Origin of the sequence: Dactylosporangium sp. CA-139114 (assembly GCF_050955725.1) — a bacterium.
In the GTDB taxonomy this organism is placed as follows: Bacteria; Actinomycetota; Actinomycetes; order Mycobacteriales; family Micromonosporaceae; genus Dactylosporangium.
This window is the reverse complement of the sequence record NZ_CP192080.1, coordinates 628,313-740,451: the sequence shown is the minus strand read 5'-3', so window position 1 is coordinate 740,451 and position 112,139 is coordinate 628,313. Positions and strand designations below refer to the sequence as shown.

Below are 112,139 nucleotides of genomic sequence, written 5' to 3'. Positions count from 1 at the left end.
GCATGAACTGCTCCTCGCCGAACTCGTCCAGCGTCTGCTTCTTGTTCTTGCCCTGCAGGGCGCCGTAGTGCCGCTCGTTCAGCCGCCAGCTGCGCTGGACGGGGATCCAGTGCCGGTCGGCGGTGTGCAGGGCGATCTCGCTGGTGCGGATGGCACGGCGCAGCACTGACGTGTGCACCACATCCGGCAGGAGACCGGAATCACGGATCAGCTCGCCGCCCCTGCGGGCCTCGGCCTCTCCCTGGGCGCTGAGGTCCACGTCGACCCAGCCGGTGAACAGGTTCTTGGCGTTCCACTCGCTCTCACCGTGCCGCAAGAGCACCAGTGTCCCGACTTCACTCATTCGTCCTCCGCTTCGCTCCGGCCGCCTGAGCACAGACTGCGCCGATGATGAGCGGCCCCTCCGCTTCGCTGCGGACCGCTCATAACACCATCGTCCCGTACCGAATCACTTCGACATCACACGGCCCCGGTGTAAGGATGCGAGACCGTGGCGGAACTTACGGGGAAGCGGCGGCTGCCGGGCCAGTTCTGGGTGCTGTGGACAGCCACGCTGGTCAATCGGGTCGGCGGCTTCGTCATCATCTTCCTGACGATCTACCTGACGACCCAGCGCGGCTTCAGCCCAACCGCCGCCGGTCTGGTGATCGGGCTCTACGGCGTCGGCGGCGCGGTCGGCGTCACCGCGGGCGGCCACCTCGCCGATCGCTGGGGCCGCCGCCCGACCGCCCTGCTGTCGCTCTTCGCCGGCTCGGCGCTCATGCTCGCGCTCGGCGTGGCCCGCGGGCCGGCCGAGATCGCGGCGGCCGCGCTGCTGCTCGGCGCCGCGGCCGAGTCGGCCCGCCCGGCGCTGGGCGCGATGATCGCCGACATCGTGCCGGGCGAGGACCGGATGCGCGCGTTCAGCACCTACTACTGGGCCATCAACCTCGGCTTCGCGGTGTCCGCGGTGGTCGCCGGGTTCGCGGCCCGGGCCGGGTACTTCACGCTGTTCGTCGGCGACGCGGCCACCACCGCGGCCGCCGGGCTGCTGGTCGCCTGGCGCATCAGGGAGACCAAGCCGGCCGTCGCGCCCCACGAGGAGCACGAGCGTGGCCGCCTCGCCACGGTGCTGCGGGACCGGGTGTTCCTCGGGTTCGTGGCCTGCAACCTGCTCGTCGCGCTGGTGATGCTGCAGCACATGTCGATGCTGCCGCTGGCGATGATCGCCGACGGGCTGCCCAGCGAGACGTTCGGCGTGGTCATCGCGCTCAACGGGGTCATGATCGTGGCCGGGCAGATGGCGGTGAGCCGGCTGCTCGCCCGGCGCCGGCCCGCGCTCGTGATGCCGTTCGCCACGGCGGTGATCGGGCTCGGATTCGGCCTGACCGCGTTCGCCCACACGCCGCTGCTGTACGCCGGGACGGTGCTCGTCTGGACCGCGGGCGAGATGCTGCAGGCGCCGTCCAGCGCGGCCCTGCTCGCCGGGCTGTCCCCGGTCTCGATGCGCGGCCGCTACCAGGGCGTGTTCGGCCTGAGCTGGCAGGCGGCCTCGTTCCTCGCCCCGACGCTGGGCGGGGCGGTGCGCGATTTGGCCGGCAACACGGTGCTGTGGCTCGGGTGCTGCTGCGTGGCGCTCGCGGCCGCCGCCTGGAGCCTGCTGGCCGCCTCCGCCCGCGAGCGCCGGGTCGCCGTCCCGGCCGAGAAAGACCTGGCTAAGATCAAACTGTAAGGGGTCTTAACAAAGGGAGTGCTGACTTTCGTGCGCAACTGGTACCGGTCCACGATCGGCGGCCTTCCCAGCCTCTACTGGTACCTCTGGACCGGCATGCTGATCAATCGCGTCGGCGGCTTCGTCGCGCTGGTCCTGTCGCTGTACCTCACCTCCGCCCGGCACCTCACGATCTCGGCCGCGGGCCTGGTCGTGGGCGTCTACGGCATCGGCGGCATCGCGGGCGTCCTGCTCGGCGGGGTGCTCGCCGACCGCTGGGGCCGCCGCCCGACCCTGCTGCTGGCGCACTTCGGCGCGGTCGCGGTGCTCGGCGGCCTGACCCTGGCCCGCCCGATCCCGGCGATCGCGGTGCTGGCGGCGCTGCTCGGCCTGATGCACGCGATGCCCGGCCCGGCGTTCGTGGCCGCCATCGTCGACGTGACCCCGGCCGACGACCGCAGCCGCGCGTTCAACCTGCAGTTCTGGGCGTTCAACCTGGGCATGGCCGTGGCATCGGTACTGGCCGGAGCCCTCGCCGAGGTGAGCTTCACGCTGTTGTTCGCCGTCGACGCCGCCGGCACCCTGGTGACCGCGCTGCTGCTGCTGTGGAAGGTGCACGAGACGCGCCCGGCGCACCGGGTCGCGGCCAAGGCCGCGGGCGGCCTGCACACGGCACTCACCGACCGCGCGTACATGCTCTTTGTCGGCCTCTCGCTGCTGCTGGCGATCCTCAGCACGCAGACGTCGACGATCCTGCCGCTGGCGATCACCGGCGACGGGCTGCGGCCGTCGGTGTACGGCTCCGTGGTGGCGTACGCGGCCCTGCTCATCGTCGTCGGCCAGCTCTTCGTGCCGCGGGTCATCGACCGCTGGCGCAAGGGCACCGCGCTCGCGATCGCGAACGTCTTCCTGGGCCTGGGCTTCACCGCCGTCTCCCTCGCCGACGGGGTGCTCGGCTACCTGGCCGCCGCGACCGTGTGGACCGTCGGCTCGATGATCGCCGCTCCGCCCAACGCCGCGGTCATCGCCGAGCTGTCCCCCGAGGCGCTGCGCGGCCGCTACCAGAGCGTGTTCTACCTGACGTTCCCGGCGGCCGGCTTCATCGCGCCCGCGGCCGGTGGGGTCAGCCTGCAGTACCTCGGCGACTGGCACTGGGTCGTGTGCGGCGGGCTCGGCCTGCTCGCCGCGGCCGGCCACCTGCTCATCCAGCCCGCCCGGGAGCGCCGGGTGGCCCGCGAGCTCGCCGCGGGCGAGGAGGTCGCGGTGCCAGTCGGCGGCTGACGACGCGCGTCACCACGGACTCGGCGAGCCGGACCTGCGCGCCGCCGGCGAGGAGGTCGCGGTGCCCGTCGGCAGCCAGCGACGCGCGTCACCACGGACTCGGCGAGCCGGGCCCGCACGCCCGCGGACGAGAAGTTTGCGATGCCCGTCGGCGGGTAGTGGCGCGGGTCACCACGACGGCGGGAGGCGCCTTGGACGGCTCGGCGGGCTTGTCGGCACGGCTCGAGCCCGAACCGCCGGACACCGTCGTCATCCGGCTCGTGGGCGAGCTGGATCTGGCCACGCGGGAGCAGGTGACCGAGGCGGTGCGGGCGGTACTGCCCGCGTTCCACCCGGGTGCGCTCGTGCTCGATCTCGACGCGGTGACGGTGCTGGACTCGGCCGGGATCGGGGCGCTGGTCGGCTGCTGGAAGCTGGCGGCGGGGGCGGGGTGCGCGCTGAGCCTGCGCAATCCACGGCCGCTCGCCTACGCGCAGCTGGAGCTCACGGGCCTGCTGGACGTCTTCGCGCTGCCGGCCGCCCGCTGAACCGGCCCCTCCCCCTGCGCACGCGCCGCCCGCCGGCCGCCGCCTCGGACCGCCGGCGCTTCGCCATCTGAACCGGCGCGCCCGGCTCGGCGAATCCCGCAAGCCGCTCGCCTACACGCATCCGCAGCTCACGGCGTCGCCCGCCGTCCGCCGAACCCGGCCCGCCCACCCGCTGCGCAAACCCCGCAAGCCGTCCACCTACAGGCAGCAACGCACGGCGCCGCCCACCGCCCACCGAACCGGCCCGCCCACCGCGGCGCAAACCCCGCAAGCCGCTCCGCCTACACGCAGCCGAAATGCACCGCGCCGATCGCCGCCCACCCGCGTGAAGCTGCCGGCCGCGCGCCGAAAACCGACCGAAACGGATTTATCCCCGGTCAGGGTATAAATCCGAAATGTTGGCGGCTTCGGCCGCGAAGCGGCCGACATTTCGCGTCACAGCGTGCCGTCGTACCGAGCGACCCCGCCCGCGGTCCCGTCGGCACGCAGCCGAGCACGGGCCGCCGAGTCGCCGTAGAGGCCGTACCGGAACAGGTCCAGCATCGACGTGCTCACGGCGTTCGCGGCCGCCGTCGTGCCCCACAGCGCCGCCCCATGGTCGCCGCCAATGAGCGTGAGCAGCCCCTTCGGCCACGGGTCGCTGTCGAAGAGCGATTTGCCGCTGCTGTACGGCACGGTCGCGTCGGCGTCCCCGTGGATGAACAGCACCGGCGTGGCCGCACCGGAGAACTTGCCGCCCATCGAGCCGCCCGACACGACGACGGCGCCCTTGAGGCGGCTGTCGCGCGTGGAGCCCGAGAGCAGGGCCGCGGTGGTGTACCCGCCCGCGGAGTGTCCGGCCGCGCCGACGTGGGCGGTGTCGATGCGCCCGGCGAGCGGCGAGCCGGACTGGCCGTCGAGCCTGAGCACCTCGGTGATGACCGCGGAGGCGTCGGCGGGCTGGTTGACCATGTCGTTCTGGTTGAACGGGTTCGCCTTGTCGTTGGTGAACGGGTAGGCGGGCGCGGCGACGACGAACCCGGCGGCGGCGATCTTCTGGGTCACGCCGCTGTACCCCTCCGGCGAACCGTGCAGCCCGTGGCTCCACAGCACCAGGGGGTAGCGTCCGGCCGTCTTCGGGTACCAGACCACCGTCCGCAGCGTCCGCCCGGCCCGCGTGAACGTGAACTGGCTGCTGGTGACGGCGAACGTCTGCGTCGGCGCCTTGCCCCCACCGCTCGCGGGGGCCGTGGTCGTGGCCGTCCGGGCGGAGGGGCTCGTCGTGGCGCGGGCCGCGAGGCCGCCGGTGCCGTCCTGCGTGAAACTTCCATCGACGGCGCTCGGCGCCACGGAAACGTCGGCCGAACCGGGAACTCCCCCATTGGCGGCCCGGGATCCACACCCGGCGAGCCCGGCGAATGCGGCCAGCAGAATGGCGGCCGGCACAAGGCGCCTACGCATGCCAGGAAATTACGGGCTTCACGCCCTCGGCGTCTTTACGCGCGCCTTAATTTTCGCTCGTACCGGCGGCAGCGGGTGGCGTGCACCCCCAGTCCACGGCACCCGCTCTGTGCCGCCGGCTGCGACGACACGCCCCGCCCGGACATGTCATCGCGAGTGGGCCTTTCGGCCCGGAACACCCCCGTCGCTCCCCAACTTCAGGAATCGCCGGATCCGTCAACGACGGTACGCGGCACACTCTTGGCCCGCCAAGTACACGGGCTGTCGGCTCGCTCACACACCGGAAACAATGGCGACCCGCCACCGTTATCAGGCCGATCGCCACTGATCGGAGCGGGCTGTTGTCGCGCCGTTCACCCCGGCGCAAACCTCAGGCCGGGCGGTTCACGAAGTCGGTGAATGCCCGCAGGTTGTCGAGGGGCTCGCCGCGCTTGACCCGCCACTGCCACTCGCGGCGGATCGCCGAGCCGAAGCCGATCTCCAGCATCGGGTCGAAGCTCTCGTCGGCGTACGTCAGCACCGCCCCCAGCAGCCGGTCGAGCTCGGCCTCCGTGACAGCGTGCAGCGGGAGCCGGCCCATGAGGTACACGTCGCCGGCTGAGTCGACGCTGAAGGCCACGCCGTACATGCGGGCGTTGCGCTGCAGCAGCCACTCCCACAGCGCCTCACGGTTCTCGTCCGGGTGGCGCATGACGAACGCCTCGACCCGCAGCGCGTGCTCGCCGACGATCAGGTTGCAGTTCGTCTTCTGCTTGTGGGTGCCGGGCAGGGTCACGACGTACGCGTGCTCGCCCGTGCGCTCCCACGGGATCTCGCGTTCGGCCGCCACGCGCTCGATCAGCGCCGAGATCTCCGCCTTCGCGCTCATGCCGCCACCGCCGCCCGGTGGAACGCCAGCGCGTCGCGGTAGGCCGCCAGCAGCCCGCTGGCCGTGTGGGCCCAGGAGAACTCGCGCGCGTGGCGCACCGCGCCCAGCGACAGCGCCGCCCGCCGGGCCGGCTCGGCCAGCAGCGGCCCGAGCACGGCCGCCCAGTCGGCCGGTTTGTGGGTGTCGACCAGCATCCCGGAGACGCCGTCGCGCACCGCGGTCACCAGGCCGCCGACGGCCGCCGCGACGACCGGGGTGCCGCAGGCCTGGGCCTCGATCGCGACCAGCCCGAACGACTCGTTGAAGCTCGGCACCGCGACGACGTCCACGGCCCGGAACAGCTCGGCGAGCGCGTCGCGCGGCTGGGGCGGCAGGAACCGCACGATGTCGGCGATGCCCAGGTCGCGGGCGAGGTCCATGAGCGCGGTGGGCCGGTCGAGGCCGGAGCCGCTGGGGCCGCCGCAGATGACCACGAGCACCTTGGGGTCGCGCGCCCGCAGCTCGACGGCGGCGCGCAGCAGCACGTCGGGGGCCTTGAGCGGCTGGATGCGCCCGGCGAAGGCGACGATCCGGGCGTCGGCGGGCAGACCGAAGCGCTCGCGCGCGGCGAGCTTGCGGTGCGGCCGGGGCACGAACCGGTCCAGGTCCACGCCGGGCGGCACGACGCTGACCTTGCGCGGGTCGGCGGCGTAGAGGTCGATGAGGTCCGCGGCCTCGGCCGGGGTGTTGGCGACCAGGCCGTCGGCCGCCGCCACCACCTGCTCCTCGCCGATCACCCGGGCGATCGGCTCGGGCTTGTCACCGTCGGCGAGCAGCTGGTTCTTGACCTTGGCGAGGGTGTGCGCGGTGTGCACCAGCGGGACGCCCCACCGGTCCTTCGCGAGCCACCCGACCTGCCCGGAGAGCCAGTAGTGGGAGTGGACCAGGTCGTACCAGCCCGACGGCCGGGCCGCCTCCGCCCGCAGCACGCCGCCGGTGAACGCGCACAGCTGCGCGGGCAGGTCCTCCTTGGCCAGGCCCTCGAACGGCCCGGCGATGACGTGGCGCACGAGCACGCCCGGGGCCATCTCCACCGTCGGCGGCAGCTCGCTGTTGGTGGCCCGGGTGAAGATCTCCACCTCGACGCCGGCCCGCGCGAGCCGCTCGGCCACCTCGACGATGTAGACGTTCATCCCGCCCGCGTCGCCGGTGCCCGGCTGGTCCAGTGGGGACGTGTGCACCGACAGCGTCGCGACGCGCCTCGGGAGGGTACGGCGGGACTGCGGGGTGTGGCCATACAGCGAATCGACCCGCGCCACGTCGTGCTCCTGTCTGTTGCCGACCGGTTACATCTTCCCAACCGTCCATGTTCCCTCGCCGAGGGCGGTTCACCCACCGTTGCGTTGGTCACTGCATCGTGGGCTCCGTCGTGCAGGATGGCCACATGTCTACTCGAATCGCCGTCGTCACCGGCGCCTCCAGCGGCATCGGGGCCGCCACCGCCCGCCGGCTCGACGCCGAGGGCTTCCACGTCGTCGCCGTCGCCCGCCGCGAGGACCGGCTCAAGGATCTCGCCGGGTCGCTGCGCTCGGCCACTGCCGTGGTGGCCGACGTCACCTCCGACGAGTCGGTCGCGGCCCTCGCCGCCGCCGTCGAGGCGCTGGACGGGACCGTGGAGCTGCTGGTCAACAACGCGGGCGGGGCCATCGGGGCCGAGACGGTCGAGGACGCCGACCTCGCCGACTGGCAGTGGATGTTCGACGTCAACGTGCTCGGCACGGTCCGGGTCACCAAGGCGCTGCTGCCGGCGCTGGAGCGCTCGGGGCGGGGCACCGTCGTGGTGCTGAGCTCGACCGCGGGGCTGATCGTGTACGAGGGCGGCGGCGGGTACGCGGCGGCCAAGCACGCCCAGACCGCCGTCGCCGAGACCCTGCGCCTGGAGCTGTGCGGCCGCCCGGTCCGGGTCGTGGAGATCGACCCCGGCATGGTGCGCACCGACGAGTTCGCCCTCAAGCGCTACGAGGGCGACGCGGAGAAGGCGGCCGCGGTGTACGCCGGCGTCGCCGAGCCGCTCGTCGCCGACGACATCGCCGACTGCATCGCCTGGACCGCGACCCGGCCGCACCACGTGAACATCGACCGGCTCGTGGTCCGCCCGCTCGCCCAGGCCGCCCAGCACAAGGTCCACCGGGTGCTGTGAAGCCGGTCGGGTCGATCACGCGGGGCACCACCAACCCCAACCGGCTGCGCCGCGTCGACAACTGGATCGCCGCGACGCTCGGCGGGGTGCTGCGCCGGGCGGAGGAGCCGCTCGTGGTCGACCTCGGCTTCGGCGCCTCGCCGATCACCGCGATCGAGCTGCACGCCCGCCTCGGCGTGCCGGTCGCCGGCCTGGAGATCGACCCGGGCCGCGTGGCCGCCGCCCGCCCCTACGAGACCGAGGGCCTGCGCTTCCGGCTCGGCGGCTTCGAGCTGGCCGGCCTGCGCCCGACCCTGGTGCGGGCGTTCAACGTGCTGCGGCAGTACGACGAGGCCGACGTGCCCGGCGCCTGGGCGGCGATGACTGCGACGGGCGCGCTGCTGGTGGAGGGGACCTGCGACGAGCTCGGCCGGCTGGCCGCCTGGGTGCTGGTCTCCCCCGCCGGCCCGCGCACGCTCACCCTCGCCAGCCGCCTGGCCACCCTGGACACGCCGGGCACGCTGGCCGAGCGGCTGCCGAAGGCGCTCATCCACCACAACGTCCCCGGCGAGCGCATCCACGCCCTGCTGCACGACCTCGACACCGGCTGGCGGGCGGCGGCCCCGCTGTCGGTGTTCGGGCCGCGACAGCGCTGGCGGGCCGCCGTGGAGTCGGCGCGGGACGCGGGCTGGCCGGTGCTCGACCGCCCGGCCCGCTGGCGCCTGGGCGAGGTCACCGTGCCCTACGCGTCGGTCGCGCCCTAGAGCGCGCAGTGCACCAGGACCGGCTCCGGGTGCAGGGTCACGCCGAAGCGGGACTCGACGCCGGCGCGGATCTCGCGGGCCAGGTCCAGCAGCGCCGCGGTCGTACCGCCGCCGCGGTTGGTCAGGGCGAGCGTGTGCTTGCCGGACAGGGCCACCCCGCGGGCGAGGTCGCCGTGGCCCTTGGCGAACCCGGCGCGCTCGATCAGCCAGGCCGCGCTCAGCTTCACCGCGTCACCGGCCGGCCACGACGGCGGGGTGCCGAACCCGGCCGCGAGCTCGCGGACCCGTTCGAAGTCGGCGGCCGGGACGACCGGGTTGGTGAAGAAGGACCCCACCGACCAGGTGTCCGGATCGGCCGGGTCGAGCACCATGCCCTTGCCCGCGCGCAGCTTCAGCACCGCCGCGCGGACCTCCTCCAGCGGGGCCGTCGCGCCCGGCTCGACCCCGAGGGTGCGGGCCAGCTCGGCGTACGCGATCGGCGTCGAGGCGCCCGAGACCTGGAGACGGAACGTCACCGACAGCACCACATAGCGGGCGTTGTGCTTGAAGATGCTGGTGCGGTACGCGAAACCGCACTCGGCGGCCGGGATCGTCACGACGTCGTCGCGCTCGCGGTCGTAGGCGCGCACCGCGGTGATGGTCTCGGCGACCTCCTGGCCGTACGCCCCGACGTTCTGGATCGGCGTCGCGCCCGCCGAGCCCGGGATGCCCGACAGCGACTCGATGCCGGACCAGCCGCTGGACACTGCCGTGGCGACCACGTCGTCCCAGGGGTGACCCGCGGCGACCGTCAGGGTGATCCCGTCGCCGGCGGCCTCGCTCGTCAGGCCCCGCTGACGCAGCAGCACCACGGTGCCGGGGAAGCCCTCGTCGGCCACCACCACGTTGCTGCCGCCGGCCAGGATGAGCTGCTCGCCCCCCGAGCGCAGCGCGGCGAGCGTCTCCTCCTCGGTCGTCGCCTCGATCAGCCGGCCGGCCGGGCCGCCGAGGCGCAGGGTCGTGAACGCGGCGAGCGTGCGGGGTTCGGACACGGCACCAGCGTAAGCGTTGCCCTAATCTTGTTGGCTATGAGCAAGCCTCAGCTCACCAAGGACATCTGGCTGACCGCGCTGCGCACCGAGGGCGACGCCTTCCGCGCCGCCCTGAGCAGCGGCACGCCCCTCGACGCCCCGGTGCCGAGCTGTCCGGGCTGGAGCCTGGGGGATCTCGCGTGGCATGTGCGTCAGGTGTACTCGTACGTCACCGGACACATCGCCCGCGGGACCCTCGACAAGCCGGAGCCCCGCTCGAGCGACCCGCTGCCCGAGGGCGTGGACGCGGCGACGGCCTGGACCGACGCGTTCACCGAGCTCGTCGCGACCCTCGATGCCGTCGACCCGGACACGCCGGCCTGGAACTTCGCGCCCCAGGCGAAGAAGGCCGCCTTCTGGCACCGGCGCATGGCCCACGAGACGACGATCCACCGCTGGGACGCGCAGATGGCGGGCGGGCTCGCCGAGCCGATCGAGGCGCGGCTGGCCAGCGACAACGTCACCGAGGTGCTCGACACCTGGATCCCGTCCGGGCGCCGCAGCGGGCCCACCGACCGGGCCGGCATGATCGCGCTGCACGCCACCGACACGGATCAGGTCTGGTACGTCCGGCTGCGCGGCGCCGGCATCGCGCTGCTCGACACCGACACCCTGCTCGACTCCGACGAGCACCACGAGCGCGCGACGGCCAGCGGCAGCGCGAGCGACCTGGCGCTGGCGCTGTGGGGCCGCGTGCCGTTCGACACCCTGCTCGTCAGCGGGGACGCGACTCTCCTGCGGGGCTTGCTGGCCTGAGCGGCGGCGGCCCCGCCGGCGGCTGCGGCTGGTCGTCGATGCTCAGCCCGAGCGTGCGCCGGGTCAGCAGCGTCGCCCCGCTCACCGCGGCCGGGATCACGATGATCGCCACCACCGGGATCAGCAGCACCAGGAAGACCGGGATGCCGAAGCCGAGCGCGAGCGCGCGGTTGGCCCGCAGCACCTTGCGCCGGTCGGCCAGGCGCAGCCCCCGCCGGTTGAACGGGATGCCGGTGAGCTCCACGACGATCAGCCAGCCGCCGACGATCGCGTTCAGCACCGGCACGACGGTCTGGCCGAAGACCGGGATGAACCCCATCAGGAACAGCGGGACGGCGAGGACCACGCCCAGCGCGATCAGGCGGAGGGAGTCGACGAGGCTGGGCCAGAGGGTGCGGTACCACGGAAGGTCCACGGCCCCGGGCGTCCCGCCGAGCCCGTCCTCCACCCTCTCGGAGATGATCTCGTAGAACGGGTCGCCGATGAGCAGCGTCAGCGCGGTGAACGTGAGCGCGGAGAGCAGCGCGGCGGCGATGAGGATCGCGGCGCCCGCCCCGAACTCGATCGCGCCGCGCCAGAAGCCCGCCCAGTCGTCGGCGAACCCGGTGGCCGCGGCGGCTAGGTCATCGATGTAGATGATCAGGAACGTCCACGCCACGCCGAACAGCGCGCACGTGATGACGGCCGGGACGGCGCCCAGCAGGAGCAGTTTGGGATTGCGCCCGTAGCGCGCGAAACCCTTGCCCAGCAGCCGCAGCCCCGTCGCGAACTCGGACCCGGTCGTCCTCAGCTGACCCACGGCTTGGGAGCCTACTCGCCGGACGCCAGCCCGCTGCGGCACGCGTAGGCACCGCCTGCGCCCGGGTCGCGTCGGGGTCTACTCGCCGGGCGCCAGGCCGTTGCGGTGCCGGCGCGGGTCTTCGTCTACGGCACCGGGGCCGGCCGCGGGCACATCGTGAAGGCACGCGTAGGCCACCGCCGGCGTCCGGGTCGCGTTGGGGGTCTACTCGCCGGGCGCCAGGCCGTTGCGGTACGCGTAGGCCACCGCCTGCGCCCGGTCGCGCACCCCGAGCTTGGCGAGCAGGTGATTGACGTGGCTCTTCACCGTGCCCTCGCTGATGAACAGCCGCGCCGCGATCTGCCCGTTCGTGAGCCCGCCGGCGATGAGCCCCAGCACCTCGGCCTCCCGCGGCGTGAGCCCGTCGGGCCGCTCCCCCGGCTCGGCCGGCGCCGGCTCGCCCCGCGTGAGCGCGTTGAGCACGTGGTGCTGCACCGCCGGGTCGAGCGCGGCGCCGTCGTCGAGCACGCGGCGCAGGGCGGCCCGGATCTCCTCGCCGCCGGCCTCCTTCGTCAGGTACCCCTTGGCGCCCGCCCGCAGCGCCTCCAGCACCGAGCGGTCGTCGGAGTAGGTCGTGAGCACGACGACGCGCACCTCGGGCGCCTGCTCCCGCAGCCGGCGGGTCGCCTCGACACCGTCGCAGCGCGGCATGCGCAGATCCATGAGCACGATGTCGGGGCGCAGCGCCACCGCGAGACCGACGGCCTCGGCCCCGTCGCCGGCCGCCCCGATCACCTCGACGTCCGGCAGCAGCCCGAGCACGAGCGCGAGCCCCTCCCGCACCACGCGCTGGTCGTCGGCCACGACCACGCGAATCGCCCCTCGGCCCGCGCTCACGCCGGTCGCATCCCGGTCCGCGCTCACGCCGGTCGCGTCCCGGTCCCCGCTCACGCCGGCCCTCTCCCGGTCCGCGCTCACGCCGGCACCTCGAGCCGCACGCGGAAGCCCTGGTCGGTCGGGTCCGCGTCGAGCGTCCCGCCCAGGAGCTCGGCGCGTTCGCGCATGCCGGTCAGGCCGTAGCCGGCGCCCGGGCTCGGAGTCGCGGCGAGCGGGCCGATGTCCTCGACGGTCAGCCGTACGGTGGCCGGCAGGTATTCCAGACGCACGGTCACCAGCGTGGGGGACGCGTGCCGGGCGGCGTTGGTCAGGGCCTCCTGCGCGACCCGGTACACCGCGAGCCGAGCCGGCGACTCCAGCTCCCGCTCGGCCCCGTCGGTCGTGAAGTCGCAGCGAACACCGTGGTCGCGGGCGAAGGACCGGGTCAGCTCGGACAGCGTCGGCAGCTCGTCGTCGCGCAGCAGGCCGATCGCGCGCCGGGCCTCGTCCAGCCCGGCCCGGCCGAGCTGCTGGGCACGCTCGAGCGCGGCCGGGAGCCGGGGGTCGCCGGGCGTGCGCACGGCCAGCAGCCGCGCCCCCTCCAGCTGCAGCATCAGCCCCGACAGCGAGTGGGCGAGCAGGTCGTGCATCTCCCGGGCCAGGTGCTGGCGCTCCGCGAGCCGCGCCGCCTCGGCCTGCGCCGCACGGCCGCGCTCGAGCTCCTCGACGAGCCGCTCCGCCTGCCCGTTGGCCTCGGCGAGGCGGATGGCGAAGACCAGCATGCCGTAGAACGCCCCGACCATCACCGCGTCGAGCAGCGCGCTCACGATCGAGTCCTTGCGCGCCGAGGAGATCACCACGGCGAGCAGTATCAGCGCGATCACGGTGATCGGGATCGAGACGTGCCCGCGCAGCAAGGGGGCCAGGAACGACACTCCGACGAAGATCCCGGCCACGGCCGCGCCGTCCGGCTGCAGCCACGCCAGCGTCGCGGACGCGGCCAGCAGCAACGCCACGAACGGCACGTGCGCCCGCGGCGAGCGCAGCAGCGTCAGCACCCCGCCGGCGCCGGCCACGACGAACACGGCCAGGGCGAGCAGCACCCACAGCCCCGGTCCGCGCAGCCCCGGCCCCGGCTGGGACGTGCACGCCGACCACACGACCACGAGCATGATCAGCGGGGCCAGGGGCCGCAGCCAGCGCACGACGGCGTCCCGCTGCGCCCGGGCCGAGTCGAGCGTGGCCTGCGCCGGTGTGCTCATGGCGTCCATTGAATCCACTCCCCCCGGCGATCCACATCCATCCAGGGTTGGAGCTCGCGCCTCTACCCCTGCGCCGATGCGGTTGACGGTCCCCGGTCGCGACGCTGAGCCGCATGACACGAACCCCGCGGCTGCTCGCCGCCGCCTACCTGCTCCTGAGCCTGGCGACCCTCGGCGTCGCCTACGCGCTGCGGCACCACGCGAACCTGGTGAACGACGCGGTCTGGGTGCGGGGCACGATCGTCGTGCTCAGCGCCGCGGTGTGCAACGTCCTGGCGGCGCGCGGAGACGTGCGCCGGCTGCGCATCATCGCGATCGTCATGATGGTCGCGATCACCGTCATCGTCTCGCTGCCGGGGATGTTCCCCGTCTGGCTGAAGCTCGAACAGGTGGGGTGCGGCCTGCTCCTGCTGGGCGTGGTCCTGACCCTGCCGCGCAAGGCGAGGCTGCGCCCCGGCAGCCCGAGGTGACCGGCCCGGCCCGGTCACCACATCGGCGGCGCCGGGCTACGAGGCGGCCAGGCGGCGGAGGGCTCCGCGGACGGTTTCGGGCTTGGTGGTGTACCAGAACGGGGGTAGCGACCGGCGCAGGAACGGCCCGTAGCTCGACGCGTGCTCCAGACGGGAGTCCAGCACCGCCACGACGCCCCTGTCCCCGCGCGACCGGATCAGCCGCCCGACGCCCTGGGCCAGGCGAACCGCGGCGATCGGCACGCTCACCGCGGCGAAGCCGGAGCCGCCCGCCGACTGCACCGCGTCGGAGCGCGCGGCCGAGAGCGGCTCGTCGGGCCGCGGGAACGGCAGCCGGTCGATGATCACCAGCTGGCAGGCGTCGCCGGGCACGTCCACGCCCTGCCACAGGGACATGACGCCGAGCAGGCAGCTGTTGCGGTCCTCGCGGAACCGGCGCACGAGGATCGGCAGCGACTCCTCGCCCTGCAGGAGGATCGTGATCCCCGGCGTGCGGGCCCGCAGCACCTCCGCGGCGCGCTCGGCCGCCTTGCGTGACGAGAACAGGCCCAGGGCCCGGCCCCCGAGCGCCTGCACCAGCTCCACCATCTCGTTCGCGGCGGGCTCGGACAGGCCCGAGGTCTGCGGCTTCGGAAGGTGCGCCGCGACATACAGAATGCCCTGCTTGGCATAGTCGAACGGCGATCCGACGTCCAGCGAGCTCCAGGCGAGCCCGGCCGTGTCCCGCGCCTCGTCGGCCCGCACGACCGTCTCGCGCGCCTCCTGGGCGGGGGTGGCCGCGGCCGGCGGGCGCTCGACGGCGATGGGCAGGCCGAGGGAGCGGGCGACCGTCTCGAACTGGCCGCCGAGGGCGAGCGTGGCGGAGGTGGCCACGACGGTTCGTTCGCTGAAAAGGTGACTGCTCAGCGTCCCCGCGACCGACAGCGGCGCGATGACCACGGCCCGGCGGCTGCGCTCGTCGCGCTCGATCCAGATGACGTCGTGCTCGGCGTTGGCGATCATGCGCTGGGCGACCTTCACGAGATCGCCGATCATCGTCTTGGCCTGCTGCTTGCGCACCGGGTCGGCATCGTCGGCGCGCACCTCGCCGATCGCGTCGAGCGCCTTGCGCCCGCCCGCGTCGAGCAGCGTGAGCGCCTCGGCGACCACCGTCGGCAGCGCCCCCACGACCCGGCCCGCGGGCACCTCGGCGAGCGCGACGGTGAGCAGGTCGCCGGCCTCCATGAGCCGATCGGCCACGTCGTCGTCGACGTAGGCCCGGCACCGCCGCGCGGCCCGCTCCAGCGTCTCCGGCGTGAGCTCGGCCTGCGAGGCGGAGCTCACGCGGTCGGCGAGCTCGTGGGCCTCGTCGACGACGAGCAGCTGGTGCGGGGGGATGATCTGGCGCCCGGTGAGCATGTCCACGGCGAGCAGGCTGTGGTTGGTGACCACGATGTCCGCCTCGCGCGCCCGGCTGCGGCTCGCCTCGGCGAAGCACTCCGCACCATATGGGCACCGCTGCGCCCCGACACACTCGCGCGCCGGCATCGACACCAGCTTCCAGGCCGCGTCGTCCACGCCCGGGTCGAGCTCGTCGCGGTCCCCGGTCTCGGTCTCCATCGCCCACCCGCGCAGCCGCTCGATGTGCTTGCCGAGCCGGCCCGCCTCGCCGAGCCACTTCGTGGGCCGGGCCTCGCCGACGTCGAAGAGCGCATCCTCGGGCTCGTCGGCGGACGTGCCCTCCAGCCGCGCCAGGCAGACGTAGTGGTGGCGGCCCTTGAGCACCGCGTAGGTCGGCCGGCGCCCCAGCACCGGCTCGACCGCGTCCGCCAGACGCGGCAGATCGTGGTCGACGAGCTGCGACTGCAGGGCGAGCGTGGCCGTCGAGATCACCACGGGCCCGTCGACGAGCAGGGACGGCACCAGGTATGCCAGCGACTTGCCCGTGCCCGTGCCCGCCTGCACCAGCAGGTGCTCCTCCTTCTCCACCGCGGCCGTGATCGCCTTCGCCATGCTCTGCTGGCCCGGGCGCTCGGCACCGTCCGGCACCGCGCCGACGGCCGCGGCGAGCAGATCGATCACTTCCGGCTTGGGGCGGCGGGCTTGAGGGGTGGCTGTCACGGTCCGCAGGCTACCGCTTGTGTACGACAGAATTCGCCGGCGCACCCGGTCGGTACCGTGGGCGTCATGAAACGCATCCGGGTCGTGTATCGCAAGTACGACGGCTCGCTCCACTGGAACTACGAGACGCAGTACCTGGGCGAGGACGAGCACGGCGTCTGGCTCGGCGCCGACGCGACGACGCGGATCTACAAAGGAGCCACGCTCAAGGGTCTCCCGGACGCGCCGCACGTGCTGCTCTTCCCGCGCCAGACCTGGTGGACGGCCTGCTTCAACGCCGAACCCGCCCGCACCGAGATCTACTGCGACGTCACGAGCGTGCCGCACTGGCCGACGCCCACCGAGGTGACCGCGATCGACCTGGATCTGGACGTGCGCCGACGGCGTAACGGCGACGTCAGCCTCCTGGACGAGGACGAGTTCGCGGTGCATCAGGTGCGCTACCAGTATCCGGCCGACGTCGTGACCTCGGCTTTGGCGAGCGCGGACTGGCTGGTGGGGGCCGTGAGCGGGCGAGTGGAGCCCTTCGGCACGGCGTACCACCGGTGGCTGGACGAGGTCACGTGAACGGATCGCGGGCGCTCACCGTTGCGCGATGAGCGCGACCAGCGGCCCGGAAGTGGGAAGGCCACGCCACAGCAGTCGAAGATTCGAGCCGTTCACGCGCGGGCGAAATGCACGTTAAGTACCATTTTTCCCATGGACAACGCCCTGGCGACCGTCGCCGCTGGACTCGCCGGGCTGGCGACGTGTGCGGTGGTGGGCGCGATCGCCGCCTCCCGGGTTCGCCGCGGCCGGCCGTATCTCGCCAACGGGCTCTTCGTCGCGCTCGACGGGCCCGTCGACCCCGCGGCCACGGCCGCCCGCGCGGGCTTCGCCGGCGTCGAGGTCGGGGTGCGCATCGACCCGGACACGACCACCCCCACGCTGCGGCTCACCTGCGCGATGCCGCCCGGGGAGCCCGCGCCCACGTTCGAGCAGGCCGTGCTCACCCCGCTCGCGACCCGCGTCGCCGGCAATCCGCTCGGGCGGGTGCACGCGCGGCGGGCCGAGCCGTTCCTGCTCATGGTGCGCGCCGAACCGGAGCCGGACCCGGAGACCGGCGTGACCCGGGCCGACGGCCGCGAGTACGAGACGCTCGACCGGCTCCTGCGCCCGCACGCGGCGATCCTCACGCAGTTCCTGGGCGGGCGGGTGGTGCCCGGCGCGATCACCGTCGTGCTCACGGGGGCGTACTGGTCGCGGGCCGACCTGCTGGGGGCGTACGAGCGATACGCCTTCCTCGAAGGGCGCTTCAGCGATCTGGAGCCGGGCGGCCTGCCCGCCGGGGTAGCGCCGTTCGTCACCGAGTCGCTCGCGACCCGGCTCGGGTTCGACGCGCAGGAGGAGTGGCCCGAGTTCCCGGCCGAGGCGCGGCACATCCTGCGCTCGCTCGTGCGCGCGGCGCACGCGGACGGGCGGCGCGTGCGGTTCGCCGACGTGCCCGACGGGCCCCGGCCGGTGCGCAACGCGTTCTGGCGGGAGATGCGCGCGGCCGAGGTCGACGTGATCGCCAGCCGGCACCGGGGCGCGCTCGCCCGCTTCCTGCGCAAGCCGGTCCAGCGGACCTACAAGCACCGTGCGGCACCGGTCCGGTACGCCACGGCGCCAGAGGTGAACTCAAGGTAAACAGGAAATGAACGCCCAGCGTGCGAGGGATCTCACTGCGACGACCCGATGGCGTGCCCTTAACATTCACGCTTCAGGGGTACGGGGTTTCCTTCGAAGAGGTAACGAGGTCGACTGTGCGGTTCAGGCTGCGTCCTAGCGACGATTCGTTCTACGAGTTCTTCAGCCGCGCGGCGCAGAACCTCGTCAAGGGCACGGATCTGCTCTCCGAGCTCGCCCTGCCCGGGGCGGACGTGCAGTCGATCAGCGAGCGGCTCGTCGAGGTCGAGCACGACAGCGACGCGATCACGCATGCGCTGTACAAAAAGATCAACTCCAGCTTCATCACGCCCTTCGACCGCGAGGACATCTATCGCCTCGGATCGCTGCTCGACGACGTGATGGACCACCTGGAGGCGGTGGGCAGCCTGCTGTACCTCTACGGCCTCACCAAGCTCCCGTCGCTGCCCCGCGAGATCCACGAGATCGTGAAGGTGCTCGACCAGCAGTCGCGGCTCACCGCCGACGCCATGCCCCGCCTGAAGTCCATGAAGGACCTGGAGCCCTACTGGGTGGAGTGCAACCGCCTGGAGAACGACGGCGACAGCGCGTACCGCATGGCGCTGGTCCGCCTCTTCTCCGGCGAGTACGACGCGCTGACCGTGCTCAAGATGAAGGAGGTCGTCGACGAGCTCGAGGCGGCCTGCGACGCGTTCGAGCACGTGGCCAACACGGTCGAGACCATCGTGGTCAAGGAGTCGTAGCCATCAGCGCACAGCTCGTCGCAGTCCTCGCCGTCATCGTGGTGGCGCTGGTCTTCGACTACACCAACGGCTTTCACGACGCCGCCAACGCCATCGCCACCTCGGTGTCGACCCGCGCGCTCACCCCGCGCGCCGGGCTGATCATGGCCGCGCTCGGCAACTTCATCGGCGCGCACCTGGGCGGCCACGTCGCCGCGACGGTCGGCGGGGGCATCATCGACCCGCCGACCGGCCTGGGCGGGCTGGGCATCGTCTTCGCCGGCGTCGTCGGCGCCATCGCCTGGAACCTCATCACGTGGTACTTCGGGCTGCCCTCCTCGTCCTCCCACGCGCTGTTCGGCGGCCTGGTGGGGGCCTCGATCTGCGCCGTGTGGTTCGGCCTCGACGCGAAGGTGCTCTGGTCCGGCATCGTGGACAAGGTCCTGGTGCCGATGGTCGCCTCGCCGCTGGTCGGCTTCCTGCTGGGCGGCCTGCTCATGATCGCCATCATGTGGACGTTCCGGCGCGCGAACCCCCGGGTGCTCGGCCGCGGCTTCCGCCGCGCGCAGACGGTCTCGGCGGCGGCGATGGCGGTCGGCCACGGCATGCAGGACGCCGCGAAGACGATGGGCATCATCGTGCTCGCGCTCTACACCGGCGGCTACCACGCCGACAAGAAGGACATCCCGGAGTGGGTGTTCCTGGCCTGCTCGACGGTGCTGGCCCTCGGCACCTACTCGGGCGGCTGGCGCATCATCCGCACCCTGGGCCGCAAGGTGATCGACCTCGACCCGCCGCAGGGCTTCGCGGCCGAGACGGTCGCGGCCGGCGTGCTGTTCACCACCTCGCAGCTGGGCCTGCCGATCTCGACCACGCACAGCATCACCTCGGCCATCATGGGCGTCGGCGCGACGAAGCGCCTGTCGGCGGTGCGCTGGCAGGTGGCCGGGAACATCGTGATCGCCTGGGTGCTGACGTTCCCGGCCGCCGGGGTCATCGCGATCGTGACCTACCTGCTGACCCACGCCTTGTTCTAGGCCGAGCCGTACCGCTGCCGGTCGCCGAGGCCCATCTCGCCGCGCAGGCCGTTCTCGGTGAACAGCAGCGGGTGGTCCGGGTCGATGCGGTCGGGCGTGGCCGGGTCGCCGTCGTCGTCGATCGGCAGCCCCACCGCCTGGCGCTCGAAGTTCGGCACCGCCGGCCCGCCCGGGTACTGGTGGTCGGGCCCGCTGCCCTGGTCGTAGGCGGCGCCGTCGTCGGTGTCGTGCTCGTAGTCGTAGATGTGCGCCATCTCGTGGAACAGCGTCGTGACCGGGGTGCGGGCGTCGTAGGCCGGGTTGTACGTGATGACCGGCACGCCGTCGTCGTAGCTCGCGTGGCCGTTGAGCTCGTCGAGGGGCTCGATGAACAACCGCTGCCCGGAAGCCCGCAGGTCGGCGAGCATCGCCCGGCCCGCGGGCGAGGCGGTGAGCAGGTCGAGGTCGGCGCGCACCCGGGCCTGGTACTGCGCGTCGCCGCCGACCGTGATGAACCCGGTCAGGTCGTCGTCCCCGGTCGCGGTCATCCGCTCGACCCCGGCGGCGGAGTCGTCGCCCTGCCCGTGCAGCGTGTCGGCGCCGGCCCCGCCGGTCACCGCGTCGCGCCCGGCGCCGGAGTAGAGCACGTCGTCGCCGGCGCCGCCGTCGATCCGGTCGTCGCCGCGGCCGCCGGAGAGCACGTCGGCGCCGTCCTCCCCGGCGACCAGGTCGTCACCGGTGCCGCCGTCGGCGAAGTCGGCGCCCTCGCCGCCGCGCAGCGCGTCGGAGCCGTCGCCGCCGTAGAGCGTGTCGTCGCCGCGGCCGCCGTCGAGCCGGTCGTCGCCGGCGCCGCCGTCGAGGTAGTCGCGGTGGTCGCCGCCGTCGAGCAGGTCGAAGCCGTCCCCGCCGAGGAGCCGGTCGTCGTCCCCGCCGCCGGCCAGGACGTCGTCGCCGGCCCCGCCGCCGATCCGGTCGGCGCCCTCGCCGCCGAAGAGCAGGTCGGCCCCGGCCCCGCCGTCGGCGATGTCGGCGCCCTGGCTGCCCCACAGCCGGTCGTCGCCGTCGCCCAGGTCGGCCCGCTCGGTGGCGCCCTTCGGCGGCGTCTGGGTCGCGGTCACCATGGCGCCGAGGCTGACCCGGTCCGCGCCCGCCCCGCCGCTGACCGTGTCCACGCCCATCCCGGCGATGAGCACGTCGTCGCCGGAGCCGCCGCCGATCCGGTCGTCGCCGTCGCCGCCGAGCACGGTCACGCCGGCGGTGCCGCCGACCGTGACGGTGTCGTCGCCGTCGCCGGTGCGCAGCACGAGCCGGGCGCCGGGCGGGATGGCGAGCCGCCGGCCGTTGACGATCACGTGACCGTCCTCGACCACGACGTGGTCCGCGGCGCCGGTCGCCTGCACCATGAAGAGGTCGCCGATCAGGTGCGCGTCGACTCCGCCGGCGGCCGGGGGCGGGGTCCAGGCCGTGAACGTCCGGCCGATGACGGGGGCCCAGACCGCGGCGAGCACCTCCCAGCGGGCCCGCGCCCCGGCGAGTGCCGAGCGCTGGGCGGCCAGCCCCTGCTCGAGGTCGGCCCGGATCTCGCCGGCCTCGGCGATCGCGGCGCGGACCGTCTCGGCCTGGGCCGCGTCGGCCGGCGTGAACGTGACGCTTCCGCCGCCGCGCCGGTGCGGCACCGCGGCGGCGCGGGCGAACGCGTCGGCGAGCTGGTTCTGCCCGCCGCGCAGCAGGGCCGCCGCGCCGTCCAGCGCCGTGGCGGTGTCCCCGAGGACGTTGTCGAGGTCGTTCAGGCAGTCGCCGTACTGCCGCCAATGCCTGCGGAATCCGTCGGCGGCCTCGCCCTCCCAGTCGCCGCCGACGACCCGGGCCGCGGCGCCGCCGAGCCTGTCCTGGGCGGCGCGCACGTCGGCGCCGACCGCCCGCCAGGCCGTCGCGGCCCGCCCGAGCAGCTCGGGCCGCGCGGCCAGGTCCCAGATGTCGTCCACCGTGACGGCGGACGACTCAACCGTCTGCACCATGAAGATCCCCCGTGTGTCGTTGCGTCAGAGCGGCGCTCGCCGCGCGTTGCCCACGGTCTGGGCGGCCTGCCGGTCGGCGGCCAGATACGCGAAGGCCGTCTGCAGCAGCGCGTCGGCATCCTCCTCGAGGATGTCGACGTGTGCCGAGACGGCCTTCTGGGCCTGGGCGCCGATCGCGGCGGCGGTGCCGGCCAGCGCCGCCGCCGCCCGGGTGTCCCCGAAGGCGTCGGCGGGCAGGGTCAGCTCACCCAGCCCGGTGCGGTAGTGCTCGCCGAGCGTGTCGGCCGCGGCCAGGCAGGCGGCGGCGAGCGTCATCAATGCGTCCGGGTCGGCCCGGAGCTCCTGAGCCATACGCCGCACCGTAGCGGGGGCGGGACGCCGCGTCCGCCCCGTTCAGTCCTCAGCTTGAATAGTCAAGTCCGATAAGTCCGGAAATTTCCGCCAGCAGCCGCAGGATGTCCAGCGTCTCGCCGAGCGGGACCACGGGACTCTCGAGCAGCCCCTCGCGCAGGCAGCGCTGCACCTCGGCCGCCTCGAACTGGTAGCCCTTGCCCTCGTACGGCAGGTCGAACTCCTCCGTCTCGCCCTGGCGCCAGAGGGTGAACCCGTGCGGGTGGAAGAAGTCGCGACGCACGTCGATGCGCCCGAGGGTGCCCGTGACGGTGCCGGTCCGGGCGGTGTCCCCGAGCAGCGAGCAGGTCAGGGCGGCGATGGCGCCGGAGTCGTACCCCAGCAGCACTCCCGTGTTCTCGTCCACGCCGCCGGCGCTCATCCGGGCCCAGGCCCGCACCGCGGCCGGGACGCCCAGGAACAGGTGCGCGAACGTCACCGGGTATATCCCGACGTCGTACAGCGCTCCCCCGCCCAGCTTCCGGTCGCGCAGCCGCGAGGTCTCCGGGAACGGTCCCTGCATGCCGAAGTCGGCGTGGACCGAGACCGGGTCACCGATCGCCCCGTCGCGCACGAGCTCGGCCATTTTGCGGATCGCCGGGATGCAGCGCATCCACATGGCCTCCATGAGGAAGACCCCGGACTCGCGCGCGGTCGCCACCATCTCCTCGGACTCGGCGACGGCGAGCGTGAACGGCTTCTCGCACAGCACCGCCTTGCCGGCCCGCAGCGCCAGCATCGAGGCCTCGTAGTGCGCGCTGTGCGGCGTGGCGACGTAGATCGCGTCCACCCCGGGGTCCTCGACGAGCGCCTGCCACGAGCCGTGGGCCCGGGCGGCGCCGTGCGCGGACGCGAAGCGCTCGGCGGACTCGGCGGTGCGGGACCCCACCGCGGCCAGCTCCGCGTCCGGCAGCAGCCGGAGGTCCTCGGCGAACGTGGCGGCGATGGAGCCGGTCGACAGAATGCCCCAACGGATGCGATCACTCATGGCCGTAGCTTAGGTGGGTATGTACTGAAGTCATGAACAACCGCGACGCGAGCGGCCCGGATGCCGCGCACACCCGCCCCGACGGCGTCTCCGACCGGACGGTCGAGGCGCTGGGCAAGCTCAGCGAGGCCCTCGAGACCGTGGAGCGGGCCCGGGGCCGCCTCTACGACCTGCACCAGCTCATCGGGCACGCCGACCTGATGCTCGACGACGCCGTGGACCTGCTGCGCACGGCGGGGCACGGGGACCTGGCCGACCGGGTGCGCCAGGAGCTCGTCGGGCGCAACGTGATCGCCGGGCGGTGGACGTTCCAGCTGGTGGAGGACTTCGACGACGGGTACTACGCGCTGTTCAAGGAGCTCGACCGGCAGGCCCGGGAGCAGCTGGCCGGGGGCCGCCGACACCTGTTCGAGGCGGAGATGAAGGAGCGGCGCCGCACCCACGGCCGCCCGGGCCACGAAGCGACCCCATGAGGCCTGTTGCATCGCTGCGGCCTTAACGTAGCTTCATGGTCGAGTTCAAGCTTCCGCCCCGCATGGCCGAGATGGCCCGCGAGTTCGCCGCGTCGGGCAGGCAGGCGCCCGAGCCGCGCCTGGCCAGCACCGTCGTGCTGCTGCGGGAGCCGTTCGAGGCCTACCTGCTGCGCCGGGTGGCGACGATGGCGTTCGCGGCCTCGATGTACGTCTTCCCGGGCGGGGGCGTCGACCCGCGCGACGCGTCCGTGCTGCCGGGCTGGGCCGGGCCGGCCCCGGCCGAGTGGGCGGCGCGCCTGCGGCTGGAGGAGTCGGTGGCCCGCTCGGTGGTCTGCGCGGCCGTGCGCGAGGTGTTCGAGGAGTCCGGCGTGCTGCTGGCCGGCGCCGACGCGGACACCGTCGTCGGCGACGTGAGCGGGCCGGACTGGGAGGATGCGCGGCTGGCGCTGATCGCCCGGGAGCTGGGCTTCGCGGAGTTCCTCAGCCGCAACGGGCTCGTCCTGCGCAGCGACCTGCTGGTCCCGTGGTCGCGCTGGGTCACGCCGGAGTTCGAGCCCCGGCGCTTCGACACGTACTTCTTCCTCGCCCAGCTGCCCGAGGGCCAGGTGACCCGGGACGTGGGCGGCGAGGCCGACGCCACCGTGTGGTGCTCGCCGGCCGAGGCGGCCGACGGCCGCTACACGATGCTGCCGCCGACCCGTCACACCCTGCTGGAGCTGGCCGAGTTCTCGGCGGGCGGCATCGCGGCGGCGCTGGCGGCGGCGCCGGACCGGGACCCGGCCGACGCCATCCGCCCTACCCCCTGATGCGACCCGACCGGCCTAGCCGAAGCGGCCGGTGATGTAGTCCTCGGTCTTCCTCACCGAGGGGTTGGTGAAGATCTTCGCGGTGTCGTCGTATTCGATGAGCCGGCCCGGCTCCCCGGTCTTGTCGATCGAGAAGAAGCCGGTGCGGTCCGAGACGCGGGCCGCCTGCTGCATGTTGTGCGTGACGATGACGATCGTGAACTGGTTCTTCAGCTCGGTGATCAGGTCCTCGATCGCGAGCGTGGAGATCGGGTCGAGGGCCGAGCAGGGCTCGTCCATCAGCACGACCTGCGGCTCGACCGCGATGGTGCGGGCGATGCAGAGCCGCTGCTGCTGACCGCCGGAGAGGCCGGCGCCGGGGCGGGCGAGCCGGTCCTTGACCTCGTCCCAGAGGTTGGCGCCGCGCAGCGCCTTCTCCGCGACCTCCTCCAGCACCGACTTCTTGCGCACGCCGTTGAGGCGCAGGCCCGCGACGACGTTCTCGAAGATCGACATCGTCGGGAAGGGGTTCGGCCGCTGGAAGACCATGCCGATCATGCGGCGCACGGCCGTGACGTCGACGTCGCGGTCGTAGATGTTCTGCCCGTCGATCAGGAGCTGGCCCTCGATCCGCGCGTTGGGCAGGACCTCGTGCATGCGGTTGATCGACCGCAGGAACGTGGACTTGCCGCAACCCGACGGGCCGATCAGCGCGGTGACCGACTTGGGCTCGATCGTCATCGACACGGAGTCGATCGCCTTGAACGAACCGTAGTACGAGGTGACGCCGTGGGCTTCGATCCGCTTTGCCATGTTGGCGCTCCAGTGATTATCGGGCGAGCTTGTTGCGGCGGGCGAGCAGCTTCGCCGCGACGGTGAGGACCAGCACGAGAACGACCAGGGTGAGCGCCGCCGTCCAGGCCCGTCCCGGAGCGAACTGCGAGGCGACGCCGGCCTGCTGGTAGACGAACAGCGACAGGGACGACTGGTTGCCGTCGAACAGGTTGAAGTTGATGGCGGAGGCGCCGCCGGCCACGAGCAGGACCGGAGCGGTCTCGCCACAGGCCCGGGCCACGGCCAGCATGACGCCGGTGACGATGCCGGGGCCGGCGGTGGGCAGCACGATGCTGAGGATCGTCTTCCACTTCGGCACGCCGAGGGCGTAGGAGCCCTCGCGGAGCGCCGTCGGCACGAGCCGGAGCATCTCCTCGCTGGAGCGCACGACGGTCGGCAGCATGAGCACGCTCAGCGAGAGGCCGGCGGCGAAGCCCGAGTAGTGGGCGAAGCCGTCGGAGCTGTAGAGCGGCGTGATCGTGAAGACCCAGAACGACAGGATGAACAGGCCCGCCACGATCGACGGGATGCCGGTCATGACGTCGACGAAGAAGCGGATCACGTTGGCGAGGAAGCCGCGGCCGTACTCGACGATGTAGATCGCGCCCAGGACGCCCAGCGGCACGGTGATGAGCGTGGCGATGCCCGCCTGCTCGATCGTGCCGATGATGGCGTGGTACGCGCCGCCGTTGGAGTCGAACGGGCCGATGTTGTTCATCGACGTGTTGAAGAAGTTGCCGTCCAGGCGGTCGCTGCCCTTGGCGAGCAGGGTCCACACGACGGAGACCAGCGGCAGCAGGGCGAGGATGAACGCGCCGTAGATGAGCACGGTCGCCATGCGGTTGCGCGCCGACCGGCCGCCCTCGACGACGCCCGCCGCGACCCCCATGAGGACCACGAACAGCGCCGCCGCGACCACGCCGGTGAGGACCATGCCGCCGGCGCCGGTGAGGTTGATCAGGACGTAGGACAGCACGATCGCCGCCGCCGCGACCGCCCAGGGCGACCACGTGGGCAGGGTCTTGGCCTTCAGCCGGGACGCGTCCTGCACGCCCAGGCTGCGAACGGGGGTCTCGACGGCCATTACGCGGAGCCTCCCACGAACTCACGGCGCCGGTACACGATCGCGCGGGCGGCCATGTTGACGACGAGCGTGATGGCGAACAGCACGAGGCCGGAGGCGATGAGCGCGCTGCGGCCGAAGGCGTCGGCCTCGCCGAACCGGCTGGCGATGTTGGAGGCGATGGTGACGCCGCCGGGGCCGAGCAGGTCGAAGTTCACGGCGAAGACGCTGCCGAGGGTCAGGGCCAGCGCGATCGTCTCGCCCAGCGCGCGGCCGAGGCCGAGCATGACGGAGGCGATGATCCCGGCGCGGCCGTAGGGCAGGACCGCGGTGCGGATCATCTCCCACTTGGTCGAGCCGAGCGCGAGCGCCGCCTCCTGGTTCTCCGGCGGGGTCTGCAGGAACACCTCGCGGGACAGGGAGGTGACGATCGGCAGGATCATGATGCCCAGCACGACCGAGCCCAGCAGGACCGACTTGCCGTAGGGGCCGTTGCTGCCGAAGATCGGGATCCAGCCGGCCACGTCGTGCAGCCACTTGCTGAAGTCGGCGATGGGCTCGTAGAAGGAGTCACGACCCCACAGACCGAACACGACGCTCGGGACCGCCGCGAGCAGGTCGATGACGAAGCTCAGGGTGGTGGCGACCCGCCGGGGGGCGTAGTGCGACAGGCACAGCGCGATGCCCAGGGCCACCGGAACGGCCAGGAGCAGCGCGATGACGGCGGTCAGCACGGTGCCGAAGGCGGTCGCCGCGACACCGAACTTCGGCTGGTCGCCGTCGGTGAACCAGTCCTTGTAGGTGAGGAAGTTCTCGGTGTCCTTGCTGATGGCCGGGATCGCCTTGACGAGCAGGAAGATGGCGATGGCCGCGATGATGACGAGCACCATCGAGCCGGCGGCCGTCGCGGTCGCGCGGAAGAGCATGTCTGCGCTGAACCGCTTGCGCGGCGGAAGACCGCCGCCCCCGCCGGGCGAACCGGCGGAGGTGGCGGGCAGAGTCGTCTGGCTCAACGATGCTTCCTGTCAGGCCAGGTTCTTGACGGAGGATTCGACCTTCGCGCGAACCGTCTCGGGCAGCGGGGCGTAGCCCAGCTTGTCGAGCTGCGCCTGGCCATCCTTGCTGGACGTGAAGCCGAGGAAGCCCTGCAGCAGCTTCAGCTTGTCGGCCGCGTTGCCCTTGCTGCAGACGATCTCGTAGGTCACCAGGACGATCGGGTAGGCCCCGGCCTCCTTGGTGGAGTAGTCGATCGTCATCGCGAGGTCGTCGCCGCTACCGGTGATCTTGGCGCCCGCGATGGTCTTGCCCGCCGCCTCACCGGTCAGCGCGGTGTACTCACCGGCGCCGTTGAAGACCTTGGCGGTCGACAGGGTGTTGGTCTTGGCGAACGACCACTCGACGTAGCCGATGGCGCCCGCGGTCTTCTTGATCGCGCCGGCGACACCGTCGGACTTCTGCTCGCCCGAGCCGCCCGGAGCCTTCCAGACCTTGTCCTTGCCGTAGGTCCAGACGCCCGGCGCGGTCGCGGTCAGGTAGTTGGTGAAGTTCTCCGTGGTGCCGGAGGAGTCACCGCGGTGGACGGCGAGGATCGCGGTCGACGGGAGCGTGGCGCCCGGGTTGTCGGCCTTGATGGCGGCGTCGTCCCAGGTCTTGATGGTGCCCGCGAAGATCTTCGCGATGGTCTCCGGCTTGAGCTGCAGGTCCTTGACACCGTCGAGGTTGTAGGCGACCGCGATCGGGCCGGTCACCATCGGCAGGTTGAGCGCCGGGGCGCCGCCGCAGCGGGCCGCCGCCTTGGTCTGCTCGTCGCCGGCCTTGAGCGAGGAGTCGGAGCCGGCGAAGTCGGCCGTGCCGCCCTGGAACGCCGTGATGCCCGCGCCCGAGGCGGTCGCCTGGTAGTTGACCTGGGCGCCGGAGCACTTCTGCTGGTAGGCCTTCGCCCACTCGGCCATGGCGTTGCCCTGGGCGCTGGAGCCCTGCGCAGTAAGGGTGCCACTCGCGCACGAGACGGAGCTGCCGGTGCCACCGGAGGCCCCACCCGCCGCCGAGCTCGAGGGTTCGTTGTTGTCCGAGCCGCACGCGGCGAGCGCGAGCGTCGCGGTGAGCGCGATGCCGGCGATGAGGCCGTGCCGCTTGAAGTTCACTGCGGTCCCTTCGTCGGGATGTAACCCGTCTTCCGGTTCCCTGGGGGAGGTAGCCGGAAGGCCGACGCACGTCGTCGACTGCAAGGGACGCTAAAAGGGGCAGGGAAACACGCCTCTGGAGAAGGGTGAACGCGGGGTGAACAGGTCACGCTCCGCAGATGACGGCTGGTCGGAGGCTGGTTGGCCATCGGGTGAACTGCCCGGCAGTGACGCCCGGTGTCCGCTTTTATCCCGTGATCACCGTTACACGGCGTGTGCGGGCACCGGGCCGGGGGCGTTCACAGGGCGCGCTGAAAGGACACGTCGTTCGACCAGCGGACGAAGCCGAGCCGCTGGTAGAGCGCGACGGCACGGGTGTTGCTCTCGTCCACGTAGAGCATGACCTGGGCGAGTCGCTGATTGCGCAGGTGCCAGAGCCCGGCCAGGGTCAGCGCCCGGCCGAGGCCGCCGCCGTGCGCGCCCGGGGCAACGCCGAGAACGTAGACCTCACCGATCGGCTCGTGCGCATGCGCCTCACCCTCCTCGTGGGAGTCGGTGTGCTGCTCGCCGTGGACCTTGGTCCAGTGGAAGCCGAGCAGCGAGCCGTCGGACTCGCGCTCGGCCAGCAGGAAGCCGGCCGCGGAGAACCAGGGCTCGCGGAGCCGGACGTGCAGGTCCTCCAGGGTCCACTTGCCCTGCTCGGGGTGCTCGGCGAACGCGGCCGCGTTCAGGGCGAGCCAGGCCTCGTCGTCCCGGCCGGGTTCGAAGGCTCGCAGCCGTACGCCCTCCGGCAGCACGACCTCGTCCAGCGGCGCGAAGAGCGAGCGCCGCAGCTGCAGCAGCACCCGGACCCGGTCGAAGCCCAGGCGGATGGCCAGCGCCGACGCCGACGGGTGGTCCCCGTGCGCCCACAGCCGCAGCCGGCCGCCGTCGCGCTCGTCGGCGACCTCCATCGCCGCGGTGACCAGCGCGCGCCCGAGCCCGCGCCGGCGGTGCAGCGGGTGCACGACGAGCTCCGCCGACGCGCCCTCGACCTCGTCGGTCGTGTCCACGTGGGCATAGCCGACCACGGTTTGCGCGTCGTCAAGGGCCAGCAGGTGCACCGCGGGCGCCTCACCCCCGTGCTGCAGGTGCAGCACCACGTGCTCGGACAGCGGTAGCGCGCCGTCGGTGTCGCCGGCCGCCCGCATGAGGGCCAGCACCTGCTCCACCTGGTCCGGGGCCAATCGGTCGGCGCGGCGCACCGGAGTCGAGGGGGTCATGCGATCAATCTAGCCGGAGGATCTTCAGACCCGGACCGGCTCCGCGTCGTGCAGCGGGCGCGACGGCGGGACGACGAACTTGTATCCGACCTGCCGCACGGTGCCGATCATCGACTCGTACTCCGAGCCGAGCTTGGCCCGCAGCCGCCGGACGTGCACGTCCACGGTGCGGGTGCCGCCGAAGTAGTCGTAGCCCCAGACCTCGCGCAGCAGCTGGTCGCGGGTGAACACCCGCCCCGGGTGCTGGGCCAGGAACTTCAGCAGCTCGAACTCCTTATAGGTGAGGTCGAGCGGGCGGCCCTTGAGCTTGGCGGCATAGGTGTCGGGGTCGATCGTCAGCTCGCCGGCCTTGATCATGCCGCCGCTGGCCGCCGCGGCGGAGTTGAGCCGCCCGACCGCCAGGCGCAGGCGGGCCTCGATCTCGGCCGGGCCGGCGGTGGCGAGGATGACGTCGTCGAGGCCCCAGTCGGCGTGCAGCGCGACCAGGCCGGCCTCGGTGACTACGGCGAGCAGGGGCACGCCCAGCCCGGTGGCGTGCAGCATGCGGCAGGTGGCACGGGCGTCGGCGAGCTCGGTGCGGGCATCGACCACGACGGCGTCGGGGCTGGGGCCGCTCACGAGCGTGCGGACGTCGCGAGGGGCGGTGCGCACCGTGTGGGGCAGCAGGTCAAGGCCCGGCAGGACCACCTGCCCCGCGGGCGCCGCGGTCAGCAGCAGAATCTCCACGAGTCACCTCCGTGGCCGCGTGCGCACCTCTCGTCGGGGGCGCTGTGGCGCCTGAGGAGGGCGGCGGCTCGCTAGCGTCCCGGCAACTCTGACGGGAGGTTGTGGGTGTATCCCCGACGAGAATATCGGAGTATTCACGTTTTGCGACCGGTCGAAACGCAGTTCCGGACAGTTGGCTGAGCCACACCCCACCGTTTCCGCCGACATGGTATGGCGATTTTCCCGCTCGACGCGGCCACGTGCTCCCCGCCGAGCCCGGATCCGGTCCTTTCTGGCACCATCGGTGCGTGCCCGCATCCCCGCCGCCCGCCGAGGACTTCGGCGCCTGGCCACAGGCCACCGAGCCGGCCGCCCGTCGCCGCCGCCGCGATGCGGGCCCGAACGGGCACGGCGGTGACGGACACCACTCGGAGCGTGACCCCCGTCCGGGGGACGAGGACTCCCCGGCCGAGGAACGCCAGGAGCGGCAGGCGCCCCTGCCGCCGGTGCGCCGCTGGGTCTCCCTGGGCGTGGCGGGCTTCGCGGCCCTGGTCGCCATCGCGCTCATCGTGGGGGCGCAGACCCGCCACGAGTCCTACGCCGTGGTGGTCTTCGGCGTCCAGGCGCTCTTCGTCGCGGTCTGGACCATGGCGAGCCGCCCGCCCGCCCCGCGGGTGGTCGGCACCGTGGGCATCGCGGTGGCGCTGGGCACCGACGCGGCCGCGGTCTTCACCCGGCCGGCGTCGCTGGCCCCGCTCGCCTACGTCACCGCGGCCGGCTTCATCATCGGCGTCGTCGGCCAGCTCACCCGCCCGGCGGGCCGCCAGCGGGTGACCGAGTCGCTCGGCTCGTCGCTGGTCGTGACCCTGGGCGTCGTCTCCTTCGCGAGCCTGGTGGTGCTGGGCCGCAGCCCGAAGGGCACCCAGGCGATCGTGGCCTGCCTCGCGGCCGCGGGCATCGCGCTGTTCATCGCCCGCTTCGCCGACTCGATCGCCGCGCTGCCGCGCATCGCGCCCCAGGTGCCCCGCGGCGGCGCCGGGGTCGTGCTCGGCACGATGGTCGGCACGGCCGCGGCCGGCGCGATCGGCAACTACCTCGACGGGCTCAGCCCGCTGCCCAGCGCCCTGGCCGGGCTGGCGACCGCGATCGTGGCGGTGATGGTCGACCTGTCGGTCGGCTACGCCGAGGCCAGCCGCATCATCGACGGCGACGAGCCGGCGCTGTGGCTCGCCCGGCACATCCAGGGCCCGATCGGCGCCATGGCCTTCGCCGCGCCGGCGGCATACGTGGCAAGCGTCCTGCTGCTGCTGTAGGCCGCTCGCCGGTCGCGGATTCGCGCCAATCCCCGCGCGCCCTGTGTCATCTGTTGCGGCGGTACGAAATCCTCGTGCTTGGGTACGAGCGGGGGCAACCACGGTCGGAGGGAGTGTCAGTGGCGAGGCGAGGGGCCAAGATCGGCATCGTGCTGGTCGTGCTGGCGATCATTCTGGTCGGGGTGTTCGTCGTGGTGGACCGGATCGCGGCCGGGGCGGCCGAGGACCGGATCACGCAGGAGACCAAGGCGCAGCTGGCCGCGAAGGACGTGAAGTACGAGGGTGAGCCCAAGGTGCACATCACCGGGTGGCCGTTCCTCACGCAGGTGCTCGCCGGGGAGTACAAGAAGATCACCATCTCCCTCACGAAGCCGCAGCTGAACAACGTCAAGCTCGACACCCTCACGGTCGAGGCGCGCTCGGTGAAGGCCGACGCGCGGGACCTCATGAACGGCAAGGGCGACGTGGTGGCCGGCGTGGTGGCCGGCGACGCGTCGATGAGCTGGGACAACGTGCGGCCGCTGCTGGAGGTCGCCGGGCTGCCGTCCTCGATCGACCCCTCGAACGTCGACCTCAAGGTGGTCAACAACAAGATCGAGATGCGGGTGCCGCTGTCCTTCCAGGGGATCAAGGTCACCCTCATCGCGCTGGGGTCGATGGTCGTGCAGACCGGCAAGATCGTGCTCCAGCTGGAGTCGGTCACGACCGACAAGGGCAACCTGCCGCCGCAGGTGAACTCGCTGATCAAGCAGTACCAGAACCGGCTGCAGATCACCGTCAAGCTGCCCGGCCTGCCCTACAATCTGGTGATCAACTCGGTGCGGACGACCGACGCCGGACTGCTGGTCACGGCCTCGGCCGCGGACGTCAAGCTCACGGGGCAGTGACGCGGCGGACCCTGGGCGGCCACGCTCGGCGATGCTAGGCTGCCGGACTATGAGCATGCTGCTCACGAAGCGGCGCGCGGTCGACCTGTGCCGCGTGGCCACCTGCCTGTGTTGCCGCCCCTAGTGGTGCGGCCCTGCAGCGTGCTCTTCTAACGGCTCGAGGCAGCGGCGCCCCAGACCGATGGGTCTGGCCCGCGAGCTCTTCTCCGCAGGCATCTGAGACTGACCCATCGCCGAAACCGTGATCCGTCCCCCTCGGGTCGCGCGCGGCTGCATGCCCGTGTGCCGACTCGAACCCACCACTCGTTCCTGGGAGAGGCAACACCCATGAGTCGCGAATCCGCCCTGGTCACGGCCGACTGGGCCGAGCAGAACCTCGAGACCCCCGGCGTCGTGTTCGTCGAGGTCGACGAGGACACCACCGCCTACGACGGCGGTCACATCCCCGGCGCCGTCCGGATCAACTGGAAGACCGAGCTGCAGGACCAGGTCCGTCGGGACTTCGTCAACAAGGAGCAGTTCGAGGCCCTGCTGTCCAGCAAGGGCATCGGCAACGACGACCAGGTCGTGCTCTACGGCGGCAACAACAACTGGTTCGCCGCCTACGCGTACTGGTACTTCAAGCTCTACGGCCACGGCGACGTCAAGCTGCTCGACGGCGGCCGCAAGAAGTGGGAACTCGACGCCCGCCCGCTGAACAAGGAAGAGGTCAACCGCCCGGCCACGAACTACGTCGCCGCGCACGACCAGGACCTGTCGATCCGCGCGTTCCGCGACGACGCCGTCAAGGCGATCGGCGTGGCCAACCTGGTCGACGTGCGCTCGCCCGACGAGTACGCCGGCCGCCTCCTCGCACCGGCGCACCTCCCGCAGGAGCAGGCGCAGCGCCCGGGCCACATCCCGACCGCGATCTCGGTGCCGTGGAGCAAGGCCGCGAACGAGGACGGCACCTTCAAGTCCGACGCCGAGCTGGCCGAGATCTACGGGGCCGCGGGCCTGGACAACAGCAAGCCGACGGTGGCGTACTGCCGCATCGGCGAGCGCTCCTCGCACACCTGGTTCGTGCTCAAGGAGATCCTCGGCCACTCCGACGTGCGCAACTACGACGGTTCGTGGACCGAGTACGGCTCGCTGGTCGGCGTGCCGGTGGCGCTGGGCGACGAGCCCGGCCAGGCCTGAGAGGGGAAACCGAATCATGAGCACTGACAGCTGCGCCGCGCCCGACCAGAGCGCCCCGCTGCCCGCGTCCGTCGACGTGGAGAAGGAGACCGTCATCACCGGGGTCGTCCGCTCCGGCGCCGACCCGGTCGCCGGCGCCTACGTGCGCCTGCTCGACTCCACCGGCGAGTTCACGGCCGAGGTCGTCACCTCGCCGGCCGGGCAGTTCCGCTTCTTCGCCGCCCCCGGGACCTGGACGCTGCGCGCCCTGTCCCGCCAGGGCAACGGCGACGCGACCCTCGCCGCCGACCGCGGCATCAACGAGGTCGCCGTCGCCGTCGGCTGACGCGCGTATCGTGACGCCGCTCGCCGGGCCCGGGCCCGGCGGGCGGCGTCTCACGTTGTGACTGCGAGGATGGCGGCCGTGAAGCGTCGCTGGATCGTCATCGGGGTCGTCGCGTGGGCCGTGGTCGTGGCCGGGTTCGCGCTGTACTCGTACTCCAGCGACCCGCCCACCGCCCGCGAGCAGACCACGATCGCCGACGCGCTGCCGACCGTGGACACCGCGCTCGGGCGGATCTACGCCGCGCTCGACCCGGCCGCGTCCGTCGCCACGCTCGACGGCTACCGGCGCACCGAGGCGAACTGCCGGGTGACCTCGGCGCGGCAGGGCACCCGGTTCAGCCGGGAGCTCATGGTGTACGTCCACAAGGACGCCGAGGCCGCCACCCTCGACCGCGTGCGCGCGGCGCTGCCGGCCCGGTTCGAGGCGAACGTCGCCCACAACGGGTCGACCCACCTGCTCAGCGCCGACGCCGGGAACTTCGTGGCGGTGCGCGGCACGGTGACCGAGCCGGGGATCCTGCGCTTCAGCGCCGACACGGGCTGCCGCGTCCAGCAGGCGGCGGTCGCGGAGGCCACGCCCCCGTCGCCGGACGCCGACCGGGCACCGGTCCAGGCCGTGCTCGCCACCCTGGGCAGGACCGCCTCGGACTGGCGCGCGCACCGGCTCACCTCGCCGGCGTGCGCCGCGCTGCGGACCGTGGAGGCCGTCACGTCGGGCGACGGCGCGGCGGCGCGGGCCTCGGCACCGGCCGCCGCCGTGGTGCTCGACACCGAGCAGGTCTTCGCCTACCGCGCCGGTGCCGCCGGGGTCGTCCTGCGCAAGGACGGCGACGCGCTCGTGGTGAGCGCATCGGCCGGCTGCTGAAAAAACCACCCCCGGACGCCGGGATTCCTGGCGGGAGCAACGGTCCGCAGCTGACGCGGGCCCGAGCCATGAACCGCCGGCTAATACACGAGCGCCTGGGCGCCCTCCTGGAGCGCCTCCTCGACGAAGGCGGCCGCGCCCGCGATGCGGATGCCGGGCAGCACGTCGTCGGGGCCGATGCCACGCCGGGCGGCGCACTGCGTGCACACCGTCACCGAGCCGCCGGCCAGGATCGCCTCCAGCAGGTCCGGCAGCGGCGCCGCGTGCGGCAGCTCGAGCTCGGCGGCGCGGCCGGGCAGGGCGAACCACGCCGACTCGCCGGTGAGCCACAGGGAGGTCGCGACGCCACCGGCGACGGCGGTCGCGGCCACGGTGAAGGCCTGGGAGCATCGCTCCGGAGCGTCCGAACCGGCGGTTGCCTTGACGACGAGAGAACGGGCCATGCTCCGCAGCATAAGATTCGCGTGATGGTTACGGAGATCGGGTTCGTGAGCCTGCTGGTCGCCGGGATGGGCGCGCTGGCCGGAGGACTGGTCTATCTTGCGGTTCGGGTGTCGAGGGGGCGTTGGTGAGTGACGTGCAGCCGCCGTGGGCGGGGCTCGCCCAGGTCGGTGAGTATCCGTATGAGGAGACGCATGACCTGCGATCCGGGCCGGACCTGCACCCGGCCCTGCTGGGGCTGCTGCCGCTCGTCGGCGTGTGGCGCGGCCGGGGTCAGGGCGACTACCCGACGATCGAGGGCTTCCACTACGGCCAGGAGATCCGGTTCAGCCACGATGGGCGGCCGTTCCTGTTCTACGAGTCGCGCTCGTGGATCATCGACGCCGACGCGAACCCGATCCGCCCCTCGCAGCGCGAGGTCGGGTGGTGGCGGCCGGTGATCGTGGACGACAAGGCCACCGACGAGCTCGAGGTGCTGCTCTCCGCGCCCACCGGGATCGTCGAGCTCTACACCGGGCAGGCGCGCACCACCACCCAGTGGCAGATGGCCACGGACGGCGTCGGGCGCACCGGCACGGCCAAGGAGGTGCGGGGCGGCCAGCGGCTCTACGGCATCGTCGAGGGCGCGCTGCTCTACACGTTCGACCTGGCGGCGATGGGCCAGCCGCTGCAGGTCCACCTGTCCGCCCGGCTCGAGCGGGTGGCGGGCTAGATTTAGTGCCGTGGACCTCGCGGATTTGCTCCGGTCGCGCGGGTTACGGCTGACCGCGCCGCGGCAGCTCGTGCTCGAGGCGGTCTACCGGCTGCGCCACGCCACCCCGGACCAGATCCACGCCGAGGTGGCGGAGAAGGCCGCCGGGGTCAACATCACCACTGTGTACCGCACGCTCGAGCTCCTGGAGGAGCTGGAGCTGATCACGCACGCGCACCTGTCGCACGGCGCGCCGACCTACCACGCGGTCGACGAGCACCAGCACGCGCACCTGGTCTGCCGGGGCTGCGGCTCGGTGCTCGAGCTGCCGTCGCCGGTCCTGGACCAGCTCGCCGGCGAGCTGGCGCAGAGCCGCGGGTTCCGCCTGGACATCGGGCACGTCGCGCTGTTCGGGCTGTGCCGGGCGTGCGGGGAGAGCAAGGGAGCATCATGCTGAGCGCCGTTCCGGTCGCCGCCCTCGACCCCACCGACCCCGACGCGGGCGCCGTCGCGCACTACGGCGACCCGGCCCGCGAGCAGCGCATCCTGGACACCGCCGCGGGCCTGGTCGACCGCTCGCACACCGGGGTCCTGGCCATCCCGGGCGCGGACCGGCTCGGCTGGCTGCACAGCCTCACCACCCAGCACCTGTCGGACCTCGCCGCGTGGACCGGCTCCGAGCTGCTCGTGCTCTCCCCGCACGGGCACGTCGAGCACCACGCGGTGCTCACCGACGACGGCACGACCACCTGGCTCGACACCGGCGACGCGCCCGGGCTGCTGGGGTTCCTCGAGCGGATGCGCTTCCTGATGCGCGTCGAGCCCGCCGAGGTGACCGAGGACTGGGCGCTGCTGTCGATCGTCGGGCCGCAGACCGACGAGACTCTCATCGCCCTGGGTGTCGGGCCGCTGCTCCCGCCCGACCTGCTCGCGGTGCCGGAGGCGAAGTTCGCCACCGGCTCGGTGCCGCCGCGCCCGACGGTCCGCTACTCGGTCGCCGCGCTGCCGATGGGGGGCTGGGTGCGCCGGATGACGTACGGGGCCGATCTGCTCGTCCCCCGCCAGCTGGTCCCCTCGGTGGTCGAGGACGCGGGGCTGCCGTTGGCCGGGATCTGGGCGTTCGAGGCGATGCGGGTCGCGGCCCGCCGGCCCCGGGCCGGATTCGAGACCGACCACAAGACACTGCCGGCCGAGGTCGGCTGGACCGGGCCGGCCGTGCACCTGGAGAAGGGCTGCTACCGCGGGCAGGAGACCATCGCCCGGGTGCACCACCTGGGCCGGCCGCCGCGCAAGCTCGCCCTGCTGCACCTCGACGGGATCGCCACCGACGAGCTCCCGGCGCGGCACACCCCGGTCCTGCTGGAGGGCGGCGAGCGGCCCGTCGGCTTCGTCGGCACGGCGGTGCGCCACCACGAGCTCGGGATGATCGCGCTGGCCGTGGTGAAGCAGAACCTCACCCCTGACTCCGCCCTGCGCATCGGCCCGTCGACGGCTCGGATCGACCCGGAGCCGTAACCTCTTCGGGGTGATGACGACGACGTTGATCACGGTGGCCCCGACCGGTGCGGAATCCCGCAAAACGGACGTGCCGGCGCTGCCCGTGACGCTGGACGAACTGGTGACGACGGCACGGGACTGCGAGGCGGTCGGGGCGAGCGTGATCCACGTCCACCTCCGCGACGACGACGCGGAGCCGACGCTGGACCTGGGCCGGCTCCGGGAGGCCGTGGCCGCGCTGCGCGAGGCGACCGGGCTCATCGTGCAGCTGTCGACCGGGGGCGCGGTGAGCGACCCCGAGGCCGACCGGCTCCGGGTGCTCGAGGCCGGGCCGGACATGGCCTCGTGCACGATGGGCACCGTCAACTTCGGTGACGACGTGTTCCTCAACCGCTGGGACTTCATCGTCGACCTGCACACGCGCATGCAGGAGCGGGGCATCGTCCCCGAGTACGAGATCTTCGACCTCGGCCAGCTCACCACCCTGCGCCGGCTGCTGGACCGGCACGGCCTGCCCGCGGGCGGCCACGTGCACGTCGACCTCGTGATGGGCGTGCCGGGTGGGATGCCCGGGACCGTCGCCGCGCTCGCCGCCTGCGAGGCCGCGCTGCGCGACCTGCCCGAGGGCACCACGTTCTCCGCGACCGGGATCGGCCGCGCCTCCCTGCCGGTGCTGCTGGCCTCGCTCGCCGCCGGCGGGCACCTGCGGGTGGGGATGGAGGACACGGTGACGTACGCGAAAGGGCAGCCGGTCGACAGCAACGCCCAGCTCGTCGCCCGGGCCAGCGGGTTCGCCCGGCTCGCCCAGCGGCCCCCGATGACCGCCGGCCAGGCCCGCGAGCTGCTCGGGATCACCCGTGTCTGACCTCTACGCCGGCGGGGAGCTGCTCGCCGAAGTCGTCCGCAACGCGTTCGTGGAGAGCCGCCACCACGGGTCCGTGGTCGTGCTCGGCCCCGACGGGGAGGTCGCGGCCTGGGCCGGCGACGTGCTCGGGGCGGTGTTCCCGCGCTCCAGCGCCAAGCCGCTGCAGGCGGTCGGCCTGCTGCGCGCGGGGCTCGGCCTGGACGGCCCGGATCTCGCGCTGGTCGCGGCCAGCCACCGCGGGCAGGAGCCGCACGTCGCCGGCGTGCTGGAGATCCTGGCCAAGTCCGGCATCCCGGTCGACGCGCTGCGGTGCCCGCCCGACTACCCGCTGGCCGAGGACGCCCGCGACGCCGTGGTCCGGGCCGGGCACGGCCGCGAGCGGGTCTTCATGAACTGCTCGGGCAAGCACGCGGGCATGCTGCGCACCGCTCAGGCCAACGGCTGGCCGCTCGAGACCTACCTCGACCCGGGCCACCCGCTCCAGGAGCGGCTCGGCGCGACGGTCGCGGAGCTGATCGGGGAGCCGATCGCGGCCACCGGGGTCGACGGCTGCGGCGCGCCGCTGTTCGCGTTCTCCCTGCGCGGGCTGGCCGGGGCGTTCCTGCGGCTGGTGAGCGCGCCCGACGGCAGCCGGGAGCGCGCGGTGGCCGACGCGATGCGGGCGCACCCGCTGCTGGTCTCGGGCGACGACCCGGCCGAGGACGACACGCGGCTCATGCGCGCGGTGCCCGGGCTGCTGCTCAAGGGCGGTGCCGAGGGGGTCGCGGCGGCCGCGCTGCCCGGCGTCGGCGCGGTGGCGCTCAAGATCGACGACGGCGGGATGCGGGCCCGGCTCCCGGTGCTCGCGGCGGCCTTCGCCCGCCTCGGGGTGAATCTGCGTGGTCAGGTTCCGGTTTTCGGCGGCGGCCGGGAGGTAGGCGTGATTCGCTCGGTGTGGTAGGTCGCGGTGACCGGGTTCACGCTAGCGGGAGTTAGCACTTTGCTTGCAAGAGTTAGCAGCCCGCGCTACCGTCGGTAAGCGTGAACGAAGAGCCGCGCGACCTGGGTGGGTTCATCCGTGACCTGCGCCGCAACGCGCGCATCTCGCTCCGCCAGCTCGCCGAGCAGGCGGGCGTGAGCAATCCGTACCTGAGCCAGATCGAGCGCGGCCTGCGTAAACCCAGTGCCGAGGTGCTGGCTCAGCTCGCGAGCGCGCTGCGGGTGTCGACCCCGCTGATGTATCTGCGGGCGGGGCTGCTGGAGCGCGAGGGGCACGACGTGCTCAGCGCGATCGCCGCGGACAGTGATCTCACCGTGGCCCAGAAGCAGTCGCTCACCCAGATCTACGAAACGTTCCGCCGGGAGAACGCGCGGAACAACCCCGCCCCGGCCGCCGACGACGACCGGGGTTCCGAGGGCGTGGGCACCGACGCGCCCGCCGAGCCGACACGTTCCCACGAGGAGTCGAAGTGACCACCGAGACCACCACGAAGAGCACCACGCGCAAGATCCCCACGCCGCTCTACGCCGCCGCCGGCGCCGGCGACCTCGCCTACCAGCAGCTGCGCCGCCTGCCGGAGCAGGTCGCCCAGCTGCGCGCCCGGGTCGAGGAGCTGCGCCCGGCCGCCGACACCAACCTGCGCGTCGACCTCGACCGTCTGCGTGAGGCCGCCCGCCGCAACGCCGCGAGCTTCCTGGCCAGCGCCCAGCAAGGCGCCCAGATCGCGCAGGACCGGGCCCTGGCCGTCTACACCGAGCTCGTCGCGCGCGGCGAGAAGGTCGTCAGCACCGCCCGCACCGCCGAGGCCCGGGTCGAGCTGGAGCCGGCCCAGAAGGTGGTGACCGCCGAGGTCACCACGACCGAGGAGCCCGCCGGCCCGGCGGACGACCCGGTCAAGAAGGCCGCGGCGAAGAAGGCCGCACCGAAGAAGTAACGCGAATCCTGCGAAGCCCTCCGGCACCGTCGTACACGGCGCGGAGGGCTTCGGCATAAGCTCGTGGCATGGTGAGTGCCGTCCCGGTCTTCTACGACGATGTCGAGTACTACATCCGAGTCGCCGTGTGGATCTTCTGCCTGGTGCTCGGCGCCGCGGCCTTCCTGCACTGCGTGGTGCAGCGCCCCGACGCCTTCCCGGCCATCGGGACCATGTCGAAATCCATCTGGCTCGCCCTGATCGGCGGCGGCGAGCTGCTCACCGCGCTCTCGCCCAGCCTGGGCCTGGGCCACCTCGGCATCTTCTCGCTCATCGCGGCCGGGATCTTCGCGGTCTACCTGCTCGACATCCGTCCCGCGCTGCGTGACGCGGTCGACGGCCACGGCTCCTGGTGATGGATTTCCGCTGGCCGCCCCCGCCGGACGGGCGCCCCGACCGGTTCCGCCCGCCCGTGACCCGGGGCCCGCAGACCGGCCGCCCCACGCTCCCGGCCCCGCCCACCGAGCTGGTCGCCACGCCGCACGGGGTCGAGCTGGAGCGGCTCGTCACCGGCGAGGGCGAGCCCGTGACGGTGTTCGCGCACGGCCTGGGCAGCGGGATCGCCGAGACCCGGCCGCTGGGCAGCGCCGTGCGGGGGCGCAAGGTGTTCTTCCAGTTCCGCGGGCACGGGCAGTCCGCCGCGCCGGGTGGCGTGTGGACCTACGCCGACCTGGCCCGCGACCTGCGCGCGATCGCCGACCTCGGCGGCGCGACCCGGGCGCTCGGGGTGAGCCTGGGGGCCGGCGCCCTCACCCGGCTGCTCGCCGACAACCCCGGGCGCTTCGAGCGGGCCGTGTTCTTCCTGCCCGCCGTGCTCGACTCGCCGCGCCCGGCCGCGGCCCAGGAGCGGCTGAGCGCGCTGCTGGAGGCGATCGAGGCCGGCGACGCCGCCTCGGTGGCCGACGTGATCTCCCAGGAGATCCCGGCCCAGCTGCGCAACTCCCCGCCCGTCTGGGCCTTCCTGCGCCAGCGCCTCGACCAGCTCATGCGCGACGGGCTCGCCGCGGGCCTGGCCAGCCTCCCCGAGCAGGCCGCCGTCGCCGACCGCGACGGCCTGGCCGCGGTGAGCGCCGAGTGCCTGGTGATCGGCTGCCGCGGCGACGACCTGCACCCGGCCGCCGTCGCCGAGCAGCTCGCCGGGGCGCTGCCGAAGGCCGAGCTGCACATGTACGACCGGCCCGGCGTCCTGTGGACCCAGCGGGCCGACCTGCGCACCCGGATCTCGGACTTCCTGAACGCCTGACCGGACGCCTCCACGCCCCGCGTACGCCCGAACGGCCCGGCCGGAGTGACCGAACGTCCGAGGGCTGACGCGTATCAGAACCGGGTCCGACGGATTCTGTATTGCATGACCACTTCGCTTGCCTGGGCGGGGCCGACCCGCCGCATATAGTCGGCTTCCATGGGTGTCACACATCACGGCCGCACGCATCGGCTCGACCTCGCCGACCCGACGCTGCGCGAGTGGACCGCCAAGGTCCTGCACGCGTCGGCCGAGGACGGGATCGTGCTGGATCGCTCGGCCTTCTACCCGGGCGGGGGTGGGCAGCCGCCGGACCACGGCGTCCTGCTCTGGCAGGGCGTGCAGACGCGGATCGTCGGCACCCGCAAGGCCGACGACCTCTACCTCCTGCCCGCCGAGGGCGACCCGCTGCCCCCGGTGGACACCGAGGTGACCGGCGCGGTCGAGGACGATCGGCGCACGAAGCTCATGCGCACCCACTCGGGCCTGCACGTGCTGTGCGGGGTCGTGTTCCGCGACTTCGGCGCGCTCGTCACCGGCGGCTCGATGGAGCCGGCCGAGGCCCGCATGGACTTCAACCTGCCCGAGGTGCCGCCGGACTTCAAGGCGCGCCTCGAAGCGCTGGTGAACGCCGAGGTGGTCGCGGACCGGCGGGTCGTGACGAAGGTGCTCGGCCGGGACGAGGCCCTGGCGCTGCCCGACATCATCCGCACCCAGTCGAACCTGATTCCGGCCGACGAGCAGGAGATCCGCATCGTCGACATCGTCGGGCTGGACACGCAGGCGGACGGTGGCACCCATGTGGCGTCCACGGCGCAGATCGGGCGGCTGCAGGTCGTGAAGGTCGAGTCCAAGGGCAAGGCCAACCGCCGGGTGCGCGTGCGGCTGCCGGACTAGCGGGCCCCGCGGATCAGTCGGCGGAGACGATCACGGCGTCGGGCGGGGCCTCCCGGCGGTGCTGGACCAAGTGGCGGATCCCCGTGTTCAGCACCGCCACGAGCGGCACGGCCACCAGGGCGCCGATGATGCCCGCGAGCACCACCCCCGTCGCGATCGCCACGATCACCGCCAGCGGGTGCACCGAGACCGCCCGGCCCATGATGAGCGGCTGCAGGACGTGGCCCTCCAGCTGCTGCACGGCGATCACGCCGATCAGCACCACCAGCGCGGTGATCGGGCCCTCGTCGACCAGCGCGACCAGCACCGCGACGGCGCCGGAGACCGTGGCGCCGACGATCGGCACGAACGCGCCGAGGAAGACCAGCGTGCCCAGCGGGAACCAGAAGTCGACGTTCAGGAAGAACAGCAGCAGGCCGATGCCGAGCGCGTCGATGAAGGCGACGAGCACGGTGGCCCGCACGTAGGCGACCAGGGTCCGCCACGCCGCCTCGCCCGCGCGGCGGATCGGGTCGCGGGCCGGTGTCGGCAGGATGCCGGTCACGAAGTGCCAGATCCGCTTGCCGTCGCGCATGAAGAAGAACGTGACGAAGAGGATCAGCAGCGTGAGGGCCAGGAACTCGACGGTCGCGGTGGCGGTGCTCAGCGCGCTGTCGGTGAGGCTGCCCCGGTTGTCGTTGAGCCAGGTGGTCGCCGCGTCGAAGGTCGCGTCGAGCTGCCGGCCGCTGAGGTGCAGGGGCCCGGTGGTGAGCCAGTCCTGGATCTGCGACACGCCGGCCGACGCCTTCTCGGCCAGGGCCGGGAAGCCCGCCACGAACTCGGTCACCACGAGCGTGAGCACGCCCGCGACCGCACCCAGGCCCATGATCAGCACGACGAACGCGGCCAGGGACGGCGGCAGCTTGACCCGGCGGCGCAGGACGCCCATCACCGGGGCGAGCAGGGCCGAGAGCAGCAGCGCGATGCTGAGCGGGATCAGCACGGTCTTGAGCCGGCCGACGAGCCAGAGCAGCACGGCCGCGGCCGCGATCAGCAGCAGCAGGCGCCAGGACCAGGCGGCGGCGATGCGCAGGCCGTGCGGGATCTCCGCGTCGTCCCGGCTCGTCGTCGTCGCGTGCTCGAACTCCCCCGCGGGCGGCTCCGGCTCCGGCTCCGGCTCCGACTCCTCCGCGACCGCGATCTCGCGCTCGACCCTGGCCTCCGCGAGCCGCTGGAGGTAGGCACGGCGCAGATTGGCACGCACCTTGTCGAACCGGCCCACGTACTACCTCCCCGGATGCGGCTTCGCACGTCGCCCGACGGCGACTCCCACCGTAGACCGGGTCGCGCGACGTTGGCACGCATCGAGGCGGTAGCGTCGCAACCGTGACAGCACAACCCGCCGCTGGCTACCAGGCGCCCACCGGCGCTCAACCCACCGGCCCGACCGGCGACGCGACCCCCGACGCCCTGCCGATCCGGCTCCTGCACGACCGCGTGCTCGTCCGGCTCGAGGGCGCCGAGGGCGAGCGACGGCACATCTCCGGCATCGTGATCCCCGCGACCGCCTCGGTCGGCAAGCGGCTGTCGTGGGCGACCGCGGTCGGCGTCGGGCCCAGCGTGCGCTCGATCGTCGCCGGCGACCGGGTGCTCTTCGACCCCGAGGACCGCTCCGAGGTGGAGCTGCAGGGGCGCGACTACGTGCTGCTGCGCGAGCGGGACGTGCACGCGGTCGCGGCCCGGCGCGTCGAGCCGGACTCGACCGGCCTCTACCTGTGACGCCGGCCGGCGCGCGGCCGCAGTGGGTCGCGCGCCGGCCGGCGGCGGTGGTTCAGCGGTAGTAGTACGGGGCGGCGAACGCCGGCGGGGGCGGCGGGGCCAGGGAGACGGGCACCGGCACCACCGGGGTGGCCGGGGCGTCGAGGACCCGCACGACGCCGTCGGGGAACGTGATGTGGTAGCGCGTGCCGTCCCACACCGCCCGCGGCGACTGGGGGTCGCGGCCGACGAACACCTGGCGATACGCGTCGAGCGCGGTCAGCAGCTGCCGCTCCTCGGCGAGCGCCTCCATGCGCCGCTTCGGCTCCTTGTCCAGGCCGCGATGGAGGCCGTCGCGCAGCAGGGCCAGCCGCGTCGCGTCGAACTGGAACGCCCGCATCGCCTTGGCGCCCGCGTCGCCGGCGACCCGTTTGGCCCAGCGGCGGGCGGACAGGCGACGGCCGAGCGTGCCCAGGGCGGCGACCTCGGGCGGCGAGAACCAGCCGGCCCGGGCGTATTCGCCGAGCACGCGCTCGGTCAGCTTGCCCTCGTTGGAGCGCAGCCACAGGGCGAAGCCGACCATGCACAGGAAGATCGGCATCATCACGGCGAAGTAGCCGTAGAGCAGGACCCACGCGCTCGTCGACGCCGTCACCGACATGAGGTTCCACGAGCCGTGCAGCATCATCGCGACGAGCAGGCCGGCGAGCGGGGCGAGGAAGCGCACCGGCCGGGCCGAGGAGCGCGAGGCGAACCCGAGGCCGATGCCGGTCATCGAGGTGAACAGCGGGTGCGCGAACCCGGTCATGAGGATCCGCACGATGAAGATGCCCACCAGCGCCGCGGCCCCGGTGACCGGTCCGGACTTGTCGGCGGCCTCGCCGTAGCCCTTGAAGCCGAGGTACAGGATGTTCTCGACCATCGCGAACCCGGTCGCGGAAAGTCCACAGTAGACAATCCCGTCGATGATGCCGGAGAACGCGCGGGGGCGGCGCCAGAACAGCAGCACCGGCCCGAGCGCCTTCATGCTCTCCTCGATCAGCGGCGCGACGATCACGGCGACCAGCGCGTCGGAGAGCCCGGCCTTCTCGGCGAAGTACGAGCCGGCGGTGTTGACCACCAGGGCCACGCCGGTCGCGACGAAGGCCCCCCAGCCGAAGACGAAGACGAGGTACTTCACCGGCTCCGGCTCGTATCGATCCAGCCACAGGAAGCAGGAGACCAGCACCGGCACCGGGATCACCGCGGAGCCCACGCCCACGACCAGCGCCGTCCACCCGCCGCTGAAACCGAAGAACGCGAGCACGGCGACGCCGCAGGCCGCGATGAACCCCATGACGCCGATCAGCGTCCAGAGCCGGCGCCGGTCGGAGCGCTTCGCGGGCGGGGCGGCGGCCAGGGCGAGCGCGGCCGTCGGGTACTCCTGGCGGCCCGTCGGCGGCTCGACCGCCTCGGTCACGTTGGGCACCACGGGCGTCATCGGGCGGGCCCACTCGGCACCGGGCGGCTGGGCGCCCGGAGGGGCCGATGCCGGCTCGGCGGCCGGCGGCGCGGAGGCGGGCTGACTCCACGCCGGCCGCCCCCACTCGGGCTGCGCGGCCGGCGGGGCCGAACCGGGCGGCGGCGGGGACGGCTCCGGGTGCGGAGGCGGCGGATCGGAGGCCGGCGAGCCCCAGCCGGAGGGTGTCGCCGGAGCGCTCGGGGAGGCCCACGGGGACGCGCCCGGCGGCGAGGCGGCGGGCGGCCCGGACGCGGGCTCGGGCGAGGACGGCGTCCCATTCGGCGGGAGATCGCTCATGGGGCAACTTTATCTGCGGTACGGTCGCGACAGGTCACGAGTGCCAGCGCACAGCCCCGGCTTGCTGGCCGGCAACCCTCGCGTTCGCGGCGGGGTGCCCCGGGTGATGACCCGGCCCGGCACGCGGTGTGCCCGGGCAAGCGCGAACGAAGGGGCTGCCCCGTGTCCGAAATCCTCACGCCCGGCGAGGTCAAGCTGTCCGACGGCCGCTGCGTCGACTTCGCCAACCTCGACGTCGCCGCGACCGCGCCGTGCCTGCGGGTCGTCGCCGACGTCGTCGCGGAGCTGCTGCCCTACTACGGCAGCGTCCACCGCGGCGCGGGCGCCCTGTCGCAGCGCTGCACGCGGGAGTACGAGCAGGCCCGCGAGACCGTCGCGGACGTCCTCGGCCACGGGCCGGGCGACACGGTGATCTTCACGCGCAACACCACGGACGCGTTCAACCTGCTCGCGCGGGCCGTTCCGGCGGGCACCACGGTCGTCACGTTCGACGCCGAGCACCACGCCAACCTGCTGCCCTGGCGCGACGCGGTCCGGCTGCCGGCGCCCCGCACGCCGCAGGAGGCCGTCGCGGCGCTGGAGCTCTACCTGGACCGATCCCGCAACCCCGCCATCCTCGTCAGCGTCACCGCGGCGAGCAACGTGACCGGCGAGGTGTGGCCGGTGGAGCGGCTGGCCGAGGTCGCGCACCGCTACGGCGCCCGGATCGCCGTCGACGCCGCGCAGCTGGCCCCGCACGCCCCCGGGCGGCTGGCCGGACTGGGCGCGGACTACGTCGCGTTCTCCGGGCACAAGCTCTACGCGCCGTTCGGGGCGGGCGTGCTCGCCGGGCGGGCGGACTGGCTGGACGCGGCCGAGCCCTACCTGGCCGGCGGCGGGGCCAGCGCCCACGTCCCCGACGACGGGCCCGCGCGCTGGGCCACCGGCCCGGCCCGCCACGAGGCCGGCACCCCCAACCTCCTCGGCGCGGTCGCCCTCGCCACCGCGCTGCGCGCCCTGCACGACCGCGACCTCGCCGGCGACCTCGCGAACACCGAGCAGACGCTGCTGCACCGGCTGCGCGCCGGGCTCGCCGCGCTGCCGCACGTGGAGGAGCTGCGGCTCTTCCCCGCCGACGCGGAGCGGGTCGGCATCGTCTCCTTCGCCGTGCTGGGCCGCGACCCGGGCGAGCTCGCGGTGACGCTCGGCCGCGACCACGGCATCGGGGTGCGCACGGGCCTGTTCTGCGCGCACCCGCTGACCCGCCGCCTGCTCGGCGAGGCCACCGGGCGCCTGACCGGCGCGGCGTTGCCGGAGGCGGCGGGCTGCGAGCCGGGGGCCGAGCAGGCCGTCCGGGCCAGCTTCGGCCTCGGCACGACCGAGGAGCACATCGACCGGCTGCTCGCCGCCCTGCGATGAGCCCGGCTCAGCGGCCCAGCAGGAGGTCGCCGCGGGCCGCGACGCGGTCGAGCACCACCGATGGGGTCAGGTCCGCGGCGGTCAGCTCGCCGGCCTCGACCTCGTCCCACGTCAGCGGGGCGCTCACGGTCGGGGTGGGGCCGGCGCGCAGGGAGTAGGGCGCGACCGTCGTCTTGAACGCGTTGTTCTGGCTCCAGTCGATGAACACCTTGCCGGGCCGCAGCTGCTTCGCCATCTTCGCGACCACGAGCCGCGGCCGGGCGCGGGCCAGCTCCTCGGCGACCGCCTTCGCGTAGGCGCTCACCTCGTCGGCCGTCTCCTCGCCGGGCAGGGGCACGACGAGCTGCATGCCCTTCTTGCCGGAGGTCTTCGCCGCGCATTGCAGGCCGTCGGCGGCCAGGCGCTCGCGCAGGATCAGGGCCACCTCGAAGCACTCCGGCAGCCCCGCGGGCGGGCCGGGGTCGAGGTCCACGACGAGCTGGTCGGGGTCGAGCGGGCGGCCCTGCGCGTCGACCCGCCACTGCGGCGTGTGCAGCTCCAGCGCCGCGAGGTTGGCCAGCCACACGACCGTCGCGAGCTCCTCGACCACGATGAAGTCGATCTGCTCGCGCCCCTTCGAGGAGCCGGGGACCGGCAGCCTTACGGTCCGCACCCACTCCGGCGTCCCGGCCGGCGCGTTCTTCTCGAAGAAGCCGTCGCCCTCGACGCCGTTCGGGTAGCGGGTGCGGGTCAGGGGCCGGTCCCGCAGGTGCGGCAGCAGCGTCGGGGCGATCCGGGTGTAGTAGTCGAGGACCTCGCCCTTGGTGAAGCCCGCGCGCGGATACAGCACCTTGTCGAGGTTGGAGATGTCCAGCCGCCGGCCGTCGACCTCCACGTGAATCCGGTCAGGCATCGCGGACCTCCTCGGCGCTGAGGTCCGGGCGGATGCGCAGGAAGCGCGGGAAGCGCAGCCGGCCGTCGCGCGTGCGGTGCCCGAACTTCACCTCGACCACCAGGTGCGGGTTCACCCACACGGCGCCGCGGGCGTCCTCCCGCGGCACCGACGCGCCGAACGGGTTCCGGCTCGCCGTCAGGGGCTGCAGGGCCGCCAGCAGCGAGCGCTCGGACGCGCCGGAGATGCCGCCGCCCACCCGGCCGCGGTAGGCCAGCCCGCCCGGGACCGGCACCCCGACCAGCAACGCACCGAGCGCGCGCTTGCCCGGCCGCCAGCCGCCGACCACGAACTCGCAGCTCTCCTCGAGCTTCACCTTGATCCAGTCGGGCGTACGGACTCCCGGGTGGTACAGCGACTCCGCCCGCTTCGCCACCACGCCCTCGAGCCGGTTCTCCCGGCTGGCCGCCACCGTCGCGGGGCCGTCGTCGAACGACGGGGGCACCATCGCGCGGGAGCCGAGCGGGAGCGCTTCGAGGCGTTCGCGGCGGGTGCGGTACGGCAGCCCGACAAGCTCGTCGCCCTCCGCGCGCAGGGCGTCGAAGACGAGGTACGTCACCGGCACCGTGGCCGCCAGGCGCGCGGCCCGGTTCGGCTCGCGCACGTGCATGCGCTCGGCGAGCACCTGGAACGACGGCTGCCCGGCCTCGTCCATGGCCACCACCTCGCCGTCGAGCACCGAGTCGGCCAGGCCCCGCCCGACGCCGGCGAGCTCCGGGTAGGCGGCCGTCACCTCGGCCCCCGAGCGCGCGAAAAGCCTGGTCACACCCTCGCGGACGACGGCGATCGCGCGGATGCCGTCCCACTTGAACTCGTACGACCAGCCGGGCCCGGCGGGCAGCGCGCCGGACGAGGCGAGCATCGGGGCCGGCGGAGCTGCCATGTTCCACACGATAGTTCGCCTGCGAGTTCCTCGCGCCCGGCTCGAAACGATGCGAAGCTGAAGATTGCATGGTCGATACGCTGCGGAAAGGATCCTCATGCGCGCGATCTGGAAGGGCGCGGTCTCCTTCGGGCTGGTCTCGATCGCCGTCCGCCTCTACTCGGCGACGGAGGAGAAGGACATCCGCTTCCACCAGGTGCACCGGGAGGACGGCGGCCGGATCAAGTACAAGCGCGTCTGCTCCGTCGACGGCGAAGAGGTCGCCTACGACGACATCGCCAAGGGCTACGACCTCGGTGGCGGCGAGATGGTCGTCCTCACCGACGAGGACTTCTCCGACCTGCCGCTGACCACCAGCCGCGCGATCGAGGTGCTGGAGTTCGTGCCGACCGAGCAGGTCGACCCGATCCTCTACAACAAGGCGTACTACCTGGAGCCGGAGCAGACCGCGGCCAAGCCCTACGCCCTGCTGCGCGACGCGCTGACCAACGTCGACCGCGTCGCGATCGTGAAGGTGGCCCTGCGCCAGCGCGAACAGCTGGCCACCCTCCGCGTGCGCGACAACGTGCTGGTGCTCAACACCATGCTGTGGCCGGACGAGATCCGCGCGGCCAAGTTCGACGTCCTCGACGAGGACGTGACCGCCCGCCCCGCCGAGCTCGCGATGGCCGGCTCCCTCATCGAGTCGATGGCGGGCGACTTCGACCCGAGCACCTACACCGACAACTACCGCGAGGCCCTGCAGGAGGTCATCGACGCCAAGGTGGCCGGGCGCGAGGTCGTGCAGCCGGAGGAGGCCGAGGAGGCGCCGGCCGCCGCGGTCGACCTGATGGCCGCGCTGCGCGCCTCGGTCGAACGGGCCCGGGCCGCCCGCGGCGAGGAACCCGCCGCGTCCGACGAGGAGAAGGCGACTCCGATCAAGAAGGCGACGGCGAAGAAGGCGACAGCGGCGAAGAAGGCGGCGCCGGCGAAGAAGGCGGCGCCGGCCAAGAAGGCCCCGGCGAAGAAGACGGCCGCGAAGAAATCCGCGTGAAGTAGACGGTCGCGGACGCCCGGTCGAGCAGCAGCCCGCCGCCGACGTCGAGCCAGTGCGGCGCCGGCGGGGCGAACGGGCGCAGGTCGGCCGGGATGTCCGGGGCGGCCGCCGGGGCGCCGCCGGGCGCGGCGGCGGCGCGCTCGGGGGTGAGGACCGCGAGGCCGTTCATCTCGTAGTCCATCGGGCCGGTCTCGGGGCAGCTGCGGGCGCGGGCCTCGTGCTCCTGCCAGTGCACGGATCGGATCGGGCGCAGCTGGGGGTACAGCTGCTCGATCCTCGCCTTCTCCGTGAAGACCGAGGTCTTCGGCGGCCTGGTGAGGTCGGGGCAGCCCGCGAGCCCCGGCACCCAGTCGCGCAGTGCCAGGGCCGCGCCGCAGATCGCGATCACGCAGGCCGACAGCGCCGCGGTGATCGCCAGCGCTATCTTCGCCGGGCGGGTCACCCGTTGATCTGTACCACCTCGAGGGAGCCGCCCGCATAGTCGGAGCGCACCCGCTTCTTGTCGAACTTGCCGACGCTCGTCTTCGGCACCGCCTCGATGAACGACCAGCGCTCCGGCAGCTGCCAGCGGGCGACCTTCTCGGCGAGGAACTCGCGCAGGGTCTCGGCGTCGGCGGTGGCGCCCTCGCGGAGCACGACCGTCGCGAGCGGGCGCTCGCCCCACTTGTCGTCGGGCACGCCGACCACGCAGGCCTCGAGCACCGCGGGGTGGGCCATGATCGCGTTCTCCAGGTCCACCGAGCTGATCCACTCGCCGCCGGACTTGATGACGTCCTTGGCGCGGTCGGTCAGGGTCAGGTACCCGTTCGGCGTGAGCGTGCCGACGTCGCCCGTGCGCAGCCAGCCGTTCTCGAACTTGTCCGGGTCCGGGCCGTCCTCGCCGATGTACTGGGCGGTGATCCAGGGCCCGCGCACCTGCAGCTCGCCGACCGCCTTGCCGTCGCTGGGCATCGGCTCGCCACCGGGGCCCACGATGCGGCCCTCGACGCTCGCCGGGAGGCGGCCCTGGGTGTAGCGGTACGACCACGCCTCCGGGTAGTCCACTCCGTGCGGGGCCCGGGCGACGGAGCCGAGCGGGGACATCTCCGTCATGCCCCACGCGTGGATGACCTGGATGCCGTACCGCTCCGCGTACGCGTGCATGAGGGCCGGCGGGCAGGCCGAGCCGCCGATGACGACCTCCTTGAGCGAGGAGACGTCGGTCGGGTTCGCGTCGAGGTAGGCCAGCAGGTCCGTGAAGATCGTGGGCACGGCCCCGGCGAACGCGGGCCGCTCCACCTCGATCATCTTGGCCAGCGGCGCGGCCTGCAGGAACCGGTCGGGCATGAGCAGCTGGGCGCCGCTCATCAGCGCCGCATACGGCAGGCCCCAGGCCATCGCGTGGAACATGGGCACGATGGTCAGGTTGCGCATCTGCGGGCCGAGTCCGAAGCTCTCCGCCATGCACACCTCCATCGAGTGCAGGTAGATGGAGCGGTGGGAGTAGGCGACGCCCTTGGGGTTGCCGGTCGTGCCGCTGGTGTAGCACAGGGCCGCCGCGTCGTCCTCGTCCAGCTCCGGCCACTCGAAGGTGTCGGGACGGCCCGCGAGCAGCTCGTCCCACGAGTGCACCTCGACGCCGTCCTTGACCAGCTTGGACGTGTCGCCGGCGCCGGCCACGACGATGTGCCGCACGGTGCTCAGGTGCGGCAGCACGCCGGCCAGCAGCGGGATCAGCGTCGAGTCGACGATCACCACCCGGTCCTCGGCGTGGTTGGCGATGTAGATCAGCTGCTCGGGGAACAGGCGCAGGTTGAGGGTGTGCAGCACGGCGCCCATGCTCGGCACCGCGAGGTATGCGACCAGGTGCTCGGCGTTGTTCCACATCAGGGTGCCGACGCGCTCGTCGCCGGTGACGCCGAGCCCGCGCAGGGCGTGGGCCAGGCGCGCGGCCTGACGACCGATCTCGGCATAGCTGGTGCGCCGGACGCCCTCGCCGGTCCAGGTCGCGACGTCGGAGTCGCCGTGGACGGTGGAGCCGTGCTGCAGAATGCGGGAGATCAGGAGGGGTGTCTTCATCATCGTGCTGCGCATGACAGCAAAGCTAATGTGCGCTGCGCCACAATGAAACCCGCGAGTAACAATATGTACGGACGCCCGACATGGCGGGCCCCGGTCCGGATCGGCTCCGCGAAGCGCGCCGATCCGGACCGGAGGAACTTCCTAGAACGCGGCGACCTTGGCTTCCATGTCGGCCGCGTCGGTCGTCTCGGCCTGAGTCGCGCCCTGCAGCGCCTTGTTCGGCAGCGCCACGGTGATCAGGGTGCCCAGCAGCGCGACGAACGCGGCCGCCAGGAACACCGGGTGCAGCGCGTTGACGAAGAGATGCTCGACCATCGCCAGCTGGGCCGGGGGCAGCGAGCGCACCTGGGCCGGCGCGTTGATCGACACGCCCCCGCTCGCCCCGCTGAGCTTGCTGTTCATCACCGCGCCGAGCGCCGCGACGCCGACGGAGCCGCCGAGCGAGCGGAAGAAGGTCGCCGCGGAGGTGCCGGCACCCATGTCGCGCAGCTCGAGGGAGTTCTGCACGGCCAGGATCAGCGGCTGCATCGCCAGGCCCAGGCCCACGCCGATGACGGTCATGTAGATGAACGCCTGCCACAGCGGGGTGTCGACCTGCAGCGTGGTGAACAGCAGCAGCCCGGAGCCCATGACGACGGTGCCGGCGACCGGGAACCACTTGTAGCGGCCGAGCCGGGAGATGATCCGGCCGGACACGATCGACGTCACGATGACGCCCGCCATCATCGGCAGCATGAGCAGGCCCGAGCGGGTCGGGGTGGCGCCCTTGACGATCTGCAGGTACAGCGGCACGTAGATGATCGAGCCGAACATCGCGAAGCCGAGGATGAACGTGGCCGTGTTGGACAGCGAGAACGTGGCCCGCTTGAACAGCCGCAGCGGCAGGATCGGCTCCTCGGCCCGGGCCTCGGCGAACACGAACAGCACGGCGAGCACGACGAACCCGGCCAGCAGGCCGAGGATCTTGGCCGAGTCCCACGCGTAGCCCTCGCTGCCGCCGAGCGACAGGGCCAGCAGCAGCGCGCTGGAGCCGGCGACCATCAGCGTGGCGCCGAGGTAGTCGACACGGTGCTCGCGGCGGGTGTGCGGGACGAGCCGCAGCACGCGGGCGCACACGAACAGGGCGAAGATGCCCAGCGGCACGTTGATGTAGAAGATCCAGCGCCAGTCGTGCTCGGCGAAGTAGCCGCCGACGAGCGGCCCGGCGACCGAGGAGATGCCGAACACGGCGCCGAACAGGCCCTGGTAGCGGGCCCGCTCGCGGGGCGCGACGACGTCGGAGACGATCGTGAACGCGAGCGTCATGAGGCCGCCGGCGCCGATGCCCTGCAGGGCCCGGGTCGCGATGAGCTCGGTCATGTTCTGCGAGAGGCCGGCCAGCAGCGAGCCCGCCAGGAAGGTCGCGATCGCGAACAGCAGCACGGGGCGGCGGCCGTAGAGGTCGCTGATCTTGCCGTACAGCGGCGTCGACGCGGTGGAGGCGAGCAGATATGCGGTGACGACCCAGGAGTAGTGGTCGAGTCCGCCGAGGTCGCCCACGATCGTCGGCAGCGCGGTGCCCACGATCGTCTGGTCGAGCGCGGCGAGCAGCATCCCGGTCATGAGACCGCCCATCAGCAGCAGAATCTGCCGGTGGGCGAGGGTGGGCCGGGTCTGTTGCTCCGGCGCGGCGGTGGTCATCGACAATCCCTCTCTTGCGGAAGCTTCTCCGCGATCGACTCGTTCAGCCGGGTGAACAGCGCGGCGAACTCCGCACGCTGCTCCGGCGTCCAGTCCGCGAGCAGTTCCCGCCAGATGGACAGCCAGCGGTCGCGGTTCTCGGCGAAAACCTCGCGGCCGAGGTCGGTGACCTCGACGAGGCTCGCCCGTTTGTCCGACGGGTCCTGGGCCCGGCCGACGAGCCCGGCGCTCTCCAGCGCGGCGACCTGCCGGCTCACGGTGGACAGGTCGAGGCTCACCTCGGCGGCGAGGGCCGACAGCCGGAACGGCCCGTCGACCGCGATCCGGCTCAGCAGGACGTAGGCCGGGCGTTCGAGGCCGCGACCGGCGTCGTTCCACTTGAGGGTGGCGAAGAGCCGCTCGGACAGCCGGATGAACCGGCCGACCTGCCGCCCGATGGCGGCGTGCTCGCTGTCCTCGTACAAGCGCTCCCCCGAACTCGATACTTGCTTGGCACAAGCATCGGTTTCCCGGGCGGTCGACTTCAAGCTATTTACGGGTGATGCGCGGCACGCCGGAGGATGAATCGGGTCCGGGCCCGCCGGGATTCAGGGCCCGTCTCGGGGTCTGCCCCGGTTCAGAGCAGGACTCGGGGTTCGCCGCGGTTCAGAGCAGGACTCGGGGTTCGCCGGCGTTCAGGGCATGCCTCGGGGTCCGCCGCGGTTCAGAGCATGACTCGGGTCCGTCGGGGTGCGGACCGTCGCTCCCGCCAGACACCGCTCGGCGCTGGCGCGCCGACGCTGCCAGGTCCGCGGCTGGTCGCGGTCAGCCGGATCGCAGTCCGTTCGCGAGACTGTCCGGCGGGACGAAGCCGAGGCCGACGCCGAGCCCGCGGCCGGTCGGGCCAACGACACTGCCCGGCGGGACCGAACCTGACACCGACGCCGATTCCGCGGCTGGTCGAATCAGCGGCGCTGTCCGGCGGGACCGAACCCGACGCCGACGCCGAGCCCGCAGCTGGTCGAATCAGCGGCGCTGTCCGGCGGGGCCGAACCCGACGCCCGAGTCCGCGGCCGCAGCGGCGCTATTCGGCGGGGCCGAACTCGTAGCGGTCCGCCGGGTAGGCCTTGTCGCCGACGACGAGCACGGGCACGCCTTCCTGCATGCTGTGCTCCTTCTTCTCCGCCGGCGTGGGCATGCGGGCGGTCACGACCTCGCCCGCGTGCAGCCAGATGCGCTCGCGCGGCTGGATGGCGCGAACCCGGCTGCGGTAGCCGCGCTTGCTCTCGACGAGACCCTCGCTGCGCAGGTGCGCCATCGCGTCTCGGATGGTGTCGCGACCGACGTCGTGCTCCTCGGCGAGATACTTCTCCGAGGGCAGCAGACTTCCCGGCGGCAGTTCACCGCTGATGATCTGTTGCCGAATCACGTCCGCGACCTGCCTATACAGCGACTGGCCGGAACTCCGGGAGATCATGCTGGCGACCATACGAAGCGAAATCGGCAGGTAACTACCTGGCCTTATGGCCCCACGGCCACATAGTGCTACTATCACCGTAGCGCGGGGCCGGGCTGGGCGGTCAGGCCTCGCGCCGTTCAGGACCGGGGTGCGGCGGCCGTCCAAACTGCTGCGAGCCGCGCGGTCGCCGCACCCCCCGAGCACCGATGGAGGCCTCGCGATGCAGGACGACGAGGAAGAGCTCAGCCCGGTCGTGTCCCTGGACCTGCGCGCGATCACCGCGGTCATCACCGAGGACGAAGGCGACCCGATCCTGCTCATCGACGACGGCGACGTGCAGATCGAGTTCACGTCCGGCATGAACGGCAGCTGGGACCACGCCATCATCGGCGCCCAGCGGGTGGCGTCCGCGGCCCTGGAGTTCGCCGCCGTCCTCCGCCGCCGCCCGGTCCGCCACTAGTCCCCGCACCGCCCGCCCAACCACCGCTCGCCCAACCACCACCGCACAACCATCACCGCCCGATCCACACCAGCCCCGCGCCGCCCGGTCAACCGCCGCGGCCCAACAACCACCGCCGATCCACCACCAGCCCGCACCACCCAATCAACCGCCGCCGCGCACTCAACCGCCGCCGCTCGCTCGATCGCCGCCGCCGCTCGCTCGATCGCCGCCGCCGCCGCCCGCTCGACCGCCGCCCAATCCGCCGCCGGTCCCCCGCGTCACCCCGGCTCAGCCGCCGCCACTTGGGCGGCTTTTTGCTTTGGCGCACCAAAAGACGCCGCCCGGGCAGCCTCGATGTGAGACTGCACGGGCGGCGAAGGGGTTGCGAGGGGTCTTGAGGGGTCTCAGGCCGCCGAACGCCGGCGGGACAGCACCACGAACATCCGGCCCGCGACGACCAGCAGCAGGCCCGCGCCGAGGACGAGCGCGGCGCGCGAACCGGTCACCGGCAGGGTGTCGCCGCCGCCCGAGCCGCCGCTCACGCCGCCGTAGCCGCCGCCGTTCGAGCCGCCGCCCTGGCCGTAGCCGCCGGACGAAGGCGACGCCGCGGCCGCCTCCAGCTGGCAGACGCCCAGGTCCAGGATCGTGGTCTGGTCGGTCTGGTCGCCGTACCCGCCCGACTTCCACTTCGTGCGCACGATCAGCTTGACGCGGACCGAGTACGCCTTCGCGTAGAGGCCGGACGCGCTCGTCTGCTTCTCGACCGAGCCGAGCTCGACGCGCAGCACGACGGCGCGGGCCGGGCGGGCCGAGCGGCCCTCGGTGTTGCGCACCGTGGACTGGCCGCCGCCGACGACCGGCAGGCCGGGCAGCAGGCCCGCGAGCAGCGACTCCGGGATCGCGGTGGCGCCGCCGATGGTGCCGGACAGGGCGCTCGTCGCGCCGCCGAGCAGGTCCAGCAGCGGCAGGCCCGCGACCGGAAGGTTCTCGGCGCGGCCCAGGTCCTCGGCCTCGGTGCGGGAGTTGCCGTCGACGGGGACGACCACGTCGACGTGCGAGCCGGCCGACTCGACCTTCAGCGCGTCGCGGCCCGGCACGCGGACCTCGAGCACCGGCGCCTTGTAGTCGACGGTCTTCTTGGCCCCGGCCGTGACCGTCAGGCTCGGCGGGCTGACGACCCGCACGCCGATCGCGGACGGGCCGCCGGCCAGGAGCGTGAAGTCGGCGATGCCACCCGTGGCCGTCGCCTTCGCGACCGTCTTGCCGCCGAGCTTGTCGACCCCGGTCGCGGTCGAGCTCTGGATCGCACCGAAGCGCAGCAGGGCGCGGCCGCCGCGGCCGGGCAGCACCGCCAGGCCGGCCAGGCGGGCGTCGGCGGTGGCGCGGGGGCCGGCGGCCGCGGTGCACTGGGCCGCGTCCTGCCAGGTGGCGTGGGCGCGCAGGCCGCCGGTGCCGGCCTGGAGCACGCCGAGGTTGACGCCCTGGACCGGTACCGTTGCCGCCTGCTCGTGCGGCGGCGGGGCCTGCTGGTAGGCGCTCGGGCCGATCAGGCCGGGCGGGAGCACGCCGCTGCTCTGGATGTAGCGGGCGTCCGCGGCGGCCCGGGCCGGGCCGCCCGCGAAGCCGGAGTGCGCGGTGGCGGTCCGCAGCTCCGGCAGCGGTGGCGTATTGAGCCCGATGCCGCGCAGGTCCAGACCGCCGATCGCGAGCGTGTTCGCGGCGGCCGTGGCGCCGAAGCCTTCGGGGCAGCCGGAGCTCTCCGGCGCGCCCGCCGAGGCGGGAGCCGCTAACGCGACCGGGCTCACTGCTCCGAGGACCCCAGCGGCGGCGAGGGCCACGATGAGTCGGGCTGTTTTTGGGCGCGCGGAAGCTACAGGTGCCGTCATAGCGATGAGGTCCTCCGAGACCGGGGAGTACGGGAGCCAGCCCGTCAGGGCGTGCCACTGCTGCGCCCAACGAGGCCTCCCGGCCGGAGTTACGCCCCCTTTTGCGGTCTCATCCGCACTAGTAACGGCGAAAGCTACGAGATAGGTACGGGGTCGCTCAAAAGTATCGAGTCGGACTTTTCCCCACTTTTCCCGTCATCTGATCGCGGGCCGTAGGCGCCCGCCGTGACCCGCGTTACTGTGATCGCCATGGGCATGCTGTGCGCGGTGAGCTTCAATCGCTACGGCCGGCTGTTCTACTTCGACCCCGGCGAGCTGCGCCCCCAGGTGGGTGACCGCGTGCTGATCCCGACCGACGACGGGCCCGAGGTGGCCGAGTGCGTCTGGGCCGCCCAGTGGGTCACCGAGGAGACCGAGGGCTTCCCGCGCCTCCTCGGCCTGGCGGGCGACGAGGACCTGCGCCGCGACGAGCTGCTGCGCAAGCGCAAGGCCGAGGCCAAGGTCGCGGCGAAGCGCCTGATCCGCGACCACGAGCTGCCGATGAAGGTCGTGGCAGTAGATCATGTGCTCGACGCCGCGGGCGGGCAGGGCGCGCGGACCACCATCTACTTCACCGCACCCCATCGGGTGGATTTCCGTTCCCTGGTGCGGGATCTGGGCGCGACCCTGCACTGCCGGGTCGAGCTGCGGCAGCTCTCCGCGCGCGACTCGGCCCGCGTCCAGGGCGGCATCGGCTCGTGCGGGCGCGACCTGTGCTGCGCCACGTTCCTCAACGACTTCGAGCCCGTGACCATCCGCATGGCCAAGGACCAGGACCTGCCGCTCAACCCGCTGCGCATCTCGGGCGCCTGCGGGCGACTCATGTGCTGCTTGAAATACGAACATCCCCTGTACGTCTCGTTCCAGGCGACGGCCCCCGCCGTCGGGACGCGGGTGAGCACCCCGGACGGCGAGGGCCGCGTGGTCGGGCACAGCGTGCCGCGGGACTCGGTCGTCGTGCGCATGGACGCCGACGGCTCCCGCTGCTCCTGCAGCCGGGCGTCGGTGTGCGGATCACGCCAGGCGTATGAGGAGCGGCACGGCTAGACCCCGTCCTGTACAGAAGGCCTGCCGTGACCGGCGGCGGACCTGGCAGCGACGGCGCGCGGCGCCGAACGGTGAGGCGGAGCAACCGCACGGAGGCGACCGTCGATTGGCTCAGCCGCACGGGCTCCCGTTGAGCGTGAACCCGGACGGGCTCGGGTTGGTGCCCTGCCAGATGCCCTGGACGCCGAAGGTCAGCGAGGCCCCCGCGGCCAGCGTCGGCTGGTCACCGGTCGGCCGCACGACGACCCCGGTGCCGCTCTGCGCGGCGATCGCGTTCCAGTAGCTGGTGACCTTCTGCCCGGCCGTGTAGTCGAAGCGCAGCGTCCAGCCCTGCATCGGGGCCGCGGTGAGGTTGGTCAGGGTCACGTCGGCGACGAAGCCGGGGCTCCACTCGCTGCGCTTGACGTAGGCGACCCGGCAGGTGCGCTGCTCGGCCACCGCCGGGCCGGTCGTCGGCGGCGGCGCGGCCGGGCCGCTGGTCCCCGCCGCGCCGGACGGGCGGGTCGAGGTGCCGCGGGACGGGGTGGCGGCGGGGCTCCCGGTCGCGCCGGAGCGCCCGGGCAACGCGCCGCGGCCGGGCTGGGCGGTGGCCGGGCCGCGGGTGGCGTTCGGGTCGAAGGGCAGCTGTCCGTCGTCGGCGGCCAGCGGCGAGGTGAGGCCGCCGGGTTCGCTCAGGAGGGCGACGAGGGCGAGCGGTACGACCGCCGCCGCCAGCGCCGCGCCCAGCCGGACGCGCCACGAGGGCAGGGCCGCCCCGACGGCCATGGCGGCCGGGACGGTGGCGGTGATCCTGGTGCCGCCGCCCGGGCGCGACCAGACCGTCAGCTGCCCGCCGCAGACGCGGGCCCGCTCGCGCATGCCGGCGATTCCGCGCTCGGCGGCGGGCGGCGGCGTGAAGCCGGCGCCGTCGTCGCGGACCTCCAGCGTGATGCCGTCGCCGTCGCGCTCCAGCGTCACGGCCACCGTCTCGGCGCGGGCGTGGGCGGCGACGTTGGCCAGCGCCTCGCGGAGGATCCAGCACAGCTCGATGCCGGCCTCGGGCGCCGCGTCGCCGGTCTCGTCCAGGCCCGCGCTGTGCAGGATGACCCCGACGCCGGAGCGCTGCGACCACTCCTGGGTGATCGCGGCGACCAGATCGGGCAGCGCGGCGTCGGTGGGGTCGGCGCGGGGCTCGAGCATCGCGGCCAGTTCGAGGGTCTCGGTCAGCGAGGCGTGCATCTCGCTCTGCAGGCGCGCCCGCTCGGCCGCGGCCGCCTCGGCGCTCAGCCGCCGGTCGCGGGCCGACCAGCGCCGCCACGCGTGCATCGCGACCCAGGGCAGCGCCCCGGCGAGCCCGACCGCGACCTTGGCCGCGACCCCGTCGGCGAGGAACAGCAGGACCAGGCCGACCACCGCCCCGGGCCAGCCCAGCAGCGCTCCGGCGGTGGCGGCGGCCGCGATGAGCAGGATCGCGGCGGGGAGGGGGGTCAGCGCCGTCGCGGCGAACGCGGCGACGACGGCCACGACGAGCGAGACGCCGAGGCGGAGGCGGAGATCGGCACCCATGGCCCGTGCAGTATCACACCTCCGGGCCCCAGACCTCGGACTCGTAGCGTGACAGGTCGCCTGCGGGCAGCCATCGCTGCAGCTCAGTGGCGGTGAGTGGGCGAGCGAAGTGGAAGCCCTGGGCCTTGTGGCAGCCCAGCAGCGTGAGCTCGCGGGCCTGGGCCTCGCTCTCCACGCCCTCGGCGACCGTGTCCAGGTGCAGGATCTGGCCGAGGCGCAGCACCGCCTGGGCGACCGCGCCGCCGCGGGAGGTCCCGTCCAGCTCGGCGACGAAGCCGCGGTCGAGCTTGAGCACGTCGACGGGGAGGCGGGCCAGGTACCGCAGGGACGAGTACCCGGTGCCGAAGTCGTCGAGCGCGATGCGGATGCCGGCGTTGGAGAGCACCGCGAGCTGCGCGACCGAGGCCCGCTCGCCGATCACCGCGCCCTCGGTCACCTCGAGCACCAGGTTGCCGGGGAAGAACCCGGTCCGCTCCAGGATGGCCAGCACCTGCGCGGCGAAGCCGTCGTCGTCCAGCTGCCGCGGCGAGACGTTCACGTTGAGCTGCAGCGCCGGCAGCCGCCGCTGCCAGAGCGCGGCCCGGGTCGAGGCCTCCAGCAGCACCCAGCGGCCGAGGTCGCCGATGACGCCGATGCGCTCGGCGAGCGGGACGAACGCGTCGGGCTCCAGCGTGCCGCGCTCGGGGTGGGCCCAGCGCACGAGCGCCTCCACGCCGACGAGGTCGCCGTCGGGCAGGGCCACGATCGGCTGGTACAGCAGCCGCAGCTCGCCCTTGCCCACCGCCTCGCGCAGCTGTTCGGCGAGCGGGCCGGCCGCGACCGCGGTGGGCTCGTAGCAGGCCCACGGCGCGCCGTCCGGGCGGCTGCGCGCCTCCTGCAGCGCGAGGGCGGCCCGGCGCAGCAGGTCGTCGGCGCCGTACTCGCCGGGCGCGGCCACCGCGATGCCGATGCGCGCCGGCCCGGCCACGGCGATGCGCCGCGCGACGGCCTCGGCGTTGTCGACGCTGCGGATGTGCAGCACGGCCGCGAACTCCTCGCCGACGCGGCCGACCGGATCGTCGCGCAGCACGCTGCGGCGCATGAGCTCGTCGAAGTCGTCGAGCGCGGCGCCGCCGGGCCGCTCGGGGCCGACGAGCAGCACCGCGGTGCTGCGGCCCTCGCGCGCTCCCCGGCTCAGCGCCGCGGCCACGGCCTCACGCATCCCGGCGTCCCGACTCCACTGAGTCCTGATCGGCGGGGCCGGGGCGAACCTGACCGGAACGCGTCAGACGCCCCGGCCAGGGCAGCCGCCATGGCAAAGGGCCCGGGACCTGAGTCCCGGGCCCTTGTCGGAGTGATCTTAGGGTGATCGATACGACGTTGGCCGATCTGCTGTTCCCCTGGCGGGCTGCGATTCGGGTGGAGAAGGTCAGCGACGACGGGCAGAGCATCCACGTACGGACGCGTACAGTCGCCACCTCGGCGATCTGTCCTACATGCGGTACCGCTTCGCCGCGGGTACACGCCCGCTACCAGCGCCAGGTGGATCGCCAGCCGGTGGCCACCGGCTGGCGATCCACCTGAAGGTACGGCGGTTCGTGTGCATGGCGGCTGAGTGCGCGCAGCGCACGTTCGCCGAACAGGTTCACGGTTTGACGGCGCGCCACGCCCGGAAAAGCGTGGCGTTACGCCGGCAGTTGCAGAACATCACGGTGGCCCTGGCCGGGGGTCCGGGAGCCCGCCTGGCGGCCCGTTCGGCGATCGCGGTGAGTCGCTCGACGTTGCTGCGGCTACTGCGGGCGATGCCGGCGCCCGAGGTCAAGGCGGGCCCGCGGGTGCTGGGCGTCGATGACTTCGCACTGCGTCGCGGGCATGTCTACGCCACAGTCCTGATCGACATGGACACCCACCGCTCAATCGACGTACTCGCTGGGTGCACCGCCGAGGCGTTCGCCGCGTGGCTGCGAGCGCACCCCGGCGTACAGGTCATCTGCCGCGACCGGGGCGGCACCTACGCCGACGGCGCGCGGACCGGAGCGCCGCAGGCGGTCCAGGTCGCTGACCGGTACCACCTGTGGGCCAACCTCGGCCAGGCGGTCGAGAAAACCGTCTGGACCCACCGCGGCTGCCTGGCCGAACCGGCACCCCGACCCCGACCACCGACGCCGTGGCGCCCCCATCGGACGGGATGCTCGACGTCAACGGCCAGCCTCGACCTCTGTTGGCCCGCAAACAGCAACGGCACGCCACCATCCAGCAGCTGCGCACCCAGGGGCACTCCCTGGCCGAGATCAGCCGGCAACTCGGCGTGTCCTTCCGCACCGTGCAGCGGTACGCCGCGGCGAACCTCGACGACCTGCTCGCTCCGGCACTGCACCGGCCCAGCGCGCTGGACGATCACGCCGGCTACATCCATCAGCGCCGCGCCGAAGGGCTAACCGCCGCCGCCCAACTGCACGCCGAACTGCGAACCCGCGGCTGGCACGGCAGCCTGCGCACCGTGCAGCGCTACCTGCAACGACTCCGCCCGGCCGCCACCACACCCCGGCTAGCGCCAGCGCCGAAACCACGCCGGGTCACCAGCTGGATCATGACCAAGCCCGAGCACTTGCACACCGAGCACAGCGCGGCGCTCACCGCCATCCTTGCCCGCTGCCCAGCACTACGGGCGGTGCGCTGGCATGTCGCCGCGTTCGCGGCCATGATGCGCGAGCTCAGCGGGGAACACGTCGACAGCTGGATGCACGCTGTGGAAGCCGACGACCTACCCGACCTGCACACCCTCGTGACCAGCCTGCGCCGCGACCACGCCGCGGTGACCGCCGGCCTCACCCTGCCCTACAGCTCCGGCGCCGTCGAAGGTCAGGTCAACCGCATCAAGGCACTCAAACGCGCCATGTACGGCCGCGCCAACCTCGACCTACTCCGCCAACGCATCCTCATCCCACACTGAGTCACACGTCTGACCAACGAATCCTGCCAACGCCGTCCGCACAGGCCGGTCACCCACCTTGTCGTCGATGCGTGGCCACTCCGGCGTCAGCCCATTGGGCCATCGGCTGACGCCGGTCATTCTGTTAGCTTTCCCGGTAGATCAGTACGGTGAATCTGGCAGCTACGGGACGGATGGTTGATGAACCGGAGTAGGGTCGTTCGGGCTTCGCTCGCTGCTATCTGTCTTAGCACGCTGCTATCGGCCGTCGTGAACGTCGCTACCAACATCTTGCCGACGAGCTGGGAGAGGTGGGAGTGGGTTTCGCTGCCGTTGATTCTGGTTCTGGTACTTGTAACCGGCGTCAGAGAGGCACGAGGCGGCCAGGGAACAGCAGATCCCATCGATTCGCGTCAGGCGCTGGCCCGAGCCGTCGGCGCTCGGCTGGACAGCGGCGGTGCACTGAGCGCGCTGAATCCGCCGGGCCCCATGGTGGTCACCTGGACGGCCGGCCGCGCGGAACTCTCCGCCCACCGCGACATCCTGCTGCAGGAGAACGGCAGGCGTCTGCCACGCATCGGTGCGTTCGACGACGTCCTACACCTTTTCCGGCAGGTGCCGACCCAGCAGCTGGTCATTCTCGGCGGTCCAGGTTCCGGCAAAACGGCGTTATCGGTCTACCTTCAGCGCGAAATCCTGCGGTCCCGCGCGGAGTCTGAGGCTGTGCCGTTGCTGGTCACGCTGAGCGACTGGGATCCAACGCACGAAGCACTGACCGACTGGTTCGCTCGCAAAGCGCTACGGGATCATCCGGCTCTCGGCAATTACCACCGGTACGGTCGCCGCGCCGTTCAACGTTTGGTTGAGGATCGGATCATCATGCCGATCCTCGATGGGCTGGATGAGATGCCAGCCGATCGGCGCGCGGCGGCGCTGCGGGCCCTCCTCCGCTTCGCTGGCAGTGATCACCCGTTCGTCCTCACCTGCCGGACCGAACAGTACGCGGATGCACTGCACGAGATCGGAAGCGTACTCCCCCGCGCCGCCGTGATCGAAATGGCTCCCGTCGAGGTCGGCGACGCTATCACCTATCTAAACCACCGATCACTGCCGCGTTCGCGCCGATGGGAACCCGTCGAGGCGGACATCCGCAGTAATCCCGACGGCCCTGTCGCCCTGGCCCTTTCCACCCCGCTGATGATCTGGCTGGCCGCCGAGGTCTACCGCGGCAATACGGACCCCGCCGTGCTCGTCGACCGCAGGCGGTTCGCCACCGCCGACGGCATCCAGCAGCACCTGCTCGACGGCTTCCTGCCGAGTGCCTATCCGGACGGGCCGACCAGCAACGAGCAGCCCGGACCGCGATATGCGACGGCTGATGTGCGGAAATGGCTATGCTTTCTGGCGCTGCATCTGGATCGCAAGGGCAGCCGGGACATCGTCTGGTGGCAACTGTCGGCGGAGCTGCCTACGTCGATACGGATCGCCGTAGGCCTCTTCCTCTGCGTCGTCGTCGGTGGAGGCCTATCGGGTTTCGTGCTCGGCCGGCATAACCCGCCGCTGTTCGTCGCCATGCTCACCGTCGCCATGACTGTGCCGATCACCTGGGCGCTCACGCACGCCGGTTCCCAGGTCCAACCTGTTCAACTCGGCGCGCGTGCGACAAACTCAGCCAAAGTCATCCTCAAGCGCTCGGTGATCGGTGTAGTAGTTGGCTTGATCGGCGGCATTGTGACCGGCCCCGCGCTCGGCCCGAAAGCTGCATCGCTCGTGACCGGCCTCGGGGTGCTTCTTAGCATCCTGTCCGCCACCTTCGGCCCGCCCGATCTAGCTAGAACGACCGCCCCTCGGAATCTACTGCGAGGGGACGCCATTGGCTTCGCGGCTCTGGCTGCACTCGGACTGACGACCGGCGCTCTGGGCTGGTTGATTACTGAGCTGTCCGGCAGCGCGATCTCCGCCAGGCTGGGTGCCGTATGCATCGGGATTCTCACCGGCATCTTCTTCGGCATCTACCTCCTGCGCTCCCCACAAGAGATCCGGGACTCGACCGTGCTAACTAGCCGCGCGTCGGCTGTGGGGGCGATAATCGGCGCGATCGCATTTGGTGCACTTGGATATCTCATCGGCGGCCTTTCTGATCAACCGATGATCAATGATTCCTGGACCGCCCTAGGCGGCTCGGCCGCATTCGGTCTATTCTTCGGATTGCTAGGCGGCCTAGCCGGTACAGCATCATCGTGGTATTGGATTTACGTCAGGTGGTGTTGGCTACGCGGAAGACTACCAAGACACCTGATGGCCTTCCTGGAGGATGCCCATCGGCGCGGAGTGCTACGACAGACGGGCGCGATCTATCAGTTTCGGCATGCAACGCTGCAGAATCGGCTAGTCACGATAGCATCAGAGATCAGCGGCGGCTAATCCGCATCCGCATTTCGCCACGCGGGCGCAGAGTTACTCGCGGCAGCATCCGCGCCGGTGCGCCCGCGTACCGAAGATGCCAGTCCCTGAGCACGCGCGAGAGTACGATCATAATTTCATTCACCGCAAAAGCGCCGGCGACGCAAGCTCGAGGGCCTGCACCGAAGGGGAGATAGGCACGCCGAGCCTCGACCGGTGTCCGATGCGTACCGCTGGGCCCGGTCAACCACCGGTACGGATCGAACTCGGCGGGGTGCGACCACCAACGGCGGTCGCGATGCAGGACGTACGGGCTCAGTAAAATGGTGATTCCGGCAGGCAGGCGACGCCCGGCCAGCACGACGTCCGACAGCGTCTGCCGCACCATGAGCCAGATTGGCGGATACAACCGGAGCGTCTCATCGACTACCGCCCGCAGTAGCGGACCTTCGACCGGGTCTGCCTCGACCTCGGCATTCACAGCGGCGAGGACACCCGGCTGGCCTGCCAGCGCATGGCATGCCCACGCCAAAGCATTGGTCGATGTCTCATGGCCGGCCAAGAGCAGCGTCAACAATTCGGCCCGTAGATCGCCGTCAGACAGTCCGGCCGCGGCGAGCCGGAAGAGCAGGTCGTTCCGGGTTTCCGCCGGCTGGGCCAGTAGCCTCCCGATGAGGCCATCGATTCCCGCGAGAGCAGCGCGGCGGGCGAGAACCTGCCGATGCCCTAGCCGCGGTGCGAACGCCACAAGTATGGCGTTGATCGCCATCCATCGCGTAGCGGCGTCCATGGATGTACGAACCATGGCCGCGTCGGCGTCGGAAACTGCGGTGCCGAAGGCCGTTCTGGTGAGGATCCGCAGTGTCGTCTCGGCGAAGGTAGCATGGACATCAATAATGGCTCCATCGCGCCACGACGAGGTCATGCGGTCGGCTTCGGATCGGATGATTTCGTCGTAGGTACCCAGCCGGTGCGGATGAAACTCGGGCTGAATGAACCGACGCCGCTGCCGGTGCCGCTCCCCTCGACTGGTCAGCAGGCCGTCGCCGAGGATGGTCCGCATCGGCGATTCCCCGAGGTGGCCAATTTGGGCCGACGGCGCAAACCCCTTGGAGAATCGCTTGTTGTCAGCTAGTGCAGTTCGTGTGGCGTCAGGGTCGGTGAGCAGAACTACGGGCCCACGAGCGACGTCCAGTTGAACTATATCACCGCACCGCTCAGCGGCGCGTTGAAGGAAATCCGGCGCGTTCCGGACAATTCCAGCAATCTGCGCGACTCGCGAGCGGCCATGCCGAGGAAGGTCTGTCATGAGGGCCAATGTAGCGGTTGACCGCACCTGGCTTCGATGTTTTAGTCTAGACATGGACGCAGCGAAGCAAAATTTCGCCGTGATCATCCCAGCAAAGAATGAAGAACTCTCAGTTGCGGCAGTTGTGACGGCCTTCTTTGCTGCATTCCGATCACTCAACTGTCCGGTTGATGTCATCGTAGTCGATGATCATTCAGATGATGCGACCAGAATTCGCGCCGACGCGGCCGGCGCCCGAGTGATAGCGTTGACCGAAAAAGGGGGCTTAGCCGAAGCCTTCCGGTCCGGAACGGTGGCCGCGCTTGCGGCTGGCGCTGAGTACATCGTTCAGGTTGACGCCGACGGTCAATACTCGGCTGAGGATCTGCCCCGACTGGTGTCGCGAGCCCTAGTTGGTGGCGATCTCGTCTTAGGCAACCGACTGTGGCGCCGCCCGGACGGAATGTCGGCCACACGGTACTTCGCCAATTGCGCGTTCTCACGCCTGGTGGCCGGTCTCAGCCTCGTATCCATCGCCGATTCACAGAGTGGTTATCGGATTTTTACTCGACAGGTCGCCGTCGACTGCCCGATCGCGACAGATTACACATATACGCAGGAGCAGGTCCTCCGCGCAGGACGCGCGGGCTTCGCGGTCAGCGACGTACCGGTAACGTTCAGCGTCCGCCAACACGGGACGAGCCGCCTGATCCCGTCGGTCGTCAAATATTCGTGGCGGGTGATCCTCAGCGTGCACGCTGTCTGTCGTTCACTGGGAATACCAGCCCATTGTCTTCTCGGTCGCGCCGCCGCGGCTATTCTGTTAGAATTGCGCTGCTCGTGGGGAAGGTATCGATGCACGAGAGAGTTATGACCGGGTCCATTCGAGCGGGCCTTTCCATTCCTGCATTGGTCCACCGAATCGCTATGCGATACGCCGTACCGGTACCCGATTCAGTGTATGAATTGTGGAAGGCTACGAACGCGCTGTTGAGTCATTTCGATGACGAGATGGAGGAGGCGCCCGAGCCGGTTTCACATCTAACACCATGGATCGATTATTTGGCGGGATACAGAGAGCGACATGATATTTCCACCATCTTGGCGCCACACCGCGAGGAGACGTTCGTCCGCGCGCGCTCGGCATTCGTCCGAGCCGATACATCGACAGAGTCTCGAATCCTTTTCGCAAGCGAACTCCGTCGCTGGATCGTCCTCGCACTCCGAATTCGACGGGCCAGTTCCATCTCTGAGCTGCTGAAACTCCGGCGCTCCGAAAGCGAATGCCTAGCGGCTCTGCTGACGGTCGTAGTCGCACCGAACCCACGTTTCGCCCAGGCCGTGGCCACCGTCACCGTAGCTGCCCAATACTTCGACAGCTTGGTCGATTTTAGGCGCGACGTCGCGGCTGGCTCAATCACGCTCGTCAGTCCGCTCGTTCCGGTCGCCTTCGGGTCCGCGTGCCTGTTTGAAACTCTGAGGTTCGCGATTCGCGTGCCGGCGCTGATGCCTGACATAGCGCGCAAGGCATGGTTAACATACCGCAACCGTGATGGACATCTGAACCGCCAGCGCGTTTTCGATTGATTCTGCAGCAGGTCGTCGGCGCCGTACTCGCCGGGCGCGGCCACCGCGATGCCGATGCGCGCGGGCCCGGCCACGGCGATGCGCCGCGCGACGGCCTCGGCGTTGTCGACGCTGCGGATGTGCAGCACGGCCGCGAACTCCTCGCCGACGCGGCCGACCGGATCGTCGCGCAGCACGCTGCGGCGCATGAGCTCGTCGAAGTCGTCGAGCGCGGCGCCGCCGGGCCGCTCGGGGCCGACGAGCAGCACCGCGGTGCTGCGGCCCTCGCGCGCACCCCGGCTCAGCGCCGCGGCCACGGCCTCACGCATCCCGGCGTCCCGACTCCACTGAGTCCTGATCGGCGGGGCCGGGGCGAACCTGACCGGAACGCGTCAGACGCCCCGGCCAGGGCAGCCGCCATGGCAAAGGGCCCGGGACCTGAGTCCCGGGCCCTTGTCGGAGCCGCCTGACGGAATCGAACCGTCGACCTATTCATTACGAGTGAATCGCTCTGCCGACTGAGCTAAGGCGGCAACGGTTCCCAAGTGTACGGCACGCCCCGGGGTCGTGCGCGAGGGGATTCCCCGTCGGCGCGCGCCCGGGTAACGTCCCGCGCGTGATGCCCGACGATATGCCGCCCGCGCCGGGCGAACTGTCCGCCGACCCGGGCGAGCCCCTCCTGCCGATCCCCCAGGAGGACGACGAGGCCCAGCCGATCGCCCCCGGTGGCCGGCCGACCGCGCTGGACCCGGACCAGATGGGGTTCACGCCGCGCCGGGCGGTGCCGTGGCTGAGCCCGGTGCTGCTCAGCGGGACGGCGGTGCGGGTGCTGCTGGCCGACCTCTTCGGGGCGTACCTCGACAAGCGCGAGCTGCAGGACGCGCTGTCCGCACGCATCCTGCGCGAGGGGGCGGGCTTCGCCGGCGAGGTCACCGACGAGGGCGAGTGGCCCGACACCCGCGAGCTGTGGGTGGACTTCGCGGCCGACACCGGGGACGGGTTCAACGCGACCTACTCGGTGGCGTACCTGCTGGCCCAGCCGAGCCTGACCGTGGACGGGCACGAGCTGCCGCGGGGCGAGGTGCTGGTGCTCGGCGGGGATCAGGTCTATCCGACGGCGAGCGGGCAGCAGTACGAGGACCGCTTCAAGGGCCCGTTCCGCGCGGCGATGCCGGAGCCGCCCGCGGAGGGACCCCGGCCGCGGATGTACGCGGTGCCGGGCAACCACGACTGGTACGACGGCCTGACCGCCTTTCTCCGGCTCTTCGTGCGCGGCGACGAGGGCTCGGTCGGCGGCTGGCGGACCCGGCAGTCGCGCTCCTACTTCGCCATCCAGCTGCCGAACCGGTGGTGGCTGCTCGGGCTCGACGTGCAGGGCGGCGCCTACATCGACGACCCGCAGCTGCGGTACTTCCGCTCGGTGGCCGCCCGACTCGGCCCCGGCGACAAGGTCATCATCTGCCCGCCCTCGCCGAGCTGGGTGGAGTCGACCGACGACCGCAAGGCCTACGACAGCCTCGACTACTTCGTCCGCACGATCATCGCGCCCACCGGGGCCGACGTGCGCGCGATGATCTCCGGCGACCTGCACCACTACGCGCGCTACTCCCGCCCCGGCCGGGAGCTCATCACCTCGGGCGGCGGCGGGGCGTACCTCTACCCGACCCACGAGCTGCCCGAGCAGATCTCCGTCCCGCCGGTGCGCACGCTGGTCCGCAACGCGTCGCCCTCGAAGACCTACGAGCTGCGGCGCACGTTCCCCACCAAGGCGCAGTCGCGCGGCCTCGCGTTCGGCGTCTTCTGGCGCGTGCCGTGGCGCAACCCGATGTTCCTGGGCCTGCTGGGGATGCTGCAGACGCTCACCATGCTCGCGTTCGTCAACGCCGCCGACCGTGTGATCTCCGGCGTGGAGCAGCGGCTGGTCACCGTGCCGGCCCTGCTCATGGTGGTCATCGACATCCTCGGCACCTGCCTGCTGGCCATGCCCCGCTCGGCCGGCCAGCGAAGGCCCCGGCACTGGCTGCTCGGCGCCCTGCACGGCCTGGCCTTCGTGGGGCTGGCGACGCTGGGCACCTGGGCGTGGCTCAGCCTGCCCTTCGTGGACCTCGCCTGGCCGTTGCCCCTGCTCATCTCGATCGTCCTGTACCTGCCGCTGTCGGGCGTCGCCGCGGGCGAGCTGTTCGCGTTGTACCTGCTCGTCGCGGCCAAGTTCGACGTGAACGTGAACGAGCTCTTCGCCGGGCAGGGCATCACCGGCTACAAGGGCTTCCTGCGCCTGCACTTCCGGGCGGACGGCTCGCTCGTCATCTACCCGATCGGCGTGCGGCGGACCGGCCGCCACTGGCACGCCCGCCCCTCGGCCGCGCCCTCGGCGCCCTGGTTCGAGCCGGGCCGCCCGATGGACGTGCACCTCATCGACGAACCGATCGAGATTCGATGAGCCGTACTGGCAGTTCCTCGTGTTCGCGACCGTGCTCGTGCTCAACCCCGGCGCCGACCGCACCGTCGTCGTGAAGCACACCCTGACGGGCGGCGCGCCGCGGGACGCCCGGGCAACGGTCGGCGTGACGGCGTGACGGCGTGACGGCGTGACGGCGTCGAGCGTGGTGCAGGGCCTGCTCGCGGTGGCCGGCCTGGACGCGGTCGCGGTGCGCGTGGAGCCCGGGCGCACGCAGCCGGAATCTGCGCTCGGCGCGCTGCGCGTGCCGCGCGGAATCTGGGCCGGATGCGGGCCGGCTGATCCGCGGGGCCGGGCCTACAGCGTCACCCGGGTGACTCCCGTGATCGAGGCGGCACCCCGCGGCACTTGCGGGCCCCACGAACACCAGGCGCACGCAGCCGGAATCAGCGCTCGGCGCCGCGTGTGCCGCGCCGAATCTCGACCTGAGCAGGGCCTACAGCGTCACCCGGGTGACTCCCGTGATCGAGGCGGCACCCCGCGGCACTTGCGGGGGCAGATACTCGAGCGCGCCGAGCCGCCCCTCGTACCGCTTGCGCAGCCGATCGGCGGCATCGAGCGCGTCGGCGGCCGTCCGCAGCACCCGCTCCGCGATCCGCGCCGCCGCCGCGACGGCCTCGGGCTCCTGCGCCGCGGTCACGACGACGACGGCCTCGGCGGACTGCAGGACGCGGGCAACGGCCTCGGCCAGCTCGGACCGGAACTCCTCGGCCCACCCGGCGACGCCGTCGAGATAGGCGGCGGTGGCATCGACGCGCCCCACGATGCTGTTCTCGTCGCCCCCGATGAACGCGGCCAGCGCGGCCCACGCGACGCCGAAGGCCTCGGCCCCGCTGCCCTCCCAGCCGCTGCCCCGAACATCGGCGGAGAGCCGCTCCGGCAGCACGCGGAAGTGATCCCCCAGCCCGCGCAGCTCCTGGACGGCGGCGCGGATCGAGCCCACGTCGAGCCGCAACGCGTAGTCGAGCACCTCCCCGGGCATCGCCCCCACCCGCACCAGCAGCCCTTCGACGCGACTACCGGCCGAGACCCCGCCCGCGTCGAGCAGCACCTCAACCCGGCGGAACAGATCGTCGCCCGGCCCGGCCAGCCGATCCAGCGCGTCAGTCATCGCCGCCTCCGACGATCAACTCCGGCGCCGAACCACAGCACACAACCGAGCCGACCCAGCACGTCCGTCATCGCCGCCCCCGATGGTCCACCTCGGCGCCGAACCGCGGTGCACAGCCGAGCCGACCGAGCGCGTCCGTCATCGCCGCTCCCGACGGTCCACTTCGGAGCCGAACCGCAGCACACAACCGAGCCGATCAAGCGCGTCCGTCATGGCCGCCCCTGAAGGTCTTCCTCGGCGCCGCGATAGCCCGCGGCCGCCCGCCGCAACGCGTGGGCCGTCTCGGCCAGCCGCGCGCCGTGCTCGACGGCCTCGCGTCCGCGATCGTTCAGGGCGATCGCGAGCAGCCGGTGCAGGTCTCGTCCGGTCTGCCCGAGCGCGCCGTCGGAGTCGGCCCCGAACGCCCGCGCGCCGGGGTCGATGATGTTGATGGTGGTGCTGGCCCGGGCCAGCCTGTCGCCGGCCTCCTCGAGCCGCTGCGCAAGGTCTTCGAGTCGCATCTCTTCCCCCGCCCGGCCGGCCGTTGCCCGGAACGCTCGTCGTGGAACCCGGCCGGTTCGTGGCCGCGCGCCCACGATGGTCGATGTCATTGGAGTTCGCGGTAGTCGCCGAAGGTCTCGGCCCGCAGCTTCCCGCGCGCCCAGGCCGCGGCGTCCGCGGCGGCGGTCACCGCCTCGCGGACCGAGCGCGACACGGTCTCGCTCGACCGGTTGTGCAGCGGGCCCTCGATCCGCACGTCGCGGATCGTTCCGTCGGCGGTGACCAGGACCTCGACCAGCCCGTCGGCCGATCGCACGGCCACCTCGACGGTCGTCACCGCCTTGTCGAACCGGGCCTGCAGCTCCTCGATGCGGCGGTAGCGCTCGACCGCCTCCTCGATCCAAGTCTCGTCGATCTCGCGCCCCATTCGACCTCCCGCGCCCGACCGTACGGCACCCCGACGCCCCCACGGAAGACCGAATCCAACCCTGTGGACAACCCCGCCCCGCTATCCACAACCGACGGGTAACCAGAGTCTGGACCGCCAACCGCCGTCGATGGGTCGTTCCCCGGGCCGCCGCCAGGGCGAGACCACCCGACGCCCCACCGATGCCGAGGACAGGCGAGCCCTCCACGAACGCGGCGCAAACACACCGCAACGCAGGGCCAGCGCGAGCACGCCGCAACGCAAGGCCGGCGCAAGCACAGGGCCAGCGCGAGCACGCCGCAACGCAAGGCCGGCGCAAGCACAGGGCCAGCGCGAGCACGCCGCAACGCAAGGCCGGCGCAAGCACAGGGCCAGCGCGAGCACGCCGCGACGCAAGGCCGGCGCAAGCACAGGGCCAGCGCGAGCACGCCGCGACGCAAGGCCGAAGCCAGCACGCCGCAGCGCGAGGTCGGCGCCACACCGAAGGTCGTGCTCCCCGGATCAGCCCCGCCAGAGGGCCAGCATCATGGCCTCGACCGCGATCCGCGGCTTCACGTTCGCCTCGATGGCGACGCGGCACTCCAGCACCGCCTCCAGCCGCCGCAGCGCGCTCTCGCCCGTCCACTTCTCCGCCGCGGCCGTCGCCAGCTCGTCGACGTCGCCGTGCACGGGGGCCACGTCGGCACCGAAGGCGTTGGCGATCACGTCGCGGTAGAAGCCGGCCAGGTCGACCAGGGCGCGGTCCAGCGAGTCGCGCTGGGCCCGGGTCGCGCGGGACTTCTGGCGGCGCTCGAGGTCCTTCAGCTGGCCCGCCGAGCCCCGCACCGCGCCCGCGGCGCCCTTGCCGGTGCCGCCCGCGCCCAGGGCCGTCTCCAGGGCCGAGCGCTCCTTCGCGTCGACCTCGGCGACCGACGCGGCGGCCTCGGCCTCGGCCGCCTCGATCAGGGCGCTCGCGGCGTCGAAGGCGGCGCCGATGCCGGTGAGGCGGCGCGGCACGGCGAGCACCGCGTCCCGCCGGCTGCGCGCCTGCGGATCGCGGGCCAGGCGCCGGGCCCGCCCGACGTGCCCCTGCGACGCGGCGGCCGCCCACGCGGCGGTCTGCTCGTCGATGCCGTCGCGCCGGTGCAGGACCGCGGCGATGGCCTCGGCCGGGGGTTGGCGCAGCGGTACGACCCGGCAGCGCGACCGAATCGTCACCGAGATGTCGTCGGGGTGGGTGCTCGGCGTGCACAGCAGGAAGACCGTGCGCGGCGGCGGCTCCTCGACCGCCTTCAGCAGCGCGTTGCCGGCGGCCTCGGTCAGACGGTCGGCGTCCTCGACCAGCAGCACCTGCCAGCGCCCCTGGGTCGGCGAGCTCGCGGCCCGCAGCACGAGCGCGCGCATCTCGCCGACGGCGATCGACAGGCCCTCCGGCACCACGAACCGCACGTCCGCGTGCGTGCCGGTCAGCGCGGTGTGGCAGGCCGGGCACGTGCCGCAGCCGCCGTTGGGGCACTGCAGCGCCGCGGCGAACGTGCGCGCGGCGACCGACCGCCCCGACCCCGGCGGCCCGGTGAACAGCCACGCGTGGGTCATCGCCTGCTGCCCGGCCGCGTCCGGCGCGTCCCCGCGCACGATCGCGTCGGCCGCCTCGACGGCCCGCGAAAGCGTCGCCACGGCATCCGGCTGCCCGACCAGCTCGTCGAAGATCGGCGGCGTCATACCCGCGACTCCTGACCGGACGACAAGCCGGAGGCCCCGCCCGGCTTCCCGGGGGCGTCCGGGTCGTCGGAGGAGCCGGCGGAGCCGGAGGACGTGGAGGAGGGGCCGGCGGAGGAGGTGCCCGGGTCGCCCGTCAGGGCCGAGGCGACCTCGGCCGCGTCGTGCAGGACCTTCTCGATGGAGGACTCGGCCTCGGGAATGAGGTGGCGCACCCGCTGCAGAATCCCCTCCGCCAGCGCGTCGACCCCGTTGGTCGCGTCCAGCACGAGATAGCGGCTCGGGTCCGCCGAGGCCAGGTCCAGGAAGGCATACCGCACCCGCTCGTGGAAGGCCAGCGACTCGCTCTCCAGCCGGTCCGCCTCCCCGCGCTTGCCGGCCCGCGCCAGCCCGACCGACGGGTCCAGGTCGAGCAGCACCACGAGGTCCGGCTTGAGCCCGCCCGTCGCCCACTTCGACAGCCACGACACCTCGTCGACCGGCAGGGTGCGCCCGGCGCCCTGGTAGGCGAGCGACGAGTCGACGTACCGATCGCTGATGACCACCGCCCCGCGCTCCAGCGCCGGACGGACCACGGAGGCCACGTGGTGCGCCCGGTCGGCCGCGTAGAGCAGCGCCTCGGCCCGGGGCGTCAACACCTCGCCGCCCTCGGCCGGCCGGTCGAGCACCAGGCTGCGGATGCGCGACCCGACCGGCGTGGCCCCCGGCTCGTGGGTGACCACGACCTCGCGCCCGATCGCGCGCAGCCCGTCGGCGAGCCGGTTGACCTGTGTCGACTTGCCCGCGCCCTCGCCGCCCTCGAACACGATGAAGACCCCGCTCGCGGCGCGCGGTTCGGCGGGGCTGAGCGGGCGGCCGCGGACCGAGCCGATCAGGTCGGCGAAGATCGGCACGCCCTTCTTGTCGTCCATCTGCTTCAGGGCGAACAGGCCCGCGAAGACGCCCAGGACGCCGGCGATGGCGAGCAGGGGCCGGGTGCTGGAGACGTCGAAGGCGTAGAAGCCCAGGTCGATCGTGCGGGTGCCGCCGAGGCCGACGATGATGCTGGACAGCGAGATGGTGAGCATGAGCACCACGCGGGTGCCCATCTGCACGAAGGCGAAGGCGCGGCCGCGCATGTCGTCGGCGACCTCGCCGCCGAGCAGCGTGGTGCCGGACAGGAACGCCATGCCGGCGCCGCCGCCGACCAGCAGCGCGCCGCCCACGGCGATGCTGAGGTGGGTGGCCAGGGCCAGGATGAGGACGGAGCCGGCGGCCAGGATGATCGACAGGCCGAACCAGCGGCGCCGGGACAGGGCCCCGACGAGCTTGGGTCCGCCCGCGATGCCGACCCCGAGGCCGAGGAAGAGCACGGCGAAGAGCAGCGCGAACGCCTTGGTGCCGGCGCCCAGCGAGGTCGCGTAGAACTTGGCGGTGCCGACCACCACGCCGCCGCCGGCGAAGGCGCCGAAGATGCCCAGCACCAGGCCGCGCACGAGCGGCGTCTTGCTGACGAAGGCCCAGCCCTGGGTGAACTCGCGGATCATGCCGGGCTTGCGCTCGACCCCCGCGGTGCGCCGGCCGCTGATCTCGCGGATGCCGAAGAACACGGTGCCCGCGGTGGCCAGGAACGTCAGCGCGTTGAACCACAGCGCGACGGTGCTGGGCTGCAGACCGGCGGGCGTGGCGGGGCCGAAGATCGAGGTGATCAGCCACTGCAGCCCGATGAGCACGAGCGCGGCGACGACGGGCGTGATGCCGTAGGTCGTGGCGAGGGTGAGCTGGTTGGCGGTCTCCAGCCGCGCCCGGGGCAGCAGGTTGGGCACCGCCGCCTCCTTCGCCGGCGTCCAGATCATCGCGACCGTCTCGATCACGAAGGTGGCGATCGCGGTCCAGGTGATGACCAGGGCGGCGTCGCGCGTGACGAGGGCCGCGGCCGGGATGGAGGCGAAGAACGCGAAGCGCAGCAGGTCGCAGACGACCATCGTCAGCCGCCGGTCGAACCGGTCGGCGAAGACGCCCGCCACCGGCCCGAGGATCAGCGCGGGCAGCAGGCGCACGGCGATGACCGAGCCGAACGCGACGCCCTGGGCGGCCTCGTTGGACACCTGCGCGGCGGCGAACGTGGAGGCGGCGAGCAGGCCGAGCCAGTCGCCGAGGGACGAGAGGCCGAGCACCGCCCACAGCCGGCGGAAAGGCCGGATGCGCAGGACGGCGCTCAGCTCCCCGAATCCGGAAAGATCGCTGCTGGCGATGGCGGCACCCCCTAGAATCTCCGGTCCTCACGCTACAGGCCACCCCCGACAATTTCGGAGGCGCGCCCGAGGACGCGAGGTTCTTTCATCTTCATGGGGTACCGGTTACCGTGACGTCGTGTCCAACGCTCGTGCCCGTTATGACCGGGCTACCGCCGATCTCGACCCGCCGTTCGCGATCGTGGACCTGGATGCCTTCGACAGCAACAGCGCAAGCCTGGTGAACCGGGCCGCGGGCAAGCCGCTGCGCGCGCCGAGCAAGTCGGTGCGCGTCCGCGCGCTGATCGAGCGCGCCCTGGCCCAGCCGGGCTGGCGCGGCATCATGGCGTTCACTCTTCCGGAGGCGATCTGGCTCGCCGGGCACGGCACCGCGGACGACATCCTGGTCGCCTACCCCACCGCCGACCGCGCCGCCCTGCGCCGCCTGGCCACGGACGAGAAGCTGGCCGCCACGATCACCGTGATGGTCGACGGCGTCGAGCAGCTCGACCTCGTCGACGCGCTCGTCCCCGCCGATCGGCGGGCCGCGCCCGTGCGCGTCTGCATCGACCTCGACGCCTCCTGGCGGCCGGTGTCCAAGGTGCACATCGGCGTGCGCCGCTCCCCCGTGCACAGCCCGCGGCAGGCCGGCGAGCTGGCCGCCGCGATCGCCGCGCGGCCGGGGTTCCGCCTGGTGGGGCTGATGTCCTACGAGGCGCAGATCGCCGGCCTGGGCGACGCCCCGCCCGGGCGCCCGGTGCGCGGCCTGCTGATCCGGGCCATCCAGCGCCGCTCGATGCCGGAGCTGCTCGCCCGCCGGGCCGCGGTCGTGGCCGAGGTGCGCCGCCACGCCGACCTGGAGTTCGTCAACGGCGGCGGGACCGGCAGCGTGGCCGCGACGGCCGCCGACCCGGCCGTGACCGAGGTCGCCGCCGGATCGGGGCTCTTCGGGCCGTGGCTCTTCGACGGGTACACCAACTGGCGCCCGGAACCCGCCGCGCTCTTCGCCCTGTCGGTCGTGCGGCGCCCCAACGCGGACACCGTGACCACGCTCGGCGGCGGCTGGATCGCCTCCGGCGAGGCGTCGCCGACGCGCCAGCCGCTGCCCTGGCTGCCGGAGGGCCTCAAGCTGATCGGCACCGAGGGCGCGGGCGAGGTGCAGACCCCGCTCGTCGGCCCGGGCGCGGCCGGCCTGCGGGTCGGCGACCGGGTGTACTTCCGCCACTCCAAGGCCGGCGAGCTGTGCGAACACGTCAACGAGGTGCACCTGGTGCAGGGCGACCGGATCGTCGACGTCGTCCCGACCTACCGCGGCGAGGGCCGAGCGTTCCTGTGATGCTGTGGCGTCAGGCGATGGACGCGGCCCTCTACGGACCGGAGGGCTTCTTCCTGCGACACCGCCCGGCGGATCACTTCCGCACCAGCGTGCACGCCTCGCCGCTGTTCGCCGGGGCCGTCGCCACACTGCTGGGCCGCCTCGACGAGGCCCTCGACCGCCCGGCGCGCCTCGACCTCGTGGACGTCGGCGCCGGCCGGGGCGAGCTGCTGATCGCCGTCCTGGCCGCACTGCCGGGCGACCTGCGCCGGCGGGTGCGCGCGACCGGGGTCGAGCGGGCCCCTCGACCGGGTGAACTGCCGTCCCCGATCGGGTGGACCACGACGCCGCCCGAGGGGACCGCCGGACTGCTGATCGCCACCGAGTGGCTCGACAACGTGCCCGTGGACATCGTCGAGCTCGGCACCGATTTCCGGATTCGGTACCTCCAGAGCGACCTCACCCCCGCCGACGACCCCATCGCCCCGGCCGACCGGGCGTGGCTGGAGCGCTGGTGGCCGCTGGACGGCGCCCCGCCCGGGGCGCGGGCCGAGATCGGCCGGCCGCGCGACGAGGCCTGGGCCGCCGCGGTCGCCACCGTCGAGCGCGGCCTGGCCCTGGCCGTCGACTACGGGCACTTCGCGGCCGGGCGCCCGCTCTTCGGCACGCTGGCCGCGTTCCGCGACGGCCGGCCGGTCGAGCCGGTGCCGGACGGCGAGCGCGACCTGACCGCGCACGTCGCGCTCGACTCGCTGGGCGCCCCGGTCCTGCCCCAGCGCGAGGCCCTGCGCCTGCTCGGCGTGGACGGCGCCCGGCCGCCCCTCGCGCTCGCGAGCACCGACCCGGCCGCCTACGTGCGCGCCCTGGCCCGCGCCTCGGCCGCGGGCGAGCTCACCGACCCGGGCGGGCTGGGCGGCCACTACTGGGTCATGCACTGGGTATGACCGATGGTCATACCAGCGGTACACTCGATGGCATGACGACGAAGGTGACCCTCTCGTTCTCCGATCAGACCATCGCCGACGCCCGGCACTGGGCCGAGCGCGACGGGGTGTCGCTCAGCGCGTGGATCGACCGCGCCACGCAGGAGCGGGCCCTGCGGGAGATCTTCTCGGCCCACGCCGAGGCGGTCCGCCGCGCCAAGATCGATCTCGACGCGTCCGCACTCGCCGACGAGGAGGAGATCGCGATCGTCGACGCCGAGCTATACCGTGGACGCCGTGCGTCGCGGTGAAGTGTGGCTCATCAAGGGTGCCCGTGAGCGGCTCGGCCTGGTCATCAGCTCGGACGTCTTCAACGGCACCGACGTCCCCGTCGTCATCGTGGCCGAGGTGACCGACGCCGAGGAGCTGCGCGACTCGCCGCTCGCGGTCGAGCTCGACGAGTACGTCGTCATGCCCGACCGGCTCTCCTCGCCGCTCAAGCGGTGGTTCGTGGAGCGGGTGGCGGTCGCCGATACCAGCACCATGCACAACGTATCGAGAGCGCTGCGCATCCTGCAGGACCTCTAGAGTTGACCCCATGACGTCCGAGGTCACCGTCGGCACGGGTGCCGGGCTCGACACCGCCGACATGGTGCTCAACATCGGCCCGCAGCACCCCTCCACCCACGGCGTGCTGCGCCTGCGGCTGGTGCTGGACGGCGAGCGGGTCATCAGCGCCGAGCCGATCATCGGATACATGCACCGCGGCGCCGAGAAGCTCTTCGAGGTGCGCGACTACCGCCAGATCATCATGCTGGCCAACCGGCACGACTGGCTCTCGGCGTTCTGCAACGAGCTCGGCGTGGTGCTCGCCGTCGAGCGGCTGATGGGCATCGAGGTCCCCGAGCGGGCCGTGTGGCTGCGCACCGCCCTCGCCGAGCTCAACCGGGTGCTCAACCACCTGATGTTCCTCGGCTCCTACCCGCTGGAGATCGGCGCCATCACGCCGGTCTTCTACGCCTTCCGCGAGCGCGAGACGATCCAGGCCGTGCTCGAGGAGGCCTCGGGCGGGCGGATGCACTACATGTACAACCGCGTCGGCGGGCTCAAGGAGGAGGTCCCGGCCGGCTGGACCAGCCGCGCCCGGACCGCGATCGACCAGGTCCGCCGGCGCATGCCCGACCTGGACAACCTGATCCGCAAGAACGAGATCTTCCTGGCCCGCACGAAGGGCGTCGGGGTGCTCAGCGCCGCCGACGCGGCCGCGTTCGGCGCCTCAGGGCCGGTCGGGCGGGCCTCCGGGCTCGATCTCGACCTGCGCCGGGACGAGCCCTACCTCGCCTACGGCGAGCTGTCGGTGCCGGTGGTGACCCGCACGGCGGGCGACTGCCACGCGCGCTTCGAGGTGCTGCTGGACCAGGTGTACGTCTCGCTCGACCTCGCCCAGCAGTGCCTCGACCGGGTGGACCAGCTGACCGGCCCGGTGAACGTGCGCCTGCCGAAGGTCGTCAAGGCGCCCGAGGGCCACACCTACGCGTGGACCGAGAATCCGCTCGGCATCAACGGGTACTACCTCGTCTCCCGCGGCGAGAAGACCCCCTGGCGGCTCAAGCTGCGCACCGCCTCCTACGCCAACGTGCAGGCGCTGTCCACGCTCCTGCCCGGCACGCTGGTGCCCGACCTGATCGCGATCCTGGGCTCGATGTTCTTCGTCGTCGGCGACATCGACAAGTAGCGCCGCCCCGACGGACCGCGAGACGACGCCGCGCGACTCGGAGAGGTGACGCGACGCCGGGCGCGAGAGCCGGTCAGCGCCAGCGGTCGTCGCTGCCCTCGAAGTCGACGATCGGCCGGGCCGCCCGGCCGCCGCGGTACTCGTCGCGAGCGCCGTTCCAGCCGTACTCCTCGTCGTCGTCCGCCCGCGCCCGCCGCGACACCCGCTCGTCCTCGCGCCCGGGCATGGGCCAGCGCTCGTCCTCACGGGAGCCCGACGTCCAGCGCGAGGCCGGCTCGGCCGGGGACGCGGGCAGCGCCGCCTGCGCACCGCCGATCGCCCGCTCGGAGCGGCGCACCTCGGACCAGCGCGTCGAGCCGGTGTCGTCGCGCCGGCCCTCCTCGTAGGTGCTCTCCGACCACTGCCCCTCGGGCCGCCGGCCCACCTCGACCCGGGCCTGCTCGCCGGAGGCCCAGCTGCGCTCGCGCTCCCGCCGCGCCTCGGAGCGGCGGGGACTCTCGGTGCCGGACTCGTAGCGGCTCTCGAACCGGGCGTCGTAGGCCTCGTCCTCGCGGTCGTCCGGCTCGGCCCGCCGCCGCCCGCGCCGCTCGCCCAGCCGGTCGTCACGGTCGTTCGGGCCGGCGCGGTGGCCGCCGGTGGGCGAGTCGTCGGGGTGGTACCCCTCCTGCCGCACGGAGGCCCAGCGGTCCTCGATGCGCACGTGCGTGCCGGTCTCGTCGGCGTGCACGGCCGAGCGCCGCTCCCCCATGCGCAGCTCGCGACCGCCGCGCTCGTCGCTGTGCACGGAGGCCCAGCGGTCGGTGGTGCGCACGCCGGTCACGCTGTCGTCATCGTCGTCCGGCTCAGCCCGGCGCCGGCCCCCGCCGCGCCGCTCGACGTCGGCGCCGCGGGACGGGGCCTGCGGCCACTCGCCGCTCTCGGCCCGGGCCATCCGCTCGCGCAGCAGCTGCTCGGTCCAGGAGTTCTGCTCGCGGGCCTGGTCGCGCAGCTGCTCGCGGCTACGTTCGCCGCGGCCGTGCTCCTCGCGCTCGTCCCGGCGGCCGTAGTCGTCACGACGCTCTTCGCGGTGGCCGTACTCCTCGCGGTGGCCGTACTCGTGGCGCTCGTCCCGCTGACCGTAGTCGTCGCGGCGCTCCGGGCGGCGGCCGTACTCCTCGCCACGGGGCTCGGGCCGCGGCTCGGGTCGCGACGGGAGGCGCTCGGAGCGGTCCGGGCGGCGCTGCTGCGGGATGTCGGCGCGCGGCCCGCCGCCGTAGACGGTGCCGGAGCGGGACTCGGCCGGGTCGACGACCATCGTCTTCGTGGTGACCTGCACGGTCTCGGTGTGCCGCAGCACGCCCTGGGGCACCGCCGCCGAGCCGCCGCTCGGGTGGTTCGGTGGCGGAGGCTGGGCGGCGGCCCGCTCGAGCTGCCCGCGCAGCATCTCGACCTGGTTGCGCAGCGCGTCGACGGTCTCGTGCAGCACCCCGACGCGCTCCATGAGCTGGCCGTGGGTCTGCCGGGCGGCGTGCGTGATGTCGGCGCGGACGTTCTCGCGAAGGGTGTCGATCTCCTCGTACACCATCTCCTCGACCTCGCCCTTGACCGTCTCGCCCTCGCGCCGCAGCGCGATCGACAGGCCGATGAGGACGACGGCGAACAGGCCGAGCACCGCGGCGAACTGCAGCACGAAGCCGCTGCCCACGAGCAGGAGCAGGGCGGCCAGCGGGGCCAGCCCGACACCACCCCAGAAGAGCAGCTGGAGCAGCTTGGTGCTCCGCTTTTCCCCGGGTGGTCCGGTGGTCTCCGCGGCCGGCATGAGCAGAGAACTTACCCGCACTTGCCCGCAAACGAAATGTCCTCTCGTACCACCTCGATCGGGCGGTACGAGAGGACGACTTCCGATCTTCGGGCTAGCCCAGCGAGCCGTCGGACGAGAACACCAGCGCGAGCGAGGCGGTGCCCTTCTTCAGGGCGTCCTTGCTCTGCGGGCCGCCGGCGTCGAGGCTCAGCACCTTGCCGAACTGGATGCCGTAGGTCTTCTCCAGGCCCGGCTGGCAGAACGGGCGCTGCGGGCACTCGGCGGGGCCGCCCAGGACGGTGGCCTGACCCGAGCACTTGGCCGCGAAGTCGCTGAGCGTCTTCAGGCCGTTCTTCGACGCGAACTCCGACGTCACCGCGAACGCGTTGCCGTCGGTCGCCTTCGACGCCTTGCCGAAGGCCAGGCCCTGCTTGCCGCCCAGGTCCTTCAGCGCGGTCACGGTCGCGTCGACGTCACCGGAGGCGAGCGTCTTGGCGTCCTTGCCGTTGACGGACTGGTTGATGAACTCGGTGAGGGTCGCGGCATACTCCGGGACGACCTGAATGTCGCCCTTGGTGAGCTGCCCGTAGTAGACCTCGCGCTTGCCGATGGTCTGCACCGAGGCGTCGTAGCCCGCGGCGTCGAGGACCAGCTCGTAGAGCGCGCCGAGAGTGGCGCTCTCGGAGAAGTCCGCGGCGCCGATCTTGACGGCCCCGCCCTTGCCCTTCTCCAGGCCGGTGGTGAGGTTCGCGGTCTTGGCGAACTCCTCCGCCGCGACCTTCGAGGTCTTGCGGTCGACGTCGACCGCCTTGTTGAGCGCGATCAGCTTCTCGGGGGTGAGTGCGTCCGAGACCTTGTCCAGCGCGGCGATGAGCGCCGGGTCGGCGATCTTCGCGTTGATCGCTGGAATCACGTTGTCCGCCAGCTGGAGCTTCTTGTCGTCATCGAGGACGACCAGCTTCTCCCCAGCGACCGGGGCGCATCCCGCCCCGCTGACGCTCGCCGGCGCCTCGGTGCCCGAGGACCCCGACTCACCGCAGGCGGCGAGGCCCACACCGGCGAGACAGAGGAATACCCCGAGCGTGGCACGTATGGCTGTTCGCAAAACTTGGCCCGCCTTCCGTGTCCCGGCGCGATCACTGTGACCGGCCGCGTGTCCGACGGACGGCGCTTGAATGGCAAGGAAGCCCGCCCGCTGCTCAATAGGCAACTCCGGCGATGGAAATTCGGCAACCGCAACCAGGCACGTTTTTGTAACGACCGGTTACCCGCCTGTAGCACATATCACCTTTCGCGCTCAGGAACGCCCCGCGGCCCGGCGAAGGACCTTCGGTGTGAGCTTGCGCTCAATGATCGCCATCACACCGTCGGCGATCAATGCCAGCCCGGCCACGAGGATCGCCCCGGCGAGAATCTGCCCGCCGTGGCCGGGGCCGAGGCCGAAGCCGGCCGAGATGATCATGCCGAGCCCGCCCCCGTTGACCGCGGTGGCGAGGGTCGCCGTGGCCACCACCGTGGTCGTGGCGATGCGCAGGCCCGTGGCCAGGAACGGCACGGCGAGCGGGAGCTCGACGCGCAGGAGCTGCTGCGCCGTGGTCATGCCGACCCCCTTCGCCGCGTCGCGGACCTCGGGGTCGACCTCGCGCATGCCGGTGTACGCGTTGGCGAGCAGGGCCGGCAGCGAGAAGACCGCGAGTGCGATGATCACCGCGGGCTTGCCGAGGCCGATGGGCGTCAGCGACAGGATGGTCAGCAGCGCGATGACGGGGACGGCCTGGGTCAGGTTGGACAGCAGCACGATGACGCCGGAGGCGGCCCCGCGCCGGCCCAGCAGGATGCCGACGGGCCACGCGACGGCGCAGCCGATCAGTACCGCCGCCAAGGAGATCTCGATGTGCTCCGTCAGGCGCTCGACGATCCCGCCCGGATTGCTCCAGTTCAAGGGATCATTCAGCCACACGAATGCGTCATTGATGACACTCACAGCGTCCCCCGCCTCCTGGTCCACGGCGTCAGCGAGCGGCTGACGAGCATCAGCACCACATCGAGCACGAGCGCGAGCGCGACGCAGGCGATCGCGGCCGTGGAGATCTCGGCCTTGTAGTAGTTGTTGCGGAAGCCGGCGAGGATCAGCGAGCCCAGCCCGCCGTGCGAGCCGACGATCGCGCCGACCGTGACCAACGCCACTGTCGATACGGTCGCGAGCCGCAGCCCGGTGAGGATGCCCGGCAGGGCCAGCGGCAGCTCGACGCGCCAGAGCCGGGCGGATCGGCTGTAGCCCATCGCGGTCGCGGCCTCGCGCACGTCGTCGGGCACCTGGAGCAGGCCGGTGAGGGCGTTGCGGATGAGCAGGATCAGGGCGTAGGAGGTCAGCGCGAGAATCACCGGCGACCGTCCGGTGCCCATGAACGGAGCCAGGAAGGCGAGCAGGGCCAGCGACGGAATCGTGTAAAGCACGCCCGCTGATGTCAGAATCGGCGTGGCGAGCGGGCGCACCCAGTACGCCAGCACCGCCAGCGGAATCGCGATGACCACCGCGATCGCCACCGACCACAGCGTGATCACGACGTGGTCGAGCAGCGCATCCCGGATCGTGTCGGCGTTGTCCCGGACGTACGACCAGGAGAACCAGGGGTTGCCCGCCTCACCGCGAGCCAGGAAGGACATGCGTGGACGTTACCGCGAAGCACGATGCCGCGCCGATCACGCTCGATCGGCTGCGCAAGGTGTATCCGGACGGAACGGTCGCGGTCGAGGAGCTCGGCCTCGAGATCGGCGCCGGCGAGGTCACGGTGCTGATCGGCCCGTCGGGCTGCGGCAAGTCGACGGTACTGCGGATGGTGAACCGCCTCATCGAGCCCTCCGGCGGCCGCATCCTCATCGACGGCACCGACGTCACGAACGCGGACCCGACACAGCTGCGCCGGACCATCGGCTACGTGATCCAGAACGTCGGGCTCTTCCCGCACCAGAACGTGCGCACGAACGTCGGCACGGTGCCGCGGATGCTCGGCTGGGACAAGGGCCGGACCGCCGCCCGCACCGACGAGCTGCTCGATCTTGTCGGGCTGCCCCCGGCGCAGTACGCGAAGCGCTACCCGCACGAGCTCTCGGGCGGCCAGCGTCAGCGGGTCGGCTTCGCCCGGGCGCTCGCGGCGGACCCGCGGGTGCTGCTCATGGACGAGCCGTTCTCGGCCGTCGACCCGATCAACCGGAGCCGGCTGCAGGACGAGTTCCTCCGGCTGCGGCGGGCGGTGCGCAAGACCACGATCCTCGTCACGCACGATCTGCAGGAGGCGATCAAGCTCGGGGACCGCATCGCGGTGCTCTCCGACCACGCGCAGCTGCAGCAGTACGCCACCCCGGCCGAGCTGCTCGCGCGGCCCGGCAACGAGTTCGTCGAGCGGTTCGTCGGCGAGGACCGCGGGATCATGCGGCTCTCGGTCACGCCCATCCCCGCCGACGGGCTGCGGCCGGTGGCGGAGGCCGGCGACGACGCGCCGGTGGTGTCGTCCGGCGCGACGCTGCGGGAGGCGTTCGGGGCGATGCTGGCGGCGGGCCGCGGTGCCGTGGTGGTGCGCGACGGCGACTCGCCGATCGGCGCGCTCACCGCCGCCGACGTCCAGGTCGCCCTGGCGTCCGCGGCGGTGGACACGCCCGCGTGAGTCCGGCGGCGCGGGCGGCGGTTATGGCCGCCGCCCGGCCATCGTCGCCAGGCCGATGATCCAGCCCACGATCAGGCCGTAGCCGGCGCCGCCGGCCGCGTTCGCGGTGGCCTGGCCGAACGACGGGTTCGACAGCAGGAACGAGGTGAGGAAGGCCGCCAGCGCGGCCGCGAAGATGTAGGCGGCCCACCCGGTGAAGATCGCCGAGATGGTGCCGCGCGACGAGGCCAGCTGGGCGCCGACCAGCAGCGTGATGAACAACGCGGTGAAGACGATCAGCAGGATGGCCTTGAGGTCGGCGCCGAGCAGGTCGCGCACGGACGCGTCGCTGTCGAAGGCCCAGGCCGGCCAGGCCAGGGTCTCCAGGAAGATGCCCCGGTCGCCCTTCTGGGTCCAGTCGACGTACCAGGGGCTGCCGAAGATCAGCACCAGGAGAAAGGCGACGAGCGTGCCCGCACTCGTCGCGGTGCGGTAACGGGATCGCGTGATTGCCATGCCGGGATAAGGCCCCCCGGCCGCGAAAAATAAACCGGCGACGATTTGTGCTACTTGTCGGCTTTCATGATGTAGTCGATGAACGCGGCCCGCACGAGCGGCTCGTTCTCGCCGTACTCGTGCTTGGTGACCTCGCGCCACAGGGCGACGGCGTCGTCGATGGTCGCGTCGAGGGAGCCGATCCAGCCGTCCTGGGTCTCCTCGTCGCTGTGCGTCACGTGCGTGAACAGATCCCAGAAGAACTTGATGTCGCGCTTCTGCCGCGCGAGGGCGAACGCGCGGTCGCGCAGCTCCTCGGTGGAGAGGGCATCGAGCTGTTCGAGCGTGACGTCAGTCATGGTCACCAGGCTATCTGGTGCCCCAGCGCTCCTCGACTCCCCAGCCGCGATCGGAGTCGCGCGAGGTGTCGTAGCCGCTGGTGGCGGGCCAGCTCCCGGTGCGGCTCGAGGGCGGGGACCAGTTGTCGTCGGGCTCGGGCTGCGGCGTGGTGATCGGCGGCGGGGTCCAGGGCGCCTCCTCGGCCTCCTGCGCCGCGGTGCGCGGGCGCCCGAAGGTCTCCACGAGCCGGGTCACCACCAGGCCGAGGCCGATCGCGCCGGCCGCGAGCGCGACCGGCTGCAGCTTCCAGCCCTCCGCCGCGGTGTACCGCAGCAGCAGCGTGATCACGGCGACCGCGAGCAGCGTGCCGAGCACCCCGCCACGGCGGCCGAAGGCCGAGGTGCCGCCGGCCAGCGCCGCCCCGAGCGCGAGCGCGCCGACCGTGAACCCGCCGAAGGAGGCGCTCGCGTCGCCGGCCGCGACACCGCGGTCGTCGAGGGCCACGAGCACCCCGCCGACCGCCGCGAGCAGCGCCGACCCGGCCAGCGCGAGCCCGGTGAAGGTGGCCGCGCCGCCGCCGCGCCGGTCGGCCGGGTCGTGCACGGGCCGGAAGCGGCCGAGCCCGCGCCGCAGCGGCCGGATGACGCCGAGGGCGCCGCCGCCGGCCGCGAGCACCGCCACGCCGATCGCCCACCACATCGCGTGCGGGTGCGGGTCGTAGGCGCCGGCGACGAGCTTCTCGGCGGGCTGGTTCGTGATCCAGGCGATGAGCGCGAGGGCGGCGCCGAGGCTGGCCGCCCAGCCGGGCACGTGGAAGGCGACGACCAGCACCGCGATCACCACGCCGACGCCGACGGCGATGAGCCCGGTGATGGCGGCGGTCATGAGCAGGCCGCGGTCGGCGTTCTTGGCGAAGAAGAGGGCCGCGGCGAACGCGATCGGGCCGAGGGCCAGATTCGGCGCGCCGGCCCGCAGGGTGAGGCCGGCGGCCACGGCGACCAGGCCGAGCTCGGCGCCGGAGAGCAGCAGCGCGCGCAGCTCGGCGCCGCGCAGCGCCGCGGGGCTGGCGTCGCGGAGCAGGTACAGCAGCGCTCCCGCGGCCAGCAGCAGCACCAGCTCCCAGAGGGCGTGCACGGCATAGCGGTCGCGGCCGGGCTCGCCGTGCTCGGGGTCGTCGAAGACGTCGCCGAGCTGGCGGACGGTCGGGGGCCGGCGCCGGGCGTCGGGGCTGCTCTCGGCGGCCGGGGAGCCGTAGGCGGGCGAGACCGGGAAGCTGCCGGGGGTGTAGACGGACTGGCTGGAGACGCCCAGCGTGGGCGCGTCCTCGGGCACGCCGCCCGAGCGGAAGTCGGGCTCTTCCCGGAATCCGGGCTCACCGCGGAACCGCGAGTCGTCGTACGCCATGGCGCGCGCCTCCTGCCAGCCGACGGGTACGGGTCGCACAGTAACCGCGGAATGTGACCGGCGACAGACCCTGCACACGAGGATCCTGCGCCGATCGGGCCGGATCCGCGCGCCGAGCGGGTCCGCGGCCCCGATCAGGCGGGCTGATCAGGCATTCTGGTCGTCCGGCGTCCGGTCGCTGCCGGGTTGGCGGTTCTGCCGGGGCAGGTCCTTGTCCCGGTCGCTCGGGGGCACACGGCAGGAGCGCTCCAGCCAGAGCGCGGCGGCGATGAGCACGATCGAGCCGGCCACGCCGAGCAGGGCCTGAGGCAGGTTCTCCGACACCTTGGCCAGCACGCCGCGCTGCGTGAGCAGCCAGGTGGACAGGCCCACGTACATGCCGCCGAACAGGGCCGCGACCAGGGCGGAGGCCTTGCCGAGGACCGCATACCGCGCGATCACCAGCGGCTGCAGCGGGCCGGCGCCCTCCTTGCGCAGGATGCGGTTGCGGGTGGAGTACGCCTCGATGCCCTCGAAGATCGCCAGGCCGATCAGGGTCAGCGGCGGCAGCCAGGGCAGCGTCGGCAGGCTGTTCCAGAAGTTGCTGATGGCGATCCAGGCCAGCGCCGTGGTGGCGAGCGCCGCGATCACGAGCGTGGCCGGGCGGGTCGGCTCCATCCGGCCCTTGGATCCGTTCGGTCCGTTCGTGTTGTGGTCTTCGGGTGACGGCGTGCCCATCTGCTTTCCGCTCCAGATCACGTATCGAGGTGGACGTCAACTCTTGGACGCAGGTCGGCGAGGTCGGAGGCGACCACGTCGGCGCGGAGCAGGTCGTTGACCCATCCGTGCCCCGGCAGCTGGGCATACGGCTGGATGTCGAGCCAGGGCCGGAGCACGAATGCGCGCAGGTGGGCGCGCGGATGTGGCAAGGTCAACTCGGGGTCGCCGGAAGTCACCGGCGCCCCGTCGTCGTTCCACACGGCAATCACGTCAACGTCCAGCGTACGCGGGCCGAAGCGGCGCGCGGGATCACGCACGCGTCCGGCCGCCTCCTCGAGCCGGTGGGCGGCCGCGAGCCAGTCCGCCGGGGCGGCGTCCGGGTCGGTCGCGAGCAGCACCGCGTTGAGGTAGTGCGGCTGGTCGGGATCACCCCAGGGGGGCGTCTCGTACACCCCCGAGACCAGGAACACCCTGTCCCCGAGCCCGGCGACGGCGCCCCGCAGGTGGGCCTCCCGGTCGCCGAGGTTGCTGCCGAGCGACAGCACTGCCCTCGTCACGCCGCCTCCTCACTTCGCTCGTCGGTGGCGTGCCCAAAAGCCTGAGCCGCCTGCGGACCGGTCACGACCGCTCCCGGCGGATGACCACGGCGACATCGGTGAACTGGAGCGGGATCGGGGCGTGCGGCTTGTGGACCGTGACGGTCGCGGCCCGCACCCGCTCGTCGGCCAGGCAGACGTCGGCGAGGCGCTGGGCCAGGGTCTCGATGAGGTCGACCGGCTCGCCGGAGACGACCGCGGCGAGCCCCTCGGCGAGCTCGCCGTAGTGCACGGTGTCCTTGACGTCGTCCGAGGCCGCGGCCGGGCGCAGGTCGAGCTCCAGGTCGACGTCGATCACGAAGTCCTGGCCCTCGCGGCGCTCGAAGTCGAACACGCCGTGGAAGCCCCGGACCGTGAGCCCCCGCAGGGCGATCCGGTCGCTGCTGTCGGGTCTCACTCCGCCGCCCTCATCGCCTGCCACACCTTGATCGCATCCACGTTGCCACGGACGTCGTGAACCCGCACGCCCCACGCGCCGGCGGCGACCGAGAGCACCGTCGTGGCGACGGTCGCGGCCTCGCGGTCCTCGGCCGGGCGGTCGTGGCCCTCGGCGTCGGCCAGCAGGCGGCCCAGGTGCGACTTGCGGCTGGAGCCGACCAGCACCGGGTGGCCGAGCGCGACCAGCTCGGGCAGGTGGGCGGCGAGCCGCCAGGTGTGCTCGGGCCGCTTGGCGAAGCCGAGCCCGGGATCGAGGATGATCCGCTCGGCGTCGACGCCGGCGGCGACCGCGGCGTCCACGCGCTCGAGCAGCTCGGCGGCGACCTCCTTGACCACGTCGCCGTAGACCGCAAGCTCCGCCATCCGCCGGGAGTGCCCGCGCCAGTGCATGAGCACCCACGGGCACCCGGCCGCGGCCACCACCCGGCCCATGTCGGGGTCGGCGAGGCCCCCGGAGACGTCGTTGACCAGCTCGACCCCGGCCTCGAGCGCGGCGGCGGCGACGGCGGCGCGGGTGGTGTCGATGCTCATCGCGATGCCCTCGGCGTGCAGGGCGCGGATCACCGGCAGCACGCGGGCGGACTCGGTCTCGGCGTCGACGCGCCCGGCCCCCGGACGGGTGCTCTCCCCGCCCACGTCGACGATGTCGGCACCCTCGGCGGTCATCTGGCGCGCGTGGGCCACCGCGGCCTCGAGGTCCGCGTAGCGACCGCCGTCGGAGAAGCTGTCCGGGGTCACGTTGAGCACGCCCATCACGAGCGGCGTTGAACGTCGCAAGACCGTCACTTGAATGAAGGTACTCAACTCAATGCGGCCGCCCGGTGGCGACCTGCGACAACCTTAGGGGGAGGGCGCTCAGCCACCTCACGAGGCACACTGTGCACACTGACCACGCTTCGGTCAGCTTGTTGGAAAGAGTGCTGCAACGTACTCTCTGCAAGTGAACGTTATTCGGACCGTTAAACCCGACAAAGGGTATTTAGCAGGGCAAACGCCCGGATAAGGTTCCGCTGGAGGACGACACAGCAGCCGGGGTTGTACCCCTGGGTCGTCTTTTCGGCGAGGCTTAACGCGCGGCGTGCACCTCGCCCGTCGCGCCTCCGGGGAGGTCTGATGATGTTGATGGAGATCGGCCAGGCGATGTGGGGCTCGGCCGCACGCGCCGTGGATGCGATCGCCCTCGCGCCGACGCCAGCACCCGAGCCGAAGACGATCAACACCGACGGCATCCTGACGTTCTTCACGACCAAGATCGTGCCGATCCTGCTGGCGGCGCTGGGCGTCATCTTCATCGGCCGGGCCAGCAAGGGTGAGGTCTCGCGCGTCCTGACGAGTTCGGCGATCGCGATCATCGGCCTGGCGTTCGTGGCCGGCGCGGCGTCGCTGTTCTTCTTCGGCGACTCGCTGGTCAGCCTCATCTTCAAGTAGGTCTGACCTGCCATGCGCCTGCGCACCGACGACGACATCTACCGGGCCCGCCTGGTCTACCTCGGCCCGCCGGGCTACACGCTGCCCATTCAGCTGCCGTACGCGCAGTACGGGGTGTTCGCGCTGCTGGTGCCGCTGTTCATGTTCATCCGCTACCTGATCACGCTGCACGTCGACTACTTCCCCGCCTACGAGATCGCCCTCGCGATCGTGGCGACGTCGCTGATCTTCCGTTACGTCGACCCCGATCGACCTGCCCGCATGGTGGTCCGCACCGCCCTGACCGACTGGCGTCACACGCGCGAGCCCAGCTCCGAGCAGCGTGACGCCCGCCTGGTCGCGTCGAAGGTGCGCATCCGCCCGGACCTCACCGGTGAGCTCGTATGACCACTCCGCCTCCCCGCAAGTCCGGGGGCTATCAGGACCGCTCGGACATCGACGACGACGCTGCGCAGTCAACCGACTACGATGGCGGACTTCGGGCGGCGGCCGAGGGCGGTCGCGTCGCGATGTTCCGCGGCACCGGACCCGGCGCGCCGGGCTCGTCGCGCCCCGTGGGCGAGAAGGGCACGAACGGCGGCACGGGCCGCTCCGGCGGACCGCAGCGGCCGGTGAGCGCCCAGCCCGCGCCCGAGGTCGACTCGCCGTTCCTGGGCCTGTTCGACGAACAGCCCAGTGGTCCCCCGCGTGACCGGCTGCGGGCGCTGGAGCCGGGCCCGGGCCACGCCGACCGCGTCCAGCCCGTCTCCGGCATCCCGATCTCGGCCGCGCCGTCGTCGGGGGCGCCGCGGGCGCCCGAGGACCTGCGCGCGCCGAAGCGGGCGATCCCGCGCAACCCCGCGACCGCGAACGGCGAGCGGCTCCCCACGCGTCCGGCCCTGAGCGACCGACCGGCGGCTCCGCCCGCCCGTCCGGCGCTGCCCGAGCGGCCGGCGTACGACAACTGGACCGAGAGCAACGGGCGCCCGGCGCTGCGCGGGCGGCCCTCCGTGCCGGGGCGCGACCCGTCGGGCGAGCACCCGCCGCTCGGCGATCGCCACCCGCACGGGGGACCGGCCCGCGCCGGAGAGCGGATCACGCCGACGGATCAATGGGCCGCCGATCGGTACGGGGCACCCGCGGGGCGGCCTCCTGCGGGCGGTACCGCACGAAAAGCGGTGACCACGGCACCACCGCCGCCGGCGCGACGGACCCCGCCCGCCCGCGGCGTCCCCGCCCAGCAGCCGCCCCGGCCGCCCCGCGCCACCCCGCCGCCGCAGCGGGGCCGCCGGACGCCGCTGGACAAGGTGCCGAAGCCGAAGCAGAAGGACCGCAGCGCGGCGATCGACCTCGCGATCACCGAGATCGCCGGGCACCTGACGTTCACGCCGAACACGGTCACGGCCTGGTACTGGCTGCCCGAGGTGCGCTGGGCGTTCCGCCCCGACGCCGAGCGGGAGGCGCTGCTGTCGGCGATCTCCGAGCAGTACGCGGGCCTGGCCGGCTTCCGGCTGCACCTGCGGCGCACGACCCGGCCGTTCCCGGCCGACCAGTGGGCGCGCGTGGTCGACGGCAACACGCCGCACCCGCTGCCCTCCGTGCCCGGCGCGCCCTCCTGGTCCGACCACCTGGTCAACGCCCAGAAGCACCTGCTGTCGATCAATCACGCCGAGGGTCAGACGTACCTCGGGATCGCCTTCGCCCGCCGCACGCTGGGCGACACGCTGTCCGAGCGCATCGGGTCACTGTTCAAGCGCGGGGTCGCCGACGCCGAGCGGCGCCGCATGGCCCGCACCGTCGAGCAGTTCGACGAGGTGCTGGGCGCCTTCGGCATGCGCGGCCGGCGGGTCACCGCGTTCGAGCTGGAGTGGCTGCTCTACCGGTCGGTGGCGCTGTGCATGTCCCCGCCCGGGCACATCGCCTCGCTCGACGGGTCCTGGGAGGCGGGCGACCTGCTGGCGCTGACCGAGGCGGTGGAGCGCTATCGCACGCCGTACGGATCCACGGTGAAGCTCGTCAATCGCCAGACCGGCGAGGAGCGCCACGTCGCCGTGCTGACCGTCGGGCGCATGGAGCCCCTGGAGATCCCCGAGCGGCACGAGCCGTGGCTGCACTTCCACGAGCGGCTGCCGTGGCCGATGGAGCTGTCGTCGCGGATCGACATCCTGGGCCCGAACGACTCGTTCCGCAACCTCGAGCACCGCCTGCGCCTGATCCGCTCGCAGCAGGCCGACTACTCCGAGCACGGCATCGACGCGCCCCCGGAGCTCGAGCGCCTGGCCAAGCGGGCGCTCACGATCGGCGACGAGATCAGCACCGGCCTGCCCGTCGACTCGTCCCGCGCGCACGGCTGGCATCGCGTCGCGGTCGGCGGTCGCACCCGTGAGGAGTGCCTCGAACGGGCCCGCCGGATCACGCAGATGTACTCGCGGGAGATGCGCGTCGCGCTGCAGCACCCGAAGAACCAGGACTGGCTCGCGCGCGAGTTCATCCCGGGCGAGCCGCTGGCCAACACCGGCTACCTGCGCCGCATGCCGGTCAAGCTCTTCGCGGCCGCGCTGCCCCAGGCCGCCTCGACCGTGGGCGACCGCCGCGGCGACCTCATCGGGCGCACGGCGGGCACCTCGCGCCGCCCGGTCTTCCTCGACCTGCACTTCCCGATGGAGGTGCGGGAGCGCTCGGGCCTCGCCGTCTTCGTGGCCGAGCCCGGCGGTGGCAAGTCGACCCTCATGGGCGCGCTGGGCTACCTGTCCGCGCGGCGCGGCGTCCAGGTGACCCTGCTGGACCCGTCCGGACCGCTCGCGCGCCTGTGCAGCATGCCGGAGCTGGCGCCGTATTCGCGCGTGCTCAACCTGACCGGCTCGGAGCAGGGCACACTCGCCCCCTATGCCCTCATCCCTACCCCGCAGCGCGGCCATTACGCCCCCGGCCCGGCCGGCGACCGCGAGTTCGAGATCGCGATCTCCAACGCCCGCGCCGAGCGCCGCATGCTCGTGCAGGACATCTGCATGATGCTCGTACCGCCCCAGGTGGCCCGCGAGGCCTCGACGGCGACGATGCTGCGCCACGCCGTCCGTCAGGTGCCGGCCGAGGAGTCCTCGACGCTCGAGGACGTCATCCGCTCGCTGCGCGACACCGGCGACCACGACGCCACCGAACTCGGCAACCTGCTGCTCGACACCGCCGAGATGCCGCTGGCCATGCTCTTCTTCGGCTCCCCGCCCCCCGGCCTGCTCGGCGCCGACGCGGCCCTGACCGTCATCACGATGGCGGGCCTGCGACTGCCCGACCTCAAGATCGAGCGCGAGTACTGGTCGGCCGAGGAGTCGCTAGCCCTGCCGATGCTGCACACCGCCCACCGCCTCGCCGTGCGCCGCTGCTACGGCGGCGACATGTCCCAGCGCAAGCTCGTGGGCCTGGACGAGGCCCACTTCATGGAGGGCTGGCGCTCGGGCCGCTCCTTCCTCGTCCGCCTCGCCCGCGACTCCCGCAAGTGGAACCTCGCCGCGCTCGTCGCCTCCCAGAATCCGAAGGACATCCTGGGCCTGGACGTGCAGAACCTCGTCTCGACCGTCTTCGTGGGCCGCATCGCCGAGGACAGCGAGATCGCGGCCGAGGCGCTGCGCCTGCTGCGCGTCCCCACGGACGTCGGCTACGAGCAGACCCTCGCGGCCCTCTCCCAGGTGGACACCAGCTCCTCGTCGCGCCTGGGCTTCCGCGAGTTCGTGATGCGCGACGTGGACGGGCGCGTCCAGAAGGTGCGCGTGGACGTTTCTTATGTTGCGGATCTGCTGCGGTACCTCGACACCACGCCCGGCGGCGTTGCTCCTGGCGCTGCCTTGGGCGGGGAGGTCGTGGACGTCCACGACGATGAGCCGGAGGATGAGCGGTGAGACGCCTGCCCGTGTACGTGGTTGTGGTCCTCGTCGCGGCTTTGGCGACATTGTTCGCAGGGCCTATGGCCCCGGCATCAGCTTCACCAACGGCTTACGCCCCCGGCGACCCCCTCTGCACCGTCGATGCTTGGCGCGTTCCAGGCAACTTCCAAAGCTGCGCAGATCGCCTTCAAGTCGATATTCAGGGTCGACTCAGTTGCCTGGACGCTCCAACGCCGAGTGCGCCCGACTCTGGCATGGCCGGGTGGTTTGCCAAAGAGCCCAACATCCCCAATGTCTCAAGGCTTCGTTTCCGATACAGCAGCTACGGCTATGCCGGCTACGATTTTTCCACGTACGACCTCAAGTGCGCGTCAGCGGTGACCAATCCGAGCGCCGACTTCGAGAACACCGTCGCAAACGGCGAGTTCCTATTCGCCACATCCGTCATCGGCGCCTCGAATGCGGTACGTGAACGCGCATGGGACCCGTCCTACATGTGGGGTTGGGCGGACCCGCTTGTGGAACAGGCAACCAAAGCAATATACGACAAGGTTTTCACCGCTTTCGGAGCGGTCACCTTGACGATAGTCGGACTTTATCTGCTGTGGCGTTCGCGGCAATCCGATCTTTCCAGCGCTGTCACCACGGCCGGGTGGGCAATCTTCGTGATGATCTTGATCACCGGAATCGCGCGCTGGCCAACCTGGTCAGCAAGTCTAGCCGACCGGGGGCTTGTATCAAGCCTGGGAGTCGTCCACGAGGCGGTCGGGCCGCCATCTCAGGCCATTCCTCCAGACGAGTGCCACAATCCCGACAAACAAGCCTGTGAAGATCCTCGACCGCCAGCCGTTCGAGCGAGCGACACAGTCGTTGACGGTCTCCTATACCAGAACTGGCTACGAGGTACGCTCGGCTCTGCGGATACCGAGACGGCGCGGAAATATGGCCCCGCCCTATACGATGCAAAGTCATTCTCCTGGGATGAGATCAACACCATCCGCGAGGACGAGCGTCGTGCGGCGAAAGATGAGGAGCAACGTATTCAGGAGGGACGACCGGGCCCTCCGATCGAGTCCAGCATGCGCAAAGCCATGATAGAGCGCAAGCAGCAACGCTGGATGAAAATCGCCGAACAAATCAAGACCGAAGACCCTGAGGCCTATGAGCACCTCCAGGGAGGTAAGGGCATGGATCGAATCGGAGCAGGGTTCCTTGCAATCCTCTCCGCCATCTTCTTCGCCCTCTTCGACATCACTTCTTCTGTCCTCGTCATCCTCGGTTTCTTACTGTTCCGGTGGGCAGTCATCGCGGCGCCCGTACTCGGCACGTTCGGACTACTGCGACCAGCAAATGCGGGACTGCGAAGGCTTGGCAACGCAGTTATTGCAGCCATGTTCAACATCATAATCTTCGGTACGGGATCGGCGATTTATCTTTTTGCGGTTACGTTGATTCTCAAAACGGCTTCTTTGGCGCCTTGGCTGCAGGTTTTGCTCATCTGGCTCACCGGGGTTGTTGGGTGGCTCTTGCTGCGGCCGTACCGGCGGATTACGCAGCTCGGGGGGAAGGACTCCACGCGGGCGCTCACCTCCGCCGGGAGTTGGCATCGGTTGTTCATGCGGGATGTGCGGCAGGCGGCTGCGCTCAAGGTCGTGGACGCCGGGGGGACTCGGGAGCCGGGCTCGCAGCGGCGCGGGGAGAGGGTGGAGACGCAGCAGCGGCCGGAGTCTCGTAGTGAGGACACCGTTTCTGTTGGCGGTGGGGAAATCGCGCCCGTTGAGCGGCCCGAGACCGGAGGGGCTGGGCGCAGTCGCGGCGGTAGTGGTGGGGCTGGGCGGCAGACTCGGCGGCGAGAGCCGTCCTGGGATGAGCCCGATGTGCCGGCCGAGAATGCGCCGTCGTACTCGATTTATCGGCCCGGGTCGGAGCGTACCGGGTCCGAGCGGGCGCCTGCCCGGCGGCCTGAGTCGGCCAGTCTTCCCGGGTAGGCGACAGTATGCGTACGGTCCTTCGGCTGCTTGGTACGCGGTACGGCATCGCGCTGGTGCTCGTCGTCGTGGTGCTCATTGTCGTGGGGCTCGGGCGGACCGTGCTCGATCGCGGGGACGGGAATTCCGCCAATGATGCGCTCGGGCCTACCGTCGCGGCCGTTCCTACGTCGGCGGACCCGTATGCCTCGCTCGGGGATGACGGGGTTGACGAGAGCGCCAATCCGGCGCCGTCGCTCAGTAAGGGAGCGGCTGACGTCTCCACCGTTGCCACTCGGTTCGCGAAAGCTTGGCTCCGGAAGCCTGGCATCACTGGGGAGCAGTGGCGGGCCGGGCTGAAGGCCGACGCCTCGGCCGAATTGATGACCGATCTCGCCGACACCGACCCGGCGGACGTGCCTACTGACGCGGTTACCGGGGACGTACAGCTGCAGAATGTCGGCCCGGCGACCGTGGCGCGGATTCCGGCTCAGGGCGGGACGATCGTGCTGGAATTGCAGGCTTCCGGTGGGCGGTGGCTCGTCACGTCGCTCGACTGGGAGACCGCATGACGAGCGGGCCGGCATTCATGACGATCTGGGTCGGGGCACGTCGCGGGGCTTGGAGGCGTCGTGAGCGTTCTCGGTGATGACGACGATTTCACGGTACCGACGCAGAAAAAACGGCTTCGTCCAGCACTCATCGGTGCTCTTTGTCTCGGCCTTGTGCTGCTGTGCTGCGGGGGCGGGGCGGTCGCGTTCTTCATGGATGCGGCGCGGAACACGCAGGACTATGACGCGGCCGGGTGCGGCAACGGGCAACTCGTCGACGTGGCCGCGAAAGCGTTGCCGGAGCATCATGAACTCTCCGACGAGCAGGTGCGCAACGCGGCGATCATCGTCCGGGTCGGACAGGATCTGAAGGTGCCGCCGCGCGGGTGGGTGATCGCGGTCGCCACGGCGATGCAGGAGTCGAGCCTGCACAACCTGCCGAATCTCGGGGCGCGCAACGATCATGACTCGCTCGGGCTGTTCCAGCAGCGGCCGAGCACCGGGTGGGGTACGCCGGCGCAGATCATGGATCCGCAGTACGCGGCGCGGAAGTTCTACGAGAAGCTCGTACAGGTGCCCGGCTGGGAGCAGATGAGTCTGACGCGCGCGGCGCAGAGGGTGCAGCGCAGCGCGTACCCGAACGCGTACGCGAAACACGAGGCGCCCGCGAGCACCGTCGTCAACTCGCTCACCGGCGGAGCGGCGCGCGCGGTCGGCAACTCCAACCAGCTCACGTGCGTCAGCGGGGATCAGATCGCGGCGTCGGGCTGGACGGCGCCGGTGAACGGCGAGGTCGGCTCGGGGTTCCGGACCGCCTCGCGCCCGACCCACCAGGGCGTGGACCTCATCGTGCCGCGCAACACGGTGATCCGGGCCGCGGCCGCCGGGCTCGTGGTGAAGGTGCGCTGCCAGGCCCACCTCGCCAACGGCACCGAGTGGGGCTGCTGGCGCGACGGGTCGCCGTCCGTGCTCGGGTGCGGCTGGTACGTCGAGATCCAGCATGCGAACGGCTATCTCACGCGGTACTGCCACATGATCAAGCAACCCAGTGTCACCATCGGCCAGCACGTCGCGCCCGGCCAGGAGATCGGCTTCTCGGGCACGACCGGGCACTCGTCCGGGCCGCACCTGCACTTCGAGGTACACATGAACAGCGATCCGAGCAACAATGGCGCCATCGATCCCGTGCCGTTCATGCAGCGCATGGGCGCGCCGCTGGGGGTCAAGTCGTGAGCTCCGAGGACTTTCCCGACTGGGATCTGCTGGCTGGAAGCGGTGAACGCACACCGGCCGGGATCGAGCTCGTGCCTGCGTCGTCGCTTCGCAGTCTTCGCGGCCTGCGCGCGGTCGTCGGGCTGCCGGGGCTGGGCTGGCGCGGGGACCTGCGCATCGACGACGCCATCGTGCAGGCCTCTCGGACCTTTGTGCCGGCTTTGCCGGAGCAGGAGTGGTACCGCGCCGAGACCGAACAAACCGAGGTGTTCGCTCCCCTCGTCCCGCTCGAGCGGGTCTGGGTCGAACGCGTTTCCAGCACCGTCGACCCGCCGTCGGACCTCGCGCTGGTTTCGCTCGACGCGCCGCCCGCCCGATTTCCACGGCGGGTTCGGGAGGTGCCTCGGGTCACCGGCTCACGGGTGGTTCGGGTGCCCGGGCCTGACGACAAGACTGGGCGGGATCAGCGGGATTTGCGGGCGGTGACCGAGGCGTACGACGGGGTTGAGGGGGACATCTGCGTGCGGGTCTGCCGGGAGGTGGACTGGTATCGGTGGGCGTGGAGTGGACAGGCTCCTAAGACCATGGAAGTGCCGGTACACCTGCTCTGGGTCGAGTAGCTCAGCCCCGGCGTTCCGCGCCACAGATCCGCCAGCCCTTGGCGTTGACGAAATGGAAGGACCACTTCTGAAGCTGAACCGATGTGGCCCCGTTATTTTCCGGTATGGCGACGTTGAGCGTTGCCTCGACGTCGGCGGAGTCCCCGTTCACCGAAGGCGCCAAATCCGATGCGGACACTGTTATAGCGATGCTGTATTTCGTCTCGAGCACACGAATCTCGTCGAGAGCCTGGTCAATCGCCTCCAGATGCGGAGCCGCGCATTCGAAATCTGCCGACCGGATCGCGTCGCGATTATTGAATCGGACGTCGACGTACTGGACGAGGGTAACCGTCGGGCTGCCTCGGTCTGGCTCAGCGGCTTGGCTGTAGAAGACGAAAGCGGTAATGCCGCCCGCCAGACAACTCAGCGCGACGATCGCCAGGAGGGTCCAGAGGATTGTGCGGCGGACTTGGCCTGGTTTGCGGGGCTTTCCCGGTGGGGGAGCCGGCGGTGGCGGGGGCCCAGTGCGGGGCTGGCCGATCGGCACCCCCTTGCCGATGACCTCGCCCTCAAGGACCTCGTTCTCGCCCGAACGCGAGCGTGGAATCGACCGCCCGTGGTCGACGTTCGGCTCGTTGGGAATCGATGGGTCCACGCCCCAGAGGCTAGCCGCCAAGCGCCCCCAGAGCACCCTCCCGCGCCGGGAAGATCCGAAGGCGACGCGGCTACCTGCGACAACGCGTAAGCCCCATGGCGCCTGCTGACGAGAATGCCCGTCTGCGTTACCGTTCCCGTCATCTGCTTGGGTCGGAAGGGGCACGGTGGCACGCCTGCGGGCACGGATCGAGCGAGCGGCTGCGCAGCATCGGCACACCGCTGCGCTGGTCGCCGCCGCCGGGCCGATCCTCGAGAGGTACTCCCCCAACGCCGCCCCCGCGGAGCAGTACGCCGAACAGCACGACCTCGCCGCGAGTCTGCGCTCCAACAGCGCGCTGCTCGCGCCCGGGTGGCTCGGGGCGCAACTGGACGCACTGGCGCCCAGCACGCCGCTCGGCGGGCCGCTGCCGCCCACGTTCGTGCGGGTCGGGCAGGCGCATCCGCTGGATGACGCGCGGTTCCCGGTGATCGTACCGCTGCTGCGGGCCGGCCATATCGCGATCGACGCCGATGCGCGCGACGCGCGCGTGGGTGGGCTGCTGCGCAGTCTCGTGCTGCGGCTGCTCGCCTCCTCACCGCCCGGCTCGGTGCGGATTCGGGCCATCGACGCCGTGGTCGACGGCGGGACCTTCGATTGGTTCACCGGGATCGACTCGATCATGCCGCGGCCCGCGAGCGACGCCGAGGGGCTGCGCAGCGTGCTCGACGAGGGCGAGCGCTGGCTCGCCGCGCGCACCGACGGGCCGGCCCCCACGCTGCTGATCGTCATCGCGTCGCTGCCCGAGCTCACCGAGGGCCGCGACCTCGCGCGCATCGCGCAGCTCGCGCACGCCGGGCCGGCCGGGCGGCTGCACCTGATCGCCGCGGGCTGGCCGCCGCCGCCGCTGACGCAGGAGACGACCCAGGCGCCGCTGCCGCACGCGACCCAGATCGCGATCCGCAACCCGCACGCGTGGGTCGGCGACCCGCCCGGCGCCACGTTCTCCGGCACCGGCACGGGCCCGAGCCGGCTCAACGCCCCCGTGTACCTCGACCCCGGGCCGCCCGTCGAGCTCGTCCGCCGCGTCTGCGCACAGCTCAGCGGGCCGTGGACGGCGCCGCCGGTGCCGGTGGGCGAGCCGAGCCGGACGGCCTGGCTCGAATACGTGGCGGCCGGCCAGCGCCTCGACGCCGTGCGGCGCGAGGTGATCGCGATCGTGGCCGAGCACAAGTCCGCGCTCAAGGCCGCCCAGCAGGACCTGCACAACATCCGGGCCAAGCTCGCGCACCACGAGGCCTACCTGTCCGAGGTGGCCGGCGAGGCGGGCGGGCGCCCCTTGGAGCTGCGTCCGGCGTGGCCGGAGATCCAGGCCGCGCACAACGCGCTGACCTCGGGCCCGCAGCCGGTCGACCCGCGCCGCGGCGCGCCGATGGCCCCGCCTCCGCCGCCGGCCGCGCTCTCCGGTGGCAGCGGCGCCTGGCCGCAGGGGCAGCGCATCCTCACGCCCCCGGTCAGCGCGCCCCCGTGGCCGCCGGTGTCGGGCGCGCCCCCGGTGTCGGGGGTGCCGACGTCCGCCATGCCGGGGACGCCGGCCGTCGCGAGGGCCGCGGGGTCCGCGACGGGCGGCCATCCGGTGGTCGTACCGCGCAGTGCCCCCCCGATCCCCCCGAACCCGCACAACACCGGGTCGGTCCCGCGCGTCCCCGTCAGCGGCGTGCCGAACCGCGTCAGCGGCGTGCCCGTGTCCGGCCCGGGCGGAGCCGTGGGAACGGGCGTCGTAAGCCCGCTGAGCCCACCGGTGCCGGGATCGGTTCCGGGGAGGGTGTCGACGGCACTGCGAATGGCCGCGGGCGGTCTGAAGCGCTCTGAGGCGGAGTTGACGACCCCGGGTCGCCAGGCGGCGTCCAACCGCCGCGTGTGGGTCAACGCCGGCGTCTACTTCCTGTTCGCACTCCTGGCCGCCATCGTGCAGATCCCGGCGCTGCTGGCGAGCGAGGAACTGAGCGGCGTCGGTCTTCTGGCCCTTCCCTGTGCGTTGGTACTGCCGGCGCTCTCCTTCGGACTCGGCTGGCTGACCATCGGCGCGATGACCCGCCGCACGACGTCCCGAACCCCGGTGCTGGGCCTGGTCATCAGCCTGATCGCCCTCATACCGATCCTCGTGTTCGGCGGCGTGATCCTGTTCTTCTGAGCGCCCCGGCGAACGCGAAAAGCAAACCACCCCAACGCCCCGGCGAACGCAAAAAACGAACCACCCCAACGCCCCGGCGAACGCGAGAAACAAACGACTCCAGCGCCCCGGCGAACGCGAAAAGCGATCGACCCCCAGCGGCCCGGCGAACGCGAAAAGCGACCGGCCCCCAGCGACCCCGCGAATGCGAACGCCGATCGACCCCTAGGTTCACGAGCGCGAAAAGCGAACGAATCGGCCCGGCGGCAGAAAGACGCCCGCAACAAAGAACCCCTGTGCCCGGTGTGGGCACAGGGGGTACAAATGCAGCAATCAACCGTGCATGATCAGCGCCATCGCCTCGGAGCGCGACTTGGCGTCGTCGCGAAGCAGTCCCCGGACCGCCGAGGTGATCGTGCGCGAGCCACCCTTCTGGATGCCCCGCATCGACATGCACATGTGCTCGCACTCGATGACCACGATGACGCCCCGCGGCTCGAGCTGGGCCATGAGCAGGTCCGCGATCTGTGAGGTCAGCCGCTCCTGCACCTGCGGCCGCCGCGCGAACACCTCGACGAGCCGCGCCAGCTTCGACAGCCCGGTGATGCGCCCGTCGACGCCGGGGATGTAGCCGATGTGCGCGACGCCGTGGAACGGCAGCAGGTGGTGCTCGCACATGGACTGCACCTCGATGTCCCGCACGAGCACGAGCTCCTCGTGGTCGGCCTCGAAGGTCGTGTTCAGCACCTGGGCCGGGTCGACGCGCAGCCCCGCGAACAGCTCGGCGTAGGCCCTGGCGACGCGGGCCGGCGTCTTGCGCAGCCCGTCGCGATCGGGGTCCTCGCCGACCGCGGTCAGGATCTCCCGTACCGCGACCTCGATGCGCTTCAGATCGACGTTGCGCTCGACCTCGACCCCGCCCAGCCGGCCGCTGACGAGCCGCGCCGCGACGTGATCCAGCTCCTGGTCGGCAACGAGCCCGACACCATCGTCGGTGTCGGGCTCGGTGCCGCTGTGCTCGCTCAGTGCGTGCCGTCCGGGGTCTCGCCCCCGCCGATGCGGACGTGGTCGTCCGCGCCGAAGCCGGTGGGCTGGGCGACCTCGGAGCCGTTCGCGCCGGCCTCGATCGCGCGCCGGCGACGGCCGTTGCCGCTGTAGGGCGCCATCGGGGGCCGCTTGACCACGCGCGCGCAGATGCGGGTCATGTCGGCCTGCGAGATGGTCTCCTTCTCCATGAGCTCCTCGACGATGTTGTCGAGGACATCGCGGTACTCGACCAGGATCTCCCAGGCCTCGTCGTGCGCGATCTCGATGAGGGAGCGCATCTCGGCGTCGATCTCCGCCGCGATCTTCTCGGAGTAGTCCCGCTCGTGGCCCATCGTGCGGCCCAGGAACGGCTCGCCGTCGCCGGTGCCGTACTTGACGGCGCCCAGCTTGGCGCTCATGCCGTACTCCGTGATCATCGACCGGGCGAGCGCGGTCGCCTTCTCGATGTCGTTGCCGGCGCCGGTGGTCGGCTCGTGGAAGACGAGCTCCTCGGCGGCGCGACCGCCCAGCGCGTACGCCAGCGTGTCGATCATCTCGGAGCGCGTCTGGGTGTACTTGTCCTCGGTGGGCAGGACCAGCGTGTGGCCCAGCGAGCGGCCGCGCGACAGGATGGTCACCTTGTGCACCGGCGCTGAGTGGGGCAGCGCCCAGGCGACGAGCGCGTGACCACCCTCGTGGTACGCCGTGACCTTCTTCTCGTGCTCGCTCATCACGCGGGTGCGCCGCTCCGGGCCGGCGATGACCCGGTCGATGGCCTCTTCGAGGTAGTCGTTGGTGATCGCCCGCTTGTCGTTGCGGGCCGCCAGCAGCGCCGACTCGTTGATCACGTTGGCCAGGTCGGCACCGGTGAAGCCGGGCGTGCGACGGGCGACCGAGTCGAGGTCGACGTCGGGCGTGAACGGCTTGCCCTTCGCGTGGACCCGCAGGATGGCCTTGCGGCCCTCCATGTCGGGGCGGTCGACCGCGATCTGCCGGTCGAAGCGGCCCGGGCGCAGCAGCGCCGGGTCGAGGATGTCGGGCCGGTTGGTCGCGGCGATCAGGATGACGCCGCCCTTGGTGTCGAAGCCGTCCATCTCGACCAGCAGCTGGTTGAGCGTCTGCTCGCGCTCGTCGTGACCGCCGCCCATGCCGGCGCCGCGGTGGCGACCGACGGCGTCGATCTCGTCGACGAAGACGATGGCGGGCGCGTTGGCCTTGGCCTGCTCGAACAGGTCGCGGACGCGGGAGGCACCGACACCGACGAACATCTCGACGAAGTCCGAGCCGGAGATCGAGTAGAACGGCACGCCCGCCTCGCCGGCGACGGCCCTCGCGAGCAGCGTCTTACCGGTTCCGGGCGGCCCGTAGAGCAGCACGCCCTTCGGGATCTTCGCGCCGAGCGCCTGGTACTTCGCCGGCGCCTGCAGGAAGTCCTTGATCTCGTGGAGCTCCTCCACCGCCTCGTCCGAGCCGGCCACGTCGGCGAACGTCGTCTTCGGGGTGTCCTTGGAGATCAGTTTCGCCTTGGACTTGCCGAAGTTGAGCACCCGGGAGCCGCCGCCCTGCATCTGCGACATGAACAGCAGCAGCAGGACCACCAGCACCGCGATCGGCAACAGGTTGATCAGCAGGCTGATGAAGATGTTGTCCTGGGTGACGTTGACGTTGTACTCGTCGAGCTTCTTCGCCGACTGCAGCGTGCTGAGCTCGTTCTGGAGTTCGTCGGCGCTCTGCGAGGAGAACTGGCCCTGGACCTTGTTGGTTTCCGTGCCCTTGACCTTGATCTTGTTCCTGAGATCGAGGTTGAGCGTCTGCTCCTTGTCCTGGATCACAGCCTTCTTCGCGTTGCCGCTGCGAAGCTGCTCGAGCACGACGGACGTGTCCGCCTTCGTGTAGCTCGGGCCGGAAGTGAAGAAGGAACTGAGCACGATGGCACCGATGATCACCAGAAGGATCCAGACCACCGGCCGGCGGAACAAACGGGTACGTTCCATGTTGTCGTCGGACGCCGCGGCGCCCGGCCCCTCCATCCGTAAGGCCGTCAACCGCGCCGGACCCACTTTCCGACGCGGTGCCGAAAGCGCCGCCAAGGTATGGGCTCAGTTGACGCTTGCGACCATTTGACGGTACACCGTGGCACCGACAGTCGCGGATCGGCGTGGGCCGGGGACGAGGTGCTCCCAGCAGACTCCCAGGAAACGTCCGCCGAACAGCCAGGTCAGCCGCGCCCGTAGACCGACGGCTTCAGGACCCCGACGAACGGCAGGTCACGGTAGCGCTCGGCATAGTCGAGGCCGTATCCGACGACGAACTCGTTCGGGATGTCGAATCCGACGTACCGCACCGGGATGTTGACCTTCAGCGCGTCGGGCTTGCGCAGCAGCGCGACCACGTCGACCCGGGCCGCCGAGCGGCTCTCCAGGTATTTCAGCAGCCACGACAGCGTCAGCCCGGAGTCGACGATGTCCTCGACGACGATCACGTGCCGCCCGGCGATGTCCCGGTCGAGGTCCTTGAGGATCCGCACGACTCCCGAGGACGTCGTGCCCTGCCCGTACGACGAAACCGCCATGAACTCGAGCTCCACCGGCGGGCCGACCCGCCCCAGCGCCCGCGCGAAGTCCGCCATGAACATGACGGCGCCCTTCAGCACGCCCACGAGCAGGATCGATTCGGCCTCGGCGTGATCGGCCGCGACGTGCTTGGCGAGCTCCGCGGTCTTCTCGCGGATCTGCTCCTCGCTCACGATGACGTGGTCGATGTCGGACGAGTGCCAGGTGGTGCCGTCGGCCATGCGACAAGCCTGCACTATCGGCGGCGCCGGATCGACGCGGGGTGTCCCAATGAGAGACCTGTCTCGCTGCAGGTTTTCCGTCAGTACCCCATCACCTGCCCGTCCGCGCGAGGCTCCGACCCCGCTGTGTAACCGGCGGCGGTTCGCCAGATCGCCTGCCCCATCCCGAACGCGCCCGGATCACGCTCGACGAACACGTTGTGACCTCGCCGTCGCAGTCCGTCCACCTCGGCGGCCAGCCCCGGCTCGACCAGCACGTCGAGGCCGCGATGCCAGTACCACCGCGGCCGGTCCAGCGCCGCCTGCGGATCGAGCCGCCCGTCCACGGTGGAAAGGACCACCTGGACGTGCCCCTGCGGCTGCATGTGCCCGCCCATCACGCCGAACGGGCCGACCGGCTCGCCACCGCGGGTCAGAAAAGCCGGGATGATCGTGTGATAGGGCCGCCGCCCCGGGCCGACCGCGTTCGGATGACCTTCCGCCAGCACGAACCCGGCGCCGCGGTCCTGCAGCCCGAACCCGGTCCCGGGCGGCACCACGTAGGAGCCGAACCCCATGTAGTTCGACTGGATCAGGCTGACCATCCGCCCCGCCGAGTCGGCCGTGCACAGATATACGGTCCCGCCCCGCCCCGGCTCGCCGGCGCCGTACCGCCCGGCCCGCTGCCCGATCAGCCCCCGCCGTCCGGCCAGGTAGCCGGGCTCCAGCAGCCCCCGCACGGGCCCGCCGGCGCCGGGATCGGCGACGAACGCGTGCGCGTCGGCGAACCCGAGCTTCATCGCCTCGATCTGTTCGTGCAGCGACGGCTCCGCGTAGCCGTCGAGCACGCCCAGCGCCACGAGCGCCGCGATTCCCTGCCCGTTGGGTGGGATCTCCCAGACCTCGTGCCCGCGGTACGACACGGAGATCGGGTCCACCCAGACCGACTCGTGCCCGGCCAGGTCGCCGGCCCGCAGCAGCCCACCGGTTCGCTCGGCGTGCGCGACGATCGCGTTCGCGATGTCCCCGCGATAGAAGTCCTCGCCGTCGGTGCTCGCAATCCGCCGCAGCGTGTTCGCCGCGTCCGGATTGCGCCACCGCTCCCCCGCGCGCGGCGCCCGCCCACCGAGCGTGAACACCCGCCCCCACTCCGCGAACTCCGCCCCGGCGAGCGCGGGATACACCCGCTCGGCACCGACCCGCCACGCTTCGGCAACGCGCGGTGACACGGGGTAACCCTCATCGGCGTACGCGATCGCGTCGGCGAACAGCTCCGCGAACGGCAGCGACCCGAACCGCGCGTGCAGGTCCCGCCACCCGGCCGGCGCGCCCGGCACCGTGACGGGCAGCCATCCGCGCGTCGGCATCGCGAGCTCGGCGTCGCCCTGGTGCCCCCCGAGCCCGTCGGAGGCGCTGGTGGCCCCCGCAAGGGCCAGGTCGCGCGTGAGCAGCGCCGGCGACCGCCCGGACGCGTTGAGCCCGTGCAGCCGCTCGCCGTCCCAGACCAGCGCGAACAGATCCCCGCCGATGTCGTTGGACCCCGGCTGCACCACGGTGAGCGCGACGGCGGTGGCGATGGCGGCGTCGATCGCGTTCCCGCCGCGCCGCAGCACGGCCAGCCCCGCACCGGCGGCGAGGCTCTGACTGGTCGCGACCACCCCGCGAGGAGCGAAAACCGGAGAACGCCGGATTTCGTACCGCATGTGCCCACCCTCCCCATCCGCCCGACAATGCCCACTCAGCAGACCACCTGGATCGGCCCCGAGAACAGTCCCCCTGATCGCGCCTCAGCGCTTTTCGCAACCGCGCTCCTGGCGTATGCGGCGACGCTCCCCGACATAGCGCGCAGCACGACCCGGCGATGTGTTCGGTGCGCCCTGACGATGTGCGCGGTGTGTCTCTGCGCACGTGCGCAACGCGCGGCGGCCATGTGCGCGACGCGTCCCGGCGCATGTGCGCAGCGCGGAGCCGGTGGGCTGGGCGCTTGAACGGCGTCCGGGGAGCCTTCCCGCAGCGCGGAGCCGGTGGGCTGGGGCACGTCAGCGGCGTCCGGGGAGCCTTCCCGCAGCGCGAAGCCGGTGGGCTGGGGCACGTCAGCGGCGTCCGGGGAGCCTTCCCGCAGCGCGAAGCCGGTGGGCTGGGGCGCGTCAGCGGCGTCCGGGGAGAGCCTTCTCGTGGCGGGGAGTCGGTGGGCTGGCGCGGCTCAGCGGTGTGCGTGCAGCCTTCCCGCGGCCCGGGACACGAACAGGGCACCGGGCAGCGCCACGGCGCCCTGGCCGCGCCAGCGCACGATCAACGCGTCGAGGGCGTCCACGTGCCGGTGCGACAGATCCGTGCCCGGCACCCCGAGGCGCAGCGCCCACGCGTGCAGCACCCGGCTGCGGATCGGACCCGGCATGCGCCGCAGGTCCGCCACCGCCAGCCCGCCAGCGTCGTCGAGCGCCCCGTTCAGCGCCTCGGCGGCGAGCCCGTCGAGGTACGCGGAGTCCGCCCCGACCAGCCGGGCGGTCCGGGCCAGGTTGCCAACGACGCCGTCGCCGAGCGCGGCCACCAGCGGCCGCACCCGCGACCGGGCATAGGCCGCGTCCTCGTTGTGCGGGTCCTCCCACACCGCGAGCCCCTCGGCCGCGCAGGCCGCCCGGGTCTCGGCCCGGCTGACGTCGAGCAGCGGCCGCACGAAGAGCACCCCGTTGCGCACCCGCCGCGGCGGCATGCCCGCCAGCCCGCGGGGACCGGATCCCCGGGCCAGCGCCAGCAGCACGGTCTCCGCCTGGTCGTCCCGCGTGTGCCCGAGCAGCACCATGGCGGCGCCGAGCTCGATCGCGGATGCCTCGAGCGCCGAGTACCGGGCCTCGCGAGCCGCCGCTTCCGGCCCCCCGGCACTCCCGACGCGCACGGTCCGCACCTGCACGGGCGCGAACCCGCGATCGACCGCCCAGTCGGCCAGATCCCCGGCCCGCTCCGCGGACCCGTCCTGGAGCCCGTGGTCGACGGTCACGAGCCCGCAGCGAACCCCCATCCGCCGGGCCACGAACAACGCCCCCACCGCCAGCGCCATCGAGTCCGCCCCGCCCGAGCAGGCCACGAGCACCGTGTCCCCCGCGGACACCCCGGCACCGACGTGAGGGGCGTTCCCCGCGGGAACCCCGGCACCGACGTGAACGGCGTACCCCGCGGAAAGCCCGGCACCGACGTGAGGGGCATTCCCCCCGGGAACCCCGGCACCGACGTGAACGGCGTTCCCCGCGGAACCCCCGGCACCCACGTGAGCGTCGCCGGCGAGCCGAAGCGGCGCGTCGCAATCGGGTTCGGTGGCGGGCGCCCGCTCGGTGACAGCCGGGCTCCCGGCCCATGGCGTGTGGTCCTGGGCCGCCATCGCCGTGGCTGGGTCCAGGAGCCGCGGCATGTCCGCGGACGCCGAGGGCCGGGAGCCCGGAGCTGACTCGCCGCCGGCGGCCCGGTCGGACTGCCGCGACATGTCCGCGGACCCCATGGGCCACGGGTCAGCGCCTGACTCGCCGCCGCTCTCAGGGATCGGCAGCCGCGGCGTGTCTACGGACGCCCTGAGCCCGGAGCCCGGACCTGGCTCGCCGCCGGTGTCCGGGTCCGGGGCGCCGGTGAGGGCGCGCCGGACCGCGTTGCGTACGGCGGCGACCGCCGGCGACAGCGCCGCCACTCGATCAGATGCTGCCGGCGGGCTTGGCCGGGCCCTCCGACTTGTCGTCCGAGGCAGGGGCGGACGGGTCGGTCAGGTGCTCGGCGACCCCGGGATCCGAGGACTCGGCGACGCGCATCGCCTCGCCCGGCTCGAAGGCGCCGATCGGCTCCGGTGCCGATTCGGTCGCGGCCGGCTCGGAGACCACGTGCCCGGGCTCGCCGCCGCCGGCGCCCGGCTCGATCTCGGCCGGCGTGTCGTCAACGTCGGTCCCGGCCGCGGAAGCCGGCTCGGCCTGGGCGTCGGGCGCGGCGGAGGAGTCGGCTGTGGCGGAAGAGTCGGGCGCGGCGGAGGAGTCGGCTGTGGCGGAAGAGTCCGGCGCGGCGGAGGAGTCGGTTGCGGCGGAGGAGCTGTGGGCCGCGGCCGACCAGGTGTCCGTCGGGGGTGCCGGCGGTACGACGGCCGGGGCGACCACGATCGTGGACTCCTCCGGCGTCAGGCCCGCCACCTCGGTCGGCTCGGCGACGCCCGCCTCCGCCGGGGACTCGTCCAGCGGCTCGGGCACCGTCGGCAGCGGGGCCGGCGGCTCCTCCACGGCCGAGTCCGAGCCCGAGGACGCGACCGAGGACGCCGCGGCGGCCGAGCCGGGAGCGGCGATCGAGGACGGCGGGGACGCGGCGGCCGAGCGGCTCAGGGCGCTCGACCCGAGGACCCGCACGATCCAGGCGTCGGGGTCGGAGAGCTCGTTGAGGCGCGGGATGGTCAGCGGCGACTGCCAGATGCGGTTGAAGCTCTCCATGCCGACGCGCTCGACGACGGCGTGGACGAACTTGCGCCCCTCCGCGTACTGCCGCATCTTCACGTCGATGCCGAGGAGCTTGCGCAGGACGCGCTCGAGGGGGTTGCCGGCCTCACGGCGGCGGTTGAACTTGGCGCGGATGTCGTCAACCGTCGGTACGACATCAGGACCCACGCCATCCATCACGAACTCCGCGTGGCCCTCCAGCACCGTCATGAGTGCGGTCAGGCGGTCGAGCACCGCCTTCTGGCCCGGCGTCTGCACGAGATCGAGCACCGAGACGCGGCTGTCGGGGTCGCGGACCACGTCGGCGAGGGCGGTCACGCCCCGGCGCAGACGCTCGGCGAGCTGGTCCTGGTTGAGCTGGGACGCGTCGACGAAGGCGCCGACCTCACCCAGGAAATATCCCCGCATCCACGGCACACCCGTGAACTGCACGCGGTGGGTGACCTCGTGCAGGCACACCCAGAGGCGGAAGTCGCGCGAGTTGGCGCCCAGCTTGCGCTCGGCCTCGACGATGTTCGGGGCGACGAGCAGCAGCTGGCCGGGGTCGGCGGAAAAGACCTCGTACTGCCCCAGGACCTTGCCGGAGAGGTAGGCCAGCACCGTGCCGGCCTGCACGCCGGTGAAGCGCGAGCCGATGGCCCCGACGATGGCGCCCGGTGGCTTGCCGCCCGCGAGCCGCTCAGCCAGCGGCTGAATGACCTCGCGCAGCCCCGCGATGTTGGTGGCGGCCCAGTCGCGGCGGTCGACGACGCGCACCGGCGGCGCCTGGACCATGGCCTTCAGGCCGGTGAACTCGGTGACGTGCCCGGATGCCTCATCGGCCAGGCCGCGTAGGTCGGTGACGGCGTCCGCGGCCTCCTCGTATGACACCGCGGGGCCACTCTTGCCCAGCGCCGCGGCGGTTGCTGCGGCCAGATCCCAATCGACGAACTGCGCCATGACCCAACCGTACCCGCGCCGGGCCACGGCTGCGGGAGGTGGAAACCCTGAGTACACCCTGATCGACGCAGCGTCACCCCGGGGATGCTCAGTGACACCCACAGGCGGCGAGAGCTGCGGCAACTCTGTCAAGGGCGACCACGGCCTGATCCGCGTTGGTGGTCTGGTCGGCCATGAACGCGAACGCCAGCGTGCGCCCGTCGGCGTCCACGACGACGCCGGCGAGCGAGTTGACACCGGTCAGCGTGCCGGTTTTCGCACGCACCAGCCCGGCGGCCGACCCGCCCTGGTCCGGCTTGAGGTAGCGCGTGGTGAGCGTCCCGGAGTACGCCGCGACCGGCAGACCACTGAAGATCGGGTGCAGGTCGGCGCGGTCGGGCCGGGCGGCCATCGCCAGGACGGCCGTGAGCAGGGCCGGGGAGAGCCGGTCGT

At 72.1% G+C, this 112,139-nt stretch carries 109 protein-coding genes, 1 tRNA gene, 3 pseudogenes and 1 riboswitch (2 of these 114 running past the window's edge); of the genes and pseudogenes, 55 read left to right on the top strand and 58 right to left on the bottom strand.

Features of this window, described 5'->3' with window-relative positions; all coding sequences use genetic code 11:
* Positions 1-343: the 5' end (the start) of a 2,3-diphosphoglycerate-dependent phosphoglycerate mutase gene (locus ACQP2P_RS03390; RefSeq protein WP_433613162.1), read on the bottom strand. Its footprint begins 410 nt before the window's first position; only the first 343 of its 753 coding nucleotides appear in the window; its start codon is at positions 341-343; its stop codon lies beyond the left edge, outside the window.
* Positions 344-490: 147 nt separating this feature from the next.
* Here ACQP2P_RS03390 and ACQP2P_RS03385 point away from each other — a divergent pair, with 147 nt between their 5' ends.
* The 3 genes from ACQP2P_RS03385 to ACQP2P_RS03375 all read left to right on the top strand — a co-directional run bounded on the left by ACQP2P_RS03385 (position 491) and on the right by ACQP2P_RS03375 (position 3,498).
* A complete protein-coding gene (locus ACQP2P_RS03385) occupies positions 491-1,711 on the top strand; it encodes an MDR family MFS transporter (RefSeq protein WP_433613160.1) in 1,221 nt (406 codons plus the stop codon).
* A gap of 30 nt (positions 1,712-1,741) precedes the next feature.
* On the top strand, positions 1,742-2,971 hold the full coding sequence (locus ACQP2P_RS03380) for an MDR family MFS transporter (RefSeq protein ID WP_433613158.1): 1,230 nt from the start codon (positions 1,742-1,744) through the stop codon (positions 2,969-2,971).
* 191 nt (positions 2,972-3,162) lie between these two features.
* Complete coding sequence (locus ACQP2P_RS03375) at positions 3,163-3,498, top strand: STAS domain-containing protein (protein WP_433613156.1); 336 nt, start codon at positions 3,163-3,165, stop codon at positions 3,496-3,498.
* A 435-nt stretch (positions 3,499-3,933) separates the two neighbouring features.
* On the opposite strand, the gene ACQP2P_RS03370 is transcribed toward ACQP2P_RS03375, so the two are convergent.
* The 3 genes from ACQP2P_RS03370 to mshA form a co-directional block, all read right to left on the bottom strand.
* Positions 3,934-4,938 (bottom strand): alpha/beta hydrolase family protein, encoded by a 1,005-nt coding sequence (locus tag ACQP2P_RS03370; RefSeq protein ID WP_433613154.1) that lies wholly within the window; start codon positions 4,936-4,938, stop codon positions 3,934-3,936.
* A 370-nt stretch (positions 4,939-5,308) separates the two neighbouring features.
* Entirely contained in the window at positions 5,309-5,806 is a 498-nt protein-coding gene (locus ACQP2P_RS03365; protein WP_433082936.1) for a YbjN domain-containing protein, read from the bottom strand.
* Complete coding sequence (gene mshA, locus ACQP2P_RS03360) at positions 5,803-7,104, bottom strand: D-inositol-3-phosphate glycosyltransferase (protein ID WP_433613151.1); 1,302 nt, start codon at positions 7,102-7,104, stop codon at positions 5,803-5,805. The genes ACQP2P_RS03365 and mshA overlap by 4 nt, the downstream gene beginning before the upstream one ends.
* A 125-nt stretch (positions 7,105-7,229) precedes the next feature.
* Between mshA and ACQP2P_RS03355 the strand changes: the two genes are divergently transcribed.
* Positions 7,230-7,985, top strand: coding sequence for an SDR family oxidoreductase (locus tag ACQP2P_RS03355; protein WP_433613149.1), 756 nt, complete (start codon positions 7,230-7,232; stop codon positions 7,983-7,985).
* Entirely contained in the window at positions 7,982-8,728 is a 747-nt protein-coding gene (locus tag ACQP2P_RS03350; RefSeq protein ID WP_433613147.1) for a class I SAM-dependent methyltransferase, read from the top strand. Before ACQP2P_RS03355 ends, ACQP2P_RS03350 begins: the two co-directional genes overlap by 4 nt.
* Here the strand turns inward: ACQP2P_RS03350 and ACQP2P_RS03345 are convergent.
* Entirely contained in the window at positions 8,725-9,759 is a 1,035-nt protein-coding gene (locus ACQP2P_RS03345) for a UDP-N-acetylmuramate dehydrogenase (protein ID WP_433613145.1), read from the bottom strand. The two genes, ACQP2P_RS03350 and ACQP2P_RS03345, sit on opposite strands and share 4 nt — an antisense overlap.
* Before the next feature lie 36 nt (positions 9,760-9,795).
* On the opposite strand from ACQP2P_RS03345, the gene ACQP2P_RS03340 reads away from it, so the two are divergent.
* On the top strand, positions 9,796-10,554 hold the full coding sequence (locus ACQP2P_RS03340; protein WP_433613143.1) for a maleylpyruvate isomerase family mycothiol-dependent enzyme: 759 nt from the start codon (positions 9,796-9,798) through the stop codon (positions 10,552-10,554).
* On the opposite strand, the gene ACQP2P_RS03335 is transcribed toward ACQP2P_RS03340, so the two are convergent.
* The 3 genes from ACQP2P_RS03335 to ACQP2P_RS03325 form a co-directional block, all read right to left on the bottom strand.
* Complete coding sequence (locus ACQP2P_RS03335; protein ID WP_433613141.1) at positions 10,514-11,353, bottom strand: EI24 domain-containing protein; 840 nt, start codon at positions 11,351-11,353, stop codon at positions 10,514-10,516. The genes ACQP2P_RS03340 and ACQP2P_RS03335 overlap by 41 nt on opposite strands.
* Positions 11,354-11,557: 204 nt before the next feature.
* Positions 11,558-12,310: a response regulator gene (locus ACQP2P_RS03330; RefSeq protein ID WP_433613139.1), complete on the bottom strand. Its 753-nt coding sequence runs from the start codon at positions 12,308-12,310 to the stop codon at positions 11,558-11,560.
* A complete protein-coding gene (locus tag ACQP2P_RS03325) occupies positions 12,307-13,470 on the bottom strand; it encodes a sensor histidine kinase (protein WP_433613137.1) in 1,164 nt (387 codons plus the stop codon). Before ACQP2P_RS03325 ends, ACQP2P_RS03330 begins: the two co-directional genes overlap by 4 nt.
* Before the next feature lie 113 nt (positions 13,471-13,583).
* Here ACQP2P_RS03325 and ACQP2P_RS03320 point away from each other — a divergent pair, with 113 nt between their 5' ends.
* The gene (locus tag ACQP2P_RS03320; protein WP_433613135.1) at positions 13,584-13,940 is read left to right on the top strand and encodes a hypothetical protein; all 357 of its coding nucleotides are present in this window, start codon (positions 13,584-13,586) and stop codon (positions 13,938-13,940) included.
* Between the two features lie 36 nt (positions 13,941-13,976).
* On the opposite strand, the gene ACQP2P_RS03315 is transcribed toward ACQP2P_RS03320, so the two are convergent.
* A complete protein-coding gene (locus ACQP2P_RS03315; RefSeq protein WP_433618952.1) occupies positions 13,977-15,932 on the bottom strand; it encodes an ATP-dependent DNA helicase in 1,956 nt (651 codons plus the stop codon).
* A gap of 174 nt (positions 15,933-16,106) precedes the next feature.
* On the opposite strand from ACQP2P_RS03315, the gene ACQP2P_RS03310 reads away from it, so the two are divergent.
* The 4 genes from ACQP2P_RS03310 (at position 16,107) to ACQP2P_RS03295 (ending at position 19,467) form a co-directional block, all read left to right on the top strand.
* Positions 16,107-16,607: a DUF402 domain-containing protein gene (locus tag ACQP2P_RS03310; RefSeq protein WP_433613133.1), complete on the top strand. Its 501-nt coding sequence runs from the start codon at positions 16,107-16,109 to the stop codon at positions 16,605-16,607.
* Between the two features lie 132 nt (positions 16,608-16,739).
* Positions 16,740-17,708, top strand: a complete 969-nt coding sequence (locus ACQP2P_RS03305; RefSeq protein WP_433613131.1) for a hypothetical protein — start codon at positions 16,740-16,742, stop codon at positions 17,706-17,708.
* Between the two features lie 116 nt (positions 17,709-17,824).
* Positions 17,825-18,451 (top strand): DUF47 domain-containing protein, encoded by a 627-nt coding sequence (locus ACQP2P_RS03300; protein ID WP_433613129.1) that lies wholly within the window; start codon positions 17,825-17,827, stop codon positions 18,449-18,451.
* A 2-nt stretch (positions 18,452-18,453) separates the two neighbouring features.
* Positions 18,454-19,467: an anion permease gene (locus ACQP2P_RS03295; protein WP_433618950.1), complete on the top strand. Its 1,014-nt coding sequence runs from the start codon at positions 18,454-18,456 to the stop codon at positions 19,465-19,467.
* Here ACQP2P_RS03295 and ACQP2P_RS03290 read toward each other — a convergent pair.
* The 3 genes from ACQP2P_RS03290 to ACQP2P_RS03280 are packed head-to-tail and all read right to left on the bottom strand — an operon-like array spanning position 19,464 to position 22,842.
* A complete protein-coding gene (locus ACQP2P_RS03290; RefSeq protein WP_433613127.1) occupies positions 19,464-21,464 on the bottom strand; it encodes a M91 family zinc metallopeptidase in 2,001 nt (666 codons plus the stop codon). The two genes, ACQP2P_RS03295 and ACQP2P_RS03290, sit on opposite strands and share 4 nt — an antisense overlap.
* A 24-nt stretch (positions 21,465-21,488) precedes the next feature.
* Positions 21,489-21,815, bottom strand: a complete 327-nt coding sequence (locus ACQP2P_RS03285) for a hypothetical protein (protein WP_433613125.1) — start codon at positions 21,813-21,815, stop codon at positions 21,489-21,491.
* Positions 21,816-21,864: 49 nt separating this feature from the next.
* Positions 21,865-22,842 carry a Gfo/Idh/MocA family protein gene (locus ACQP2P_RS03280; RefSeq protein WP_433613123.1) on the bottom strand — a complete coding sequence of 326 codons (978 nt, stop codon included), beginning with the start codon at positions 22,840-22,842 and terminating at the stop codon, positions 21,865-21,867.
* A gap of 32 nt (positions 22,843-22,874) precedes the next feature.
* On the opposite strand from ACQP2P_RS03280, the gene ACQP2P_RS03275 reads away from it, so the two are divergent.
* Positions 22,875-23,315 carry a hypothetical protein gene (locus ACQP2P_RS03275; protein ID WP_433613121.1) on the top strand — a complete coding sequence of 147 codons (441 nt, stop codon included), beginning with the start codon at positions 22,875-22,877 and terminating at the stop codon, positions 23,313-23,315.
* Between the two features lie 35 nt (positions 23,316-23,350).
* Positions 23,351-24,121, top strand: a complete 771-nt coding sequence (locus ACQP2P_RS03270; RefSeq protein ID WP_433613119.1) for an NUDIX hydrolase — start codon at positions 23,351-23,353, stop codon at positions 24,119-24,121.
* Positions 24,122-24,136: 15 nt separating this feature from the next.
* Here the strand turns inward: ACQP2P_RS03270 and pstB are convergent, their stop codons facing one another.
* The 6 genes from pstB to ACQP2P_RS03240 form a co-directional block, all read right to left on the bottom strand.
* The gene (pstB, locus tag ACQP2P_RS03265) at positions 24,137-24,913 is read right to left on the bottom strand and encodes a phosphate ABC transporter ATP-binding protein PstB (protein ID WP_433613117.1); all 777 of its coding nucleotides are present in this window, start codon (positions 24,911-24,913) and stop codon (positions 24,137-24,139) included.
* A 16-nt stretch (positions 24,914-24,929) separates the two neighbouring features.
* Complete coding sequence (gene pstA / locus ACQP2P_RS03260; RefSeq protein ID WP_433613115.1) at positions 24,930-26,018, bottom strand: phosphate ABC transporter permease PstA; 1,089 nt, start codon at positions 26,016-26,018, stop codon at positions 24,930-24,932.
* Positions 26,018-27,010 carry a phosphate ABC transporter permease subunit PstC gene (pstC, locus tag ACQP2P_RS03255; protein ID WP_433613113.1) on the bottom strand — a complete coding sequence of 331 codons (993 nt, stop codon included), beginning with the start codon at positions 27,008-27,010 and terminating at the stop codon, positions 26,018-26,020. The genes pstA and pstC overlap by 1 nt, the downstream gene beginning before the upstream one ends.
* Before the next feature lie 12 nt (positions 27,011-27,022).
* On the bottom strand, positions 27,023-28,141 hold the full coding sequence (gene pstS, locus ACQP2P_RS03250; protein WP_433613111.1) for a phosphate ABC transporter substrate-binding protein PstS: 1,119 nt from the start codon (positions 28,139-28,141) through the stop codon (positions 27,023-27,025).
* A 278-nt stretch (positions 28,142-28,419) separates the two neighbouring features.
* Positions 28,420-29,382, bottom strand: coding sequence for a mycothiol synthase (gene mshD / locus ACQP2P_RS03245; protein WP_433613109.1), 963 nt, complete (start codon positions 29,380-29,382; stop codon positions 28,420-28,422).
* Positions 29,383-29,406: 24 nt separating this feature from the next.
* Positions 29,407-30,108 (bottom strand): winged helix-turn-helix transcriptional regulator, encoded by a 702-nt coding sequence (locus ACQP2P_RS03240; protein WP_433613107.1) that lies wholly within the window; start codon positions 30,106-30,108, stop codon positions 29,407-29,409.
* A gap of 287 nt (positions 30,109-30,395) precedes the next feature.
* On the opposite strand from ACQP2P_RS03240, the gene ACQP2P_RS03235 reads away from it, so the two are divergent.
* The 6 genes from ACQP2P_RS03235 (at position 30,396) to ACQP2P_RS03210 (ending at position 34,655) form a co-directional block, all read left to right on the top strand.
* Positions 30,396-31,400, top strand: coding sequence for a hypothetical protein (locus tag ACQP2P_RS03235; protein WP_433613105.1), 1,005 nt, complete (start codon positions 30,396-30,398; stop codon positions 31,398-31,400).
* Between the two features lie 119 nt (positions 31,401-31,519).
* Positions 31,520-32,287: an LmeA family phospholipid-binding protein gene (locus ACQP2P_RS03230; RefSeq protein WP_433613103.1), complete on the top strand. Its 768-nt coding sequence runs from the start codon at positions 31,520-31,522 to the stop codon at positions 32,285-32,287.
* 31 nt (positions 32,288-32,318) lie between these two features.
* Positions 32,319-32,411 (top strand): Ms5788A family Cys-rich leader peptide, encoded by a 93-nt coding sequence (locus ACQP2P_RS03225; RefSeq protein ID WP_390891029.1) that lies wholly within the window; start codon positions 32,319-32,321, stop codon positions 32,409-32,411.
* A 203-nt stretch (positions 32,412-32,614) separates the two neighbouring features.
* On the top strand, positions 32,615-33,466 hold the full coding sequence (locus ACQP2P_RS03220) for a sulfurtransferase (RefSeq protein WP_433613100.1): 852 nt from the start codon (positions 32,615-32,617) through the stop codon (positions 33,464-33,466).
* Between the two features lie 16 nt (positions 33,467-33,482).
* Entirely contained in the window at positions 33,483-33,791 is a 309-nt protein-coding gene (locus ACQP2P_RS03215; protein ID WP_350612300.1) for a DUF1416 domain-containing protein, read from the top strand.
* A gap of 78 nt (positions 33,792-33,869) precedes the next feature.
* Positions 33,870-34,655 carry a hypothetical protein gene (locus tag ACQP2P_RS03210; RefSeq protein WP_433613098.1) on the top strand — a complete coding sequence of 262 codons (786 nt, stop codon included), beginning with the start codon at positions 33,870-33,872 and terminating at the stop codon, positions 34,653-34,655.
* Positions 34,656-34,735: 80 nt separating this feature from the next.
* Here the strand turns inward: ACQP2P_RS03210 and ACQP2P_RS03205 are convergent, their stop codons facing one another.
* Positions 34,736-35,110 carry a DsrE family protein gene (locus ACQP2P_RS03205; protein WP_433613096.1) on the bottom strand — a complete coding sequence of 125 codons (375 nt, stop codon included), beginning with the start codon at positions 35,108-35,110 and terminating at the stop codon, positions 34,736-34,738.
* A 12-nt stretch (positions 35,111-35,122) separates the two neighbouring features.
* On the opposite strand from ACQP2P_RS03205, the gene mtfM reads away from it, so the two are divergent.
* From mtfM to ACQP2P_RS03150, 11 genes are all read left to right on the top strand, one after another.
* Positions 35,123-35,227: a small membrane protein MtfM gene (gene mtfM, locus ACQP2P_RS03200; RefSeq protein WP_350612303.1), complete on the top strand. Its 105-nt coding sequence runs from the start codon at positions 35,123-35,125 to the stop codon at positions 35,225-35,227.
* Positions 35,224-35,808, top strand: a complete 585-nt coding sequence (locus ACQP2P_RS03195) for an FABP family protein (protein ID WP_433613093.1) — start codon at positions 35,224-35,226, stop codon at positions 35,806-35,808. The genes mtfM and ACQP2P_RS03195 overlap by 4 nt, the downstream gene beginning before the upstream one ends.
* A 10-nt stretch (positions 35,809-35,818) precedes the next feature.
* The gene (locus ACQP2P_RS03190) at positions 35,819-36,244 is read left to right on the top strand and encodes a Fur family transcriptional regulator (protein WP_433613091.1); all 426 of its coding nucleotides are present in this window, start codon (positions 35,819-35,821) and stop codon (positions 36,242-36,244) included.
* On the top strand, positions 36,238-37,302 hold the full coding sequence (locus tag ACQP2P_RS03185; protein WP_433613089.1) for a YgfZ/GcvT domain-containing protein: 1,065 nt from the start codon (positions 36,238-36,240) through the stop codon (positions 37,300-37,302). The genes ACQP2P_RS03190 and ACQP2P_RS03185 overlap by 7 nt, the downstream gene beginning before the upstream one ends.
* A gap of 13 nt (positions 37,303-37,315) precedes the next feature.
* On the top strand, positions 37,316-38,149 hold the full coding sequence (locus ACQP2P_RS03180) for a 3-keto-5-aminohexanoate cleavage protein (RefSeq protein WP_433613087.1): 834 nt from the start codon (positions 37,316-37,318) through the stop codon (positions 38,147-38,149).
* A complete protein-coding gene (locus tag ACQP2P_RS03175) occupies positions 38,142-39,089 on the top strand; it encodes an asparaginase (RefSeq protein ID WP_433613085.1) in 948 nt (315 codons plus the stop codon). Before ACQP2P_RS03180 ends, ACQP2P_RS03175 begins: the two co-directional genes overlap by 8 nt.
* A gap of 80 nt (positions 39,090-39,169) precedes the next feature.
* Positions 39,170-39,601 carry a helix-turn-helix domain-containing protein gene (locus ACQP2P_RS03170; protein WP_433613083.1) on the top strand — a complete coding sequence of 144 codons (432 nt, stop codon included), beginning with the start codon at positions 39,170-39,172 and terminating at the stop codon, positions 39,599-39,601.
* On the top strand, positions 39,598-40,062 hold the full coding sequence (locus tag ACQP2P_RS03165) for a hypothetical protein (RefSeq protein WP_433613081.1): 465 nt from the start codon (positions 39,598-39,600) through the stop codon (positions 40,060-40,062). The genes ACQP2P_RS03170 and ACQP2P_RS03165 overlap by 4 nt, the downstream gene beginning before the upstream one ends.
* 68 nt (positions 40,063-40,130) lie before the next feature.
* Positions 40,131-40,457 carry a DUF2516 family protein gene (locus tag ACQP2P_RS03160; protein ID WP_433613079.1) on the top strand — a complete coding sequence of 109 codons (327 nt, stop codon included), beginning with the start codon at positions 40,131-40,133 and terminating at the stop codon, positions 40,455-40,457.
* On the top strand, positions 40,454-41,344 hold the full coding sequence (locus tag ACQP2P_RS03155) for an alpha/beta fold hydrolase (protein ID WP_433613077.1): 891 nt from the start codon (positions 40,454-40,456) through the stop codon (positions 41,342-41,344). Before ACQP2P_RS03160 ends, ACQP2P_RS03155 begins: the two co-directional genes overlap by 4 nt.
* A 159-nt stretch (positions 41,345-41,503) precedes the next feature.
* Positions 41,504-42,241, top strand: a complete 738-nt coding sequence (locus ACQP2P_RS03150; RefSeq protein WP_433613075.1) for an alanyl-tRNA editing protein — start codon at positions 41,504-41,506, stop codon at positions 42,239-42,241.
* Positions 42,242-42,254: 13 nt separating this feature from the next.
* Here ACQP2P_RS03150 and ACQP2P_RS03145 read toward each other — a convergent pair whose 3' ends face one another.
* Positions 42,255-43,502, bottom strand: coding sequence for an AI-2E family transporter (locus ACQP2P_RS03145; protein ID WP_433613073.1), 1,248 nt, complete (start codon positions 43,500-43,502; stop codon positions 42,255-42,257).
* A gap of 188 nt (positions 43,503-43,690) precedes the next feature.
* On the opposite strand from ACQP2P_RS03145, the gene ACQP2P_RS03140 reads away from it, so the two are divergent.
* A complete protein-coding gene (locus ACQP2P_RS03140; RefSeq protein ID WP_433089803.1) occupies positions 43,691-43,999 on the top strand; it encodes a GroES family chaperonin in 309 nt (102 codons plus the stop codon).
* A gap of 52 nt (positions 44,000-44,051) precedes the next feature.
* Here ACQP2P_RS03140 and ACQP2P_RS03135 read toward each other — a convergent pair whose 3' ends face one another.
* Positions 44,052-45,776, bottom strand: coding sequence for a PrsW family glutamic-type intramembrane protease (locus ACQP2P_RS03135; protein ID WP_433613071.1), 1,725 nt, complete (start codon positions 45,774-45,776; stop codon positions 44,052-44,054).
* 32 nt (positions 45,777-45,808) lie between these two features.
* Positions 45,809-45,925: riboswitch (SAM riboswitch) on the top strand.
* Positions 45,926-45,947: 22 nt separating this feature from the next.
* Here ACQP2P_RS03135 and ACQP2P_RS03130 point away from each other — a divergent pair.
* Positions 45,948-47,174: an aminotransferase class V-fold PLP-dependent enzyme gene (locus tag ACQP2P_RS03130; RefSeq protein ID WP_433618948.1), complete on the top strand. Its 1,227-nt coding sequence runs from the start codon at positions 45,948-45,950 to the stop codon at positions 47,172-47,174.
* A gap of 7 nt (positions 47,175-47,181) precedes the next feature.
* Here ACQP2P_RS03130 and ligD (ACQP2P_RS03125) read toward each other — a convergent pair whose 3' ends face one another.
* Both ligD (ACQP2P_RS03125) and ligD (ACQP2P_RS03120) read right to left on the bottom strand, forming a co-directional pair.
* The gene (gene ligD, locus ACQP2P_RS03125; RefSeq protein ID WP_433613069.1) at positions 47,182-48,066 is read right to left on the bottom strand and encodes a non-homologous end-joining DNA ligase; all 885 of its coding nucleotides are present in this window, start codon (positions 48,064-48,066) and stop codon (positions 47,182-47,184) included.
* Entirely contained in the window at positions 48,059-48,988 is a 930-nt protein-coding gene (gene ligD / locus ACQP2P_RS03120; RefSeq protein ID WP_433613067.1) for a non-homologous end-joining DNA ligase, read from the bottom strand. The genes ligD (ACQP2P_RS03125) and ligD (ACQP2P_RS03120) overlap by 8 nt, the downstream gene beginning before the upstream one ends.
* A gap of 97 nt (positions 48,989-49,085) precedes the next feature.
* Here ligD (ACQP2P_RS03120) and ACQP2P_RS03115 point away from each other — a divergent pair, with 97 nt between their 5' ends.
* A complete protein-coding gene (locus ACQP2P_RS03115) occupies positions 49,086-50,021 on the top strand; it encodes a Ku protein (protein WP_433613065.1) in 936 nt (311 codons plus the stop codon).
* On the opposite strand, the gene ACQP2P_RS03110 is transcribed toward ACQP2P_RS03115, so the two are convergent.
* The 5 genes from ACQP2P_RS03110 to ACQP2P_RS03090 form a co-directional block, all read right to left on the bottom strand.
* Positions 49,906-50,466: a hypothetical protein gene (locus ACQP2P_RS03110; RefSeq protein WP_433613063.1), complete on the bottom strand. Its 561-nt coding sequence runs from the start codon at positions 50,464-50,466 to the stop codon at positions 49,906-49,908. The genes ACQP2P_RS03115 and ACQP2P_RS03110 overlap by 116 nt on opposite strands.
* Positions 50,463-52,097 (bottom strand): fatty acid--CoA ligase, encoded by a 1,635-nt coding sequence (locus ACQP2P_RS03105; protein ID WP_433613061.1) that lies wholly within the window; start codon positions 52,095-52,097, stop codon positions 50,463-50,465. Before ACQP2P_RS03105 ends, ACQP2P_RS03110 begins: the two co-directional genes overlap by 4 nt.
* 129 nt (positions 52,098-52,226) lie before the next feature.
* Entirely contained in the window at positions 52,227-53,765 is a 1,539-nt protein-coding gene (locus ACQP2P_RS03100) for an MDR family MFS transporter (RefSeq protein ID WP_433613059.1), read from the bottom strand.
* Positions 53,762-54,229: a MarR family winged helix-turn-helix transcriptional regulator gene (locus ACQP2P_RS03095; RefSeq protein WP_433613057.1), complete on the bottom strand. Its 468-nt coding sequence runs from the start codon at positions 54,227-54,229 to the stop codon at positions 53,762-53,764. Before ACQP2P_RS03095 ends, ACQP2P_RS03100 begins: the two co-directional genes overlap by 4 nt.
* Positions 54,230-54,828: 599 nt before the next feature.
* A complete protein-coding gene (locus ACQP2P_RS03090; RefSeq protein ID WP_433613055.1) occupies positions 54,829-55,221 on the bottom strand; it encodes a winged helix-turn-helix domain-containing protein in 393 nt (130 codons plus the stop codon).
* A gap of 202 nt (positions 55,222-55,423) precedes the next feature.
* Here ACQP2P_RS03090 and ACQP2P_RS03085 point away from each other — a divergent pair, with 202 nt between their 5' ends.
* A complete protein-coding gene (locus ACQP2P_RS03085; RefSeq protein WP_433613053.1) occupies positions 55,424-55,663 on the top strand; it encodes a hypothetical protein in 240 nt (79 codons plus the stop codon).
* Between the two features lie 386 nt (positions 55,664-56,049).
* Here ACQP2P_RS03085 and ACQP2P_RS03080 read toward each other — a convergent pair whose 3' ends face one another.
* Positions 56,050-57,450: a hypothetical protein gene (locus ACQP2P_RS03080; RefSeq protein ID WP_433613051.1), complete on the bottom strand. Its 1,401-nt coding sequence runs from the start codon at positions 57,448-57,450 to the stop codon at positions 56,050-56,052.
* A gap of 330 nt (positions 57,451-57,780) precedes the next feature.
* Here ACQP2P_RS03080 and ACQP2P_RS03075 point away from each other — a divergent pair, with 330 nt between their 5' ends.
* On the top strand, positions 57,781-58,617 hold the full coding sequence (locus tag ACQP2P_RS03075; RefSeq protein ID WP_433618946.1) for a PSP1 domain-containing protein: 837 nt from the start codon (positions 57,781-57,783) through the stop codon (positions 58,615-58,617).
* 111 nt (positions 58,618-58,728) lie between these two features.
* On the opposite strand, the gene ACQP2P_RS03070 is transcribed toward ACQP2P_RS03075, so the two are convergent.
* Positions 58,729-60,162, bottom strand: coding sequence for a cellulose binding domain-containing protein (locus tag ACQP2P_RS03070; RefSeq protein WP_433613049.1), 1,434 nt, complete (start codon positions 60,160-60,162; stop codon positions 58,729-58,731).
* A gap of 13 nt (positions 60,163-60,175) precedes the next feature.
* The gene (locus ACQP2P_RS03065) at positions 60,176-61,363 is read right to left on the bottom strand and encodes a putative bifunctional diguanylate cyclase/phosphodiesterase (protein WP_433613047.1); all 1,188 of its coding nucleotides are present in this window, start codon (positions 61,361-61,363) and stop codon (positions 60,176-60,178) included.
* 143 nt (positions 61,364-61,506) lie between these two features.
* Between ACQP2P_RS03065 and ACQP2P_RS03060 the strand changes: the two genes are divergently transcribed.
* The 4 genes and pseudogenes from ACQP2P_RS03060 (at position 61,507) to ACQP2P_RS03045 (ending at position 65,497) form a co-directional block, all read left to right on the top strand.
* The gene (locus tag ACQP2P_RS03060) at positions 61,507-61,725 is read left to right on the top strand and encodes a hypothetical protein (protein WP_433619598.1); all 219 of its coding nucleotides are present in this window, start codon (positions 61,507-61,509) and stop codon (positions 61,723-61,725) included.
* Positions 61,638-62,192 (top strand): annotated as a pseudogene (locus tag ACQP2P_RS03055) (transposase); the annotation flags it as partial. The gene ACQP2P_RS03060 and the pseudogene ACQP2P_RS03055, both read left to right, overlap by 88 nt.
* A 137-nt stretch (positions 62,193-62,329) precedes the next feature.
* Positions 62,330-63,094 carry a transposase gene (locus ACQP2P_RS03050; protein ID WP_433613045.1) on the top strand — a complete coding sequence of 255 codons (765 nt, stop codon included), beginning with the start codon at positions 62,330-62,332 and terminating at the stop codon, positions 63,092-63,094.
* Between the two features lie 249 nt (positions 63,095-63,343).
* Positions 63,344-65,497 (top strand): NACHT domain-containing protein, encoded by a 2,154-nt coding sequence (locus tag ACQP2P_RS03045; protein WP_433613043.1) that lies wholly within the window; start codon positions 63,344-63,346, stop codon positions 65,495-65,497.
* Here ACQP2P_RS03045 and ACQP2P_RS03040 read toward each other — a convergent pair.
* A complete protein-coding gene (locus ACQP2P_RS03040) occupies positions 65,484-66,785 on the bottom strand; it encodes a cytochrome P450 (protein ID WP_433613041.1) in 1,302 nt (433 codons plus the stop codon). The genes ACQP2P_RS03045 and ACQP2P_RS03040 overlap by 14 nt on opposite strands.
* Positions 66,786-66,837: 52 nt before the next feature.
* On the opposite strand from ACQP2P_RS03040, the gene ACQP2P_RS03035 reads away from it, so the two are divergent.
* Positions 66,838-67,638: a glycosyltransferase family 2 protein gene (locus ACQP2P_RS03035; protein WP_433613039.1), complete on the top strand. Its 801-nt coding sequence runs from the start codon at positions 66,838-66,840 to the stop codon at positions 67,636-67,638.
* Positions 67,639-67,822: 184 nt separating this feature from the next.
* Here the strand turns inward: ACQP2P_RS03035 and ACQP2P_RS03030 are convergent, their stop codons facing one another.
* Both ACQP2P_RS03030 and ACQP2P_RS03025 read right to left on the bottom strand, forming a co-directional pair.
* Positions 67,823-68,659 (bottom strand): hypothetical protein, encoded by an 837-nt coding sequence (locus ACQP2P_RS03030; protein WP_433613037.1) that lies wholly within the window; start codon positions 68,657-68,659, stop codon positions 67,823-67,825.
* 131 nt (positions 68,660-68,790) lie between these two features.
* Positions 68,791-68,863: transfer RNA gene (locus ACQP2P_RS03025), tRNA-Thr, on the bottom strand.
* 86 nt (positions 68,864-68,949) lie between these two features.
* Between ACQP2P_RS03025 and ACQP2P_RS03020 the strand changes: the two genes are divergently transcribed.
* The gene (locus tag ACQP2P_RS03020; RefSeq protein WP_433618944.1) at positions 68,950-70,770 is read left to right on the top strand and encodes a metallophosphoesterase; all 1,821 of its coding nucleotides are present in this window, start codon (positions 68,950-68,952) and stop codon (positions 70,768-70,770) included.
* 454 nt (positions 70,771-71,224) lie between these two features.
* Here the strand turns inward: ACQP2P_RS03020 and ACQP2P_RS03015 are convergent, their stop codons facing one another.
* The 5 genes from ACQP2P_RS03015 to tmk all read right to left on the bottom strand — a co-directional run bounded on the left by ACQP2P_RS03015 (position 71,225) and on the right by tmk (position 76,660).
* Complete coding sequence (locus ACQP2P_RS03015; RefSeq protein ID WP_433613035.1) at positions 71,225-71,899, bottom strand: hypothetical protein; 675 nt, start codon at positions 71,897-71,899, stop codon at positions 71,225-71,227.
* A 209-nt stretch (positions 71,900-72,108) separates the two neighbouring features.
* Entirely contained in the window at positions 72,109-72,399 is a 291-nt protein-coding gene (locus ACQP2P_RS03010; RefSeq protein ID WP_433613033.1) for a hypothetical protein, read from the bottom strand.
* An 86-nt stretch (positions 72,400-72,485) separates the two neighbouring features.
* The gene (locus ACQP2P_RS03005) at positions 72,486-72,806 is read right to left on the bottom strand and encodes a YbaB/EbfC family nucleoid-associated protein (RefSeq protein ID WP_433613031.1); all 321 of its coding nucleotides are present in this window, start codon (positions 72,804-72,806) and stop codon (positions 72,486-72,488) included.
* Between the two features lie 501 nt (positions 72,807-73,307).
* Positions 73,308-74,507: a DNA polymerase III subunit delta' gene (locus ACQP2P_RS03000; protein ID WP_433613029.1), complete on the bottom strand. Its 1,200-nt coding sequence runs from the start codon at positions 74,505-74,507 to the stop codon at positions 73,308-73,310.
* Complete coding sequence (gene tmk / locus ACQP2P_RS02995; RefSeq protein ID WP_433613027.1) at positions 74,504-76,660, bottom strand: dTMP kinase; 2,157 nt, start codon at positions 76,658-76,660, stop codon at positions 74,504-74,506. The genes ACQP2P_RS03000 and tmk overlap by 4 nt, the downstream gene beginning before the upstream one ends.
* Positions 76,661-76,856: 196 nt before the next feature.
* Between tmk and ACQP2P_RS02990 the strand changes: the two genes are divergently transcribed.
* The 5 genes from ACQP2P_RS02990 to ACQP2P_RS02970 are packed head-to-tail and all read left to right on the top strand — an operon-like array spanning position 76,857 to position 80,690.
* Entirely contained in the window at positions 76,857-78,053 is a 1,197-nt protein-coding gene (locus tag ACQP2P_RS02990; protein WP_433613025.1) for an amino acid deaminase/aldolase, read from the top strand.
* On the top strand, positions 78,053-78,976 hold the full coding sequence (locus tag ACQP2P_RS02985) for an SAM-dependent methyltransferase (RefSeq protein WP_433613023.1): 924 nt from the start codon (positions 78,053-78,055) through the stop codon (positions 78,974-78,976). Before ACQP2P_RS02990 ends, ACQP2P_RS02985 begins: the two co-directional genes overlap by 1 nt.
* A gap of 32 nt (positions 78,977-79,008) precedes the next feature.
* Positions 79,009-79,266 (top strand): DUF6364 family protein, encoded by a 258-nt coding sequence (locus ACQP2P_RS02980; RefSeq protein ID WP_350612335.1) that lies wholly within the window; start codon positions 79,009-79,011, stop codon positions 79,264-79,266.
* On the top strand, positions 79,244-79,543 hold the full coding sequence (locus tag ACQP2P_RS02975; protein WP_433613021.1) for a type II toxin-antitoxin system PemK/MazF family toxin: 300 nt from the start codon (positions 79,244-79,246) through the stop codon (positions 79,541-79,543). Before ACQP2P_RS02980 ends, ACQP2P_RS02975 begins: the two co-directional genes overlap by 23 nt.
* Positions 79,544-79,553: 10 nt before the next feature.
* The gene (locus ACQP2P_RS02970) at positions 79,554-80,690 is read left to right on the top strand and encodes an NADH-quinone oxidoreductase subunit D (protein ID WP_433613019.1); all 1,137 of its coding nucleotides are present in this window, start codon (positions 79,554-79,556) and stop codon (positions 80,688-80,690) included.
* Positions 80,691-80,763: 73 nt separating this feature from the next.
* On the opposite strand, the gene ACQP2P_RS02965 is transcribed toward ACQP2P_RS02970, so the two are convergent.
* The 4 genes and pseudogenes from ACQP2P_RS02965 to ACQP2P_RS02950 form a co-directional block, all read right to left on the bottom strand.
* The gene (locus ACQP2P_RS02965; RefSeq protein WP_433613017.1) at positions 80,764-82,488 is read right to left on the bottom strand and encodes a hypothetical protein; all 1,725 of its coding nucleotides are present in this window, start codon (positions 82,486-82,488) and stop codon (positions 80,764-80,766) included.
* Positions 82,489-82,582: 94 nt separating this feature from the next.
* Positions 82,583-83,673, bottom strand: a pseudogene (locus tag ACQP2P_RS02960) (glycine betaine ABC transporter substrate-binding protein).
* Between the two features lie 94 nt (positions 83,674-83,767).
* Positions 83,768-84,454, bottom strand: coding sequence for an ABC transporter permease (locus ACQP2P_RS02955; RefSeq protein WP_433082813.1), 687 nt, complete (start codon positions 84,452-84,454; stop codon positions 83,768-83,770).
* Positions 84,451-85,137, bottom strand: coding sequence for an ABC transporter permease (locus ACQP2P_RS02950; protein WP_433613014.1), 687 nt, complete (start codon positions 85,135-85,137; stop codon positions 84,451-84,453). The genes ACQP2P_RS02955 and ACQP2P_RS02950 overlap by 4 nt, the downstream gene beginning before the upstream one ends.
* Positions 85,138-85,139: 2 nt before the next feature.
* Between ACQP2P_RS02950 and ACQP2P_RS02945 the strand changes: the two genes are divergently transcribed.
* Positions 85,140-86,135, top strand: coding sequence for an ABC transporter ATP-binding protein (locus ACQP2P_RS02945; RefSeq protein WP_433613012.1), 996 nt, complete (start codon positions 85,140-85,142; stop codon positions 86,133-86,135).
* A 21-nt stretch (positions 86,136-86,156) separates the two neighbouring features.
* Here ACQP2P_RS02945 and ACQP2P_RS02940 read toward each other — a convergent pair whose 3' ends face one another.
* The 7 genes from ACQP2P_RS02940 to folP all read right to left on the bottom strand — a co-directional run bounded on the left by ACQP2P_RS02940 (position 86,157) and on the right by folP (position 90,838).
* A complete protein-coding gene (locus tag ACQP2P_RS02940) occupies positions 86,157-86,630 on the bottom strand; it encodes a hypothetical protein (protein ID WP_433082807.1) in 474 nt (157 codons plus the stop codon).
* 50 nt (positions 86,631-86,680) lie between these two features.
* Positions 86,681-86,968, bottom strand: coding sequence for a hypothetical protein (locus tag ACQP2P_RS02935; RefSeq protein ID WP_433613010.1), 288 nt, complete (start codon positions 86,966-86,968; stop codon positions 86,681-86,683).
* A gap of 10 nt (positions 86,969-86,978) precedes the next feature.
* Positions 86,979-88,391, bottom strand: a complete 1,413-nt coding sequence (locus ACQP2P_RS02930; protein ID WP_433613008.1) for an ABC transporter permease — start codon at positions 88,389-88,391, stop codon at positions 86,979-86,981.
* A gap of 108 nt (positions 88,392-88,499) precedes the next feature.
* Positions 88,500-89,009: a DUF3180 domain-containing protein gene (locus ACQP2P_RS02925; protein ID WP_433613006.1), complete on the bottom strand. Its 510-nt coding sequence runs from the start codon at positions 89,007-89,009 to the stop codon at positions 88,500-88,502.
* A 77-nt stretch (positions 89,010-89,086) separates the two neighbouring features.
* On the bottom strand, positions 89,087-89,608 hold the full coding sequence (gene folK / locus ACQP2P_RS02920) for a 2-amino-4-hydroxy-6-hydroxymethyldihydropteridine diphosphokinase (RefSeq protein WP_433613004.1): 522 nt from the start codon (positions 89,606-89,608) through the stop codon (positions 89,087-89,089).
* A 61-nt stretch (positions 89,609-89,669) separates the two neighbouring features.
* Entirely contained in the window at positions 89,670-90,044 is a 375-nt protein-coding gene (gene folB / locus ACQP2P_RS02915; RefSeq protein ID WP_433613002.1) for a dihydroneopterin aldolase, read from the bottom strand.
* Positions 90,041-90,838, bottom strand: a complete 798-nt coding sequence (gene folP / locus ACQP2P_RS02910) for a dihydropteroate synthase (RefSeq protein ID WP_433618943.1) — start codon at positions 90,836-90,838, stop codon at positions 90,041-90,043. Before folP ends, folB begins: the two co-directional genes overlap by 4 nt.
* 360 nt (positions 90,839-91,198) lie before the next feature.
* On the opposite strand from folP, the gene ACQP2P_RS02905 reads away from it, so the two are divergent.
* The 7 genes from ACQP2P_RS02905 to ACQP2P_RS02875 are packed head-to-tail and all read left to right on the top strand — an operon-like array spanning position 91,199 to position 99,720.
* Positions 91,199-91,513: a hypothetical protein gene (locus tag ACQP2P_RS02905; RefSeq protein ID WP_433613000.1), complete on the top strand. Its 315-nt coding sequence runs from the start codon at positions 91,199-91,201 to the stop codon at positions 91,511-91,513.
* A 12-nt stretch (positions 91,514-91,525) separates the two neighbouring features.
* The gene (locus ACQP2P_RS02900; RefSeq protein ID WP_433612998.1) at positions 91,526-91,900 is read left to right on the top strand and encodes a hypothetical protein; all 375 of its coding nucleotides are present in this window, start codon (positions 91,526-91,528) and stop codon (positions 91,898-91,900) included.
* Positions 91,897-95,385, top strand: a complete 3,489-nt coding sequence (locus ACQP2P_RS02895; RefSeq protein WP_433612996.1) for an ATP-binding protein — start codon at positions 91,897-91,899, stop codon at positions 95,383-95,385. The genes ACQP2P_RS02900 and ACQP2P_RS02895 overlap by 4 nt, the downstream gene beginning before the upstream one ends.
* A gap of 5 nt (positions 95,386-95,390) precedes the next feature.
* The gene (locus tag ACQP2P_RS02890) at positions 95,391-97,358 is read left to right on the top strand and encodes an MFS transporter (protein WP_433618941.1); all 1,968 of its coding nucleotides are present in this window, start codon (positions 95,391-95,393) and stop codon (positions 97,356-97,358) included.
* 8 nt (positions 97,359-97,366) lie between these two features.
* Positions 97,367-97,909, top strand: coding sequence for a hypothetical protein (locus tag ACQP2P_RS02885; RefSeq protein ID WP_433612994.1), 543 nt, complete (start codon positions 97,367-97,369; stop codon positions 97,907-97,909).
* Between the two features lie 60 nt (positions 97,910-97,969).
* Positions 97,970-99,121 carry a M23 family metallopeptidase gene (locus ACQP2P_RS02880; protein ID WP_433612992.1) on the top strand — a complete coding sequence of 384 codons (1,152 nt, stop codon included), beginning with the start codon at positions 97,970-97,972 and terminating at the stop codon, positions 99,119-99,121.
* Positions 99,118-99,720, top strand: a complete 603-nt coding sequence (locus ACQP2P_RS02875; RefSeq protein ID WP_433612990.1) for a hypothetical protein — start codon at positions 99,118-99,120, stop codon at positions 99,718-99,720. Before ACQP2P_RS02880 ends, ACQP2P_RS02875 begins: the two co-directional genes overlap by 4 nt.
* 1 nt (position 99,721) lies before the next feature.
* Here the strand turns inward: ACQP2P_RS02875 and ACQP2P_RS02870 are convergent, their stop codons facing one another.
* Complete coding sequence (locus tag ACQP2P_RS02870; protein WP_433612988.1) at positions 99,722-100,357, bottom strand: hypothetical protein; 636 nt, start codon at positions 100,355-100,357, stop codon at positions 99,722-99,724.
* A 166-nt stretch (positions 100,358-100,523) separates the two neighbouring features.
* Between ACQP2P_RS02870 and ACQP2P_RS02865 the strand changes: the two genes are divergently transcribed.
* The gene (locus tag ACQP2P_RS02865) at positions 100,524-102,530 is read left to right on the top strand and encodes a hypothetical protein (protein ID WP_433612986.1); all 2,007 of its coding nucleotides are present in this window, start codon (positions 100,524-100,526) and stop codon (positions 102,528-102,530) included.
* A gap of 312 nt (positions 102,531-102,842) precedes the next feature.
* On the opposite strand, the gene folE is transcribed toward ACQP2P_RS02865, so the two are convergent.
* The 7 genes and pseudogenes from folE to dacB all read right to left on the bottom strand — a co-directional run.
* Entirely contained in the window at positions 102,843-103,469 is a 627-nt protein-coding gene (gene folE / locus ACQP2P_RS02860) for a GTP cyclohydrolase I FolE (RefSeq protein ID WP_433618939.1), read from the bottom strand.
* Between the two features lie 62 nt (positions 103,470-103,531).
* Positions 103,532-105,529 carry an ATP-dependent zinc metalloprotease FtsH gene (gene ftsH / locus ACQP2P_RS02855; protein ID WP_433612984.1) on the bottom strand — a complete coding sequence of 666 codons (1,998 nt, stop codon included), beginning with the start codon at positions 105,527-105,529 and terminating at the stop codon, positions 103,532-103,534.
* Positions 105,530-105,753: 224 nt separating this feature from the next.
* Complete coding sequence (gene hpt, locus ACQP2P_RS02850) at positions 105,754-106,329, bottom strand: hypoxanthine phosphoribosyltransferase (protein ID WP_433612982.1); 576 nt, start codon at positions 106,327-106,329, stop codon at positions 105,754-105,756.
* Positions 106,330-106,409: 80 nt separating this feature from the next.
* Positions 106,410-108,011 (bottom strand): gamma-glutamyltransferase family protein, encoded by a 1,602-nt coding sequence (locus tag ACQP2P_RS02845; protein WP_433612980.1) that lies wholly within the window; start codon positions 108,009-108,011, stop codon positions 106,410-106,412.
* Between the two features lie 500 nt (positions 108,012-108,511).
* Positions 108,512-109,417, bottom strand: a complete 906-nt coding sequence (tilS, locus tag ACQP2P_RS02840; RefSeq protein WP_433612978.1) for a tRNA lysidine(34) synthetase TilS — start codon at positions 109,415-109,417, stop codon at positions 108,512-108,514.
* A 1,249-nt stretch (positions 109,418-110,666) separates the two neighbouring features.
* A pseudogene (locus ACQP2P_RS02835) lies at positions 110,667-111,707 on the bottom strand (zinc-dependent metalloprotease); the annotation flags it as partial.
* Positions 111,708-111,795: 88 nt separating this feature from the next.
* On the bottom strand, positions 111,796-112,139 hold the end of the coding sequence (gene dacB, locus ACQP2P_RS02830; RefSeq protein WP_433612976.1) for a D-alanyl-D-alanine carboxypeptidase/D-alanyl-D-alanine endopeptidase. It continues 1,060 nt past the right edge of the window; only the last 344 of its 1,404 coding nucleotides appear in the window; its start codon lies off the right edge, out of view — the gene reads right to left on this strand; it ends in the stop codon at positions 111,796-111,798.

Bases quoted from the DNA above. Each gene is read 5' to 3' on its own strand.
- ACQP2P_RS03365 (WP_433082936.1), bottom strand. From the start codon at position 5,806: ATGAGCGCGAAGGCGGAGATCTCGGCGCTGATCGAGCGCGTGGCGGCC.
- ACQP2P_RS03325 (WP_433613137.1), bottom strand. From the start codon at position 13,470: ATGAGCACACCGGCGCAGGCCACGCTCGACTCGGCCCGGGCGCAGCGG.
- ACQP2P_RS03050 (WP_433613045.1), top strand. From the start codon at position 62,330: ATGCTCGACGTCAACGGCCAGCCTCGACCTCTGTTGGCCCGCAAACAG.
- ACQP2P_RS03180 (WP_433613087.1), top strand. From the start codon at position 37,316: ATGACGACGACGTTGATCACGGTGGCCCCGACCGGTGCGGAATCCCGC.
- ACQP2P_RS03205 (WP_433613096.1), bottom strand. From the start codon at position 35,110: ATGCTGCGGAGCATGGCCCGTTCTCTCGTCGTCAAGGCAACCGCCGGT.
- ACQP2P_RS02985 (WP_433613023.1), top strand. From the start codon at position 78,053: ATGCTGTGGCGTCAGGCGATGGACGCGGCCCTCTACGGACCGGAGGGC.
- ACQP2P_RS02845 (WP_433612980.1), bottom strand. From the start codon at position 108,011: ATGCGGTACGAAATCCGGCGTTCTCCGGTTTTCGCTCCTCGCGGGGTG.
- mtfM (WP_350612303.1), top strand. From the start codon at position 35,123: ATGGTTACGGAGATCGGGTTCGTGAGCCTGCTGGTCGCCGGGATGGGC.
- pstA (WP_433613115.1), bottom strand. From the start codon at position 26,018: ATGGCCGTCGAGACCCCCGTTCGCAGCCTGGGCGTGCAGGACGCGTCC.
- ftsH (WP_433612984.1), bottom strand. From the start codon at position 105,529: ATGGAACGTACCCGTTTGTTCCGCCGGCCGGTGGTCTGGATCCTTCTG.
- hpt (WP_433612982.1), bottom strand. From the start codon at position 106,329: ATGGCCGACGGCACCACCTGGCACTCGTCCGACATCGACCACGTCATC.
- ACQP2P_RS03030 (WP_433613037.1), bottom strand. From the start codon at position 68,659: ATGCGTGAGGCCGTGGCCGCGGCGCTGAGCCGGGGTGCGCGCGAGGGC.
- ACQP2P_RS03065 (WP_433613047.1), bottom strand. From the start codon at position 61,363: ATGCGTGAGGCCGTGGCCGCGGCGCTGAGCCGGGGAGCGCGCGAGGGC.
- ACQP2P_RS02980 (WP_350612335.1), top strand. From the start codon at position 79,009: ATGACGACGAAGGTGACCCTCTCGTTCTCCGATCAGACCATCGCCGAC.
- folP (WP_433618943.1), bottom strand. From the start codon at position 90,838: ATGGGCGTGCTCAACGTGACCCCGGACAGCTTCTCCGACGGCGGTCGC.
- ACQP2P_RS02900 (WP_433612998.1), top strand. From the start codon at position 91,526: ATGCGCCTGCGCACCGACGACGACATCTACCGGGCCCGCCTGGTCTAC.
- ACQP2P_RS03370 (WP_433613154.1), bottom strand. From the start codon at position 4,938: ATGCGTAGGCGCCTTGTGCCGGCCGCCATTCTGCTGGCCGCATTCGCC.
- ACQP2P_RS03355 (WP_433613149.1), top strand. From the start codon at position 7,230: ATGTCTACTCGAATCGCCGTCGTCACCGGCGCCTCCAGCGGCATCGGG.
- ACQP2P_RS03220 (WP_433613100.1), top strand. From the start codon at position 32,615: ATGAGTCGCGAATCCGCCCTGGTCACGGCCGACTGGGCCGAGCAGAAC.
- ACQP2P_RS03160 (WP_433613079.1), top strand. From the start codon at position 40,131: ATGGTGAGTGCCGTCCCGGTCTTCTACGACGATGTCGAGTACTACATC.
- ACQP2P_RS03090 (WP_433613055.1), bottom strand. From the start codon at position 55,221: ATGATCTCCCGGAGTTCCGGCCAGTCGCTGTATAGGCAGGTCGCGGAC.
- ACQP2P_RS03310 (WP_433613133.1), top strand. From the start codon at position 16,107: ATGAAACGCATCCGGGTCGTGTATCGCAAGTACGACGGCTCGCTCCAC.
- ACQP2P_RS03105 (WP_433613061.1), bottom strand. From the start codon at position 52,097: ATGCGCAGCACGATGATGAAGACACCCCTCCTGATCTCCCGCATTCTG.
- ACQP2P_RS03040 (WP_433613041.1), bottom strand. From the start codon at position 66,785: ATGACAGACCTTCCTCGGCATGGCCGCTCGCGAGTCGCGCAGATTGCT.
- ACQP2P_RS03315 (WP_433618952.1), bottom strand. From the start codon at position 15,932: ATGGCGAAGGCGATCACGGCCGCGGTGGAGAAGGAGGAGCACCTGCTG.
- ACQP2P_RS03020 (WP_433618944.1), top strand. From the start codon at position 68,950: ATGCCCGACGATATGCCGCCCGCGCCGGGCGAACTGTCCGCCGACCCG.
- ACQP2P_RS03290 (WP_433613127.1), bottom strand. From the start codon at position 21,464: ATGGTGCAGACGGTTGAGTCGTCCGCCGTCACGGTGGACGACATCTGG.
- ACQP2P_RS03085 (WP_433613053.1), top strand. From the start codon at position 55,424: ATGCAGGACGACGAGGAAGAGCTCAGCCCGGTCGTGTCCCTGGACCTG.
- ACQP2P_RS03015 (WP_433613035.1), bottom strand. From the start codon at position 71,899: ATGACTGACGCGCTGGATCGGCTGGCCGGGCCGGGCGACGATCTGTTC.
- ACQP2P_RS03000 (WP_433613029.1), bottom strand. From the start codon at position 74,507: ATGACGCCGCCGATCTTCGACGAGCTGGTCGGGCAGCCGGATGCCGTG.
- ACQP2P_RS02895 (WP_433612996.1), top strand. From the start codon at position 91,897: ATGACCACTCCGCCTCCCCGCAAGTCCGGGGGCTATCAGGACCGCTCG.
- ACQP2P_RS03320 (WP_433613135.1), top strand. From the start codon at position 13,584: ATGACACGAACCCCGCGGCTGCTCGCCGCCGCCTACCTGCTCCTGAGC.
- ACQP2P_RS02970 (WP_433613019.1), top strand. From the start codon at position 79,554: ATGACGTCCGAGGTCACCGTCGGCACGGGTGCCGGGCTCGACACCGCC.
- ACQP2P_RS03305 (WP_433613131.1), top strand. From the start codon at position 16,740: ATGGACAACGCCCTGGCGACCGTCGCCGCTGGACTCGCCGGGCTGGCG.
- ACQP2P_RS02925 (WP_433613006.1), bottom strand. From the start codon at position 89,009: ATGGAGCCGACCCGCCCGGCCACGCTCGTGATCGCGGCGCTCGCCACC.
- ACQP2P_RS02965 (WP_433613017.1), bottom strand. From the start codon at position 82,488: ATGCCGGCCGCGGAGACCACCGGACCACCCGGGGAAAAGCGGAGCACC.
- ACQP2P_RS03275 (WP_433613121.1), top strand. From the start codon at position 22,875: ATGAACAACCGCGACGCGAGCGGCCCGGATGCCGCGCACACCCGCCCC.
- ACQP2P_RS02950 (WP_433613014.1), bottom strand. From the start codon at position 85,137: ATGTCCTTCCTGGCTCGCGGTGAGGCGGGCAACCCCTGGTTCTCCTGG.
- ACQP2P_RS02935 (WP_433613010.1), bottom strand. From the start codon at position 86,968: ATGACTGACGTCACGCTCGAACAGCTCGATGCCCTCTCCACCGAGGAG.
- ACQP2P_RS03005 (WP_433613031.1), bottom strand. From the start codon at position 72,806: ATGGGGCGCGAGATCGACGAGACTTGGATCGAGGAGGCGGTCGAGCGC.
- ACQP2P_RS03340 (WP_433613143.1), top strand. From the start codon at position 9,796: ATGAGCAAGCCTCAGCTCACCAAGGACATCTGGCTGACCGCGCTGCGC.
- ACQP2P_RS02885 (WP_433612994.1), top strand. From the start codon at position 97,367: ATGCGTACGGTCCTTCGGCTGCTTGGTACGCGGTACGGCATCGCGCTG.
- ACQP2P_RS03070 (WP_433613049.1), bottom strand. From the start codon at position 60,162: ATGGGTGCCGATCTCCGCCTCCGCCTCGGCGTCTCGCTCGTCGTGGCC.
- mshD (WP_433613109.1), bottom strand. From the start codon at position 29,382: ATGACCCCCTCGACTCCGGTGCGCCGCGCCGACCGATTGGCCCCGGAC.
- ACQP2P_RS03225 (WP_390891029.1), top strand. From the start codon at position 32,319: ATGCTAGGCTGCCGGACTATGAGCATGCTGCTCACGAAGCGGCGCGCG.
- ACQP2P_RS03135 (WP_433613071.1), bottom strand. From the start codon at position 45,776: ATGAGCGATCTCCCGCCGAATGGGACGCCGTCCTCGCCCGAGCCCGCG.
- ACQP2P_RS02905 (WP_433613000.1), top strand. From the start codon at position 91,199: ATGATGTTGATGGAGATCGGCCAGGCGATGTGGGGCTCGGCCGCACGC.
- ACQP2P_RS03100 (WP_433613059.1), bottom strand. From the start codon at position 53,765: ATGACCACCGCCGCGCCGGAGCAACAGACCCGGCCCACCCTCGCCCAC.
- ACQP2P_RS03150 (WP_433613075.1), top strand. From the start codon at position 41,504: ATGGGTGTCACACATCACGGCCGCACGCATCGGCTCGACCTCGCCGAC.
- ACQP2P_RS03280 (WP_433613123.1), bottom strand. From the start codon at position 22,842: ATGAGTGATCGCATCCGTTGGGGCATTCTGTCGACCGGCTCCATCGCC.
- ACQP2P_RS02940 (WP_433082807.1), bottom strand. From the start codon at position 86,630: ATGGCAATCACGCGATCCCGTTACCGCACCGCGACGAGTGCGGGCACG.
- ACQP2P_RS03215 (WP_350612300.1), top strand. From the start codon at position 33,483: ATGAGCACTGACAGCTGCGCCGCGCCCGACCAGAGCGCCCCGCTGCCC.
- ACQP2P_RS03010 (WP_433613033.1), bottom strand. From the start codon at position 72,399: ATGCGACTCGAAGACCTTGCGCAGCGGCTCGAGGAGGCCGGCGACAGG.
- pstB (WP_433613117.1), bottom strand. From the start codon at position 24,913: ATGGCAAAGCGGATCGAAGCCCACGGCGTCACCTCGTACTACGGTTCG.
- ACQP2P_RS03285 (WP_433613125.1), bottom strand. From the start codon at position 21,815: ATGGCTCAGGAGCTCCGGGCCGACCCGGACGCATTGATGACGCTCGCC.
- ligD (WP_433613067.1), bottom strand. From the start codon at position 48,988: ATGGCAGCTCCGCCGGCCCCGATGCTCGCCTCGTCCGGCGCGCTGCCC.
- ligD (WP_433613069.1), bottom strand. From the start codon at position 48,066: ATGCCTGACCGGATTCACGTGGAGGTCGACGGCCGGCGGCTGGACATC.
- ACQP2P_RS03035 (WP_433613039.1), top strand. From the start codon at position 66,838: ATGGACGCAGCGAAGCAAAATTTCGCCGTGATCATCCCAGCAAAGAAT.
- ACQP2P_RS03075 (WP_433618946.1), top strand. From the start codon at position 57,781: ATGGGCATGCTGTGCGCGGTGAGCTTCAATCGCTACGGCCGGCTGTTC.
- ACQP2P_RS03270 (WP_433613119.1), top strand. From the start codon at position 23,351: ATGGTCGAGTTCAAGCTTCCGCCCCGCATGGCCGAGATGGCCCGCGAG.
- ACQP2P_RS03115 (WP_433613065.1), top strand. From the start codon at position 49,086: ATGCGCGCGATCTGGAAGGGCGCGGTCTCCTTCGGGCTGGTCTCGATC.
- ACQP2P_RS03185 (WP_433613089.1), top strand. From the start codon at position 36,238: ATGCTGAGCGCCGTTCCGGTCGCCGCCCTCGACCCCACCGACCCCGAC.